97 protein-coding genes and 1 other RNA gene (2 of these 98 cut by a window edge) are annotated in these 113,600 nt (G+C 73.6%); 58 read left to right on the top strand and 40 right to left on the bottom strand.

The window, feature by feature from the left end; translation table 11 throughout:
• On the top strand, positions 1-769 hold the 3' portion of the coding sequence (locus ACSHWO_RS23985; protein ID WP_438314756.1) for a helix-turn-helix domain-containing protein. The gene continues 143 nt to the left of window position 1, outside the view; the window shows 769 of its 912 coding nt (coding positions 144-912); the start codon falls outside the window, past its left edge; it ends in the stop codon at positions 767-769.
• A 32-nt stretch (positions 770-801) separates the two neighbouring features.
• Positions 802-1,281 (top strand): hypothetical protein, encoded by a 480-nt coding sequence (locus ACSHWO_RS23980; protein ID WP_438314753.1) that lies wholly within the window; start codon positions 802-804, stop codon positions 1,279-1,281.
• Positions 1,282-1,291: 10 nt separating this feature from the next.
• Here the strand turns inward: ACSHWO_RS23980 and ACSHWO_RS23975 are convergent, their stop codons facing one another.
• Both ACSHWO_RS23975 and ACSHWO_RS23970 read right to left on the bottom strand, forming a co-directional pair.
• Entirely contained in the window at positions 1,292-1,819 is a 528-nt protein-coding gene (locus ACSHWO_RS23975) for a DUF3995 domain-containing protein (RefSeq protein WP_438314750.1), read from the bottom strand.
• 111 nt (positions 1,820-1,930) lie between these two features.
• Entirely contained in the window at positions 1,931-2,548 is a 618-nt protein-coding gene (locus ACSHWO_RS23970; protein ID WP_438314747.1) for an SMI1/KNR4 family protein, read from the bottom strand.
• A gap of 47 nt (positions 2,549-2,595) precedes the next feature.
• On the opposite strand from ACSHWO_RS23970, the gene ACSHWO_RS23965 reads away from it, so the two are divergent.
• From ACSHWO_RS23965 to ACSHWO_RS23945, 5 genes are all read left to right on the top strand, one after another.
• The gene (locus ACSHWO_RS23965) at positions 2,596-3,609 is read left to right on the top strand and encodes a hypothetical protein (protein WP_438314744.1); all 1,014 of its coding nucleotides are present in this window, start codon (positions 2,596-2,598) and stop codon (positions 3,607-3,609) included.
• 71 nt (positions 3,610-3,680) lie between these two features.
• The gene (locus ACSHWO_RS23960; protein ID WP_438314742.1) at positions 3,681-4,223 is read left to right on the top strand and encodes a hypothetical protein; all 543 of its coding nucleotides are present in this window, start codon (positions 3,681-3,683) and stop codon (positions 4,221-4,223) included.
• Positions 4,220-4,858 carry a hypothetical protein gene (locus ACSHWO_RS23955; protein WP_361096883.1) on the top strand — a complete coding sequence of 213 codons (639 nt, stop codon included), beginning with the start codon at positions 4,220-4,222 and terminating at the stop codon, positions 4,856-4,858. Before ACSHWO_RS23960 ends, ACSHWO_RS23955 begins: the two co-directional genes overlap by 4 nt.
• Complete coding sequence (locus ACSHWO_RS23950; protein WP_438314739.1) at positions 4,858-9,507, top strand: putative T7SS-secreted protein; 4,650 nt, start codon at positions 4,858-4,860, stop codon at positions 9,505-9,507. The genes ACSHWO_RS23955 and ACSHWO_RS23950 overlap by 1 nt, the downstream gene beginning before the upstream one ends.
• Before the next feature lie 32 nt (positions 9,508-9,539).
• Complete coding sequence (locus ACSHWO_RS23945; protein ID WP_438314736.1) at positions 9,540-9,974, top strand: SMI1/KNR4 family protein; 435 nt, start codon at positions 9,540-9,542, stop codon at positions 9,972-9,974.
• A 208-nt stretch (positions 9,975-10,182) separates the two neighbouring features.
• Here ACSHWO_RS23945 and ACSHWO_RS23940 read toward each other — a convergent pair whose 3' ends face one another.
• A complete protein-coding gene (locus tag ACSHWO_RS23940; RefSeq protein ID WP_438314733.1) occupies positions 10,183-13,275 on the bottom strand; it encodes a bifunctional [glutamine synthetase] adenylyltransferase/[glutamine synthetase]-adenylyl-L-tyrosine phosphorylase in 3,093 nt (1,030 codons plus the stop codon).
• A 270-nt stretch (positions 13,276-13,545) separates the two neighbouring features.
• Here ACSHWO_RS23940 and ACSHWO_RS23935 point away from each other — a divergent pair, with 270 nt between their 5' ends.
• On the top strand, positions 13,546-16,776 hold the full coding sequence (locus ACSHWO_RS23935) for a PIG-L family deacetylase (protein WP_438314730.1): 3,231 nt from the start codon (positions 13,546-13,548) through the stop codon (positions 16,774-16,776).
• Positions 16,777-16,929: 153 nt separating this feature from the next.
• Positions 16,930-19,083, top strand: a complete 2,154-nt coding sequence (locus ACSHWO_RS23930) for a PIG-L family deacetylase (RefSeq protein ID WP_438314727.1) — start codon at positions 16,930-16,932, stop codon at positions 19,081-19,083.
• Between the two features lie 136 nt (positions 19,084-19,219).
• Here ACSHWO_RS23930 and ACSHWO_RS23925 read toward each other — a convergent pair whose 3' ends face one another.
• Positions 19,220-19,732, bottom strand: a complete 513-nt coding sequence (locus ACSHWO_RS23925; protein ID WP_438314724.1) for a F0F1 ATP synthase subunit B family protein — start codon at positions 19,730-19,732, stop codon at positions 19,220-19,222.
• Positions 19,733-19,887: 155 nt separating this feature from the next.
• Here ACSHWO_RS23925 and ACSHWO_RS23920 point away from each other — a divergent pair, with 155 nt between their 5' ends.
• A complete protein-coding gene (locus tag ACSHWO_RS23920; protein WP_438310239.1) occupies positions 19,888-21,009 on the top strand; it encodes an IS630 family transposase in 1,122 nt (373 codons plus the stop codon).
• Positions 21,010-21,222: 213 nt separating this feature from the next.
• On the opposite strand, the gene ACSHWO_RS23915 is transcribed toward ACSHWO_RS23920, so the two are convergent.
• Positions 21,223-22,584: a glutamine synthetase family protein gene (locus ACSHWO_RS23915; protein WP_179177751.1), complete on the bottom strand. Its 1,362-nt coding sequence runs from the start codon at positions 22,582-22,584 to the stop codon at positions 21,223-21,225.
• Positions 22,585-22,755: 171 nt separating this feature from the next.
• On the opposite strand from ACSHWO_RS23915, the gene ACSHWO_RS23910 reads away from it, so the two are divergent.
• The 4 genes from ACSHWO_RS23910 to ACSHWO_RS23895 all read left to right on the top strand — a co-directional run bounded on the left by ACSHWO_RS23910 (position 22,756) and on the right by ACSHWO_RS23895 (position 25,186).
• Positions 22,756-23,172, top strand: coding sequence for a hypothetical protein (locus ACSHWO_RS23910; protein ID WP_438314721.1), 417 nt, complete (start codon positions 22,756-22,758; stop codon positions 23,170-23,172).
• A 75-nt stretch (positions 23,173-23,247) separates the two neighbouring features.
• Positions 23,248-23,913, top strand: a complete 666-nt coding sequence (locus ACSHWO_RS23905) for a DUF3105 domain-containing protein (RefSeq protein ID WP_404243520.1) — start codon at positions 23,248-23,250, stop codon at positions 23,911-23,913.
• A complete protein-coding gene (locus ACSHWO_RS23900) occupies positions 23,910-24,635 on the top strand; it encodes a DUF305 domain-containing protein (protein ID WP_385849293.1) in 726 nt (241 codons plus the stop codon). The genes ACSHWO_RS23905 and ACSHWO_RS23900 overlap by 4 nt, the downstream gene beginning before the upstream one ends.
• 131 nt (positions 24,636-24,766) lie before the next feature.
• Positions 24,767-25,186 (top strand): CBS domain-containing protein, encoded by a 420-nt coding sequence (locus tag ACSHWO_RS23895; protein WP_361096856.1) that lies wholly within the window; start codon positions 24,767-24,769, stop codon positions 25,184-25,186.
• On the opposite strand, the gene ACSHWO_RS23890 is transcribed toward ACSHWO_RS23895, so the two are convergent.
• Together ACSHWO_RS23890 and ACSHWO_RS23885 are read right to left on the bottom strand one after the other, a co-directional pair.
• Complete coding sequence (locus tag ACSHWO_RS23890; RefSeq protein ID WP_385849294.1) at positions 25,171-26,097, bottom strand: alpha/beta fold hydrolase; 927 nt, start codon at positions 26,095-26,097, stop codon at positions 25,171-25,173. The genes ACSHWO_RS23895 and ACSHWO_RS23890 overlap by 16 nt on opposite strands.
• The gene (locus ACSHWO_RS23885) at positions 26,094-26,708 is read right to left on the bottom strand and encodes a DUF998 domain-containing protein (protein WP_385849295.1); all 615 of its coding nucleotides are present in this window, start codon (positions 26,706-26,708) and stop codon (positions 26,094-26,096) included. The genes ACSHWO_RS23890 and ACSHWO_RS23885 overlap by 4 nt, the downstream gene beginning before the upstream one ends.
• 560 nt (positions 26,709-27,268) lie before the next feature.
• Between ACSHWO_RS23885 and ACSHWO_RS23880 the strand changes: the two genes are divergently transcribed.
• From ACSHWO_RS23880 to ACSHWO_RS23870, 3 genes are all read left to right on the top strand, one after another.
• Positions 27,269-28,144, top strand: coding sequence for a GyrI-like domain-containing protein (locus tag ACSHWO_RS23880; RefSeq protein ID WP_438314716.1), 876 nt, complete (start codon positions 27,269-27,271; stop codon positions 28,142-28,144).
• Positions 28,145-28,287: 143 nt separating this feature from the next.
• Positions 28,288-29,607 (top strand): hypothetical protein, encoded by a 1,320-nt coding sequence (locus ACSHWO_RS23875; protein WP_438314713.1) that lies wholly within the window; start codon positions 28,288-28,290, stop codon positions 29,605-29,607.
• A gap of 97 nt (positions 29,608-29,704) precedes the next feature.
• On the top strand, positions 29,705-31,459 hold the full coding sequence (locus ACSHWO_RS23870) for an NAD+ synthase (protein ID WP_385849298.1): 1,755 nt from the start codon (positions 29,705-29,707) through the stop codon (positions 31,457-31,459).
• A gap of 65 nt (positions 31,460-31,524) precedes the next feature.
• On the opposite strand, the gene ACSHWO_RS23865 is transcribed toward ACSHWO_RS23870, so the two are convergent.
• Entirely contained in the window at positions 31,525-32,553 is a 1,029-nt protein-coding gene (locus ACSHWO_RS23865; protein WP_361096844.1) for an endonuclease/exonuclease/phosphatase family protein, read from the bottom strand.
• Positions 32,554-32,868: 315 nt separating this feature from the next.
• Here ACSHWO_RS23865 and panB point away from each other — a divergent pair, with 315 nt between their 5' ends.
• From panB to ACSHWO_RS23850, 3 genes are all read left to right on the top strand, one after another.
• A complete protein-coding gene (gene panB / locus ACSHWO_RS23860; RefSeq protein WP_361096841.1) occupies positions 32,869-33,729 on the top strand; it encodes a 3-methyl-2-oxobutanoate hydroxymethyltransferase in 861 nt (286 codons plus the stop codon).
• 141 nt (positions 33,730-33,870) lie between these two features.
• Positions 33,871-34,890 carry an ATP-binding cassette domain-containing protein gene (locus ACSHWO_RS23855; RefSeq protein ID WP_361096838.1) on the top strand — a complete coding sequence of 340 codons (1,020 nt, stop codon included), beginning with the start codon at positions 33,871-33,873 and terminating at the stop codon, positions 34,888-34,890.
• Positions 34,887-35,738, top strand: coding sequence for an ABC transporter permease (locus ACSHWO_RS23850; protein WP_438314708.1), 852 nt, complete (start codon positions 34,887-34,889; stop codon positions 35,736-35,738). The genes ACSHWO_RS23855 and ACSHWO_RS23850 overlap by 4 nt, the downstream gene beginning before the upstream one ends.
• Positions 35,739-35,796: 58 nt before the next feature.
• Here ACSHWO_RS23850 and ACSHWO_RS23845 read toward each other — a convergent pair whose 3' ends face one another.
• Positions 35,797-39,369: an AfsR/SARP family transcriptional regulator gene (locus tag ACSHWO_RS23845; RefSeq protein WP_438314705.1), complete on the bottom strand. Its 3,573-nt coding sequence runs from the start codon at positions 39,367-39,369 to the stop codon at positions 35,797-35,799.
• On the opposite strand from ACSHWO_RS23845, the gene ACSHWO_RS23840 reads away from it, so the two are divergent.
• Positions 39,368-40,171 carry a site-2 protease family protein gene (locus ACSHWO_RS23840; protein WP_385849301.1) on the top strand — a complete coding sequence of 268 codons (804 nt, stop codon included), beginning with the start codon at positions 39,368-39,370 and terminating at the stop codon, positions 40,169-40,171. The genes ACSHWO_RS23845 and ACSHWO_RS23840 overlap by 2 nt on opposite strands.
• A 96-nt stretch (positions 40,172-40,267) precedes the next feature.
• On the opposite strand, the gene ACSHWO_RS23835 is transcribed toward ACSHWO_RS23840, so the two are convergent.
• Positions 40,268-40,453 (bottom strand): hypothetical protein, encoded by a 186-nt coding sequence (locus ACSHWO_RS23835; RefSeq protein WP_438314701.1) that lies wholly within the window; start codon positions 40,451-40,453, stop codon positions 40,268-40,270.
• Between the two features lie 266 nt (positions 40,454-40,719).
• Here ACSHWO_RS23835 and ACSHWO_RS23830 point away from each other — a divergent pair, with 266 nt between their 5' ends.
• On the top strand, positions 40,720-42,789 hold the full coding sequence (locus ACSHWO_RS23830; RefSeq protein ID WP_438314698.1) for a TerD family protein: 2,070 nt from the start codon (positions 40,720-40,722) through the stop codon (positions 42,787-42,789).
• 33 nt (positions 42,790-42,822) lie between these two features.
• Here the strand turns inward: ACSHWO_RS23830 and npdG are convergent, their stop codons facing one another.
• Complete coding sequence (gene npdG, locus ACSHWO_RS23825) at positions 42,823-43,527, bottom strand: NADPH-dependent F420 reductase (protein ID WP_361096820.1); 705 nt, start codon at positions 43,525-43,527, stop codon at positions 42,823-42,825.
• Between the two features lie 178 nt (positions 43,528-43,705).
• Positions 43,706-43,942, bottom strand: coding sequence for a hypothetical protein (locus ACSHWO_RS23820; protein ID WP_438314695.1), 237 nt, complete (start codon positions 43,940-43,942; stop codon positions 43,706-43,708).
• A gap of 103 nt (positions 43,943-44,045) precedes the next feature.
• On the opposite strand from ACSHWO_RS23820, the gene map reads away from it, so the two are divergent.
• A complete protein-coding gene (gene map / locus ACSHWO_RS23815; RefSeq protein WP_361096814.1) occupies positions 44,046-44,903 on the top strand; it encodes a type I methionyl aminopeptidase in 858 nt (285 codons plus the stop codon).
• A gap of 150 nt (positions 44,904-45,053) precedes the next feature.
• Positions 45,054-45,701, top strand: coding sequence for a heme oxygenase (biliverdin-producing) (locus tag ACSHWO_RS23810; protein ID WP_361096811.1), 648 nt, complete (start codon positions 45,054-45,056; stop codon positions 45,699-45,701).
• A gap of 62 nt (positions 45,702-45,763) precedes the next feature.
• On the opposite strand, the gene ACSHWO_RS23805 is transcribed toward ACSHWO_RS23810, so the two are convergent.
• From ACSHWO_RS23805 to ACSHWO_RS23795, 3 genes are all read right to left on the bottom strand, one after another.
• A complete protein-coding gene (locus ACSHWO_RS23805; protein ID WP_385849303.1) occupies positions 45,764-46,462 on the bottom strand; it encodes a PhzF family phenazine biosynthesis protein in 699 nt (232 codons plus the stop codon).
• Between the two features lie 85 nt (positions 46,463-46,547).
• A complete protein-coding gene (locus tag ACSHWO_RS23800) occupies positions 46,548-48,050 on the bottom strand; it encodes an HtaA domain-containing protein (RefSeq protein ID WP_438314690.1) in 1,503 nt (500 codons plus the stop codon).
• Positions 48,051-48,115: 65 nt separating this feature from the next.
• The gene (locus ACSHWO_RS23795; protein ID WP_438314687.1) at positions 48,116-49,594 is read right to left on the bottom strand and encodes an HtaA domain-containing protein; all 1,479 of its coding nucleotides are present in this window, start codon (positions 49,592-49,594) and stop codon (positions 48,116-48,118) included.
• 115 nt (positions 49,595-49,709) lie between these two features.
• On the opposite strand from ACSHWO_RS23795, the gene ACSHWO_RS23790 reads away from it, so the two are divergent.
• The 6 genes from ACSHWO_RS23790 to efeU all read left to right on the top strand — a co-directional run bounded on the left by ACSHWO_RS23790 (position 49,710) and on the right by efeU (position 56,446).
• A complete protein-coding gene (locus ACSHWO_RS23790) occupies positions 49,710-50,822 on the top strand; it encodes a heme/hemin ABC transporter substrate-binding protein (protein WP_438314684.1) in 1,113 nt (370 codons plus the stop codon).
• 1 nt (position 50,823) lies between these two features.
• A complete protein-coding gene (locus tag ACSHWO_RS23785; RefSeq protein ID WP_438314681.1) occupies positions 50,824-52,023 on the top strand; it encodes a FecCD family ABC transporter permease in 1,200 nt (399 codons plus the stop codon).
• Entirely contained in the window at positions 52,020-52,925 is a 906-nt protein-coding gene (locus ACSHWO_RS23780) for a heme ABC transporter ATP-binding protein (protein ID WP_438314678.1), read from the top strand. Before ACSHWO_RS23785 ends, ACSHWO_RS23780 begins: the two co-directional genes overlap by 4 nt.
• A 192-nt stretch (positions 52,926-53,117) precedes the next feature.
• Entirely contained in the window at positions 53,118-54,269 is a 1,152-nt protein-coding gene (gene efeO / locus ACSHWO_RS23775; RefSeq protein WP_438314675.1) for an iron uptake system protein EfeO, read from the top strand.
• A 37-nt stretch (positions 54,270-54,306) separates the two neighbouring features.
• Positions 54,307-55,557, top strand: coding sequence for an iron uptake transporter deferrochelatase/peroxidase subunit (gene efeB / locus ACSHWO_RS23770; protein WP_438314672.1), 1,251 nt, complete (start codon positions 54,307-54,309; stop codon positions 55,555-55,557).
• Between the two features lie 25 nt (positions 55,558-55,582).
• On the top strand, positions 55,583-56,446 hold the full coding sequence (gene efeU, locus ACSHWO_RS23765; protein WP_438314669.1) for an iron uptake transporter permease EfeU: 864 nt from the start codon (positions 55,583-55,585) through the stop codon (positions 56,444-56,446).
• Between the two features lie 115 nt (positions 56,447-56,561).
• On the opposite strand, the gene ACSHWO_RS23760 is transcribed toward efeU, so the two are convergent.
• The 3 genes from ACSHWO_RS23760 to ACSHWO_RS23750 form a co-directional block, all read right to left on the bottom strand.
• The gene (locus ACSHWO_RS23760) at positions 56,562-57,119 is read right to left on the bottom strand and encodes a GNAT family N-acetyltransferase (protein WP_438314666.1); all 558 of its coding nucleotides are present in this window, start codon (positions 57,117-57,119) and stop codon (positions 56,562-56,564) included.
• The gene (locus ACSHWO_RS23755) at positions 57,116-57,982 is read right to left on the bottom strand and encodes a PhzF family phenazine biosynthesis protein (RefSeq protein WP_438314663.1); all 867 of its coding nucleotides are present in this window, start codon (positions 57,980-57,982) and stop codon (positions 57,116-57,118) included. The genes ACSHWO_RS23760 and ACSHWO_RS23755 overlap by 4 nt, the downstream gene beginning before the upstream one ends.
• Before the next feature lie 92 nt (positions 57,983-58,074).
• Positions 58,075-58,845: an SDR family oxidoreductase gene (locus tag ACSHWO_RS23750; protein ID WP_438314659.1), complete on the bottom strand. Its 771-nt coding sequence runs from the start codon at positions 58,843-58,845 to the stop codon at positions 58,075-58,077.
• Between the two features lie 109 nt (positions 58,846-58,954).
• Here ACSHWO_RS23750 and ACSHWO_RS23745 point away from each other — a divergent pair, with 109 nt between their 5' ends.
• On the top strand, positions 58,955-60,265 hold the full coding sequence (locus ACSHWO_RS23745; protein ID WP_438314656.1) for a multidrug effflux MFS transporter: 1,311 nt from the start codon (positions 58,955-58,957) through the stop codon (positions 60,263-60,265).
• 32 nt (positions 60,266-60,297) lie between these two features.
• Positions 60,298-61,308 (top strand): small ribosomal subunit Rsm22 family protein, encoded by a 1,011-nt coding sequence (locus tag ACSHWO_RS23740; RefSeq protein ID WP_438314653.1) that lies wholly within the window; start codon positions 60,298-60,300, stop codon positions 61,306-61,308.
• 34 nt (positions 61,309-61,342) lie between these two features.
• Here the strand turns inward: ACSHWO_RS23740 and ddaH are convergent, their stop codons facing one another.
• Entirely contained in the window at positions 61,343-62,173 is an 831-nt protein-coding gene (ddaH, locus tag ACSHWO_RS23735) for a dimethylargininase (protein ID WP_438314650.1), read from the bottom strand.
• 109 nt (positions 62,174-62,282) lie between these two features.
• Between ddaH and ACSHWO_RS23730 the strand changes: the two genes are divergently transcribed.
• Both ACSHWO_RS23730 and ACSHWO_RS23725 read left to right on the top strand, forming a co-directional pair.
• Entirely contained in the window at positions 62,283-62,900 is a 618-nt protein-coding gene (locus ACSHWO_RS23730) for a TetR/AcrR family transcriptional regulator (protein WP_385849312.1), read from the top strand.
• A 235-nt stretch (positions 62,901-63,135) separates the two neighbouring features.
• Complete coding sequence (locus ACSHWO_RS23725; RefSeq protein WP_385849313.1) at positions 63,136-63,882, top strand: bifunctional DNA primase/polymerase; 747 nt, start codon at positions 63,136-63,138, stop codon at positions 63,880-63,882.
• A 98-nt stretch (positions 63,883-63,980) separates the two neighbouring features.
• On the opposite strand, the gene rnpB is transcribed toward ACSHWO_RS23725, so the two are convergent.
• Positions 63,981-64,380: RNase P RNA component class A (rnpB, locus tag ACSHWO_RS23720), an RNA gene on the bottom strand.
• Positions 64,381-64,456: 76 nt separating this feature from the next.
• On the opposite strand from rnpB, the gene ACSHWO_RS23715 reads away from it, so the two are divergent.
• Together ACSHWO_RS23715 and ACSHWO_RS23710 are read left to right on the top strand one after the other, a co-directional pair.
• Positions 64,457-65,197 carry a MerR family transcriptional regulator gene (locus ACSHWO_RS23715; RefSeq protein WP_438314646.1) on the top strand — a complete coding sequence of 247 codons (741 nt, stop codon included), beginning with the start codon at positions 64,457-64,459 and terminating at the stop codon, positions 65,195-65,197.
• On the top strand, positions 65,194-66,042 hold the full coding sequence (locus tag ACSHWO_RS23710; protein ID WP_438314643.1) for a hypothetical protein: 849 nt from the start codon (positions 65,194-65,196) through the stop codon (positions 66,040-66,042). The genes ACSHWO_RS23715 and ACSHWO_RS23710 overlap by 4 nt, the downstream gene beginning before the upstream one ends.
• Here ACSHWO_RS23710 and ACSHWO_RS23705 read toward each other — a convergent pair.
• Entirely contained in the window at positions 66,029-67,483 is a 1,455-nt protein-coding gene (locus ACSHWO_RS23705; protein WP_438314640.1) for an RNB domain-containing ribonuclease, read from the bottom strand. The genes ACSHWO_RS23710 and ACSHWO_RS23705 overlap by 14 nt on opposite strands.
• A 119-nt stretch (positions 67,484-67,602) precedes the next feature.
• Between ACSHWO_RS23705 and yaaA the strand changes: the two genes are divergently transcribed.
• Entirely contained in the window at positions 67,603-68,403 is an 801-nt protein-coding gene (yaaA, locus tag ACSHWO_RS23700) for a peroxide stress protein YaaA (protein WP_438314637.1), read from the top strand.
• Between the two features lie 218 nt (positions 68,404-68,621).
• Here yaaA and ACSHWO_RS23695 read toward each other — a convergent pair whose 3' ends face one another.
• Genes ACSHWO_RS23695 through ACSHWO_RS23685 form a run of 3 tightly spaced genes read right to left on the bottom strand, consistent with a single transcriptional unit; the run spans position 68,622 to position 71,526 of the window.
• Positions 68,622-69,929, bottom strand: coding sequence for a bifunctional RNase H/acid phosphatase (locus ACSHWO_RS23695; RefSeq protein WP_438314634.1), 1,308 nt, complete (start codon positions 69,927-69,929; stop codon positions 68,622-68,624).
• Positions 69,929-70,672, bottom strand: coding sequence for a zinc ribbon domain-containing protein (locus ACSHWO_RS23690; protein WP_361097003.1), 744 nt, complete (start codon positions 70,670-70,672; stop codon positions 69,929-69,931). Before ACSHWO_RS23690 ends, ACSHWO_RS23695 begins: the two co-directional genes overlap by 1 nt.
• Positions 70,669-71,526, bottom strand: coding sequence for a Nif3-like dinuclear metal center hexameric protein (locus ACSHWO_RS23685; RefSeq protein WP_438314631.1), 858 nt, complete (start codon positions 71,524-71,526; stop codon positions 70,669-70,671). Before ACSHWO_RS23685 ends, ACSHWO_RS23690 begins: the two co-directional genes overlap by 4 nt.
• A gap of 232 nt (positions 71,527-71,758) precedes the next feature.
• Between ACSHWO_RS23685 and ACSHWO_RS23680 the strand changes: the two genes are divergently transcribed.
• A complete protein-coding gene (locus ACSHWO_RS23680) occupies positions 71,759-72,871 on the top strand; it encodes a hypothetical protein (RefSeq protein ID WP_438314628.1) in 1,113 nt (370 codons plus the stop codon).
• Positions 72,872-72,917: 46 nt separating this feature from the next.
• Here ACSHWO_RS23680 and ACSHWO_RS23675 read toward each other — a convergent pair whose 3' ends face one another.
• The 3 genes from ACSHWO_RS23675 to ACSHWO_RS23665 all read right to left on the bottom strand — a co-directional run bounded on the left by ACSHWO_RS23675 (position 72,918) and on the right by ACSHWO_RS23665 (position 75,907).
• Complete coding sequence (locus ACSHWO_RS23675) at positions 72,918-73,859, bottom strand: 3-oxoacyl-ACP reductase (protein WP_438314625.1); 942 nt, start codon at positions 73,857-73,859, stop codon at positions 72,918-72,920.
• A gap of 14 nt (positions 73,860-73,873) precedes the next feature.
• Entirely contained in the window at positions 73,874-74,953 is a 1,080-nt protein-coding gene (locus tag ACSHWO_RS23670) for a Zn-dependent alcohol dehydrogenase (protein ID WP_385849471.1), read from the bottom strand.
• Positions 74,954-75,052: 99 nt separating this feature from the next.
• On the bottom strand, positions 75,053-75,907 hold the full coding sequence (locus ACSHWO_RS23665; RefSeq protein ID WP_438314622.1) for a MaoC/PaaZ C-terminal domain-containing protein: 855 nt from the start codon (positions 75,905-75,907) through the stop codon (positions 75,053-75,055).
• Positions 75,908-76,185: 278 nt separating this feature from the next.
• Between ACSHWO_RS23665 and ACSHWO_RS23660 the strand changes: the two genes are divergently transcribed.
• Positions 76,186-76,548, top strand: a complete 363-nt coding sequence (locus ACSHWO_RS23660; protein ID WP_361084838.1) for a DNA-binding response regulator — start codon at positions 76,186-76,188, stop codon at positions 76,546-76,548.
• Between the two features lie 111 nt (positions 76,549-76,659).
• Here ACSHWO_RS23660 and ACSHWO_RS23655 read toward each other — a convergent pair whose 3' ends face one another.
• The gene (locus ACSHWO_RS23655; RefSeq protein WP_361083505.1) at positions 76,660-77,853 is read right to left on the bottom strand and encodes a lipid-transfer protein; all 1,194 of its coding nucleotides are present in this window, start codon (positions 77,851-77,853) and stop codon (positions 76,660-76,662) included.
• Between the two features lie 53 nt (positions 77,854-77,906).
• Positions 77,907-80,102 carry an acyl-CoA dehydrogenase family protein gene (locus tag ACSHWO_RS23650; RefSeq protein WP_438314619.1) on the bottom strand — a complete coding sequence of 732 codons (2,196 nt, stop codon included), beginning with the start codon at positions 80,100-80,102 and terminating at the stop codon, positions 77,907-77,909.
• Between the two features lie 257 nt (positions 80,103-80,359).
• Between ACSHWO_RS23650 and ACSHWO_RS23645 the strand changes: the two genes are divergently transcribed.
• The 5 genes from ACSHWO_RS23645 to ACSHWO_RS23625 all read left to right on the top strand — a co-directional run bounded on the left by ACSHWO_RS23645 (position 80,360) and on the right by ACSHWO_RS23625 (position 85,548).
• The gene (locus ACSHWO_RS23645) at positions 80,360-81,430 is read left to right on the top strand and encodes a polyprenyl synthetase family protein (protein ID WP_438319255.1); all 1,071 of its coding nucleotides are present in this window, start codon (positions 80,360-80,362) and stop codon (positions 81,428-81,430) included.
• A gap of 292 nt (positions 81,431-81,722) precedes the next feature.
• Positions 81,723-82,370 (top strand): class I SAM-dependent methyltransferase, encoded by a 648-nt coding sequence (locus ACSHWO_RS23640; protein WP_361083510.1) that lies wholly within the window; start codon positions 81,723-81,725, stop codon positions 82,368-82,370.
• A 148-nt stretch (positions 82,371-82,518) separates the two neighbouring features.
• Complete coding sequence (locus ACSHWO_RS23635) at positions 82,519-83,484, top strand: N-acetylmuramoyl-L-alanine amidase (protein WP_385849474.1); 966 nt, start codon at positions 82,519-82,521, stop codon at positions 83,482-83,484.
• A gap of 136 nt (positions 83,485-83,620) precedes the next feature.
• Positions 83,621-84,421 (top strand): DUF5336 domain-containing protein, encoded by an 801-nt coding sequence (locus tag ACSHWO_RS23630; protein ID WP_361083516.1) that lies wholly within the window; start codon positions 83,621-83,623, stop codon positions 84,419-84,421.
• Positions 84,422-84,537: 116 nt separating this feature from the next.
• A complete protein-coding gene (locus ACSHWO_RS23625) occupies positions 84,538-85,548 on the top strand; it encodes an LLM class F420-dependent oxidoreductase (protein WP_385849476.1) in 1,011 nt (336 codons plus the stop codon).
• Positions 85,549-85,595: 47 nt separating this feature from the next.
• Here ACSHWO_RS23625 and ACSHWO_RS23620 read toward each other — a convergent pair whose 3' ends face one another.
• The 4 genes from ACSHWO_RS23620 to ACSHWO_RS23605 form a co-directional block, all read right to left on the bottom strand.
• The gene (locus ACSHWO_RS23620; RefSeq protein ID WP_385849479.1) at positions 85,596-86,087 is read right to left on the bottom strand and encodes a hypothetical protein; all 492 of its coding nucleotides are present in this window, start codon (positions 86,085-86,087) and stop codon (positions 85,596-85,598) included.
• Positions 86,088-86,396: 309 nt separating this feature from the next.
• On the bottom strand, positions 86,397-87,485 hold the full coding sequence (locus tag ACSHWO_RS23615; protein ID WP_361083522.1) for a prenyltransferase: 1,089 nt from the start codon (positions 87,483-87,485) through the stop codon (positions 86,397-86,399).
• On the bottom strand, positions 87,482-88,216 hold the full coding sequence (locus tag ACSHWO_RS23610; protein WP_361083525.1) for a class I SAM-dependent methyltransferase: 735 nt from the start codon (positions 88,214-88,216) through the stop codon (positions 87,482-87,484). Before ACSHWO_RS23610 ends, ACSHWO_RS23615 begins: the two co-directional genes overlap by 4 nt.
• Positions 88,217-88,272: 56 nt before the next feature.
• The gene (locus tag ACSHWO_RS23605) at positions 88,273-89,577 is read right to left on the bottom strand and encodes a glycosyltransferase family 4 protein (protein ID WP_361083528.1); all 1,305 of its coding nucleotides are present in this window, start codon (positions 89,575-89,577) and stop codon (positions 88,273-88,275) included.
• Positions 89,578-89,760: 183 nt separating this feature from the next.
• On the opposite strand from ACSHWO_RS23605, the gene ACSHWO_RS23600 reads away from it, so the two are divergent.
• On the top strand, positions 89,761-90,375 hold the full coding sequence (locus ACSHWO_RS23600) for a TetR family transcriptional regulator (protein WP_361083531.1): 615 nt from the start codon (positions 89,761-89,763) through the stop codon (positions 90,373-90,375).
• Between the two features lie 413 nt (positions 90,376-90,788).
• Here ACSHWO_RS23600 and ACSHWO_RS23595 read toward each other — a convergent pair whose 3' ends face one another.
• Both ACSHWO_RS23595 and ACSHWO_RS23590 read right to left on the bottom strand, forming a co-directional pair.
• Positions 90,789-90,968 carry a ferredoxin gene (locus tag ACSHWO_RS23595; protein WP_385849942.1) on the bottom strand — a complete coding sequence of 60 codons (180 nt, stop codon included), beginning with the start codon at positions 90,966-90,968 and terminating at the stop codon, positions 90,789-90,791.
• A gap of 127 nt (positions 90,969-91,095) precedes the next feature.
• Positions 91,096-92,559 (bottom strand): aldehyde dehydrogenase, encoded by a 1,464-nt coding sequence (locus ACSHWO_RS23590; protein WP_438314612.1) that lies wholly within the window; start codon positions 92,557-92,559, stop codon positions 91,096-91,098.
• Between the two features lie 324 nt (positions 92,560-92,883).
• Between ACSHWO_RS23590 and ACSHWO_RS23585 the strand changes: the two genes are divergently transcribed.
• From ACSHWO_RS23585 to ACSHWO_RS23555, 7 genes are all read left to right on the top strand, one after another.
• Entirely contained in the window at positions 92,884-93,891 is a 1,008-nt protein-coding gene (locus ACSHWO_RS23585; RefSeq protein ID WP_438314609.1) for an MBL fold metallo-hydrolase, read from the top strand.
• Between the two features lie 414 nt (positions 93,892-94,305).
• A complete protein-coding gene (locus tag ACSHWO_RS23580; RefSeq protein ID WP_438314606.1) occupies positions 94,306-95,595 on the top strand; it encodes a prenyltransferase/squalene oxidase repeat-containing protein in 1,290 nt (429 codons plus the stop codon).
• Between the two features lies 1 nt (position 95,596).
• Positions 95,597-96,379 carry an SCO2322 family protein gene (locus ACSHWO_RS23575; RefSeq protein ID WP_438314603.1) on the top strand — a complete coding sequence of 261 codons (783 nt, stop codon included), beginning with the start codon at positions 95,597-95,599 and terminating at the stop codon, positions 96,377-96,379.
• Positions 96,376-97,641, top strand: coding sequence for an energy-coupling factor transporter transmembrane protein EcfT (locus tag ACSHWO_RS23570; RefSeq protein ID WP_438314600.1), 1,266 nt, complete (start codon positions 96,376-96,378; stop codon positions 97,639-97,641). The genes ACSHWO_RS23575 and ACSHWO_RS23570 overlap by 4 nt, the downstream gene beginning before the upstream one ends.
• Positions 97,638-99,476: an ABC transporter ATP-binding protein gene (locus ACSHWO_RS23565; protein WP_438314597.1), complete on the top strand. Its 1,839-nt coding sequence runs from the start codon at positions 97,638-97,640 to the stop codon at positions 99,474-99,476. Before ACSHWO_RS23570 ends, ACSHWO_RS23565 begins: the two co-directional genes overlap by 4 nt.
• A complete protein-coding gene (locus tag ACSHWO_RS23560) occupies positions 99,473-100,351 on the top strand; it encodes an ECF transporter S component (RefSeq protein WP_438314594.1) in 879 nt (292 codons plus the stop codon). Before ACSHWO_RS23565 ends, ACSHWO_RS23560 begins: the two co-directional genes overlap by 4 nt.
• Before the next feature lie 401 nt (positions 100,352-100,752).
• Positions 100,753-101,157 carry a transglycosylase SLT domain-containing protein gene (locus ACSHWO_RS23555; RefSeq protein ID WP_361083557.1) on the top strand — a complete coding sequence of 135 codons (405 nt, stop codon included), beginning with the start codon at positions 100,753-100,755 and terminating at the stop codon, positions 101,155-101,157.
• Positions 101,158-101,374: 217 nt separating this feature from the next.
• On the opposite strand, the gene ACSHWO_RS23550 is transcribed toward ACSHWO_RS23555, so the two are convergent.
• Positions 101,375-102,544 carry a steroid 3-ketoacyl-CoA thiolase gene (locus ACSHWO_RS23550; protein WP_438314591.1) on the bottom strand — a complete coding sequence of 390 codons (1,170 nt, stop codon included), beginning with the start codon at positions 102,542-102,544 and terminating at the stop codon, positions 101,375-101,377.
• Positions 102,545-102,791: 247 nt separating this feature from the next.
• Between ACSHWO_RS23550 and ACSHWO_RS23545 the strand changes: the two genes are divergently transcribed.
• Together ACSHWO_RS23545 and ACSHWO_RS23540 are read left to right on the top strand one after the other, a co-directional pair.
• Complete coding sequence (locus tag ACSHWO_RS23545; RefSeq protein ID WP_438314588.1) at positions 102,792-104,123, top strand: cytochrome P450; 1,332 nt, start codon at positions 102,792-102,794, stop codon at positions 104,121-104,123.
• A 375-nt stretch (positions 104,124-104,498) separates the two neighbouring features.
• Positions 104,499-104,876: a DUF6193 family natural product biosynthesis protein gene (locus tag ACSHWO_RS23540; protein WP_361083565.1), complete on the top strand. Its 378-nt coding sequence runs from the start codon at positions 104,499-104,501 to the stop codon at positions 104,874-104,876.
• A gap of 274 nt (positions 104,877-105,150) precedes the next feature.
• On the opposite strand, the gene ACSHWO_RS23535 is transcribed toward ACSHWO_RS23540, so the two are convergent.
• Complete coding sequence (locus ACSHWO_RS23535; RefSeq protein WP_438314585.1) at positions 105,151-107,250, bottom strand: phosphatase PAP2 family protein; 2,100 nt, start codon at positions 107,248-107,250, stop codon at positions 105,151-105,153.
• A 107-nt stretch (positions 107,251-107,357) separates the two neighbouring features.
• Here ACSHWO_RS23535 and ACSHWO_RS23530 point away from each other — a divergent pair, with 107 nt between their 5' ends.
• Positions 107,358-107,702, top strand: coding sequence for an antibiotic biosynthesis monooxygenase family protein (locus tag ACSHWO_RS23530; protein WP_361083568.1), 345 nt, complete (start codon positions 107,358-107,360; stop codon positions 107,700-107,702).
• 81 nt (positions 107,703-107,783) lie between these two features.
• Here the strand turns inward: ACSHWO_RS23530 and ACSHWO_RS23525 are convergent, their stop codons facing one another.
• Complete coding sequence (locus tag ACSHWO_RS23525; RefSeq protein ID WP_385849649.1) at positions 107,784-108,179, bottom strand: nuclear transport factor 2 family protein; 396 nt, start codon at positions 108,177-108,179, stop codon at positions 107,784-107,786.
• Between the two features lie 105 nt (positions 108,180-108,284).
• Here ACSHWO_RS23525 and ACSHWO_RS23520 point away from each other — a divergent pair, with 105 nt between their 5' ends.
• Positions 108,285-108,833, top strand: coding sequence for a GNAT family N-acetyltransferase (locus ACSHWO_RS23520; RefSeq protein WP_438314580.1), 549 nt, complete (start codon positions 108,285-108,287; stop codon positions 108,831-108,833).
• Positions 108,834-108,864: 31 nt separating this feature from the next.
• Here ACSHWO_RS23520 and ACSHWO_RS23515 read toward each other — a convergent pair whose 3' ends face one another.
• Positions 108,865-110,931 carry an MFS transporter gene (locus tag ACSHWO_RS23515; protein WP_438314577.1) on the bottom strand — a complete coding sequence of 689 codons (2,067 nt, stop codon included), beginning with the start codon at positions 110,929-110,931 and terminating at the stop codon, positions 108,865-108,867.
• A gap of 307 nt (positions 110,932-111,238) precedes the next feature.
• On the opposite strand from ACSHWO_RS23515, the gene ACSHWO_RS23510 reads away from it, so the two are divergent.
• Together ACSHWO_RS23510 and ACSHWO_RS23505 are read left to right on the top strand one after the other, a co-directional pair.
• Positions 111,239-112,084, top strand: coding sequence for a peptidoglycan-binding domain-containing protein (locus ACSHWO_RS23510; RefSeq protein ID WP_438314574.1), 846 nt, complete (start codon positions 111,239-111,241; stop codon positions 112,082-112,084).
• 132 nt (positions 112,085-112,216) lie between these two features.
• Positions 112,217-112,900: an HAD-IA family hydrolase gene (locus ACSHWO_RS23505; RefSeq protein WP_438314571.1), complete on the top strand. Its 684-nt coding sequence runs from the start codon at positions 112,217-112,219 to the stop codon at positions 112,898-112,900.
• Positions 112,901-113,024: 124 nt separating this feature from the next.
• Here the strand turns inward: ACSHWO_RS23505 and ACSHWO_RS23500 are convergent, their stop codons facing one another.
• Positions 113,025-113,600, bottom strand: the 3' portion of a protein-coding gene (locus ACSHWO_RS23500; RefSeq protein WP_438314568.1) for a TMEM165/GDT1 family protein. It continues 18 nt past the right edge of the window; only the last 576 of its 594 coding nucleotides appear in the window; its start codon lies beyond the right edge, outside the window; its stop codon occupies positions 113,025-113,027.

Below are 113,600 nucleotides of genomic sequence, written 5' to 3'. Positions count from 1 at the left end.
GGCACACATCCAGTCGCTGCCGCCGGGCGCGAAGGTGACCATCAAGGCGCTGGCCGGGCGCTTCCCCGAGGGCGAGGTGCGGATCGCCACCGCCCTGCGCGAGCTGGAGGAGCACGGCTACCTGGGCCGCTACCAGGAGCGCATGCCGTCGGGCCGGGTCGTGACGTACACGGTGTCGTACAACAACCCCCCGGCGCTGAGGGCGGAGGCGAGGAGGGGTGGCGACGAGCCGCCCCCGGAGCCGCCCGAGCCGGACGACGACGGTGGCGGCGACGGTGGCGGTGGCCGCCCCGCCCCCTCGGACGAGGAACCCCCCGCCCCGCAGCCGGAGGCACCGTCGCCGCTCCCGGAGCCGGAGACGGAGGCGGCCCAGACCCCCGAGGCGGACGCGGAGGCGCGTTCGCTGCTGGCCCGGATGCGGTTGCGGGACCCCCGGCTGGTGCTGTCGGAGCGGGACGTGGCCCGGCTCGCCCCGGCCGTGGCCGCCTGGCTGGAACGCGGCCTGACCCCGAGCGCCGTCGGCGCCACCCTGACCCGCGCCCTCCCCCTGACCCCGATCCACTCCCCGTACGGGCTCCTCGCCCACCGCCTGCGCGAGCTGATCCCGCCGCCGATCCCGGCCGGCCCGGCGATCCGCCCGCCGGGCCCGGACCGGACGATCCACCCGCTCCAGTGCTGCGAATCCTGCGGCAAGGCCTACCGCGCCCCCACCCGCGGCGGCACCTGCGGCCCCTGCACCCGCGCCATGGACCCGACGAAAGTCGCTTAGCGGGGCCTGCCGGGCCCTGCGACAGTCGGCGCATGAGCCACCCCACGCCCGCCCCCGCCGACGAAACGCCCCTGACCGCCGAGGAGTACGCGGCCGTGCACACGGCCGTCGCCACCGGCGCCGGGCGTCGGAGCGACGGACGCCCGTGGACGCTCAACGCACTCTTCGAGGCATGGCAGGACCTCGTGGAGGAAGTGGAAGAGGGCTACGGATGGTGCGCGCCGGAGCTCGACGACGACCTGTGGTGTCGTACCGCGCTCGCCAGGGTCTGGCGACTGCTGCCGCCACGGGTGCAGGCCCTGCGCCGCCCCCAACTCGACGAACTGGACGCCCGCTTCCGTACGGCCACCATCCCCTGGCCCGACCGGGACGAGGAACCGCCCCAGTGGTGGACGCGGCGCATTCCCCGGATTCTCGAAGTCGAGGCCGGAGAACAGCTCTGGGAGGGGTGGCCGATGGGCTGGGGCACGATGCCGTTCCCCAAACCGGCCGAGGTCACGGTCGTCGAATGACGACCCGGACTCAACGGTCGCGATGCAGCCGCTCGTAGGCGGCCACACCGAGGGCGATGCCCCAGACCAGGAACAGCCCGTACCAGAACAGCCCCCACACGGCGTCCGGGTGCGCGTCCTTGGCGGCGAAGGCGGGTGCGGAAACGACCCGTCCGGCAGCGAGCAGGTACTGCAGGGCGAAGTAGGTGAAGCCCCAGAGGCTCATGCCGAACGAGGCGATCAGCGCGGGGACGGCGAGCAGGCGGCGCGGCAGTCGGCGCCCCCACGGCCGGACCAGGGCCAGCGCCAGGACCGCACCGAAGACGGCGACCCCGCCCATCCCCCAGTAGCCGACGGCCGCCTCCCAGGTGCCGTGCGGGGCGCCGGCGAAATCACCGGGGAAGGTGGCTCCGATGCCCGCACCCCACCAGAAGTGCGGGGCGGCGTACGCGAGGGCCGCCACCGCGGCCACGTACCCGGAGTACCCGACCCGCCGTCCGCGCGGCGCACCGGGCGTCGCCGCGACCGCTCCCCGTACCTGTGCTGTTGCCTGCGCCATGGGGTCCCCCGTGCTGCTCGTACCGGTGCGGCGGAGGCCCTGCGCCTCCCGCCGGGAACCACCCTGTCCGAGCCCGGCCCTCACCGGATCGCCCGCACGCACGGACCCGTCTCACCCGTACGGGGGAGGCCCGACTACGCGGGGTCGGCCCCAGTCGGGCAGCAGGTCCCAAGAGCTGCGCCCCAGCCACTCGGCGAAGGTGACCGGCCGCCCGCCGCCCCCGTGGTCGAGGGAGAGCGGGATGATCAGGTCGTGGGTGGCGCGGCCGTCCCACCACACCGTGCCGGCCAGCGGGCCGGACAGCGCGAGCAGCGTGGCGAAGCCGCAACCGTGCTCCTGGAGGACCACGGCGCCGGCCGTCTTCCGGTCCTGGAACTCCTCGTACTCCGCGTCCCAGGCACCCCAGGCGGCCGCGGCCGACGGCCCGTCGGGGAAGTCCTCCCACCGGGGCTCCCGGCCGTCCAACTCGGCCTCCGCGGCCGCGTACGAGTCGGGGTGCGGGAAGGGCAGCGGCAGCAGCTCGGCCAGGGTCTGATCGTTCCCGGCCCACCACCAGCCCTCCGCACCCCGCTCAAGGCGAGCGACCTCCCCACCGGCGCTGACACCGACCAGGTACGCCCGGTACTCGGCCGGAAAGCAGACCCCGAGCTCCCGCTCGGCCTCGGCCACCTCGCCCTCGGTCAACGGCGGGGGCGGGGTCGGAGGCGGGAGCGGTGAAGGACGGTGCACGCGGCCACCCTAGACGGGGTGTCGGAGGCGTCGGCTAGGGTGCGCGGATGATGTTCGAACATGGGCGGTTTTCGGCCGCCGTCGGGGACTTCGAAACGGCCGTACGGGCCCAGGACGCGGACACGGCGGAGCGTGCGTTCGCGCAGCTGACGCAGGGTTTCGGCCAGGCGACGGACGCCGAGCTGCACGCGGCGGGGCCTCGGTTCTCCGCCCTGCTCGGGGAGGTGCCGCCCGGGCCGCGGGCGGTGGTGGCCGTGATGACGGGGGCGTGCGTCGAACGCGGAGCCGACCCGCTGGCCTGCGCGCCCGGCGTGTTCGCGGGCGCCCTGGACGCCTTCGAGAAGGCCGCCGTCTTCTGCGAGCGGTGGGAGGCTGCCGGCCGCGGCGAGCTGCCCGATCACGAGGGCGAGGGCCTGGAGGAGGCCGACTTCGAACGGATCGGCTACGAGCCCGTCATGGCCTGGCAGGCGCTGCCGCAGTTCGAGATGGCCTGCGTGGCACTGCTCAACTCGCCGCGGGTACGCCGCGAGCTCCCCGTCCGTGAGGAGTTGCGGGCCGCCGTGGCCCGGACCGAGGAACTGTCCGGCGAGCAGTTCAAGTGCCTCGCGTACGCCCTCGCCGTCCTCGACGACGAGCCGCTCGTCGCGCTCGACCGCAGCACCGGCACCGGCTTCGCGCTGCGCGTCTCCGGCATCGGCGACAACTTCCAGCTCCACACGCTCCTCGCCGACGCCCTGATCGGCCGGGGGCTCGTGGCCGGTGAAGCGCCGTCGGCGGAGGCGGTCGCCTGCTGCCGCGACCGGGACGGCATGGTGCCGACGACCGGCTCCTTCAACCTGGTCGGCGCCGACGGCGAGTGGATCTGGAACGAGGGCAACCCGGCGGACATCCCCGCCGTCGACGGCGTACGCATCGTGGTCCTCGACCCGCCCCCGTACAGCAGGAGCTGGCCCGCGGGCCGCTTCTTCCCCGGGATGACGGGCGAGCTCGTGTACGAGCGCACCCTCGCCCCACAGGAGTCCGCCGCCCTCCTCGCCCAGGTAACCAACCCCACCCGCTGACGCGGGAGGCCACCCCCTGAACGCCTCGGTCCGGGCCAGAACCGGATCCGCACACCTGTCTCATTCTGTGCGTGTCGGAACAGCAAAACGGGGCCTCTACCAGCACATCATGCAGGCTGACGTTCGATTGCGAACGGCTGCGGGTGCGCGGTCCGGCTGGCTGGCTGAAGGGCTTCGGGGTGGGGTTCGACGAGGAATGGGGCGCACTGCGCGCCGAGGCTGCAACGCGCGTGCCGTCGCGGGCCGTTGATCCGTACGAGGTGGCGCGGGAGGCAGCGGCGCAGCGCTTGGAGGACTTCCGGGACGGTGTCGTTCTGGTGCCGTTGGACGACGAGGGCGGTCTGTGGACGGCGCAGGTCGGCGGTCTCGACTGGATCTGCGCGTTCTCCGACGAGGAGGCCCTGTACCGGTTCGCCGTGGAGCGCGACGAGACCGGCCGGGAGTGGCCGTACCGGCGCATCGGCGGGGCCCGGCTGTTGGACGAGGTGCTGCCGGCGCTGGACTTCCCGTGCGGCGTGGCGTTGAACGCCGCCGGCCCGGAGGGTGCGGTGTTCCCGCCGGTGCGCGGGATCGTTCCCGATGCGGTGGCGCTGGACGGGGAGCGTGCGGCGTGAGCGGGGACGACAAGGACCTCGACGTCTCGAAGCAGGCGCTGGGCCAGATAGCGAAGGGCATCACCGACACCCTGTCCGAGCTGAAGGAGCTCGGCATGGTCGGCGACGCGAGCATGGGCCGCGGCTTCTCCAAGCTGGCCCTGTCGGGCGTGCAGACGGGCCACGAGGGCCTGACCACCACCCTGAAGACGTTCTGCGAGCGCTGGGAGTGGGGGGTGCGGACCCTCGTCCAGCAGGGCAACGCCTTCGCCGCGAACGTGGGCCTGTCAGCCGGCCTGATCCACGAGCAGGACCAGTACGTCCAGGGCGCCTTCAAGATCGCGGTGAACGCCGGGATGGGCAACCCGTACGCCTCGGAGGACGAGATCACGAAGAAGGGCTGGGGCGAGGTCCTGTCCGACAACCCCTACACGCAGATCCGGGACGCGGACTACAGCCCCGAGTCCGGCGCACGCGCCGCCGAGAACAGCAAGGAGGCCTGGAAGACCGCGATCCGCGACGCGAACACCTCCGACGTCCTGCTGTCCAACCAGGTCATCGACGCGGTCGGACTGGGCGACGAGCAGGACGCCTTCGTCGAGGGCGTGGTCGGCCCGGCTCCCCAGCAGGCACCGCAGGCGGAGGGCGAGCGCTGATGACGGACTGGGGCGACCTGGTCAACAAGGGCCTGGAGAAGGCGGAGCACGGCTGGGACTCCGCCATGAAGTCGGTCGGGGAGGGCGTCGACAAGGCCACCGACGGCATCGGCGCCGCACTCGACTACGTCGGCGCCCACGACGCGGCCGACAAGGTGGAGGACTGGGGCGACGGCTTCGCCTCCGGCATGGGCGCCACGGTGCGCGAGCAGGACCTCGGCGAGACCGAGCAGGCGAACGAACTCGTCCACGGCTCGCCGACCGCGATCCGAGAGTCCGCGCTGCACCTGAAGGACTTCCAGTCGGCGTTCGAAGGCGTCGGCGAAGGCATGCGCGCCCTGGACACCGAGCACTGGAAGGGCGCGGCGGCCGACGCGTTCCGCGAGAAGTTCGCCCTGCACCCCGGCGACTGGCTCCGCGCCGCAGCCGCCTGCGAATCCGCCGCCCAGGCCCTGTCCGTGTACGCGGAGACCGTCGAATGGGCGCAGGTCCAGGCGCAGCTGGCCATCGAGGCCTACCGGCAGGGCAAGAAGGCCACCGCGGACGCCAAGGCCGCCCACGACAAGGCCCTCACGACGTACGAGGCGGCCGCAGCGTCCGGCGGTGACGCCGGACCGCGGCCGACCGATCCCGGCGACGTGGGCAAGGCGAGCCGCGACCGCGCCGAGGAGATCCTGAAGTCGGCCCGCAGTCAGCGCGACGACGTCGCCCGAACGGCTCAGACGGCCCTCGATGCGGCACTCGAACACGCCCCGGCGAAGCCCTCCGCCTCGCAGCGGGCCCTGGCGAACGCCATCGACCACGAGGGCGCCCAGGCCGTCGAGCTGGCCCACGTCCTCGGCGGCGCGGTCAAGGGCGCGGCGGGCACCGTCAACTACGCCCGGGGGCTGAACCCCTTCGACCCGTACAACCTGACCCACCCCGCGGAGCACGCCGAGCACGTCAACATGACGCTGGCGGGCCTCGTCTCCCAGGCCTCCCACCCCGAACGCATACCCGGACCGCTGATCGACTCCTTCCTGGCCGACAGGTACGAGTTCGGCGGCCGCCTCATACCGGAGTTCTTCGGCCCCAAGGGCGCGGGCCTGACCCGTACCGGGGCCCGCATCGCGGACGACCTGGCCAAGCACCCGAAGGCGCCGCGGGGCCCGAAGGAGCCGGGCAGAACCCCGTCCGCAGGCGACGAGCTGCGCAAGGACCCGCACGGGACGTCCCGCGAAGGGGACTGCAAGACCTGCCGCGAGGACCCGGTCGACGTCGCCACGGGCCGGATGATCCTCCCGCAGACCGACCTCGTCCTCCCCGGGGCCCTGCCCCTCGTACTCAGCCGCACCTTCGAGTCGTCGTACCGCCTGGGCCGCTGGTTCGGCCCCACCTGGTCCTCCACCCTCGACCAACGCCTGGAATTCGACGACGAGGGCATCGTCCTCGTCAGCGAGGACGGCAGCCTCCTCGGCTACCCGCACCCGTCACCCGGTGCTCCCGTCCTCCCCCACCTGGGCCGGCCCTGGCCGCTGGAACAGCAGTCGGACGGCGGCTACACCATCACCGACCCCGACACGGGCCGCGTCCGCCACTTCACGCACGACGGTCTGCTGATACAGGTCGACGACCGCAACGGCGCCTGGATCGCCTACGCGTACGACGAGGCCGGCGCCCCCACCGCCGTCTCCCACAGCGGCGGCTACGAGGTCCGCCTGACGACCTCGGACGGCCGGATAACCGGCCTCGCGCTCGGCGACGGCACGCAGGTCCTCAGCTACGGCTACACCGACGGCCACCTCACCGAGGTCACCAACTCCTCCGGCCGCCCCCTCCGCTTCGGCTACGACGACCTGGGCCGGATCACCTCCTGGACCGACACCAACGACCGCCACTTCGACTACGTCTACGACGACGAACACCGCTGCATCGCGCAGTCGGGCACCAACGGCCACCTGAACGTCCGCTTCGCCTACGAGCCGGGCCGCACCACCCTCACCGACTCCCTCGGCCACCGCACGCAGTTCCTGGTCAACGACCGCGCCCAGATCACCGCGGAGATCGACCCCACGGGCGCCACCACCCACTTCGAACACGACCGCCGCAACCGCCTGCTCGCGCGCACGGACCCCCTGGGCCACACGACCCGCCTCACCTACGACGAGGACGGTCGCCTGACCACCGTGACCCGCCCGGACGGCCGCGTATCGCGGGCGGAATACAACGCACTCGGCCTGCCGGTGAAGCTGATCGCCTCGGACGGCAGGGTGACCCGCCAGACGTACGACGAACACGGCAACCGGACCTCGGTGACCGACCCGTCCGGCACCACGACGCGCTGTACCTACGACATCCGGGGCCACCTTTCCTCGGTGACGGACGCGCTGGGCAACACCACCACGGTCCGCTGCGACCCGGCAGGCCAGGTCACCTCGGCAACGGACCCCCTGGGCGGGACGACGACCTACCTCCGCGATGCCTTCGGACGCCCGACCGCCGTCACCGACCCGCTGGGCCGCACCACACGCCTCACGTGGAGCGTCGAGGGCCGCCTCCTGCACCGCCGGCACCCCGACGGCACCGAGGAATCATGGACCTATGACGGCGAAGGCAACTGCCTGACCCACACGGACCCGATCGGCGGCACCACGGTCTCCGAGTACGGCGACTTCGACCTCCTCACCGCCCGCACCGGCCCCGACGGCACCCGCCACACCTTCGACCACGACACACAGCTCCGCCTCACAGGTGTCACCAACCCCCAGGGCCTCACCTGGACCTACACCTACGACCCGGCCGGACGCCTCGCCTCCGAAACGGACTTCGACGCACGCACGCTCACGTACGCGTACGACGCGGCCGGCCGCCTCACGTCGAGCACCAACACCGCGGGCGAGACGACCACCTACGAACACAACACACTCGGCCAAGCGGTCCGCAAGGACAGGGCAGGCCTGGTCACCACGTACGAGTACGACGCCTTCGACGCCCTGGCCAAGGCGTCCTCACCCGATGCCACCGTCACCTGGCTGCGCGACGGCACGGGCAGGCTCCTTTCGGAGACGGTGAACGGCCGCACCCTCACGTACGGCTACGACACCCTGGGCCGCCGCACCAGCCGGACGACGCCCACGGGCGCCGAGTCCCGCTGGACGTACGACGCAGCAGGCCGACCCGCCTCCCTCACCACCGCCGGCCGCACCGTGACCTTCGAGCGGGACGCAGCCGGCCAGGAGCTGACGAGAACCGTCGGCGAGCCCCTCTCCCTCACGCACGAGTACGACGTCATGGGCCGCCGCACCGCCCAGTCGGTCATCGGCCGGGGCGGGCGCACCCTCCAACGGCGCGGCTACAGCTACCGCGCCGACGGCTACCTCACGGGCATCGACGACTCCCTCACCGGTCTGCGCACCTTCACCCTCGACGCGGCCGCCCGCGTCACGGCCGTGGATGCGGCCTCCTGGTCCGAGCGGTACGCCTACGACGAGGCCGGCAACCAGACCAGAGCCTCCTGGCCGACCGACCACCCCGGATCGGAAGCCCAGGGCGAGCGCACCTACGCGGGCACCCGCATCACCCGCGCCGGCTCGATCCGCTACGAGCACGACGCCCTGGGCCGCGTCACCCTCCGCCAGAAGACCCGCCTCTCCCGCAAACCGGACACCTGGCGCTACGAGTGGAGCCCTGAAAGCCAACTGGTCGGGGTGGTCACCCCGGACGGCACCCGCTGGCGCTACCGCTACGACCCGCTGGGCCGCCGCACGGCCAAGCAGCGCCTTTCGGACACCGGCGAGGTGGCCGAGGAAACCCTGTTCACCTGGGACGGCACCACCCTCTGCGAGGAAACAACCGGCCACGTCACCCTGACCTGGACCCACCAGGGCCTCCACCCCGTCACCCAGACGGAACACATCGACCAGTCGGAGATCGACGACCGCTTCTTCGCTATCGTCACGGACCTGGTCGGCACCCCCACCCACCTCCTCGCGGAGGACGGCACCACGGCGTGGCACACCCGCAGCACCCTGTGGGGCACCACAACCTGGAACCGCGACGCGACGGCCTACACCCCGCTCCGCTTCCCCGGCCAGTACTACGACCCCGAATCCGGCCTCCACCACAACTACTTCCGCACCTACGACCCCGAAACCGCCCGCTACCTCACCCCGGACCCCCTGGGCCTCACCCCCGCCCCCAACCCCGCCACCTACACCCACAACCCCCACACCTGGTCGGATCCGTTTGGCCTCACGCCCTGCGAAGAGGCCAAGAAGATCGCAGATGCCAAGCAGGAGACTGTTCTTGGGCCTAACGTGCCAGCACGGACCGAGGCCAGTGTCGGGTGGACGGACAGCTTCAACTACAAGAAGACGTTCTTCAACGAGCACCCGGACCTAGAAGGGAAGGTAGTTGTTCATCACGCCATCGAGCAGCAGACCTTGAAGCGCTACCCCGGCCTCTTCAAGCCGGAGGAAATACACTCACTTGAGAACCTGCGCGGCATCCCAAAAGGTGATATCAACAGCCGAATTCACCTCAGTGAGATTAGGGTATCCTGGAACGAATTCTACAACAATCACCCGAACCCCACTCGGCAGCAGGTACTGGATCACGTGACCAAAGTCGACGATATGCTGGGACATTGGTTCAGTCCAAGGACCCGATAAAATCAGCGAGTTGAGCAAGAGAGGAAAGTAACGTGTGGTTGGAGCTCATTATGGAGCACGCGGGAGCCGAAACAACGCCGCCCGCAACCCCCTCCGAACTTGAACGTCTGGAGACGGCCCTGGGGCAACCTCTGCCGAATTCGTTGCGAAGTCTCCTCCTGGAGACCAACGGCGTTTCGGATGAATACGGCAATTGCGCCGTCTGGGGAGTCGACCAGATCATCGAGGTGAATCTCGCCTTTCGCAGCGACCCTTCCTATCGGGCCCTCTACATGCCTTTCGAGTCGCTAATGTTCTTCGGTGAGAGCGGCGGGGGGGATCAGTTTGCCTTTGTTCGCACCCCGAGCCGAGATGAGGTCTTCGCCTGGGATCACGAAACGGATAGCCGCATTTGGATCTCTCCCGGCTTGGACTCTTTTCTGCGGAGCGCTCTCACGCACACCGGCGAGGACTGGTACCGAACCTGAGGTCGACCGGCTTACCGGCCGCACACCTTTCGTAGCTGACCGACCCCGTCGACACATGCCGCCTTGAGCTTCTGGCGCCCCCGCCGCGGAAGAACAACATAAGGTAGGCAGCCTCTCAAATCTGCGGACTGAGGACGCGTGGGATCGAGGCCGATGGAGCCCGACCCGATCTTGCGGTAATCCGCGAGATGATCGCCAAGTAAGGCCGTCAGCCGGCGTAGAAGAGGGCGTCGACGATGGCGCGGGCGCGGCGGGTGGTGCGGCGGTAGGCGTCCAGCATCTCGCCGACCGTGCCCTCCGCGTAGCCGAGGTAGCGGCCGACCGCTGCCAGTTCGCGGGCCTCCGTCGGGAAGGTGTCCCCGGCGCGGCCGCGGACCAGCATCACCGCGTTGCGGACGCGGGTGGCCAGGATCCAGGCCTCGTCCAGGACCTGCGCCTCCTCGGCGGGGATCAGGCCGGCCTCCTGCGCGGCGGCCAGGGCCTCGCGGGTGCGGGTGGTGCGCAGGGCCGGTACGTCCCGGGCGTGCCGCATCTGGAGCAGCTGGACGGTCCACTCGACGTCGCTGAGGCCGCCTCGGCCCAGCTTCGTGTGGAGGGTCGGGTCGGCGCCGCGCGGCAGGCGTTCCGACTCCATGCGGGCCTTGAGGCGGCGGATCTCGCGGACGGCGTCGTCGCCGAGGCCGTCGGCGGGGTAGCGCAGCGGGTCGATCAGTTCGATGAAGCGGCGGCCGAGGTCGGGGTCGCCGGCGACGGGTGCGGCGCGCAGCAGGGCCTGGCTCTCCCAGGTGAGCGACCAGCGGCGGTAGTACGCGGCGTACGAGGCGAGGGTGCGGACGAGGGGGCCGGAGCGGCCTTCGGGGCGCAGGTCGGCGTCGATGAGCAGTGGCGGGTCGGCGGTGGGGAGTTGGAGGAGGCGGCGCATCTCGGCGATGACGGTCTGGGCGGCCTTCGCGGCTTCCTGTTCGTCGACGCCGTCGCGGGGTTCGTGGACGAACAGGACGTCGGCGTCGGAGCCGTAGCCGAGCTCGTGGCCGCCGAACCGGCCGACGCCGATGACGGCGAACCGGGTGGGCAGGGTGTCGCCCCACTGGTCGCGGACGGCGGCGCGCAGGGCTCCGGCGACGGTGGCGGCGGTGAGGTCGGACACGGCGCGGCCGACCCGGTCGACGAGGGCCCCGTGGTCCGTTTCGGCGGGGCTGTCCTCCGTACCGTACGAGGCGATGATGTCGGCGGCGGCGGTACGGAAGAGTTCGCGCCGGCGGACCCCGCGCGCGGCGGTGACGGCGGCCTCGGCGCTGTCGGCGCGGCCGACGGCGGCGAGCACCTCCTGCTCCAGGGCTTCGCGCGTACGCGGCTGGAGGCCCTCGGGGTCGCCGAGCAGGGCGACGGCCTCGGGGGCGCGCATCAGCAGGTCGGGGGCGAGGCGGCCGGCGGACAGGACGCGGGCCAGGTTCTCGGCGGCGGCGCCCTCGTCGCGCAGCAGGCGCAGGTACCAGGGGGTCTTGCCGAGGGCGTCGGAGACCTTGCGGAAGCCCAGCAGGCCGGCGTCCGGGTCGGCGGAGTCAGCGAACCAGCCCAGCATGACCGGCAGCAGGGTCCGCTGGATGGCGGCCTTGCGGGTGACGCCGGAGGCGAGGGCCTCCAGGTGGCGCAGGGCGGCGACCGGGTCGGCGTACCCGAGGGCTTCGAGGCGCTGGCCGGCGGCGCGCGGTGAGAGCCGGGTCTCGCCGGGGGCGAGCTGGGCGACGGCGTCGAGGAGCGGGCGGTAGAAGAGCTTCTCGTGCAGGCGGCGGACGACGGTGGCGTGGCGGCGCCAGGCCTTGTTGAGTTCGACGACGGGTTCGGTGCGCAGGCCGAGGGAGCGGCCGAGGCGGCGCAGGTCGGCCTCGTCCTCCGGGACGAGGTGGGTGCGGCGCAGGCGGTGGAGCTGGATGCGGTGCTCCATGGCGCGCAGGAAGCGGTACGCGTCGTTCAGCTGGGCGGCGTCGGCCCGCCCGACGTAGCCGCCGGCGGCGAGGGCGTGCAGGGCGTCGAGGGTGGTACCGGAGCGCAGGGTGGCGTCGCTGCGGCCGTGGACGAGCTGGAGCAGCTGCACGGCGAACTCGACGTCGCGCAGGCCGCCGGGGCCGAGCTTCAGCTCGCGGTCGACCTGGGAGACGGGGATGTTGTCGACGACGCGGCGGCGCATCTGCTGGACGTCGGCGACGAAGTTCTCACGTTCGGCGGCCTGCCAGACGAGGGGGCTTATGGCGTCGATGTACGCCGCGCCGAGCTCCTGGTCGCCGGCGACGGCGCGGGCCTTGAGGAGGGCCTGGAACTCCCAGGTCTTCGCCCAGCGTTGGTAGTAGGCGAGGTGGGAGGAGAGGGTGCGGACGAGGGGGCCGTTGCGGCCCTCGGGGCGGAGGTTCGCGTCGACGGGCCAGATGCTGCCCTCGACGGTGGTCTCGGAGCAGATGCGCATGAGGTGGGAGGCGAGGCGGGTGGCGGCCTGGAGCGCCTTGGGCTCGTCGCTGGTGGCGGCGGCACTGCCGTTGGCTCCGCCGGTGCCGTTGGCTCCGCCGGTCCCGTTGGCTCCGTTCGGTCCGCCGTTCCCGGCGTTCCCGCCGTTCGCGTTCGTGCCGGCGGCGGCTTCCGCGACGAAGATGACGTCCACGTCGGAGACGTAGTTCAGCTCGTTGCCGCCGCACTTGCCCATGGCGATGACGGCGAGGCGGCACCGCGCCGCGTCCTCCGGGGCGGCCGCGCTCGCGATGCGCAGGGCGGCGCGGAGGGTGGCCGTGGCGAGGTCGGCCAGCTCGGCGGCGGTCTGGGCGACGTCGATGGTGCCGCAGACGTCGCGGGCGGCGATGGAGAGCAGGCAGCGGCGGTACGCGACGCGCAGCGCGACGGGGTCGTGCGCCTCGGCCAGGCCCTGTTCGAACTCGGCGAGGCCGGGGTGCAGGTCGGCGGCCTCGTACGTGATGAGGGCGTGCCAGTCGCGGGGGTGGCGGGCGAGGTGGTCGGCGAGGGCCTCCGAGGCGCCGAGGACGCCGAGGAGACGGTCGCGCAGCGGCTTGGAGCTGGTGAGGGTGTCGAGGAGGCCGGGCCGTTCCCCGGCGGGCTGCGCCTCGGCGAGGCGGGCGAGGCCACGGAGGGCGAGGTCGGGGTCGGCGGTGCCGCCGAGGGCGTCGAGGAGCACCGGATCGGTGTTCACGGGGGCCAGCGCGTCGGACTCCAGCAGCCGGGCCGCGGCCGAGGGGTCGGTGAAACCGCTGCGCAGCAGCCTCGTGAAGGTGCTGCTCCTGCGTCCCGGGACCGTCATCTGGTCGCCTCCCGCGTCCCGCGTCCGTACGTCGCTCACCGCATCGGCCCTCGCGGGCCTTGGAGGGAGCCTATCCGGAGCAGGCGTTCGACTCACCGGGGAGCGGGCGGGTGCTCGGGTTGTGGCGCAACGTTGCATATCCTGACGCCGATTCTCAGATTGTCAGATTTTTATCCGACTTTCTGTCCTGAAGACTGACCACCTTCGGCTGCCCACCCTCCCCGCCGGGGGCTGCGCCTGCCCGCCGACCGACCGGCCGTGAGGACCCACATGCCCGACGGACACCCCGGCCCGGTTCCCGCACCGCGGCCTGACGCCGAGCAGGCCGGCAACACCGCGGGCCACGGCCCCGCCTGGTACCCCGTCACGGCCCACCCGCAGGGCCACGGGTACGGGCCGGGCCACGAGCAGCCCCACACCGGCTACGGGGACCACGAAGGCCACGGCCCCCAGCACGGCCACATACCCGAGCCCGGCCCCGGCATACCGGTGCAGGGGCAGCCGTACCCCGGCGGGCACCCCGGCCCGGCGGAGGCGGCGCAGGCGTGGGCGTGGGCCTGGGAGGGCGGGGCCTGGTCCCCGGGTCACGGCATACCCTCCCCCGCGCCCGGATGGAGCGGCGGCCCCGCCACCGAACCGTCCCCCGCGGCCACTTGGCCCTCCGAGGCCGCCGCACACGCGTCGCCGCGGCCGCCCGGGCAAGGACCCCACGCACAGGCCGGCTTCGGCATACCCACCGCCGAACCGGCACGCCAGGAGCAGACCGGGGCTCCGTTCGTCCCCCACCCCCGCACGGGCGGAGCCACCGCCCCCGACACCGACCCGGCCGCCGGCTTCGGCCCCGACCCGGCCACCGGCCCCGCCCCCGACCCGGCCGCCGGCCCCCACCGGGCAGAGGACGCCGGAGGCCGCGCCGCCCGCCGCAAACGCGCGGCCAGGACCGAAGCCCGAGTCGAAGCCAGAGCCGACGCCGACGCCGACGTCGAAGCCACGGCGAACGGCGGTGGCCGGGCGCGCCGCCGGGCCCGTACGGACGGCACCACCCCCGACGGAACCGGGGCCGGCGCCGGACGCCGCACCGCGCGCCGGGCCCGTACCGCGCGCCGGGCCCGTACCGCGAACAGCCCCGGATCGGGCCCCGGCCCCGGCTCCCGCGGGCGGCGGGTCGTCAAGCTCGTCGGGGGCTTCGCGGCCCTCGCCGCCACGGGCATGTTGGTCCTGCGCGGCTCCGACGCCCTCGCCGGAGTCCGGGCCGGCCTCCCCACCGCCCCCGGCTCCGCGTCCGCCCCCGCATCCATATCCGCCGCCACGCCCGCATCCGGGAAGAACGGGCCCGCGGCGCAGTCCGAGCGCCCGGCCGGATCCCCCGCACTCCCCTCGACGGGGGCCGGTACCGGCCCCGGAGCCAGGACCGGAACCGGAACCGGACCCGGAACCGCGGCCGCCGCCCCCGATGCCGGCGGCCAGGTCCTCCAGGTCGTCGCCCACCCCGACGACGACCTGTACTTCATGAACCCCGACCTGCGGTACTCCCTCGCCGCCGGCCACCGCCTCACCACCGTCTACCTCACCTCCGGCGAAGCCGACGGCATCAACGCCGGCGCCGCCAAGCGGGCCACCACCCCGCCCGACAAGCCGGCCTACGCCGAGGCCCGACAGAACGGCATCCGCGCCGCCTACGCCCAGATGGCCACCGGCGACCGCACCAGCGCGTGGAAGCGCACCTCCGTCCCCACCAAGGGCGGCGGCCACGCCGAGGTCGACGTGCTCGCCGCCCGGCCCGAGGTCAACCTCGTCTGGCTGCAACTCCGCGAGGCCGGCACCGTCTACGACGCCGTGCCCGAGAGCCTGCGCGGCCTGTGGGACGGCAAGGCGGCCCGCCTGGAGTCGGTGCTGGCCTCGGGCAGCCCGGTCAAGCAGCGGTTCTCGTACTCCAAGGACCAGCTGGTGCAGACCCTCGCCGGCGTGCTGGAGCAGTACGGGCCGACGACCGTCCGCGCCCAGGACCCGACCCCCGGCCGGTACCCGGACACGAAGAAGTACACCGACCACCAGGACCACTTCTACGGCGCCCGCTTCCTGCAGGCCGCCCTCGCCGCGTACGCGAAGGACGTGCCCGCCACCGACCGCCCGCACTTCGCCGTGCAGAACTACGTCGGCTACTTCAACGGCTCCCTGCCCGGCAACCTGGCCGCCGACGAGGCCAAGGAGAAGCTCGACATCATGGGCATATACGCCTGGGTCGACCGGCAGAACCACTGCGGCAGCACCGCCGGCTGCGGCGACCTCAAGGTCGCCGACCGCCCCGAGGGCAACAACTGGACCTCGTCCGTCAACTACGCCCGCGGCTCCGGCACGTCCTGGCTGGCCTCCGACAAGGAGCACGGCCTGTGGGCCTTCAAGGCGCTCGACGGCCAGGTCGCCGTGTGGCACCGGGCCGGGCCGCTCGGCCCCTGGACCGGCCCGCGCCTCCTCCCCGGCACCGGCATGGACCCGGGCGTGTCGGCCGTCGCCCTCCAGGACGGCCGGATCGCGGTCTTCACCACCCGCACCTCCTTCGGTGCCCGCCCCGCGGACTACCGGCGCGAGGTCGTGTACGCGGTCCAGAAGCGTCCGGGGGCGGAGGAGTTCGGCGACTGGCAGTCCCTCGGCACCCCCGAGACCGCCGACGACACCTGGACCTCCGACATCAGTGCCCCGGCCGTCTCGGCCGACGGCACCTGGACCTCCGACATCAGTGCCCCGGCCGTCTCGGCCGACGGCACCGGCCGGCTCGCCGCGTACGTACGCGACGGCGCGAGCACCCTGCGCGGGCGCGTGCAGCGCGCGGACGGCACCTGGGGCCCGTGGGAGCAGCACGGCGGCACCGACCTGCACGGCACCCCGGCCACCGCGACCGATGCCGCCGGCCGGCGCATGGTGTTCACGGCGACGACCAGGTCGGTGACCGGCTGGGTGCAGCCGAAGCCGGGCGCCGCGCTGGGGCCGGCGACGCCGACGGGGCTGCCGGACACCACGCTGCCGCTGACGGTGGACGGGCGCGAGGGCGGCGTACGCATCTGGTTCCGCAAGCCGGGCTCGGGCGACGTCCGCACCGCCCTGGTCACCGCCGAGGACAAGGCCGGCGGCGGCAGCGCGGCCGCCGCCACGGGCCTGAAGGCGGGCGGCGTCACGGACCTCGGCGGACTCCAGGGCTTCGGCGCGGTCGCGGCCAGCGGACACGTCCTGGCGGGCCGCGCGGCCGGCGGGCAGCTGGGCTCCGACCTGGGCCGGGGCCGGCCGTGGGCGCGGTCGCCGCTGATGTTCGTCGGCGCCCCGGCCGCGGTGCAGACCGGCACGCTGACCGGCAGGAACACGGTCAGCCTGGCCGTCGTCGGGCTGGACGCGCGGCTGTACGTGACCTCCTCGGTCGGCGGGGAGGCGAAGGCGGGGACGAGCGGGGGCGGGAACGCGTACCTGACGCCGTGGCAGCCGGTCGCCCCGCGCCCCGCCAAACCATGACGGATCACCATGAACAACACCCATGAGCCTTCCGGAAAGCCGGTTTCGTAGGACGAAATCGCGATTCCGCTGAACCAAGTTGCGGGTTTCGGCCTCTCTCTGACTGTTCAGCGGTTTTTCCCGTCCGGAACGACCCGAAGGCCAGGCCAGCCGATGCCCCTTGCCCGCCGCCCCTTCCTCCTCGCGGCCCTGCTCCCGGTGCTCACCGTCGGCGCGACCGGCGTGCTCGCCATCGCCACCGGGGAGCAGACGTCGGCCGAGGCGATCCGCGAGGGCGGTCCGGCCACGGCCCTGCCGGCGAGCGTCACGAGCGGCTCGATCGTCCAGGTCGTCGCCCACCCGGACGACGACCTGTTCTTCATGAACCCGGACCTCAGCCGCACCCTCACCACCACCGGAACCGGAACCGGAACCGGAACGGGCAGCGGCACCGGCACCGGCACCGGCACCACGCTCACCACCGTCTACCTGACCTCCGGCGAGGCCGACGGCCGCAACGAGGCCCGCGGCGGCTCCGCCTGGGACCCGGATCAGCCCGCCGACCGCGCCCACTACGCGGAGGCCCGGCAGAACGGCATCCGCGCCGCCTACGCCCAGATGGTCACCGGCGACCGCACCAGCGCGTGGAAGCGCACCGCGATACCCACCGAGGGCGGCGGCCACGCCGAGCTCGACGTCCTCATCGCCAAGCCCGAGGTCAACCTCGTCTGGCTGCAGCTGCGCGAGGCCCGCAACCCCACCGCCGAGAACCCGGACAGCCTGCGCGGCCTGTGGAACGGGAAGATACCCGCGCTCGGCGCCCAGCTGTCCTCCGCGAGCCCGGTCAAGCAGCCGTACGCGTACACCAAGGACCAGACGGTGCAGGCGATAGCCGGGATCCTGGCCCGGTACCGGCCGACGACGATACGCATGCAGGACCCGACCCCCGGCCGCTACCCCGACACCGGCAAGTACACCGACCACCAGGACCACATGTACGGCGCCCGCTTCGTGCAGGCCGCCACCGCCGCATACGCCGAACGGGTCACGGAGCGCCCGCGGTTCACCGTGCAGAGCTACCTCGGCTACCACAACGGCACCCTGCCGCACTCCCTGGACCCGCAGACCGCCGAGACGAAGATCGGGTTCCTCAAGACGTACGCCTGGCAGGACCGCGAGAACCACTGCGGAAGCCCCTCCGGCTGCGGCGACCGCAAGGTCGCGGGCAGCCCCACCGGCCGCAACTGGGCCCAGTCCCTGCGCTACGCCCGCGGCGACAACGCCTCCTGGCTGACCACCGGCACCCCCGGCCGGCTCTGGGCCTTCGCCACCCTCGACGGCCGGCTGGCCGTCTGGACCCGGCAGGGCACCGCCCCCGGCCAGTGGTCCGGCCCGGACCTGCTCCCCGGCGCCGGCATCGACCCGGGCGTCAGCACCGCCCGCCTGCCGGACGGCCGCATAGCGGTCCTGGCCACCCGCACCACCCTGCACCCCGACTACCGGCGCGAGGCCGTGTACGCCGTCCAGTCCGCGCCCGACGGCCCGTTCGGCCCCTGGCAGTCCCTCGACACCCCCGAGACCGCCGACGACGAGGGCACCTCCGCGATCAGCACCCCGGCGGCCTCGGTGTCCCCGGACGGGCGCCTCACCGCGTACGTACGCGACTCCCGGCGCACCCTGCGCGCCCGCGAGCAGCAGCCCGACGGCAGCTTCGGCCCGTGGCGGAACCTGGGCGGCGAGGACCTGCAGAGCGACCCGGTGACGGCGACCGACGCCGCCGGGCGGCTCCACGTGTACGCCACCACCGGCAAGACGGTCCTGGCCTGGATCCGGCCCGCCCCGGGCGCGCCGCTGGAAGGCCCCTTCCCGACGGGCCTGCCGGCGACCACGGTCCCGCTCACGGTGGCCCCCGAGGGCGCGGGGATCCGCCTGTACTTCCGCCGCCCGGACTCGGGCGTGGTCCGTACGGCCCTGGTCACGGCGGGCCCGGCAGCCGGGGCGAAGCCCCACGTCTCCAGCGTGTCGGAGGTGGGCGGCCGGGCGGGCTACGGCGCGGTCGGCGTGGCGGGCCGCCTCCTGTCGGGCCGGGCGGACAAGGGCACGGTCGGCACGACGGGCCTGGGCGGCCCCCCGGCCTGGGCGGAATCGAAGATGCTCTACGCCGGCGCCCCCTCGGGCATCCTCGAACAGACGGGCGCGACGACGACAGCCGTCCTGGGCCTGGACGCAGCCCTCCACATCACCACCACCCCACCCCCCAACCCCAAACCCCCCCACCCCACCTGGCACCGCGCGGTCACCTCTTCCATATCGGGGCAGGGCCGTTGAGCCACTGGCGCCTGCTGCGAAGCCGGCGCCCACTGATTCCGCACGGCGCTCGGGCCACCGGTGCACAAGGAACAAACAAACAGGCCCAGATCGCAGCGATCTGGGCCTCCGGCATGACAGCGCAGGTCCTACCCGATCACCGCTTCGTGATAGCGGCCTCTGCGTCGACCTCGGCAAAGAACGCGTCGGCAATGGCGCGGTTGCGCTCGACGTCGGTAAGCGACTCGCCGAGGATACGACCCGCAAGCTCGGTGGCCAGCCCGAGGACATCCTCGCGAAGCTCGGCCTCCGCAATGACTCGGTCCGCCTCCAGCTGCACGGAGGAGGCGGCGACCAGCTCATCGCGTGCCCTCTGACCCTCTGCACGAACGGCGGCAACCAGCGCTACCCCCTCCTCATGCGCAGCCTGGCGGAGCTGAGCGGCTTCGCGACGGGCGGCGGCCAGCTCGGCCTCGTACCGGGCACGGACGTGCTGCGCCTCCAGTTGAGCCGCCTCGGCCAGTGCCAACGTACCGTCGGTGGCGGCCTCCCGTTCCGCAAGAGTCTTCGCGATCCGAGGCAGCACGACCTTTGCTATCAGGGTGAAGACCAACAGGAAGCAGAGCGATCCGAATACTAGTTCGACGAGGTTCGGTTCCAGGGGTCCCATGGTCTGATCATAATGGCGCAGAGCGATCCCCACTCTGGGCACCGGCCTCCTCTCAGGCCAGCAAACGCCTTGCTAGTGCTGTGACCGGGAACGTTTGCCGGGTTGCTCGTTGTGCTGGTCGGATGTGACGACTTCGACTGGCATGGGGAGGCGGGATGGCGTTACCGGTCAGGGTCCGCGGGCTAACCGAGCAGGAGGGGCAGAAGCTTCAGCACATCGTTCGGCGGGGCAGCACCAGCTCGGTGCGGTTCAGGCGGGCGATGATGCTGCTGGCCTCCGCTGGCGGCAGCACGGTCCCGGTGATCGCGCGGCTGGTCCAGGCGGACGAGGACACCGTCCGCGACGTGATCCACCGCTTCAACGAGATCGGGCTCGCATGCCTGGACCCTCGGTGGGCGGGAGGCCGTCCCCGCCTGCTGAATCGTGACGACGAGGACTTCGTCGTCCAGACGGCCACCACCCGCCCGACCGCGCTGGGCAAGCCCTTCACCCGCTGGTCGGTCCGCAAACTCGCCGATCACCTGCGGCGCAACATCTCCCGGCCCGTCCGGATCGGCCGGGAAGCCCTGCGCTGCCTGCTGGCCCGCCGGGGGATCTCCTTCCAGCGCACGAAGACCTGGAAGGAGTCCCCGGACCCGGCCTTCGACGCCAAGCTGGCCCGGATCGAATACGCGGTCAACAAGCGTCCCGACCGCACGTTCGCCTTCGACGAGTTCGGCCCCCTCGGCATCCGTCCGACCGCCGGATCCTGCTGGAAGAAGCAGGGCCGGCCCGACCGGCTGCCGGCCACCTTCCGCCGCACCCACGGCATCACCTACTTCCACGGCTGCTACTCGGTCGGCGACGACAAACTGTGGGGCATCAACCGCAGGCGCAAAGGCATCGACCACACCTGGGCCGCCCTGCGATCGATCCGGGCCGCCCGCCCGGACGGCGCCCCGATCTACGTGATCCTCGACAACCTCTCCGCCCACCTGAACTGGAAAATCCGCAGGTGGGCGGACCGAAACAAGGTCGAGCTGTGCTTCACGCCGACCTACGCGTCCTGGGCGAACCCCATCGAGGCCCACTTCGGGCCGCTGCGGCAGTTCACCCTGGCCAACTCCAACCATCCGAACCACACCGTCCAGACCCGGTCCCTGCACGCCTACCTGCGCTGGCGCAACCAGAACGCCCGCCACCCCGACGTCCTCGCCGCACAACGACGCGAACGCGCCCGCATCCGAAGCGAGAAAGGCCTCCGCTGGGGCGGCAGACCACTACCAACCGCAGCCTGACCACCCGACCCGGCAAACGTTCCCGGTCACAGCACTAGACAAGGGATTTGCATACGCGTCAGCCCTGCCCTTCAACGAGGAAGCGCTCGACACTTGTCTTCCCCGTACCCGTCGGCCCACACGGCCCGTGCGCGGTGAGACGACTCGGGGCCGGCGACGCGCGGTCGCCGGCCCCGAGTGCGAGTTGCGGCCGGAACGACATCCAGCCTGCGATCAGAGGACCGGGAGGTTCTTGCGGAGTTCGAAGGCCGTGACCTCCGAGCGGTACTCCTCCCATTCCTGCTTCTTGTTGCGGAGGAAGAAGTCGAAGACGTGTTCGCCGAGGGTTTCGGCGACCAGTTCGCTCTTCTCCATCAGGGAGATCGCCTCGCCGAGGTTCTGCGGGAGGGGTTCGATGCCCATCGCGCGGCGCTCCGCGTCCGACAGCGCCCACACGTCGTCGTCGGCGCCGGCCGGGAGTTCGTAGCCCTCCTCGATGCCCTTCAGGCCGGCGGCGAGGAGGACGGCGTACGTGAGGTACGGGTTGGCGCCCGAGTCGATCGAGCGGACCTCGATGCGGGAGGAGCCCATCTTGCCCGGCTTGTACATCGGGACGCGGATCAGCGCCGAGCGGTTGTTGTGGCCCCAGCAGATGTAGGAGGGCGCCTCGCCGCCGGAGCCGGCGGTGCGGGAGGAGCCGCCCCAGATCCGCTTGTACGAGTTGACCCACTGGTTGGTGACGGCCGAGGTCTCCGCCGCGTGGCGCAGCAGACCCGCGATGAAGGACCGGCCGACCTTCGAGAGCTGGTACTCGGCGCCGGACTCGTAGAAGGCGTTGCGGTCGCCCTCGAAGAGGGAGAGGTGGGTGTGCATGCCGGAGCCCGGGTATTCGGAGAAGGGCTTCGGCATGAACGTGGCCTGGACGCCCTGCTCCAGGGCGACCTGCTTCATGACCAGGCGGAAGGTCATGATGTTGTCGGCGGTGGACAGGGCGTCGGCGTAGCGCAGGTCGATCTCCTGCTGGCCGGGGGCGCCCTCGTGGTGGCTGAACTCGACCGAGATGCCCATGGATTCGAGCATGGTGATCGCCTGACGGCGGAAGTCCATGCCGACGTTCTGCGGGGTGTGGTCGAAGTAGCCGGAGTTGTCCGCCGGGACGGGGCGGGAGCCGTCCAGCGGCTTGTCCTTCAGCAGGAAGAACTCGATCTCCGGGTGGGTGTAGAAGGTGAAGCCCAGGTCGGAGGTCTTGGCCAGGATCCGCTTCAGGACGAAGCGGGGGTCGGCGAAGGACGGGGAGCCGTCCGGCATGAGGATGTCGCAGAACATGCGGGCGGTGCCGGGGGCCTCGGCGCGCCACGGCAGTATCTGGAAGGTCCCCGGGTCCGGCTTGGCGATCATGTCGGACTCGTAGACCCGCGCGAAGCCCTCGATGGCCGAGCCGTCGAAGCCGATGCCTTCGTCGAAGGCCTGTTCCAGCTCGGCCGGGGCGACGGCCACGGACTTCAGGAAGCCCAGCACATCGGTGAACCACAGGCGCACGAAGCGGATGTCGCGCTCCTCCAGCGTCCGGAGGACGAATTCCTGCTGCTTGTCCATGCCTTCATCCTCGCAGTTCAGACGGCTTGTGCACCACCGCCCCCAAGGGTGGGCGCACAGGGGGCGGGCCCAGTATCGCCAGTCGCGGTTTCCGCCACATTACGCACCCCGCAAAGGTCGTGGCACCCCGCACTGACCTTGGACCCGTCATGAGCACTACCATCTGCGGCCATGGGGGGACGGGAGCACACGCGGCACGGGCGCATCGGGCGTCACCTGCCCCGCCGTGCCCTCATCACGGTCGCCCTCTCCGTGCTGCTCGGCGCGCTGCTGCTGTGCACACGCCCGGGTGAGCCGCACGCCGTGACCGCCGCCGGGGCAGCGGCGCCTTCCAGGGCCGTCCTCGCCGGTCATGTGCATCCGCCCGCGCCCGCGCACGCCGTCTGCGCGTCGCACGACGGCCTGCCGGGCTGCTCCCCCTTCTCCCACGTCACGCCCGGCGTCCTGCCCGCCCCGCCGCCCGCCGTTCCGGTGGCGGCGGCCGTCGCGGCCCCCGTCGCGCGCGTCGCCGACGCCGGGCGGGCCCGCCCGCACGGCACCCTCGCCCGGGCGCCCGACCTCCACGCCCTCCAGGTGTTGCGGACCTGACGGGTCCGGGCGCTGCCACTGCGCGCCCCCGACCGGATCCACACCTCCACCCCCCTCAGCAAAGGACAAGGGCACATGGCCGGCACCACCCGGAACGACCAGCACTCCCCCCAGGCGCGCATAGCCGAGATGCGCCGGGCCGAAAAGGCCCGCGAGCGCCGCAACAAGACCATCGCGATCACTGCCGCGGTGGCCGTCGTCGCCGGCCTCGTCGGCTTCGGCGCATGGGTACTGATCGACCAGAAGAACAAGGAGAAGGCCGACGCCGCGGCACTCGAAGCCGCCCGTACGGCCCCCATCGCCCAGGAGCAGACCTGGGAGGCCAAGTCGCTGGGCCGCAACCACGTCGAGACCCCGGTGACGTACCCGATGAACCCGCCGGTCGGCGGCGACCACAGCCCCCGCTGGATGAACTGCAACGGCGACGTCTACCACGAGCCGGTCCCGCAGGTGAACGCCGTGCACTCGCTGGAGCACGGCGCGGTCTGGGTGACGTACAACGACAAGGCCCCGCAGGCCGAGGTCGACAAGCTCGCCGAGACGGTGGCGAAGACCCCGTACTCGCTGATGAGCCCGGTCAAGGAGCAGTCGGGTGCCATCGTGCTGAGCGCCTGGGGCAAGCAGGTCGCCGTGGACAGCGCGTCCGACCCGCGGGTGAAGCAGTTCTTCACCAAGTACGTGCAGGGCCCGCAGACGCCCGAGCCGGGCGCGGCCTGCACCAACGGGCTGGCCGGCAAGTGAGGCGTACGTACTGGGCCACGGGCACGGCGGTCCTGCTCGCGCTCGTGTTCGCGGTGGCGGCCACGGTCGCCGCCGCGAGCGGCGGCTCCGGGTCCGGCTCCGGGTCCGGGTCGGCGCGTGAGCAGCGGACGCCGGCCCCGTACTCGCCGGACGCGGGCTTCGCCCGGGACATGGCGGTGCACCACCAGCAGGCGGTGGAGATGTCCTTCGTCGTGCGCGACCGCACGCAGGACGAGGCGGTCCGCAGCCTCGCCTACGACATCGCCAACACCCAGGCCAACCAGCGCGGCATGCTGCTGGGCTGGCTCGACCTGTGGGGCCTGCCGAAGGTGCTGGCCGGCGAGCCGCCGATGTCGTGGATGTCGACCGGGGACGGCGCGGGCGCGGACGGTCACGGCAGCGGCCACGCCGACGGCAGCGGCCGCGCCGGGCACGCCATGGGCGGCGTCACCGCCCGGCCGGGCGCGCTCATGCCCGGCATGGCGACCAAGGACGAGCTCGCCGCGCTCGGCGCCGCCCAGGGCCGGGACGCGGAGGTGCTCTACCTCCAGCTGATGACCGACCACCACAAGGGCGGCGTCGCCATGGCCCAGGGCTGCGCGACGCAGTGCCGGACCCCGGCGGAGCGGGCGCTCGCCCAGGGCATGGTCGACGCCCAGCAGTCGGAGCTCACCCTGATGGCGGACATGCTGCGACAGCGCGGGGCTGCGCCGCGCGGGTGACGGTACACGCCCGTACGGTGGTGGGAGGGCGCCCTTACCGGCCCTCCCACCACCGGCCTCCCGAGGGCGTCGACGAGGCGGGCGCGACCGCGCCCGGCCCCCGCAACGGCATGCTCAGGAGGTTTTCCCCTATGACCACCGCGGCAGAAATCATGCACCCCGGAGCGCAGTGGATCCCCGCCACGGAGACCCTGGACCGGGCCGCCGAACTCATGGGCCGGCTCGGCGTGGGCGCGCTGCCCGTCAGCGACGCCGACGAACGGCTCTGCGGCATCATCACCGACCGCGACATCGTCGTGAAGTGCGTGGCCAAGGGCCACGACCCGGCGAAGATCACCTGCGGCGACCTGTGCGAGGGCACCCCGCGCTGGATAGCCGCCGACGCCGACGTCTCCGCCGTCCTGGACGAGATGGAGTCCCACCAGATCAAGCGGCTCCCCGTCATCGAGAACAAGCGCCTGGTCGGCATGATCAGCGAAGCCGACCTCGCCCAGCACCTCCCGGAGACCCAGCTCGCGGAATTCGTCGAGAAGGTCTACGCCCGCCGCTGAGGAAGCGCCGCAGCGCCCGGGGAGGCGCTCAGGACCGCTCGCGCCGTCACGGCCGGGCGGTCCAGCATGACCAGGTGGCCGGCGGGGGCGGCGGTCTCGAAGCGGGCGCCGAGGACGGCCGCCAGACCCCGCTGGCGGTCGAGCCAGCGCAGGGCCGCGGCCGAGCCCGAACCGTCGTACCCGGCGACGACCGTGGCGGGGGCGGTCAGCGGCCGGCCCCGCCGCAGCGCGAGGACCTCGGCGGCCATGTCCGGGTAGCGGGCGTTCTCCAGCAGGATCCCGCGCCACACCCGGCCGCTGCGGTAGCAGCGGTGTACGAGGTCCCGCGCGGCCGGGTCGCCCCCACCGGTCCGGGACAGGCGCACGGCGGCCCGCCGGGCCGCGGGCCCCGCGGCGGCCGGGATGCCGGCGGCCGTCAGGGCCCGGCCGAGCGCACGGGCCGCACCGGTGCGCAGCCCGGCGGGCAGGACCGTACGGGGCTGCTCCTCCACGCTGCCGTCGACGAGGACCAGGGCGGCGGTGCGCTCCGGGTACAGGCGGGCGAAGGCCTCGGCGTGGAAGGCGGCGAGGGAGTGCCCGACCACGGTGACCGGAACCCGGCCCGGGCCGCCCAGCGCGTCCAGCAGCCCGGCGATCCGGCGGGCCTCCCCGGCGGCGGTCGGCGGGGCGGCGGCGGGACCGCTCAGGCCGTGCCCGGGCCGGTCGAACCGGATCACGGTCCGGCCGGCGGCGACGAGCAGCGCCGCGACCGGGTCCCAGTCGAACCAGGCCATGGCCAGCCCGGCGCTCAGCACCACGGGCGGCCCGCTGCCCTCGGCGACGGCGTGCAGGGGGACCCCCTCCACCACCACGTGGAGCGGGACCCCGTCCGCCGACCGGACGAAGCGCGGCGGGACGCCCGTGGCCGTCACGTACGGCGCTCCCGGTGCACGGAGTAGGCCAGCAGCCCGAGCCAGAGCGCCACGAGCAGCACCTGCATGCGCTGCCCGGCCCCGAGCGCCCAGGTGCCGCGCCCGGCGGTGAACAGGGCGATGGCGGTCAGGGTCCAGGCGGTGGCGATGAGCTCCAGGACGACCAGGGTGGGCCCGTACTCGGCGAGCGGCGCGAAACGGCCGTAGCGGCGGGCGGCGACGGTGAGGGCGACGATCCCGACGAGGGCGCCGGTCATGGCGAGGCTGCTGCTGACGGCATGGGCCTGATGGGTCGCCGGAACCAGCCCTGCGGTCTCCAGCGCGGCGCACTCCGGGTCCACGGTGGGGGTGCAGCTCAGCGGCAGCCAGGCGTCGGCGGCGGTGGCCGCACCGAAGAGGGTGACCCCGGCCCAGCCGAGGACGGCCCAGGCGCGGCGGCAGTCCGCGTGCCACCGGAGCCGGACCAGGGCCAGCAGGCCGCCGGTGAAGGCGAGCAGGCCGGCGGTGAAGTCGGTGGCCCGGAAGAGCCCGCCGAGCGGCTGGTCCTGGGCGGCGAGCTCGCTGACGTACGTCTCGATGGGGTTCAGGCCGGTGGAGAGGACGACCTCCATGACCCAGGCCGTGTAGGCGGTGGCGGCCAGTCCGATCAGAACGGCGATGGCCTGCGGCCCCCTGGACCTCCCGAACCTCCCGCGTCCCCCGCGTCCCCCGGAGGTCCCGGCGTCCTCGGTGCCCCCGGTGCCGCGGGGGCCCCCGACCCCGACCTCCCCTGGGCCGTGGGAGCCCGTGCGGCCCTCGCGTTTCGCCGTTCCGCTTCGCCCCGATTTCCCTATCCTTGCGGCTTTCGTGGTCATGTTCCCCATCATCCTTAACACGGCCGTACCGGCCTCTCGTTCGGATACCCACCCGGGGTAGGGTTCCGGGGATGGGCGCGCCCCGTTTCCGCGCACAGCCCCGCGAGCCGCCCGGCGGCGTCCCGGCCGTCCGAGTCGGTCCCACGCCTTGGAGGACGTACCCCCGGCCGCTCGCGTTGCCTCGCCCCCCGAGTGCGTCGGGCCACACCCCTCCCCCCACGCGCGCCGCCGGACCCGACCGAAGCGGGCACGGGATGTCGGGTCCGGCACCGCGAACCGTTCCTACGGTGGGGACCGCACAGAGGAAGGAGGCCGGGATGCTGGAGCAGTTGAACCGGGCCATGGACCACATCGAGGACCACCTCCACGGCGACGTGGACGCGGCCGAACTGGCGCGGATCGCCATGACGTCGGAGTACCACTTCCGGCGGCTGTTCTCCGCACTGGCGGGGATCCCGCTGTCGGAGTACGTCCGGCGCAGGCGGCTCACCGTCGCGGGCGCCGAGGTGCTGGCCGGCGAGCGCACCCTGCTCGACATCGCCGTACGCCACGGGTACACGTCCGCCGAGGCCTTCGGCCGGGCGTTCCGCGCGGTGCACGGCATCGGCCCGGGCGAGGCGCGGCGCACCGGTGCGGTCCTGCGCGCGCAGCCCCGGATGTCCTTCCGCCTCGTCGTCGAAGGGAGTACGACCATGCAGTACCGGATCGTGGAGAAGGCGGAGTTCCGGATCGTCGGCCGAAAGGCGCGGGTGCCGCTCGTCCACGAGGGGGTGAACCCGGCCATCGTCTCGTTCGTCGAGGCGGTCGGGCCGGAGCTGGCCGAGCGGATCACCGGGCTGTCCGACCAGGAGCCGGCCGGCATCGTCTCGGTGACCGAACACCTGGGCGACAGCCGGGAGGAGGGCGTCGAGCTCGACTACCACCTCGCGGTGGTCACCGGCGCGGGGGCCGCCGAGATCCCGGCGGACCTCGACGTCCGGGTCGTCCCGGCCGGCGCCTGGGCCGTCTTCGCGAACACCGGCCCCTTCCCGCAGGCCCTGCAGTCCCTGTGGCGGGACGTCTACGCGCAGTGGTTCCCGTCCAACCCGTACGCGCTCCGGCCCGGGCCGGAGATCCTGCGCACCCCGCGCTCGGTGGACGGAGCGGACGTGACGACCGAGCTGTGGATCCCCGTGGAGCGCACCTCGGCCTGACGGGGGGCCACGGGGCGACCGGTCCTGCCCTCCGCGACCCTCGGAGGGCAGGACCGAAAGCTTTTGGCCACGCACGAAGCACCGTGGCAGTCTTTCCGATCATCAGACCGCCTGCTTCGATCGAACGAGGACGTTCCCGCCGCATGAGCACGCCTCCGAACCCGCCCGGCCCGTCCGACCCTGCCGGCCCGCCCGGCCCGTCCACGGAGCCCGAAGGCACGCCCGCACCCCGGCCGGAGGCGACCCCGACGCCGGACGAACCCGCGGACGCCCCTGCCGGAACCGCGCCGACGCCGACGTCGACGCCCGACCTGTCGGAGCCGGCCGAAGCAGCGCCCCCGCTCTCCCTCACGAAGACCCCGGCCCCGGCGCCGAACCCGGCCCCGGCCCCGGCCGCGACGCCTGCCCCTGCCGCCGCCCCCGCCCCCGCCGAGCCCGCCGCGCCCGCACCGGCCGCCGCCGCGGCGAAGGCCGACCCGTGGGCCACCCCGGCTCCGGGATCCGCCACCGCCCCCGCCCCTGCCCCCGCCCCGGCTCCGGCTCCGGCCCCCGCCGCCCACCACGGCTTCGCCGCGCCCTCCCCCGCCCCCGGCTACGGCGGGCCCGTACCGCCGCAGGCGCCCGGGCCGTGGGGTGCGCCCGGGGCCGGCGGCTCCTGGGGGCTCCAGCCCGCGCCCGTCACCAACGGCCTGGCCGTCGCCGCCCTCGTCGTCGGCCTGATATCGCTACCCCTCGGCCCGATCCCGTTCGCCTTCTGGCTCGGCGCCGTCCTCGGCGTGACCGCGGTCGGCCTCGGCATCGGCGCCATCACCCGCGCCTCCACCGGAGCGGGCCGCAAGGCCATGTCCGTCGTCGGCACGGTCCTCGGCGCGCTCGGCATCGCCGCCTCCATCAGCGGCTACTTCTTCACCCAGACCGTGATCGACCGCCTCGCCGACGAGGCCGCCGAGATCCACTTCGAAGACCCCGAACTCGGCCCGGGCGCCGAGGAGCCCTGGCCGCCGAACCCGTCCGCGCGCCCCACGCCCCCCCTGCCGAAGCCGTCGCGCTCCGCACCGCCCGCGGGCCCCGGCATGACCACGCCGCTGCCGTTCGGCGAGACGTACACGTACCCGAACGGCATCAAGGTCAGCCTGTCCGCGCCGAAGGAGTACGTGTCGAAGAACAGGTACTCCACCGTCGGCAACGCGGTGCAGATCACGCTGACCATCACCAACGGCACGGCCGAGAACCACAACGTCATCCACGCCGTGCCCGAGGTCCGCGACGACAAGGGCATGACCGCGAAGCTCGCCTTCGACGGCGGCGACATGCCCAAGTTCATCCGCGGCGACATCCTGCCCGGCCAGTCCGCCAGCGGGATCATCACCTACGAGGTGCCCGAGGGCACCACCAGCCTGAACGCCTCGATCTCCCCCGGCATCCTGATGCCCAGCGCGAAGTTCGCCGGCCCGATCGGCTGATCCGACAGCAACCGAGGGGCGGCCGGGAGGCCGCCGGATCCCTTGGGGCACGGGGCTTCCAGGACATCGCGTCAGAAAGACGATTAGACTGGGCCCCGTGCCTCAACTACGCCTCGCGCTGAATCAGATCGACTCGCACGTCGGCAACGTCTCCGCCAACGCCGACTCCGTCGTCCACTGGACCCGGCACGCCTCCGAGCAGGGCGCCCACCTCGCGGCGTTCCCCGAGATGATGCTGACCGGGTACCCCGTCGAGGACCTCGCCCTGCGTTCCTCCTTCGTCGAGGCCTCCCGCGCCGCCCTGAGCGGACTCGCCGAACGGCTGGCGGCCGAGGGCCTGGGAGAGCTGCCGGTCATCGTCGGCTACCTCGACCGCTCCGAGCGGGCCGCCCCGCGCCTGGGCCGGCCGGCCGGGTCCCCGGAGAACGCCGCCGCCGTCCTGCACCGCGGCGAGGTGGTGCTCCGCTTCGCCAAGCACCACCTTCCCAACTACGGCGTGTTCGACGAGTTCCGCTACTTCGTGCCCGGCGACACCCAGCCCGTGATCCGCGTCCGCGGCGTCGACGTGGCCCTGGCCATCTGCGAGGACCTGTGGCAGGACGGCGGCCGGGTGCCCGCCACCCGCTCCGCCGGGGCCGGCCTGCTGATCTCCGTGAACGCCTCCCCGTACGAGCGCGAGAAGGACGACGTCCGCCTGGAGCTGGTGCAGAAGCGGGCCCAGGAGGCGGGCTGCACGCTGGCCTACCTCGCGATGATCGGCGGCCAGGACGAACTCGTCTTCGACGGCGACTCCATCGTCGTCGGCGCCGACGGCCGGGTCATCGCCCGTGCCCCGCAGTTCTCCGAGGGCTGCGTCCTCGTCGACCTCGACCTGCCCGCGGCACTGGCCGAAGCCCCGGAGGGCACCGTCGACGACGGGCTGCGGATCGACCGCGTGGTCCTGTCCGAGGAGCCGGTCGAGCCGTACGAGCCGGCCGTCCCCGGTGGTTACGCCGACCGCCTCGACGACGACGAGGAGGTGTACGACGCGCTGGTCGTGGGCCTGCGCGCGTACGTCAGGAAGAACGGGTTCCGCTCCGTCCTGATCGGGCTCTCCGGCGGCATCGACTCGGCGCTCGTCGCCGCCATCGCCTGCGACGCGGTCGGCGCGCAGAACGTGTACGGCATCTCGATGCCCTCGAAGTACTCCTCGGAGCACTCCAAGGGCGATGCCGCCGAACTGGCCCGCCGCACCGGCCTGAACTTCCGCACCGTCCCGATCGAGCCCATGTTCGACGCGTACATGGGGGCGCTGGGGCTGAGCGGCCTGGCCGAGGAGAACCTGCAGTCCCGGCTGCGCGGCACGATGCTGATGGCGGTGTCCAACCAGGAGGGCCACATCGTCCTGGCCCCGGGCAACAAGTCGGAGCTCGCCGTCGGCTACTCCACCCTGTACGGCGACTCGGTCGGCGCGTACGGCCCGATCAAGGACGTGTACAAGACGGACGTCTTCCGGCTCGCCCGCTACCGCAACCGGGCCGCGGCCGAGCGCGGGGAGACCCCGCCCATCCCGGAGAACTCCATCGCGAAGCCGCCCAGCGCCGAACTGCGGCCGGGCCAGGTGGACACGGACTCGCTGCCGGACTACCCGGTGCTGGACGCGATCCTGGCGCTGTACGTGGACCGCGACCAGGGCATCGAGGCCATCGTCGCCGCCGGCTTCGACCGGGAGCTCGTCGCCAGGACCCTGCGGATGGTGGACACCGCCGAGTACAAGCGCCGCCAGTACCCGCCCGGCACGAAGATCTCCGCGAAGGGCTTCGGCAAGGACCGCCGGCTGCCCATCACGAACGGCTGGCGCGAGCGCGGCTGAGCGCGGCCGGGGCGCGGGCACCCGGCACCCGTGCCCCGGCGGGGCGGCAGCGGGGGCGGCAGCGGCTACTTGGTCACGGTCACCCGGGCCGCGACCGGCAGGTGGTCGCTGCCGGTCTGCGGCAGGGTCCAGGAGGCCTCCGGCTTCATCCCGCGGACCATGATCTGGTCGATCCGGGCCATCGGGAACGCCGCCGGCCAGCTGAAGCCGAAGCCGTCGCCCGCCGCGCCCTGGGTGGAGCGCATCTGCGAGGTGACCTCGGACAGGGAGCGGTCGTTCATCGTGCCGTTGAGGTCGCCGAGCAGGATGACCTTCCGCAGCGGCTCGGCGGCGAGCGCGCCGCCCAGCGCGTCCGCGCTCTTGTCGCGCTGGTTGGCGGTGAAGCCGGCGTTCAGCTTCACCCGGACGGACGGCAGGTGGGCCACGAACACGGCGACCTGCCCCTGCGGGGTGTCGACGGTGGTGCGCATGGCCCGGGTCCAGCCCAGCCTGATGTCGACGGGCCGGCTGGAGCCCAGCGGGTACTTGCTCCACACGCCGACGGTCCCCTCCACGGCGTGGTACTTGTACGTGGCCGCCAGCGCCTGCTCGTAGACGGGGACGGCGCTGCCCTTGAGCTCGGTCAGGGCCAGGACGTCGGCCCCGGCGCCGGCCACCGACCGGGCGGTGCCGCGCGGGTCGGGGTTGTCGGCGTCGACGTTGTGGGCGGCGACCACCAGGTTGCCGCCGGAGCCCGACTTGTCGGTGACCAGGCCGCCGAAGAGGTTCGCCCACACGACGGCCGTCAGCAGTATCGCGACCAGCGCGGTCGCGGACCTGCGGACCACCGCGGCGACGAGCAGGGCCGGGACGAACAGCCCCAGCCAGGGCAGGAACGTCTCGGTGAGGCTGCCCAGGTTGCCCACGCTGTTGGGCAGCTCGGCGTGGAAGATCATGACGAGTGCGAGCAGCAGGGCGACCGCCGCGATCACGACCCCCCGCCGCCAGATCCCCGGGTCGTGCCGCAGCCCGGCCAGGCGGTGCCGGAGCCGGGATCCGCGGGGCTCGGGCTCCGAGCCGCCGTGCCCCGTCTCCGTCATGTACGCCTGTGCCATGCCACTGCCCTCGCTGCCGTGCTCGCGCTCCGTCCCCCCACCATGACCCTAGGCGATGGACGCAGCCTTCCGTGCCGTTGTTCCGGCCGTACGTCCGGGAGGACGAACGGCCATACGGCCCAGGTTCCGGTTGTCACGAAACGCGCACATTCGGTCAGGAACCAGAGGATTCCCGGAACCGGCGCGGAGCCGCCGCGAAGTGTGACCGGACGGTCGCCCCCTCCACTTTCGCGGCCGGCCGGGCAGGTGCCACCATGGGGGTGAGTCCGGGGACGCCGTGAGGGCGCCTCGAGATGACATCAAGGAGCAGTTGCAATGACGCATGCCGTTTCGCCTGCCCGCGAAGCCGCCTCCCCCACCCTGTACGGAGGCACGGGCACCCGACGGATCACCGTCCGCGACCTGACGCTCGCCAAGGAGCGCGGCGAGAAGTGGCCCATGCTCACCGCCTACGACGCGATGACCGCGTCCGTCTTCGACGAGGCCGGCATCCCGGTCGTGCTCGTCGGCGACTCGATGGGCAACTGTCACCTCGGCTACGAGAACACCGTGCCGGTGACCATGGACGAGATGACGCTGCTGTCCGCGGCCGTGGTGCGCGGCACCCGGCGCGCGATGGTCGTCGGTGACCTGCCGTTCGGCTCCTACCAGGAAGGCGCCGTCCAGGCGCTGCGCAGTGCCACCCGGCTCGTCAAGGAGGCCGGCGTCGGCGCCGTGAAGCTGGAGGGCGGCGAGCGTTCGCTGCGCCAGACCGAGCTGATCGTGCAGTCCGGCATCCCCGTCATGTCCCACCTGGGCCTGACCCCGCAGTCCGTCAACGCCATGGGCTACCGGGTCCAGGGCCGCGGCGACGAGGCGGCGCACCAGTTGCTCCGCGACGCGAAGGCGGCGCAGGACGCGGGGGCCTTCGCGGTGGTGCTGGAGCTCGTACCGGCCGAGCTGGCCGCCGAGGTCACCCGGTCGCTGCACATCCCGACGGTCGGCATCGGCGCGGGCGCGGACTGCGACGCGCAGGTGCTGGTGTGGACCGACATGATGGGCCTGACCGGCGGCAGGATGCCGAAGTTCGTGAAGCAGTACGCGAACCTGCGCGCGACCATGACGGACGCGGCGAAGGCGTTCGCCGAGGACGTGGTCGGCGGAACGTTCCCGCAGGAGCAGCACTCCTTCCACTGACCCCCGCCCGGTGCCCGTCGGCCCGGCCCCGTCCGGGCCGGCGGGCCGCCGTCGGCCGGTTGTCGGTGCGGCCACCCGCTCGTCGGCGGGCTGTCGGTCGGCTGTCGGTGCTCTGTCGGTGACGGCTGGTCCCATGGGGACATGACGCGAAACGACAAGAATCCCCGGAACGGCGCGAACGCCGTGGAGGTACGGGGACTGGTCAAGCACTTCGGCTCGACCAAGGCCCTCGACGGGGTCGACCTGGACGTCCGCGAGGGCACGGTGCTCGGCGTCCTCGGCCCCAACGGCGCCGGCAAGACCACCCTGGTGCGCTGCCTGTCCACCCTCCTCGTGCCGGACGCCGGCACGGCGGTGGTCGCCGGCTACGACGTGGTCCGCCAGCCGCGGCAGCTGCGCCGCACCATAGGCCTCACCGGCCAGTACGCCTCGGTCGACGAGAAGCTGTCCGGCTGGGAGAACCTGTACATGATCGGCCGGCTGCTGGACCTGTCCCGCAAGGACGCCCGGTCCCGCGCCGACGAGCTGCTGGAGCGGTTCTCCCTCACCGAGGCCGCGAAGAAGGCCGCGACCCACTACTCGGGCGGCATGCGGCGCCGCCTCGACCTGGCCGCCTCCATGATCGGCCGCCCGGCCGTGCTCTACCTGGACGAGCCGACCACCGGCCTGGACCCCCGTACCCGCAACGAGGTGTGGGACGAGGTCCAGCGGATGGTCGCCGAGGGCGCCACCGTCCTCCTCACCACCCAGTACATGGAGGAGGCCGAGCAGCTCGCCCACGAGCTGACGGTCATCGACAAGGGCCGGGTCATCGCCAAGGGCGAGGTCGACGAGCTGAAGGCCCGCGTCGGCGGGCGGACGCTGCGGGTCCGCCCCGTGTCCGCCTCCGACCTGCCGGGCATGGCCCGCGCGCTGGCCGAGGCCGGGCTCGACGGGGTCGCCGGCTCGCAGGCCGTACCGGACGAGGGCGTGCTGCTGGTGCCGATCCTGAGCGACGACCAGCTGACGGCCGTGGTCGGCCTGCTGGCCGCCCGCGGGTACGCCATCGCGGACCTCGGCACGTACCTGCCCAGCCTGGACGAGGTGTTCCTCGCCATCACGGGCCACAAGCCCACCCTCGACCACGACCTGCCCCAGCGGACCGAGGAGGTCGCGGCATGAGCACCGTCACCACGAAGAAGGCCGCCGCCACGGCGCCCGCGCCGGCCGCCGCCGCGGTGCCGGCCGGCGAGGGCCGGATCGGCCTGCGGGCCAACCTGCGGCACATCGGCGCGCTGTCGCGCCGCAACGTCCTGCAGATCAAGGCCGACCCCGAGTCGATGTTCGACGTGCTCCTCATGCCGATCATCTTCACGCTGCTGTTCGTGTTCGTCTTCGGCGGCGCGATCTCCGGCAAGGGCAACCAGGACCTGTACGTCAACTACGTGGTGCCCGGCCTGATGGCGATGATGGGCATGAACATCGCCATGGGGGTCGGCAGCGGCGTCAACGACGACTTCAAGAAGGGCGTGATGGACCGCTTCCGGTCCATGCCGATCGCCCGGTCGTCCGTACTCCTCGCGAAGATCATCGTCGAGCTCGGTCGCATGATGGTCGCCATCGCGATCCTGCTCGCCGTTGGCTTCCTGCTGGGCCTGTCCATCAAGACCTCGGTGCTGCACCTCCTTATGGCCATCGGCCTGTCCGCCGTCTTCGGCGCCTCGCTGATGTGGATCTTCATGCTGCTCGGGCTCGCCCTGCCGACCGCGCAGGCCGTCCAGGGCATCGCGATGCTGGTGCTCATGCCGCTCGAGTTCGGCAGCTCCGTCTTCGCCCCGACGTCGACGATGCCGGACTGGCTCCAGGCCTTCACCGACTGGAACCCGTTGTCCAACCTGGCCGACGCGGCACGCGGCCTGATCAACGGCGGTCCCGTCGCCCACTCGGTGTGGATGGTCCTCGGCTGGTCGCTGGCCATCACGGTGGTCACGATGCCGCTCGCGGTCCGCAAGTTCCGCGACAAGACCTGATCCGGGCGGACGGTCCGCTCCGGATCACGTCCCGGACGGGCCCCGCGCGGGGGCCGGGTCAGACGAGGGCGGTGGCCTCCTCCAGGGTGAGGCCGCCGCCCTCGGCGTACGCCGCCTCGTACGCGGCGTCGCCGAGCACCGCCCGGGACAGCTCCTCCGCCAGGGCGGAGTCCTCGCGTTCGGTGCTGACGGGGAAGTGCCCGGTGGGCAGCAGGGCCCGGTACGCGCCGAGCAGCCGCGCCGCGTCGTACGCCTGCGAGGGCCCGCCGAGGGTCGCCCGGGAGCGGGCCGCCATCAAGAGGTACACGGCGGGCAGTTGGGGGGCGACCATCAGGGCGAGGGGCTCCCCGGCGGTGGGCACGGCCTGCCGGAGCAGCACCAGCGCCTCCTCGGGCCGGCCGTCCTGGTTCTCCAGCCAGGCCAGGGTGCCGAGCAGGAACCCGTCGAAGATGGCGAACGCGCCGAAGGCGAACTCCTCGCGCAGCCGCTGGAGCTGGGCCCGGCCCTCGGGGATGCGGCCGCTGCGCCCGTAGCAGGAGGCCAGGAACATGCGGGCGGCCGGCAGTGCCTCGTTGCCGTACGCCTGGTGGGTGCGCAGGACCTCGGTGAGCAGTTCCTCGGCCTCGGCGGCCCGGCCGCTCTCGATCAGGACCCCGGCCATCCGCACCCGCAGGACCGTGACCTGGGAGGATGCGCCGAGCCGCTCGGCGTACTCGATGGCGGAGCGGAAGTCCGCGGCGGCGAGCTCGTACCGGCCGCGCTTCTCGTGGGACTCGGCGCGTGCGGACAGGGCCTCCGCGCAGCCCCAGTCGTCGCCGAGTTCGGTGAACAGGGCCAGGCTCTCGTCGGCGTCGCGGGCGGCGTCGCCGGCCCAGGAGGCCCGGTTGGCCAGGATGTTGGCGCGCAGCTGGAGGGCGCCCGCCAGCTCCCAGCGGTAGTCGAGGGCGCGGGCGGTGTCGACGGTGGCGTCGACGACCCGCTGGAGCAGGTCCGGGTCCCCGGAGAGCATCGCGGCGTAGACCCACAGCGAGCCCGGGGCGTGACAGGTCTGCGGCAGGCCGGGCCGGTAGGCGGCGACGATCCCCTCGATCTGGTGCCGGACCTCCGGGGACGTCCAGCTCTCGTTCTCGTGGTCGCGGGCGGCGAGCTGGGTCAGGCGGATGCCGCGCCAGGCCTCGGTGAGCAGCTCCCCGCCGTACGGCGGGGGCGTGTCGACGAGGCGCTCGTACACGGGCTCGGCGGGGGTGACGGGCGCTCGGAAGGGGTCCGGGCCGAGGGCGCTGGCGGCGTTCGCCCAGTGCCGGGACTCGGAGCGCAGGTCGTGCATCTGCCAGTACCAGACGAGGGAGTGGACCAGGCACAGCACCTCGTCGGTGTCGCGGGCGGCGAGGGCGCGGCGCAGGGCGGTACGGACGTTCTCGTACTCGGTGGCGAGGCGTTCGGCGGCGGCGCGCTGGCCGTGGCCGCGGAGCAGCGGCTCGGTGGTGCGGGCGAGCTCCCGGTAGTGGACGAGGTGGCGCCGCTCGGTGGCGGCCCGGTCGCCGGGGGCCTCGTCCAGCCGTTCGCCGGCGTACTCGGCCACGGTCTCCAGGAGCCGGTAGCGCATGCCGTCGGGGGTGGGGGCGGCGGTGACGAGGGACTTGTCGACGAGGGAGCCGAGGAGGAACGCGACGTCGGCGCCGTCCCGCGGGGTGTCGGCGCAGACGGCCTCGGCGGCGGCCAGGTCGCAGCCGCCGGCGAAGACGGACAGCCGGGCGAGGACGGTCCGCTCGGGGGAGTCGAGCAGGTCCCAGGACCAGTCGACGACTGCGCGCAGGGTCTGCTGGCGGGGCAGGACGGTACGGGCGCCGCTGGTCAGCAGCCGGAAGCGGTCGTCGAGCCGGTCGGCGATCTGGCGGGGCGTGAGCAGCCGCAGCCGCGCCGCGGCGAGCTCGATGGCGAGCGGCAGCCCGTCGAGGCGGCGGCAGATCTCGGCGGCCGCCTCGGGGTCGTCGCCCGTGGTGAAGCCGGGCCGGGCGGCGGCGCCGCGGTCGCCGAGCAGCCGCAGCGCGACCGGGTCGGGCAGCGGCTCCACCGGGCGCAGGAACTCTCCGGGTACGCCGAGCGGTTCACGGCTGGTGGCCAGGATCCGTACGCCGGGGCAGTGGGTGAGGAGGCGCTCGGCGAGCTCGGCGGCGGCGCCGACGACGTGCTCGCAGTTGTCCAGGATCAGCAGGAGCCGCAGCCGGGCGCAGTGCTCGGTGAGCCGGTCCAGCGGGTGGTCGCCGGCGCGCTCGGTCAGCACCCGCAGCTCCTCGGTGGAGGCGCCGCGCAGCTTGGTCTCGCGGGCCCCGAGGGCGGTGAGCACGGCCTCGGGGACGTCCTCCGGGTCGTCGACGGGGGCCAGCTCGGCGAGCCACACGCCGTCGGGCCAGTCCGCCGGGGCGTGGGTCTCGGCGGCCTCCTGCGACAGCCGGGTCTTGCCGGCCCCGCCGGGCCCGAGCAGGGTGACCAGCCGCGCCTGCGCCAGGTCCCCTCCGATGGCCCGTATGTCGTCCTCCCGCCCGACGAAGGTGGTCAGCCGCGCCCGCAGGTTCCCCCGGCCCCGGGCCGGCCCGGCGTGGTGCTGCTGCGGCGGGTGGGCCGCGTGAGCCGGGTGGGGGGAGGGGGCCGGTGCGTCGGGGAGCACCGGGGCGGGGCCGGCACCGGGGCCCCGGGAGGACCCCGCGGTGGGACCACCGGCGGGCGGGACGACGGACGGGGCTGCGTGGGCCCCGGCGGGCGCGGCGGCAGCGGCGGTCTCGCCTGAGCGGTGCGGGACGTCGGGCCGGGCGTCGGACCAGTCGTCGGGCCGGGCGTCGGGCCGGGCGTCGGGCGGGGACAGCAGGGCGGCGTGGAGGGTGCGCAGGGCGGGGCCCGGGTCGGCGCCCAGCCGGTCGGCGAGGTCCTGCCGGACCTCCTCGTAGGCGGCCAGGGCCTCGGCCGCGCGCCCGCAGTCCCGCAGCGCCCGGATCCGGAGCGCCTGCAGCGGCTCGTCCAGCGGATGCTGCGCGCACAGCGCCGCGAGCTCCGGCAGCACGCGGGCCGCCTCGCCGAGGTCGAGGGCCGCGGCGAGCCGCCCGCGGTGCGCGTCCCTGCGTACGGCCTCCCAGCGCGCGGCCTCCGGCCCCGGGTCGGGGAGGTCGGCGAGCGCGGGGCCGCGCCACAGGGCGAGGGCCTCGTCGTACTGGGCGGCCGCCTGCGCGGGGTCGGCGTCCGCGGCGGCCGCGGCGGACCGGGCCAGCCCCTCGAAGCGGTACAGGTCGACGTCCTCGCGCCCGGCGGCCAGCAGGTACCCGCCCTCCGCCGACCGCACGGCCTCGTGGCCGAGGGCCCTGCGCAGCCGGGCGACGAGCGCCTGGAGGGCGGCGTTCGCGTCGGCCGGCCGGTCGCCGTCCCACACCTCGGCCACGAGCAGGTCGGCCGGCACCGCCCGCCCCGGCCGCAGCGCGAGCGCGGTGAGCAGGGCGCGCAGGCGCGCGCCGCCGACGGCGACGGTGGTGCCGTCGTCGCGGATGGCCTGGGCGGTGCCGAGAATCGCGTAGCGCACCGGCCCATTGTCCCCGGACCGGTATCCCGGGCGGGCCCCTGCCCGGGGTAGGTTTCGCCGCATGGGTCATCAGAGCACGCGCAGCGACCGGCAGGTCAGTTCCGTCTTCCTCGGCATCGTGGCGGTCATGGCCGTCACCGGCTGGGCGGTGTGGACGGGTTACTCGGCGAGCGCGGGCCTGGCCGTCTTCCTCTTCGTCACGTCGGCGTGGATCGTCTCGCTCTGCCTGCACGAGTACGCGCACGCCCGCACCGCCCTGCACGGCGGCGACCTCACCGTCGGCGCCAAGGGCTACCTGACGCTGAACCCCCTCAAGTACACCCACGCACTGCTGAGCATCGTCCTGCCCGTGATCTTCGTCATCCTCGGCGGCCTGGGCCTGCCCGGCGGGGCGGTGTACATCGAGCGGGACCGGGTGCAGGGCCGCTGGAAGCACAGCCTGATCTCGGCTGCGGGCCCGCTGACGAACGTGGCGTTCGCTGCGGTGTGCACCGCCCCGTTCTGGCTGGGCGCCGTCGACGGCGTCCCGCTCGCCTTCCGCTTCGCGCTGGCCTTCCTCGCGCTGCTCCAGGTCTCCGCGGCGATCCTGAACTTCCTGCCGGTGCCGGGCCTGGACGGCTACGGCATCATCGAGCCCTGGCTGTCGTACCGGGTGCGCCGCGAAATAGCGCCGCTGGCGCCGTTCGGCCTGATCGCCGTGTTCGCGCTGCTGTGGGTCCCGGCGGTCAACGCGGCCTTCTTCGGCGCGGTCGAGGGCGTACTGGCCGGGTTGGGCGTCTCGGACGTGGAGACGTACTGCGGCCACGGCCTGTACCGCTTCTGGCAGGAGACGGACGGCCTCTGCACCGTCCCCCAGGCCGAATAGCGGGCCGAGCGGCCCGGCTCCGCGTCCCCCTCGGACCGGGGCTCCAGCCGCAGGACCGGGGCGCGGTCGCTCACGCGCGCCTGGTTCCGCGACGCACTAGCCGGCGGAGCCGGAGGCCTTGCGGGCCTTGTCCTTGCGCACGTAGTACCAGGCCATGTTGGACGTGAGGCCGGCGAGCAGCACCCACACGATCCCCAGGAAGCTGCCCTCGACGAAGGCGACCACGGCCGCCGCCACGGACAGGGCGCAGACGACGATGGCGAAGACGGCAAGGCGGGGCATGGGGTACGGCTCCTCGGCGGGCGAAAGGGGTGTCAAGCCCCTCCAGTGTCCCCCATGCCCCGCAGTCCCCCCGCAAAGGCACCCGGCCGAGGTGCCCGCCTCGGTCCGGCGGCCCGTTTTCCCGTTCGGCTGATCTTGCGCACGGTGCGCCGCTATCGTGCGCCGCAAGCGTGCCGCACGGCTCGCGCTTGAGCACCGCAGCAGAACGACCAGTCCGGCCTGCACGGTCCGCCGCCGCCCCGGCCGGGCGAGTGGGGGGGTACCGCATGCAAGAGATCACCAAGGGCGCCAACGTCAGCCTGACCGCGCTCGGCGAGGACTCCGGATCCGTGGTGGTGAGCCTGGGCTGGAGCAGTACGTCGGGCTCGGGCGACGCCGACGTCTCCGTCCTCCTCGTGGGCGCGGACGGCAAGGTCCGCGGCGAGAACGACTTCTACTTCTACAACAACCCGGCCGCGGCCGACGGCAGTGTGCAGCTGCTGGGGAAGACCCCCACGGGCAACGGCGACGAGGACCGCATCAGCGTCGACCTCACCGCCATCCCTGAGGACGTCGCCCGGATCGTGGTGGCCGCCAGCCAGTACGGCAGCGCCCGTTTCGGCGACCTCGACGACCTGCGGATGACCGTCTCGGACCGGTCCGGCGAGCCGCTGGTCGGCTTCTCCATCGAGGACGCGGGCGCGGAGACGGCCTTCATCTTCGGCGAGCTGTACCGGCGGGGCGAGGAGTGGAAGTTCCGGGCCGTCGGCCAGGGGTATGAGAGCGGCCTGGCAGGTCTGGCGACCGACTTCGGCATCGAGGTGCTCGACGAGACCGAACCGGGTGGGGCGGCGGACGGGGACCGGGGACCGACCGGACCGGCCGCGGCCGGTCCGGCCACCGGGTCGGCACAGCCCTCCGCCGGAACGGGAGGCGGCGCCGCGGCCGCAGCCACAAGCGGAGTCACAGGATCCGGTGCGGCCGCCGGGGAGGCCCCGGCGGCCGCACCGGCCCCCGCCGTCCCGGCCCAGCGAGCAGGCCGGGGCGCGCGGACCACGAAGAAGAAGGTCACCCTGCCGAAGGTGGCCGGGAAGTCGCTCGCCGAGAACGACTCCTGGCGCCGGGCGCGCCTGTTCCCGGCCCCGACGCTCAAGAGCGACAAGGAGCGGGAGGTGCGCGCCACGTCGGTCCTGCTGTCCGTGATGGCCGAGGTGCCGGAGTTCGGGCGCCGGCTCACCGCCGGGTTCGGCGCGCCCGCGGGCCGGATGCAGACCTTCACCGAGGTGTCCCTCCCCCACGGCGACACGCCCCGGCGGCCGGACGGCGTCATCCGCGTCGAGCGGGCCGGCAAGCTGTGGACGGCGCTGCTGGAGACGAAGACGAACGGCAATGCGCTGAAGCAGGAGCAGGTCCAGGAGTACGTGGACATCGCCGCGCGCCGCGGCTACGAGGCCGTGATCACCCTCTCCAACGACGTGGCCCTCGAAGGCGCGGCCGTGGTGAACGTCAAGATCGACGGTCGGCGCAAGCACAAGGTCAGTCTCTGGCACCTGTCGTGGGCGGAGGTGGCGCACCAGGCACAGATGCTGATCCACCACGAGGGCGTCGGCAACGCCGCGCACGCCTGGCTCCTCCAGGAGCTCCTGGCCTACTTGCGGCACGATCAGTCCGGCTGTCAGGGCTTCCAGAACATGGGCCCGGCGTGGGTGCCCGTGCGCAGGGGGATCGAGGACGAGACGCTCGGCATCGGGGACGAGCGCGCCGTAGCCGTCGTGGAGAGCTGGGAGCGGCTCATCCGCCAGGTGTGCCTGCGCGTCGGCGGCGAGCTGGGGCAGAAGGCACTGCCCGTGCAGCGCGCCCGGCGCGGCAGCGCCCCCGGGGCCCGGCGGGCGGAGGCGGCCGAGGCGTTGTGCCGGGACGGCCGGCTCTGTGCGGAGATGCGGATCGACGGCACGAGCAGTGTCATCGCCGTGACCGCCGACCTGCGGACGGGGAAGATCCGCACGTCGGCCGAGGTGCCGGCGCCGGAAGGCTCCTACCCGCTGTCGTCCGCGAAGCGGCTCGTGCGGATGCTCGCCGAGGCTCCCGCGGACCTGCACGTCGAGACCCTCGTCGAGAGCGGGCACGGGCCGCGGGGCACCTTGGAGCGGCTGCGTCCGGAACCGGGCGACCTGCTGCCCGGCAACGGGGCGCAGCTCACCGGGTTCCGGCTGTCGCTGATCAAGGGCATGGGCAGCACCCGGGGGAACGCCGAGTCGGGCTTCATCCGCAGCGTGGACGATGCCGTGGACCGCTTCTACCACGGGGTGCTGGCGCACGTGGGCGCTTTCGAGGGCCGTCCGGGCCGCCGCGGCTGAGGCGCGGCGGCCCGGCCCGGGGACGCCGGAGGCTCAGACGTCGGTGATGCGGAGGCCCGAGTGGGCCTTGTAGCGGCGGTTGGCGGAGATGAGGTTCGCGACCAGGGACTCGACCTGGTGGGCGTTGCGCAGGCGGCCGGCGAAGACGCCGCGCATGCCGGGGATGCGGCCGGCCAGGGCCTGGACGATGTCCGTGTCGGCGCGGGACTCGCCGAGGACCATCACGTCGGTGTCGATCTCCTCGACCGTCTCGTCCTGGAGCAGGACCGCCGAGAGGTGGTGGAAGGCGGCCGTGACGCGGGAGTCCGGGAGGAGGGCGGCGGCCTGCTGGGCGGCGCTGCCCTCCTCGACCTGGAGGGCGTAGGCGCCCTGCTTGTCGAAGCCGAGGGGGTTGACGCAGTCCACGACGAGCTTGCCCGCGAGGTCCTCGCGCAGGGCCTCCAGGGTCTTCGCGTGGCCCTCCCACGGCACCGCGATGATCACGATGTCGCTGCGGCGCGCGCATTCGGCGTTGTCCGCGCCCTCCACGCCCAGGCCCAGTTCGGCGGCGGCGTGCGCCGCACGGTCGGCGGCGCGGGAGCCGATGATCACCTTCTGGCCGGCCTTGGCGAGCCGGTAGGCCAGGCCGCGGCCCTGGTCGCCGGTGCCGCCGAGGACGCCGACGACGAGGCCGGAGACGTCCGGCAGGTCCCACGGGTCCTTCGCGGCGGGCTTCTGTGTGCTGTCAGTGGAGGTCATGGGGTGAGCGTAATGCCGGGCCCCGGGCGATCGAACAGGCATCGGTGGTGCCCGGGGGCGGGGCCGGTTCGTGTCGTTGCGGGCGGCGGCAGGGCGGGCGGACGGGCGGGGCGCAGTCCGCCCGCCCGCCCCGCCCGTCCCGCCCGTCCGCTCGTCCCGCTCGCCCGCGTCCGGGCCGTCAGGTGGTCGTGCCCTCGTCGTCCTCGCGGGACTTGTCGTTCCACTTGGGGTCGTTCTGCCATTCGAGGTTGCGCTCCCGCGCGGTCTCCATGGCGTGGGCGGCCTCCTCGGGGGTGGCGTACGGGCCGAAACGGTCCTTCGCCGGGCACTCGGGCCCCTCCTCGACCTTCTGGTGCACCAGGCAGTAGTACCACTCGCCCGGTTTGCCCACCTGACGCTTCTTGAACAGGGCCATCGTCCTCGGGCTCCTCTCGCCGCCGGCTCTGCGGCACTCTGCGCCGGTCTCCGCTGTTCTCTGCCGCCATGCTGCCCCATCCCCGCTGGATACACTCGCTTGCATGTCTGGCCAGTCGCTGCTCGTCCCCGGCGAGCTCTCTCCGACCCGTTCCGTTCCCGGCAACATCCGCCGGCCCGAGTACGTGGGCAAGCCCGCGCCCACCCCGTACACCGGACCGGAGGTGCAGTCGGCCGAGACCATCGAGGCCATGCGCACCGCCGGCCGGATCGCCGCGCAGGCGATGGAGGAGGCGGCGAAGCTGATCGCCCCCGGGGTGACCACCGACGCACTGGACCGGGTGGCGCACGAGTACATGTGCGACCACGGCGCCTACCCGTCGACGCTCGGCTACCGGGGCTTCCCGAAGTCCCTGTGCTCCTCGGTCAACGAGGTCATCTGCCACGGCATCCCCGACTCCACGGTGCTGCGCGACGGCGACATCGTGAACCTGGACGTCACCGCGTACATCGGCGGCGTGCACGGCGACAACAACGCCACCTACCTGTGCGGGGACGTGGACGACGAGTCCCGACTGCTGGTGGAGCGCACCCGGGAGGCCCTGAACCGGGCCATCAAGGCGGTCAAGCCGGGCCGGCAGGTCAACGTCATCGGGCGGGTCATCGAGTCGTACGCGAAGCGGTTCGGCTACGGCGTGGTCCGTGACTTCACCGGTCACGGCATCAACTCGTCCTTCCACTCCGGCCTGATCATCCCGCACTACGACAGCCCGCACGCCACAACGGTGATGCAGCCGGGGATGACCTTCACGATCGAGCCGATGCTGACGCTGGGCACCCACGAGTACGACATGTGGGAGGACGGCTGGACCGTCGTCACGAAGGACCGGAAGCGGACCGCGCAGTTCGAGCACACACTGGTGGTGACGGACACGGGAGCCGACATCCTCACCCTGCCGTAGGGGCCCCGCCGACGAGGTTTCGACCCCGGGGGCGTTTTACCGACAACACGTCGGGAACACATTGACTTAGGTAAGCCTAAGTAAGAGGATCGGGGCGCGGCGGTCACCCGTGCCGCCGTGCCCGCATCCACGCCCGACGGAGGTCTTGTCTTGGACGCCTTCTCCACGGTCATCCGTGTCGCTTCGCACGAGCAGCACACCGAGGCGGAGTCCTCGACGTTCATGAGCGACCTGCTCGGCGGCCGCCTCGGGGTGGACGCGTACGCGCGCTACACCGAGCAGCTGTGGTTCGTGTACCGGGCCCTGGAGGACGCCGCCCAAGCCCTCCGCGACGACCCGGTCGCGGGCCCCTTCATACGGCCCGAGCTGATGCGCGTCGCCGAGATCGAGCGCGACCTGGCCCATCTGCGCGGCCCGTCCTGGCGGGAGACGCTGGTGGCGCTGCCCGCCACCGGGGCGTACGCGGACCGGATCTCCGAGTGCGCGGCCACCTGGCCCGGCGGGTACGTCGCCCACCACTACACGCGCTACCTGGGCGACCTCTCCGGCGGCCAGATCATCCGCGACAAGGCGGAGCGGACCTGGGGCTTCGAGCGCAAGGGCGACGGCGTCCGGTTCTACGTGTTCGCCGCCATCGCCAACCCGGCCTCCTTCAAGCGGCAGTACCGCGAGCTGCTGGACGCGATCGCCGCGGACGACCTGGAGAAGCAGCGCATCGTCGACGAGTGCAAGCGCGCCTTCGACTACAACGGCGCGGTCTTCCGGCAGCTGGGGGAGGAGTTCCCGCTCAGCGCCTGAGCCCACCCGCCTCCCCGCCTCGCCACGTCCTCGCGGGCTCGCGCCCGCGGGGAGGCGTGCGCTCAGCGCATCGGGCCGCCCATGCGGCCGTACACCGGTCCCGCCTGGGGCGGGGTGTCGAAGCGGACGCGGCCGCCGATCTCGACGCTGCCGTCCGGGCCGGGGGCGGTGAGGATCTGCGAACCCGCGCCCTGGGTGATGTTCAGGGCGCGGTTCAGCTGTGCCGTCAGCAGCACCGCCGCCGAGCCGGTGGCCTCGTCCTCGGCGATGATCCCGTCCGGGCGCCGCGGGAAGCCGCGGGCCCGGATCCGGCCCGCGGCCTCGTCCTCCCAGGCCCACGCGTACAGCCAGCCCTCGCCCGGCGGCGGGGCGGGCAGCGCGTCGACGTCGGCGGGGGTCGCGTACTGCTCGGTGCGCTTGCCCTCCACCCACTCGGGCCGGGCGGTGATCCAGGTGAACTCCCCGTCGTACCGGGCCCACACCTCGCCGGCGGGCGGCTGGAGCTCCTCGATGTCCAGCAGCCAGGCGACCCCGACCAGCGGGTGGCCCGCGAAGGACATCCGCGTGCCGGGCGTACGGATGTCGACGACCCCGCGCTCGGGGTCGTCGACGAACACCGTCTCGCTGTAGCCGAGTTCGGCGGCCAGGGCCTGCCGCGCCTCGTCGTCGGGGCAGGTCCGGCCGTCGCGTACGACACCGAGCACGTTGCCGAACCGGCCGTCGCCCGCGCAGAAGACCCTGAGTACGTCGAGATCGTTCACGCGGGCATTCAAACACGGCGCGGTTAAGTACGAACTCAGGGCCGGGCCCTGCTCAGGGCATGGTCACGTCCGGATCAGATCCCGCTCAGGAGCGGGCGGTGCGCCGCCTGCGGGCCAGGGACAGGGCTCCCGCGCCGGCCACGACGGCCGCGCCGGAGGCCGCGAGCAGCGCCCCGGCCGGGACCTCGGCGCCGGTGGCGGCGAGCTTTCCGCCACCCGGGCCGCCGGTGCCGCCGCCGACCGTGCTGGCGGACCCGGCGGTGGTGGTGCTGCCGCTTGTGCCGGAGCCGGCAGTGCCGCCGGTCCCGGTCGGGGTGGGCGCGGTGCCGGGCAGGGCGGCGTCCTTGTCGACGGTCACCGACAGGGTGACCGGGTCGGCCGGCTTGCCCTCGGCGTAGTCGGGGCTGGGGGCGCCGATCGCCGCGGAGCCCTCGGCGGTGAAGGCTGCCGGGACGGATGCCAGGGTGAGGACCCCGCCGCTGGTGCGGTAGTCGGCCTTCGACAGGTCGAGGGTGGCGAAGGGGACGTCCGCCTTGGTCGCCCCGGGTGTCTTCACGTCCAGGACCAGCGTGCCCTTCTTGCCCTCCGCGTTGACCCGCAGGTTGGTGAAGGTCATGTCGATGCGGTGGTCGGGCCGCTGGAAGCGGAGGCTGCCGGCGAAGGAGGCGTCCAGCTTCTGCCGGACGGCGTCGAGTTCGCCCTTGCCGAAGGCGAAGGAGAAGCTGGTGCCCGCGGCCACCGCGCCGCCGGCCGGGGTGACGGAGCCGCCGCCCTTCACCACGTACGTACGGAACGACTCCTTCACGCCCCAGGTCAGCCGGCCGCCGACCAGCTGCTGCGGCCCGCCCGAAGACGGGGAGCCCGCGCCCGGCGAGGGCGCGAGGGTGGGCGCGGGCCCGCCGTTCGACGCCGACGGGGAAGGCGCCGTCGAAGGGGACGGCGAGGGCGCGGACGGCGACGGCGGGGTGGGCTTGCCGAACTCCAGGGCCGCGGTGAGCGGGTCGCCGGCCAAGCCGGCGTACTGCTCGGAGCCGAGCTGGTCGGCGGCCTCCTTGGTGAGGGTGGTGGCGAGCCGGTCCATCGCGCGGCCGGTGAAGGCGACGTCGGCCAGCGGGACGTCACGGGCGAGCGTGCCGTTCTTGGTGACGTCCGCGGTGAGCTTCTTGGTGCCCGTGTCGATGCGGAGGTTGGCGAGGGTGACCTTGAAGCCGTGGGCCGTGGACTCGAAGGTGACGCTGCCCTTGAAGGCGGCGGTCACGACGTGGCCGCCGTCCTTGTCGTACGCACCGGTGGCGGAGGGGAAGCGGAAGGATCCGTCCGCGTTGGCCTCGGCGCCGTCGGCCGGGGTGATCGTGCCCTTGGCCATGCCCGTGACGTACGCCCGGTAGCGCGCCAGGACGCCCCAGTCGAGGGTGCCGTTCACGATCGGCAGGGGCGCGGCGGCGGGGACGGCGGCAGCCGGGGCGGCGGGCGCGGGCGCTGCGCCCACGGCCGTGGCGGGCATGGCGAGGACGGTGACGCCGAGCGCGGCGGCGGTGACGACGGCCGCCGCGAGGGCTGTGGAGCGGCGGCGGGTGGATGAGGACATGGGCTGGATCTCCTGAGGGGTACGGGGGTGGCGTGCAGCCGTGTGAGGCGTGCGGGACGGGTGGCTCAGGGGTGGCCCGGCTGTGCACCGGAGGCGGACTCGGCCACGGAAGCGGAAGCGGACTCGGCCGCGGAGGCGGCCCGCGCGCGGCGGCGCCGCAGCGCCAGCAGCCATCCGGCGCCGCCGGCCGGCACCAGGAGGGCCGCGGCGAGGGCGGCGTACAGCCCGGCGTCCGACCCTCCGCCGGACCGCGGCGCGGTGGCGGACGGCCCTGCGGCCGGGGAGGCGGTCGTCTGCGGGCCGGCGGGCGTCGCCCGGGCGGAGCCCAGGTCGGGCAGGGCGGGCAGGTGGGCGGTGGCGTCGAGGGCGACGGCGAGGGATACGGGGTCCATCTCGGTGCCGGCCCTGTACATGGAGCCGAGGGCCCGGGAGCCGTCCTCGGTCAGGGTGGCCCGGGCCTCGGCGAGGGTGGCGAGCGCGCCCTCGGTCTTCAGGCCGGCCGCGTCGAACTCGACGAGCGGGACGGCGGGCTTCGTGTCCCCGCCGGTGGTGACGTCGGTGCTGAGGACGCCCTTGCCGCCCTCCACCCTGACGACGACCTTGCCGAGCTTGAGGTCGAGGTGGGCGCCGGTGAAGTGGACGGTGCCGGCGAAGGCGGCGTCGAGGGTGCCCTTCCGGCCGTCGTACGCGCCCTTGCCCTGCGGGAAGCGGAACAACGCCCCACCGTCCTGGGCGCCCTCGGCGAGGGTCCACCTGCCCTGGCCCACGGCGCCGGTGACGTACTCGCGGAAGGTGCGCCGCACGCCCCAGTCGACGGCCGCGTCGGTGAACGCGCCCCGCCCGGCGGGGGTCTGCGCACCGGGGGAGGCCCCGGCCGCGGCGCTCGGGGACGGCGAGGGAGCCGCGGCCGGGGCGGACCGGACGTCGACGGAGAGCGTGATCGGGTCGAGCGGGGTGCCGGCCGGGTAGTAGCCGGCGAAGGCCTGGGCGCCCTGCTCGGTGAGGGTGGCGGGTACGTTGGTGAGGGCGAGCGGGCTGCCGCTGCCCCTCATGTCGATGCCTCCGAGGCCGAGGGTGGCGAAGGGGACCCGGGAGAGGCTGGTGGTCCGGCCGGTGCCCTCGGCCCTGCCGACGACGTCCGCGTAGAGGGTGCCGCTGCCGCCTTCGATCCGGATCGCGGGCCTGCTGATCGTCAGGTCCAGCTCGTGGGTGCCGTCGGGCTTCGGATGGCCGTGGAAGGCGACGCCACCGCTGAAGGCCGCTTCGAAGGCACCGGTGTCGGGGTCGTAGGTGCCGGTGGCCGAGTGGAAGCGGAACAGGCTTCCGCCGACCGTGGCGGCTCCGCCCCTCAGCTGGAATACGCCTTTTGCGACCGGGCCGGTGACGTAACTCTGGAAGGACGACTTGAGGCCCCAGTCGAGCCTGCCGCCCTGCACGGCACGGCTCACCGCGTGGGCTCCGGCGGCGGGTAGCAGGGCCGCGAGCAGAGCCGCCAGGGTCGCCGCGAGGGCGACGGCGAACGGGCGGACGGGGCGTGCGGACATCGATGTCCCCTCCAGGACCTGGTTAGTAAGGTTAGGCTAACCTAAGCTATCCCGATCGGGAGTGGAACCCCTCCACCCGACGGACCATCAGCCGGACGACCAGGACGGTGCCTTCGTGCCTACGCCCGCCGCGGCAGCCCCCCGCCCCACCCGCCGATTCCCCGGGGGCCACCCCCGCGGCCGCCGTCCCGCCCGCGGCCACCTCGTGCTCGGCCGGCTCGCCCTCGGCCGCTTCGCCCTCGCCTTCTGCGCCCTGGCGACGGCCGCCGCCGTCACCGGCTGCGCGCACACGGACCCGCCCGGCGCGGGCCCCTCCGCCCGCAGCGCCGCCGCGCCCCCGGACCGGGTGGAGCCCCTCTCCCCCGCCCCGGTGCCCGCCCTCCCGGTGACCGTGCCCTCGGCCGACGGCAGCCCGGTGACGGTCGCGTCCGCCGACCGCGTGGTGCCGCTGACCGGCAGCCTCAACGAGATCGTCCACACCCTCGGCCTCGGCCCCCGGGTCGTCGCCCGCGACATCACCGCCACCTTCGAACAGGCCGCGCAGCTGCCCGTGGTGACCCGGGGTCACGAGGTCTCCGCCGAGAGCGTGCTGTCCCTGCGCCCCACGCTGGTCCTGGCCGAGACCACCACCGGCCCCGCCGAGGCCGTCCGGCAGATCCGCGACGCGGGCATTCCGCTGCTGGTGGTTGCCCCGGCCAAGTCCCTGGAGGACGTACCCCGGAGGATCGACGCCGTGGCCGCCGCGCTGGGCGTCGAGGACGCCGGGACGCGGCTGAACCAGCGCACCGCCGAGCGGATCGCCGCGGCCCGGGCGGGGGTGCCGGCGCAGGCCGCCGCCCCGGGGAAACGGCCCCGGGTGGCGTTCCTGTACCTTCGCGGCTCCGCGTCCGTGTACCTGATGGGCGGCTCCGACTCCGGGGCGTCCTCGCTGCTGGAGGCCGCGGGCGCCGTCGACACCGGCAAGGAGTCCGGCCTCGGCAAGGACTTCACCCCGATCACCAGCGAGGCCCTCGCGGCCGCCGCGCCCGACGCCCTCCTCGTCATGTCCAGGGGCCTGGAGTCCGTCGGCGGCCCGGACGGCCTGGTGAAGATCCCCGGGGTCGCCCAGACACCGGCCGGCATGGACCGCCGCGTGATCAGCATCGACGACGGGGTCCTCCTCAACTACGGGCCCCGCACCGACCAGGTGCTCGCCTCGCTCGTCACCCAGCTCTACGGCGGGGCCTGACATGGGCGACCGCACCACGGAACCCGCCGCCGGGACGGCAGCACCCCCGGCCGCACCCGCACCGGCCCCCACGCCCGCACCGGCGCCCGTGCCCGGGTACGCGCCCGGGTCCGCGACCGCCGGCGCCGACCCTGCCGCCGCCGCCGACCCCGGCCGCCGGGGACCGGGCGCCCGGGGCCGCCGGGGCGCCCGGCTGGTCGCCGGGCTCGGCGCCGTGCTCGTCCTGCTCGCGCTCGCCTCCGCCGGCGCCGGGGCGTACGAGATCCCGCTCGGGGACGTCCTCGGCTCCCTCCGGCACCACCTGGGCCTCGGCGGGGCCCCGCTCGACCGGGTCGGCGAGAGCGTGCTGTGGAACGTACGCCTCCCCCGCGTCGCCCTCGCCCTGCTCGTCGGGGCCAGCCTGGGCTGCGCGGGAGCCCTGATGCAGGGGGTGTTCGGCAATCCGCTCGCCGAGCCCGGCGTCATCGGCATCTCGGCGGGCGCCGCCGTCGGCGCGGTCGCCGCCATCGGCCTCGGCCTCGGCTTCCTCGGCAACTGGACCGTCACCGCCTGCGCGTTCACCGCCGGCCTGCTCACGGTCGGCGCCGTGTACCTGCTGTCGCGGACCGGCGGCCGGACCGAGGTCGTCACCCTCGTCCTCACCGGCATCGCCGTCAACGCCTTCGCGGGCGCCCTCATCGGCCTGTGCGTCTTCTTCGCGGACAGCGGCCAGGTCAACCAGATCACCTTCTGGCAGCTCGGCTCCCTCGCCCAGGCCACCTGGCCCAAGGTGCTGGCCGTCCTGCCCTGCACCGCCGCCGGACTGGTCCTCGCCCCCTGCTACGCCCGCCGGCTGGACCTCCTCTCCCTCGGCGAACGGCCCGCCCGCCACCTCGGCGTGGACGTCGAGCGGCTGCGGCTCACGCTCATCGTCGTCGTCGCCCTGCTGACCGCGGCCGCCGTCGCCGTGGCCGGCGTCATCACCTTCGTCGGCCTGCTCGTCCCGCACCTGCTGCGCATGGCGAACGGCCCCGGCCACCGCTTCCTGGTCCCCGGCAGCGCCCTGGCCGGTGCGGCGGTGCTGCTCTCGGGCGACCTCGCCGCCCGGACCGTGGCCGCCCCGGCGGAGCTGCCGCTCGGGGTGCTCACCGCACTGGTCGGCAGCCCGTTCTTCTTCTGGCTGCTGCGCCGCACCCGCCGTGGGCAGGGAGGCTGGGCATGACCGCCGCCACCGCACCCGCCGGCTTCCGCTTCCTTCGGCGGCGCCGGCACACCGTCCCCGAACGCCGCCCCGCGGGCACCGCCGTCGCCGAGGCCGCCGGCCTGCACGCCCGCCTCGGCGGACGCCCGGTCCTCGCCGGGATCGACCTGGCGGCCCGCGCCGGTGAAGTGCTGGCCCTGGTCGGCCCGAACGGCGCCGGCAAGTCCACGCTGCTCGCCGCGCTCGCCGCCGACCTGCCCCCCGCCGCGGGCACCGTACGGATCGACGGGCGCCCGGCGGGCGAGTGGACGGCCCCGGAGCTGGCCCTGCGCCGGGCCGTGCTCCCCCAGGCCGCGGAGCTCTCCTTCCCGTTCACCGTGGTGGAGGTCGTACGGATGGGCCGCGCGCCCTGGGCCGGCACCGGCACCGCCGGCACCGGGGCCGACGAGGAGGCCGTGACCCGGGCGATGGCCGCCACGGAGGTGTCCGGTTTCGCCGACCGCCACTTCACCGCCCTGTCCGGCGGAGAAAGGGCCCGGGTGGCACTGGCCCGGGCGCTGGCCCAACAGGCCCCGCTGCTGCTGCTCGACGAGCCGACGGCGGCCCTCGACCTGCGCCACCAGGAGCTGGTGCTGCGGATCTGCCGGGAGCGGGCGGCGGCCGGGGACGCGGTGGTCGCGGTCCTGCACGACCTGGGCCTCGCCGCGGCCCACGCCGACCGCATCGCCGTCCTCGACGCCGGGCGGATCGCCGCGGACGGGCCACCGGCCGACGTGCTGCGCGCGGATCTGCTCGGCCGGGTCTACCGGCAGCCCGTGGAGGTCCTGCCACATCCGCGATCCGGGATTCCGCTTGTGGTCCCCGTCCGCGACGCAGACACGACCGCAGTACCGGAGAGTCACTTCGACTTGACTTCCGCTTGACTCTTCCATGGGGTGGCCGTGGGGTCTCCGTGACGACTCCGTGCCCGGAGTCGAAAGGTGTGCGTCAGATCACTGGACGGACGGGTATGGGTCAAGTAAGGCTCAGCTAAGTTAGGTGCGCCTCTCCGGCCGCCCCACCCGGGGGGCCGTCTGCCGCACGCCGTCCGCCGACCCTCGACACCAGGAGCCCCCATGCGTCCCGCCCGCCTCACCGTCCTCACCGCGGCTGCCGCCGTGGCCGCGCTGACGGCCGTCACCGGCTGCGCCGAGAAGGGCGGGTCGGCAGACGGCAAGGCCGTCAAGGTCGCCGCCTCCGACACCGCGTGCGAGGTCTCCGCGACCGAGTTCCCGGCCGGCAAGGTCACGATCGAGGTCGAGAACAAGGGCTCGAAGGTCACCGAGCTGTACGTCCTCTTCCCGGACGACCGGATCGTCACCGAGCGCGAGAACATCGGCCCGGGCACCAAGGCCACCATCACCGCCGAGATGAAGGCCGGCGACTACGAGATCGCCTGCAAGCCCGGCATGAAGGGCGACGGCATCCGCCAGAAGGTCAAGGCCACCGGCAACGGCGCCGCCGAGAAGCGCAGCCCCGAGCTGGACGCAGCGGTCGCCGGCTACCGCAAGTACGTGCAGGAGCAGGCAGACGAGACCCTCCCCGCGGCCAAGGCGTTCGCGGACGCGGTCAAGGCCGGCGACCTGGAGGCCGCCAAGAAGGCGTACGCGACGTCCCGCATCGGCTGGGAGCGCACCGAGCCCGTCGCCGAGTCCTTCGGCGACATCGACCCGAAGGTCGACGTCCGTGAGGACGGCCTGGAGGCCGGCCAGGACCCGGCGAAGGACTGGACCGGCTGGCACCGCCTGGAGAAGTCGCTGTGGGCCGACGGCAAGATCGGCGACGAGGAGAAGAAGCTCGCCGACCAGCTGATCACGGACCTGACCGACTGGCAGAAGAAGGTCGGCCAGGCGGAGATCACCCCCACCTCCATCGCCAACGGCGCCAAGGAGCTCCTCGACGAGGTCGCGACCGGCAAGGTGACGGGCGAGGAGGAGCGCTACAGCCACACCGACCTGGTCGACTTCAAGGCCAACGTCGAGGGCGCGCAGAAGGCGTACGAGCTGCTGAAGCCGGTCGCGGCGAAGAACGACGCCGAGCTCGCCAAGCAGCTCGACACCCAGTTCGCCGCGCTGAACGCGCTGCTGGACAAGTACCGCGCGGACAAGAACACGTACGAGTTCACCTCCTACGACAAGGTCGGCGAGACCGAGCGCAAGGAGCTGTCGGACGGCGTCAACGCGCTGGCCGAGCCGCTCTCGAAGCTGGCCGCCGCGGTCGCCAAGTAATCCCGGCAACGGTCAACAGCAGGCGGGAGAACCCGGAATGACTGAATCTGTGCCGGCCCAGGCCGGCCGCCCCTCGCGGCGCTCCGTGCTCGGCTGGGGCGGGGCCGGGCTGACGCTCGGCGCCGCCGCGGCCGGCGGTGCGGCGGCGGCCCTCGTCCCCTCGTCCGACCTGGCGCCGGCGGCCTCCGCCGGCGGCGCGGTGCCCTTCCACGGCCCGCACCAGGCGGGTATCGCCAGCGCGGTCCAGGACCGCCTGCACTTCGCGGCGTTCGACGTGAAGACGAAGGACCGCGCCGAGCTCGTGAAGCTGCTCAAGGACTGGACCGAGGCGGCCCGCCTGATGACGGCCGGCCGGCCCGTCGGCGACGCCTACGAGGGCCTGCCCGAGGCCCCGCCGACCGACACCGGCGAGGCCCTCGGCCTCAAGCCGTCCCGGCTGACGCTGACGGTCGGCTTCGGCCCGGGCCTGTTCGCCAAGGACCGCTTCGGCCTGGAGGGCAAGCGCCCGGAGGCGCTGGTGGACCTGGAGCTGTTCCCCGGCGACAACCTGGACCCGGCCCGCTCCGGCGGCGACCTGTGCGTCCAGGCCTGCGCCGACGACCCGCAGGTCGCCGTGCACGCCATCCGCCAGCTCGCCCGCATCGGCTTCGGCAAGGTCGCGATGCGCTGGTCGCAGCTCGGCTTCGGCAAGACCTCCTCGACCACCCCGGACGAGCAGACCCCGCGCAACATGATGGGCTTCAAGGACGGCACCCGGAACATCTCCGGGACCGACAAGGCGGCCCTCGACAAGCACGTGTGGGTCGGGGCGGAGGACGGCAGCGCCTGGATGACGGGCGGCTCGTACCTGGTCGCCCGCCGCATCCGGATGAACATCGAGACCTGGGACCGCACCCCCCTGCAGGAGCAGGAGGACATCTTCGGCCGCGACAAGGGCGAGGGTGCGGCGGTCGGCAAGTCCAAGGAGCGCGACGAGCCGTTCCTGAAGGCGATGAAGCCGGAGGCGCACGTCCGCCTCGCGCACCCCGACAGCAACAACGGGGCGACGATCCTGCGCCGCGGCTACAGCTTCACCGACGGCACGGACGGGCTGGGCCGGCTCGACGCGGGCCTGTTCTTCATCGCCTACCAGCGCGACGTCCGCAAGGGCTTCATCCCGATCCAGCGCCAGCTGGCGAAGTCCGACGGCCTCAACGAGTACATCCAGCACGTGGGTTCGGCGATCTTCGCCGTCCCGCCGGGCGTCCACGACAAGGACGACTGGTGGGGCCGGACCCTGTTCGCCTGACGGGTCCGCACACGAGGAGAACGACGTGTTCAGCAACTATCTGATCGGCCTGCGCGAGGGGCTGGAGGCCAGCCTGGTCGTCTGCATCCTCATCGCGTACCTGGTCAAGACCGACAACCGGGACAAGCTGCCGCCGCTGTGGCTGGGCGTGGGCCTCGCGGCCGCGATCAGCCTGGCCTTCGGGGCCGCGCTCGAATTCGGCACCTCGGAGCTGACGTTCCAGGCGCAGGAGGCGATCGGCGGCAGCCTGTCGATCGTCGCGGTCGGCCTGGTGACGTGGATGGTCTTCTGGATGAAGCGCACCGCGCGGCACCTGAAGGCCGAGCTCCACGGCAAGCTCGACGCGGCCCTGGCCATGGGCACCGGCGCCCTGGTGGCGACGGCGTTCCTGGCCGTCGGCCGCGAGGGGCTGGAGACCTCGCTGTTCGTGTGGCGGTCCGTGCACGCCGCCGGTGACGGCTCCGCGCCGCTGGTCGGCGTCCTGCTGGGCCTCGGCACGTCGGTCCTGCTGGGCTGGCTGTTCTACCGGGGCGCGCTGCGGATCAACCTGTCGAAGTTCTTCACCTGGACGGGCGCGATGCTCGTCGTGGTCGCCGCGGGCGTGCTCGCGTACGGCGTGCACGACCTCCAGGAGGCCGAGTTCCTGCCCGGCCTGGCGAACAAGGCCTTCGACATCAGCGGGACCATCCCGCCGGACAGCTGGTACGGGACCCTGCTGAAGGGCACGTTCAACTTCCAGCCGGACCCGACCTGGCTCCAGCTCGGGGTGTGGGCCCTCTACCTCGTCCCCACGCTGGCCCTCTTCCTCGCGCAGGGCGCGGGGCGCCGGCCGCAGCCCGCGGCGCAGCAGGCCCCGGCCGCTGCCGCGGAGGCGCAGCCCGGCGCGTAGACCGCGCCGCCCGTACCTACGAAGGGCCCCGGACCGTGTGTCCGGGGCCCTTCCGCGTGGACGTACGGGTACGGACGGACGGGCGGGCGCGACGGGCGCTACCGCCGCCGGGGCATCACCAGAGGCGGTCGACGAGCCCCGGGTACAGGCCGATCCGGGTCCCCGCGAAGGCGGCGGCCTCGGCGCGCCCGGCCGGGAAGTCCCCGAGGACCTCCTTGTCGAACCCGGGGTCGTCGGTGGCGAGCGGCTCCTCGGGCGTGCCGCCCACCAGGACCGCGCCCGGCAGCCGGGTGAAGCCGGCCGCCTCGTAGAACCGGGCCAGCGGCCGGTCGCAGCTGAACAGGACCACGTCCACCGCCGGGTCGGCGGCCAGCGCCGCCCGGGCCTCGGCCACCAGCCGGCCTCCGTGGCCGCGGCCCCGGTCCGCCTCCCGGGTCACCACCGCGCTCAGTCCGGCCGCGCGGTACGTGCGCCCCGCGTGCCGGACCGGCTTGTACAGCAGCGCCAGCGAGGCGGCCACCGTCCCGCCGGCGTCCAGCAGCAGCATCGCCAGCGGGGCGAGCCCGGGGTCGTGGCCGTGGCGGTTGCCGGGCCAGGCCTGCTCCTCCAGTTCGACGACCTGGGCCGCGAGCTGCGCGGGCAGGTCCGCCTCGGGGTGGGTGACGATCCTCATCCGGGGATCCGGACGCCGGCGCCGCCGACCCGCACCCGCGGGTCGTCCGCCCGCAGTTCCACCGTGAGGACCCCCGGGCGGCCCATGTCCTGGCCCTGGAGGAGGGTGAGGACGGCCGCCTCGGGGACGAGTCCGAGCTCGCGGGCGTACGCCCCGAAGGCCGCGGCCGCCGCTCCCGTGGCGGGGTCCTCGACGACACCGCCGACCGGGAACGGGTCGCGGACGTGGAAGGTGTCCGGGCCCGCCCGGTGCACGAGCTGGACGGTGGTCAGGTCCAGGCGCCGCATCAGCGCCTCCAGCCGGGCGAAGTCGTAGTCGAGGTCCGCGAGGCGGGCCCGGGTGGCCGCGCCGAGCACCAGGTGGCGGGCCCCGGCGAAGGCGATGCGGGGCGGGAACTGCGGGTCGAGGTCGGCCGCCGGCCAGTCCAGGGCGGCGAGGGCCTCGGCGAGGTCGGCGTCCGCGATCTCCTCGGTGTGCGGCTCGACGCTGGTCAGGACGGCCCGCAGACCCCCGCCGTCGGTGGCGGCCACCGAGACGGGGACGGTGCCTGCGGGCGTGGCGAAGACCAGCTCGCCCGGGCCGATCCGCTCGGCGAGGGCCACGGAGGCGGCCACCGTGGCGTGCCCGCAGAAGGACACCTCCGCCTTGGGGCTGAAGAAGCGCAGGGTGAACGCCCGGCCGGGCGCACCGTCCAGCCCGGGCGGTGGGGCGGACAGGAACGCCGTCTCGCTGTAGCCCAGTCCGGCCGCGATCCGGAGCATCGCGGCGTCGTCCAGGGCGCTCGCGTCGAGCACGACGCCGGCCGGGTTGCCGCCGGCCGGGTCGTCGGAGAAGGCGGTGTAGCGCAGTACCTCGGTCGTCATGATCGCCCCAACCCGTGCCGGGGCCCGACCATTCCCGGCCGCGCCGGGCAACCCGTTCCCGGCCGCGCCCGGTGCCCGTTCCCGGCCGTCGCTCAGCCGCGCCCGATGTACGGCATCGCCGTCGCCATCACCGTCGCGAACTGCACGTTCGCCTCCAACGGCAGCTCCGCCATGTGCAGTACGGTGCGGGCGACATCGGCCGCGTCCATCACCGGCTCCACCGCCAGCTTCCCGTCGGCCTGGAGGATGCCCTGCTGCATCCGCTCGGTCATCTCGGTCGCCGCGTTGCCGATGTCGATCTGGCCGCAGGCGATCCGGTAGGGGCGCCCGTCCAGCGACAGCGACTTGGTCAGCCCCGTCACGGCGTGCTTGGTCGCCGTGTACGCGATCGAGTGCGGGCGCGGCACGTGCGCGGAGATGGAGCCGTTGTTGATGATCCGGCCGCCCTGCGGGTCCTGCTCCTTCATCTGCCGGAACGCCGCCTGCGCGCACAGGAACGCCCCGGTGAGGTTGACGTCCACCACCGAGCGCCAGGCCTCGTAGGGGAGGTCCTCCAGCGGGACGCCGCCTGGGCCGAAGGTGCCCGCGTTGTTGAACAGCAGGTCGAGCCGGCCGTACCGTTCGCGCACCGCCGCGAAGAGCGCGGCCACGTCGTCCGGATCGCTGACGTCCGCCGGTACGCACAGCACGTCCGCGCCGGGCCGGTCCACCGCGGCCGCCGCGGCCGTCTCCCGGAGCGGTTCGCCGCGGCGCCCCGCGACGGCCACCGACCAGCCGGCGCCCGCGAGGGCCAGGGCGACGAAACGGCCGATGCCGGAGCCGGCCCCGGTGACGACGGCGGTCTTCTTCCCACTTGCGTCCATGGGCCCGCAGGGTACGTCACCTGCCGCGGCCGTCCACGGACGTTCCGCCAGCTGAGAGCATGGGGCGGTCAGGGGTGTGGAAGAACGACGAAAGAGACAGGAGTCCCGCATGCCGGAGACAGGCCCCGCGACGGCCTCTGCGCCCGAGCCGTCGACCCCGACGTCCTCCGCTCCCCCGCCCGCTCCCGCCCCGCCGACCGCGGCCGCGCGCCGCACCGGACTGCTCGTCGTCCTCGTGCTCGGCGGCCTCAGCGCCCTCCCCCCGCTGTCCATGGACATGTACCTTCCGGCCCTGCCGCAGGTCGCCTCCGCCCTGTCCAGTCCGGCCGCCACCATCCAGCTCACCCTCACCGCCTGCCTCGCCGGCATGGCGCTGGGCCAGCTCGTCATCGGCCCGATGAGCGACAAGTGGGGGCGCCGCCGCCCCCTGCTGAGCGGCATGGTCCTCTACGTCCTCGCCACCGCGGTCTGCGCCCTCGCGCCCACCGCCGAACTGCTCATCGGCTTCCGCCTGCTCCAGGGCCTGGCCGGATCGGCCGGGATCGTCATCGCCCGCGCCGTCGTCCGCGACCTCTACGACGGCGTCGAGATGGCCCGCTTCTTCTCCACGCTGATGCTCATATCCGGTGTCGCACCGATCGTCGCCCCGCTGATCGGCGCCCAGGTACTGCGTTTCGCGGACTGGCGCGGGATCTTCGTCGTCCTCGCCGCCGTCGGACTCCTCCTGACCCTGGTGGCCTGGCGCAGCCTCGACGAGACCCTGCCGCCCGCCCGGCGGCACACCGGCGGCGTGGGCCACGCGCTGCGGACCATGCGCGGGCTGCTCGCCGACCGCGTCTTCGCCGGCTACACCCTGGCCGGCGGCTTCGCCTTCGCCACCCTGTTCTCGTACATATCCGCCTCGCCCTTCGTGGTGCAGGAGATATACGGGGCTTCCGCGCAGACGTTCAGCCTGCTGTTCGGCCTGAACTCGGTCGGCCTGATCCTCGCCGGGCAGGTCAACGGCAAACTGCTGGTCGGCCGGGTCAGCCTGGACCGGGTGCTGGCCGGCGGGCTCACCGTCGTCAGCGCCGCCGCCGTGGCGCTGCTGCTGATGTCCACCGGGGTGTTCGGGCCCGTCGGCCTGGTCCCGGTCGCCGCCGCGCTGTTCGTCCTGGTCACGGCGATGGGCATGGTCCTGCCGAACACCAACGCCCTCGCCCTGATGCGCACCCCGCACGCCGCCGGCTCCGCCTCGGCGCTGCTCGGCACCGCCTCGTTCCTGGTGGGCGCGGTCGCCTCCCCGCTGGTCGGGGTCGCCGGCGAGGACACGGCCGTGCCGATGGCCGTGGTCCAGGTCGCGTGCGCGCTGCTCGCGCTGGCCTGCCTCCTCGGCATGAGCCGCCCCTGGCAGCAGCGGGAGCCGGCGGGCGGGGCGTGAGGCCGGTGCCCGGAGCGCCGTAAACTTCGCAGGTGAACGCCTCCGCCCCCACCACCGCCGAATCCCTGCGGTCCGCACTGGCCGGACTGCTCGACGGGCTCCCGCCGAAGCAGGCCGCGGCCGCCGTCGAGCGGCTGATCGCCAACTACCGGGGGCGCACCCCCACCGACGCGCCCGTCCTGCGGGACCGGTCCGACGTGGCGGCGTACGCGGCGTACCGGATGCCGGCCACCTTCGAGGCCGTCCGCGGCGCGCTCGCCGGACTCGCCGGGGCCGCCCCGCAGTGGGCCCCGGCCTCGCACGTCGACGTGGGCGGCGGCACCGGCGCGGCGACCTGGGCGGTGGACGCCACCTGGGACGGCCCCCGCACGACCACCGTCCTGGACTGGGCGGAGCCCGCCCTCGCCCTCGGCCGGGAACTGGCCGGGGCCTCAGGCTCGGCGGTGCTGCGCTCCGCCGAGTGGCGGCGGGCCGTCATCGGCTCCGGGATCACCCTGCCCGAGGCCGACCTGGTGACCGTGTCGTACGTCCTCGGCGAGCTGACGCCCGAAGCCCGCCGGGCCGTCGTCGCCGAAGCCGCCCGGGCCGGGCAGGCCGTGGTCCTGATCGAGCCCGGCACACCTGACGGGTACCTGCGCATCCGCGAGGCCCGGGACCAGCTGATCGCGGCCGGGCTGCGGGTCGCCGCGCCCTGCCCGCACGACGGGTCCTGCCCGATCGAGGTCGGGCAGGACTGGTGCCACTTCTCGGCGCGGGTCAGCCGGTCCTCCCTGCACCGGCAGGTCAAGGGCGGTTCGCTGGCGTACGAGGACGAGAAGTTCAGCTACGTGGCCGCCACCCGGTTCCCGGCGGCGCCGGTCCCCTTCCGGATCACGCGCAAGCCGCAGATCCGGAAGGGGCTCGTCCTGCTGGACCTGTGCGGCCCGCAGGAGGAGGGGCTGTCCCGGTCCACCGTGACCAAGCGCCACGGCGACCTGTACAAGGCGGCCCGGGACGCGGAGTGGGGCCAGGAGTGGCCCCCGGCCGACCCCGCGGCCCCGTAACCACCGCCGCCGACCGCGTCCGCCTGAACGTCCGCTACATCCGCAGCTCCTGGGTGCAGCACTTCACGCTGCCGCCGCCCTTGAGCAGCTCCCCGAGGTCCATCGGGACCGGCTCGAACCCGCGGTCGCGCAGCGGTGCCAGCAGCCCGGTCGCCGCCTGCGGGAGCAGGACGTGGCGGCCGTCGGACACCGCGTTCAGGCCGAGCGCGGCCGCGTCCCGGTGGTCGGCGAGCAGCGCGTCCGGGAACAGCCGCCGCAGCACCGCGCGGCTGCCCGGCGAGAAGGCCTCCGGGTGGTACATCACCTCGTCGCCGTCCAGCACGCACAGCGCGGTGTCCAGGTGGTAGTAGCGCGGGTCCACGAGGTCCAGACCGATCACCGGGCGGCCGAAGAACTCCTGGGCCTCGTCGTGCGAGAGCGGACTGGAGCGGAAGCCGCGCCCGGCGAGGATCCAGCTGGCGGTGACGGCGAAGTCGCCCTCGCCCTCGTTGACGTGCGCGGGCTCGTGGACGTCCTGGAAACCGTGGGAGCGGAACCAGTCGAGGTGGATCCGCGCCTCGGGCGCCCGCTCCGGGTGGGCGAACCGGGCACCGAGGACCCGGCCGTCGATGACGAGGGCCCCGTTCGCGGCGAACACCATGTCGGGCAGTGCGGGGTCCGGTTCGAGCGTCTCGACGGTGTGGCCGAGGGAGAGGTAGCGGTCCCTGAGGTCTTCCCACTGGGCCTGTGCGAGGGGCAGGTCCACCGGTTTCGTGGGATCCATCCACGGGTTGATGGAGTACGTGACCTGGAAGTGTGCCGGTGGGCACATCAGGTAGCGCCGGGGTGTGGCGTCTCTGCGCAAAGAAGGCTCCTCACGACTCACGGGCTTGTGGAGAGAATCGTCCCTCCCCCGGGGAGACCGTGCAGTGAACTGTCCGGGTGGTTCGAGGAATGACTCAAAGTCGAGATGTATCGATTGGTAATTTGGCCGAATGAGCAGTAGGAAACCGGACACGAAGGCCCCCGACGCCAGCCGCCGCAGCGACCGCTCGCGGCGGGCCATCCTCGACGCGGCCCTCGCCCTGGTCGGAGAGGTCGGCTACAACAAGCTGACCGTCGAGGCGATCGCCGCCCGCGCCGGCGTCGGCAAGCAGACGATCTACCGGTGGTGGCCGTCGAAGGCCGCGGTCCTGCTCGACGCCTCGCTCGCCCTCGCCGGGGACGCCGGGACCGAGGGGGGCTGGACCGGCTTCCCCGACACCGGGGACCTCGCCGCCGACCTGAAGTACGTACTGCGCGCCACCGTGGACGAGTTCAACGACGAGAAGTACGCGGCCCCCGCCCGCGCCCTCACCGCCGCCGGGGCCACCGACCCCGAGCTCGGCGCCCGCTTCACCGAACAGCTCCTGGAACCGCAGCTCGCGCTGTACGAGGCGCGGCTGCGCACCGCCCAGGAGGCCGGCCAGCTCGCCGCCGACGCGGACCTCCGCCTGACGGTGGAGATGCTCCTCGGACCGCTCACCTACCGCTGGCTCATGCGCACCGCGCCGCTGACCCACGCGTACGCGGACGCCCTGGTGGACGCGGTCCTGTCGGGGGCCCGCGCCTGACCCCGCCCTCCCCGGGCGGGCCGGGGTGGCGAAGGTCACCGCAGCCCCACCGGGTCGCGATCGGCCGACATAAACGCCCTTTTTCTCCAGTCATATGGGGATTTTCCGTCCGTTCGGCTGCCGTTCGCACATGCTTCACCCCCACCCCCCGGTTGGGGAGAGCGGTCACCCGGCCCTCAGGATGGTGGGACGATGTGAGGGTCTGCCGGTGGCCAACGGTGAGGTGAGGGGATAGATGGGGTCCAAGTCCGACCGCGTCAAACGCGGCGAGCAGAGCAGGATTTCGCAGTGGTTGCGCCGCCGCCCGAAACCCTCGCCCGAAGACCCCGCCCAGGCACGCGAAGCGCTGCTGCTGTCGGTCGCCGCCGCCGGCCTGCCGCTCGCCCCCGCCGCCCACCCCGTCGGCTACCGCTGCTCCTGTGACCGCATCGGCTGCCCCACCCCCGCGCGGCACCCCCTCTCCTTCGCCTGGCAGACCCAGTCGACCACCGACCGCGCGCAGATCGAGCGCTGGGCCCGCAACCAGCCCCAGGCCAACTTCATCACCGCGACCGGAATGCTCCACGACGTCCTGGACGTCCCGCTGGAGGCCGGAACCCGCGCCCTGGGCCGCCTCCTCGAGGCCGGCGTCGACGTCGGCCCCGTCGCCGAGTCCGGCGGCACCGGCGACCAGGCCCGGATGCTCTTCTTCACCGCGACCCGCGGCACCCCCGAGGACGAGGACGAGTGGTGGCCGTGCGAGCTGGACTGCCACCCCGAGACGATGGACGAGCACCCCGGCCTGCGGTGGCACTGCCGCGGCAGCTACGTACTGGTACCGCCGGCGGCCCTGCCGGGAGACCATGCGGTGACCTGGGTCCGCGGGATGGAACACCCCCTGCCGGACCCGCTCACCCTGCTGGGCACCCTCACGGACGCCTGCGCCGAATACGCCGGCTCCGCCGACCGGTCCCCCGCAGCCGTGGCCTGGCCCCACCACTGACCGTCCGCCGGCCCCGCCGTGAGACGGCACGGCCGGCCACCCCCGTACGGGTCGGGCCCCGCACACGGCGTGTGCGGGGCCCGACTCGTACGGGGTGCAGAACGACGCCGGCTGTACGCCGGGTTCTGTCACCCGGCGACCTCGCGATCGCCGGGGAGACGGCCATCCATCTAGGACCGGTGTTGCCACCGGCCTCGTGCGGTCTACCCGCGGACTCGGGCGGGCAGCCCTCGATCGTCCGCGCAGAGCCGTCCGGAGACGACTCCTCTTGACCTTGCTCCGAGTGGGGTTTACCTAGCCGCCTGGGTCACCCCAGGCGCTGGTGGTCTCTTACACCACCGTTTCACCCTTACCGGGAGCCGAAGCCCCCGGCGGTCTGTTTTCTGTGGCACTGTCCCGCGGGTCACCCCGGGTGGGCGTTACCCACCACCCTGCCCTGTGGAGCCCGGACGTTCCTCGGCGGGGCCGGAGCCCCGACGCGGCCGTCCGCCGGCGTTGTTCTGCGAACGACCATGCTACCCGCCGCCGCGGCGCAGCTTGACCTTGCCGCAGCGGCAGGGTTTCTACTGGCCGCATGAGGATCGGAGAGATCGCCGCACTCGTCGGGGTCACCACCCGCGCGATCCGGCACTACCACCACGTCGGACTGCTCCCCGAACCGGAGCGCCGCCCCAACCGATACCGGGAGTACAGCGTCCGCGACGCCGTGCTGCTCGCCCGCGTCCGCCGGCTCACCGAGCTCGGGCTCGGCCTGGACGAGGTCCGCGACGTCCTCGCGGACGACGCCGGGCGCGACCTGGAGGAGGTCCTGGAGGAGCTCGACGCCGACCTGGCCCGGCAGGAGACCGCCATCCGGGAGCGCCGGCTCCGGCTCGCCGCACTGCGCGCCGCACCGCCCGGCGCGACCGAACCCGTCTCCCCGGCCCTCGCCGAGCTGCTCGCCCGCGCCCCCGAGACCGGGTCGGCGTCCGCCGCCCTCGACCGCGAGCACCTGACCCTGCTGGACACGGCCGGCGCCGGCGGCGCCGAACTGTACGCCGCGCTCGGCCCGCTGGCCGCCGACCCGGCCGTCCTCGACCTGTACCGACGCCTCGACGACCTCGCCGACGCGCCCGTCGACGACCCGCGGATCGCCCCGCTCGCCGCCGACCTGGTCGCAGCCGTCCCCGACGAGGTGTTCGACGCGATCCCCAGGAGCGGCGGACCGGGCCTCGCGCCGGGCTTCACCGACGCCCTGCTCGCGGAGTACGCCCCCGCACAGGCAGCCGTCGTACGGCTCGTGATGGAAGCGTTCACGCAGCGGGTACGGGCATGAGGCGGATACGCGCGGCACGGATCGCGGCCGGCGCGGTGGTACCCGGCGAACTGCTGCTGGTGCTGGTCCTCGCCGCCGGGGTGCGGCCGCCCGGCTGGGTGACCGGCACGGCCGAGGCGCTCTTCGCCGCCGTGCTGCTGTCCGAGGCGTGGGTGCTGCGCTCGCTGTACGCCGCCGAGCGCGCCCGCGGCGCCCGCCCCGGCGCCGCCGCGCGGGCCGCCGTACGGGCCGTGGTGCCCGCCGCCGTACGCCGGCTGCTGCTCCACGAGCTGCGGGCCATGGCCTCGCTCGCACGGTGGGCGCTGCGCCGCCCGCCGCACGGCGTGGCGGCCGGGGACCTCGCCGCCCGCTACACCGGGCCCCAGACCGCCATGATGTACGGCTTCCTGTTCGTGTCGGTCGTCGAGACCGTCGCGCTGGCCCTCGTCATCCCGTGGCCGGCCGTGCACCGCGCGGTCCTCGTCCTCGACGTCTACGGGGTGCTGCTGCTGCTCGCCCTGCACGCCGCCTGCGTGACCCGGCCGCACGTCGTCCGCGGCGACGGCACCCTGCGGATCCGCTACGGGGCCCTGTTCGACCTGGTCGTCCCGCCCGACGCGGTGGCCGCGGTCCGGGTCGACCGCCGCTACCCGGAAGGACGGCTCGTCACCCTCTCCGAGGACGGGGTGCTGGACCTGATCGTCGGCAGCCAGACCACCGTGACCCTGGAACTGACCCGCCCGCTCGCCTTCACCCGGCCGCTCGGCGCCCGCGCGCACGCCCGTACCGTCCGCTTCCACGCCGACGACCCGGCAGCGGTCGTCGCCGCGGTGCGCGCCGGCCGGGAACCCGCTACGGCAGGCTGAACAGGATCTTGTGCCGGCCGGAGAACGAAGGGTCGGCCCGCTTCAGGGTGACCCGGACCCTCGATCCCAGCACCAGGGCGGAGCCCGCCGTGACCCTGCCGATCACGGCCGGCTCCGCCATGTGCACGGTGCCCTCGTTCGGCTTCGACGGCTTCTCCTCCACGTCGGTGTTGACGACCGTGGCGTCGAAGACGTCGCCCACCCGGTCCATCAGCACCGCGGCCTCCGCCAGGTCCACGGAGCGCCGGCCCACCACGTTCCCCTGCCCCCGAGCCATGTCGCACGGCAGGCCGTACAGGGCCGCGAGCACCCAGGACGGCGGGTCCTGGCCGGCGCACGCCGCCACGCACAACTCGCCGGCGTACCGGTCGACGAGGCGCCGCAGCGGGGCCGTGCAGTGCGTGTACGGCGCCGCGATCGCCGCATGGAGCGTGAGCTCCGGGATCCGGTGGTCGCGGAACGGCGTGTAGACCGACTTCTCCAGCAGGCCGGTGGCCTCGTTGAGGAAGGCCGCGTGCTTCCGGTCCTGCGGATCGAGACGGCGGATCAGCTCCGCGTACGAGACGTGGTGCGGCCAGTCGATGCCCAGGTCCTGGGCGATCAGGCGCAACCGCGTGACCTCGTGGTTCGGGGCCGGCGGCTGGGTCCGCAGGATGCCGGTCCCGCTGTCCAGCATGATCCGGGCCGCGGCCATGCCGGTCATGAGGGAGATCTGCTCGTTCCAGCCGTCCACCGGCAGCTGCGCCCGGTAGTCCAGCCGGAACGACCCGTCCTCAAGGGTGACCTCCTGGTCCGGCAGGGACAGCGAGATCCCGCCCCGCGCGACCTCGACGGCCTCCCGCAGGGCGCCGATGTCGCGCAGCAGGGCCACCGGCTCCTCGGCCGTGCCCGCGTCGACGGCCTGCTGCACGCCCGCGTAGTCGAGCCTGGCCCGGCTGCGGACCAGGGCCCGGCGCACGTGCGCGTGCGTGACCTCGCCGTGCGCGTCGAGGTCGTGCTGCCACAGCAGGGCCGGAACGGTCCGGTCCGGCAGCAGGCTGGCCGCGCCCTCGGAGATCACCGGAGGGTGCAGGGGCACCTTGCCGTCGGGGAGGTACAGCGTCTCCACCCGCTCGTGCGCCTCGGCGTCCAGCGCATCGCCGGGCGAGACGAAGGCCGCCACGTCCGCGATGGCGTAGTGCACGCGGAAGCCGCCGCCCGGCCGCCGCTCCAGGTACATGGCCTGGTCGAGGTCCTTCGAACCCGGCGGATCGATCGTGAAGAACGGCAGGTGGGTGGCGTCCTCGTCGGGCAGCCGGGGCGCGGCCGCGGCGGCCTCCGCCGCCGCGAGCACGGGCGCGGGAAACTCCGTACGGACCTCCAGCTCCGCCCGGAGCTGCTGCAGGGCCGTACGCAGGGCGGCCTCGGCCGCGTCGGACAGGTGCATCAGGCGGCGTGGCATGACCCGAGCGTAGGGCGGCCGGTGCGCCCGGGCGCGGTGAAACGGTCCGTTCGGGAGGGCCTAGGCTGGCTCGTCGGGGCCGCACCCCCGCGCTCGTACGCGAAGAAGGAGAAACCGCCGTGCTCGTGCTGCTGCCGCCGTCCGAGGGAAAGGCCGCCGGAGGCTCCGGCGCGCCCCTGGACACGGGAACGCTGTCGCTGCCCGGACTGGCCGTTGCACGGGCGGCCGTACTGGAGGAACTGGTCGAGCTGTGCTCCGCGGACGAGGACAAGGCCCGCGAGGTGCTCGGGCTGAGCGAGGGGCTGCGGGGCGAGGTCGCGAAGAACGCCGGCCTGCGCAGCGCCCCCGCCCGACCTGCGGGCGAGGTGTACACCGGAGTGCTGTACGACGCGCTGGGACTCGGGGACCTGCCGGCCGGGGCACGGGCCCTCGCCGAGCGGTCGCTGCTGGTGTTCTCCGGGCTGTGGGGCGCCGTCCGCGTCACGGACGCCATCCCCTCCTACCGCTGCTCGATGGGCGTGAAACTGCCCGGGCTGGGCGCGCTCGGCGCGCACTGGCGGACGCCGATGGCGGAGGTCCTGCCCGAAGCCGCCGGGGACGGCCTGGTCCTCGACCTGCGGTCGGCGGCGTACGCGGCGGCCTGGAAGCCGAAGGGTGAGACGGCGGGGCGCACGGCGACCGTGCGGGTGCTGCACGCGCAGGTGGTGGACGGGGTCGAGAAGCGGTCCGTGGTGAGCCACTTCAACAAGGCGACGAAGGGGCGGCTGGTGCGGGACCTGCTGGTCGCGGGGGCCGTCCCCGAGGACCCGGCGGAGCTGGTCGCGGCCCTGCGGGACCTGGGCTACGCGGTGGAGGCTCAGGCCCCGGCGAAGCCCGGCAAGCCGTGGTCCCTCGACGTGATCGTCACCCGGATCCACTGACCCACCCGCCGGGTGCCGCCCGCCGTGCGGAGCATTTCCCCACCCCGCCCCTTCCCGAACCCGGGGCTTCGCCCCGGCCCCCGTTCGCGGGCCGGGTCTTCCAGCCCCGCCGGCGGTTGAGGCGCGGGGGTCCGGGGGCGGAGCCCACGGTTTCGGGAAGGGACGGGGTGGGGAAACGGCTCCGCGCAGCGGCCCCCGCCCCCAGCGGCCAGCACCGCCTAGCGGAGGTGGGACGTGTCGTTGAGGAGGCGGAGCGAGGCGTTCCCGTCGGCGTAGTACGCGACAGCCGTCAGCGAGGCCGCGGAGAGCTCCATCCGGAACAGGGACTCCGGCGGGGCCCCGAGGGCCAGCCGAACAAGGATCTTCACCGGGGTCACATGCGTGACCAGCAGCACCGTACGCCCCGCGTGCGCCGCCAGCAGCCGGTCCCGGGTGGCCGAGATCCGGCGGGTGGCGGCCGCGAAGCTCTCGCCGCCGCCGGTGGGGGCCGCCTTCGGGGAGTCCAGCCAGGCCTGGAGGTCCTCCGGGAACCGCTCCTGCACCTCGGCGAAGGTCAGCCCCTCCCACGCGCCGAAGTCCACCTCGCGCAGGCCCTGTTCGACGGTCACGCCGAGGCCGAGGCGGTCGGCCACGGCCTGGGCGGTCTCGCGGCAGCGCCGCAGCGGGGAGCTGATGACGGTCTGGATGGTGCCGCGGGCGGCGAGCGCCTCGGCCACGGCGTGGGCCTGGCGGCGCCCCGCCGGGGAGAGTTCGGGGTCACTGCCGCCGCTACCGGAGAACCGCTTCTGCGGGGTGAGGGCGGTCTCGCCGTGTCGGAGGAGCACGAACGTGGCCGGCGGGCCCATGTCCGGGCCCCAGCCCTGGGTCCCGCCCTTCGAGGGCTCGGCGGCAGCGGGTGGCGCCACAGGCGCCGTAAGCGCCGCAGGTGCCGCAGGCGCCGCAGGTGCCGACGGCGCCACGACCGCCGACGGGGGCGTCGTCATCGCGAGGGCCGCGCGGACCGCTGCGGCACCGGCCGCCGCGTCCCCGGGCGGCCCCGACGGCGGCGGGGTGGCCAGGGCGCGGGCGGCGGAGGTGTCCAGGGCGGCCGTGGAGGCCGACGGCTCCCACTGCCGACCCAGCCGACCGGCGTCCATCGCCTCGTTGGCGAGCCGGTCCGCGTGCTTGTTCTGCTCGCGCGGGATCCACTCGTACGAGATCTGCGCGCGGGGCAGGATCCGGGCGGCCTCCGCCGCGAGCGGCTTCATGTCGGGGTGCTTGATCTTCCAGCGGCCCGACATCTGCTCGACGACGAGCTTGGAGTCCATCCGGACCTCGACCTGCGCGTCGGGGTCGAGCTCGCGGGCGGCCGTGAGGCCGGCGATGAGTCCCTTGTACTCGGCCACGTTGTTCGTGGCGATGCCGATGTACTCGGCGCGTTCCGCCAGCGTCTCGCCCGTCGCCGGGTCGAGGACGACCGCGCCGTAGCCGGCGGGCCCCGGGTTGCCCCGGGAGCCGCCGTCCGCCTCCACGACCAACCGCGGCATCAGATGCCCGAGTCCGCCGTACGGACCAGGATGCGGCCGCAGGAGTCGTGCCGGACCACCTGGTCGGGGGCGGCGGCCTTGATCTCGTTGATCTCGGACATGTCGAGCTCCAGGCGGCAGCCCTCGCAGCGGCGCTGGTAGAGGCGGGCCGCGCCGACGCCGCCCTGCTTCAGGCGGATCTTCTCGTACAGGGCCATCAGGTCGGCCGGCATGGACGCGACGACGAGCTCGCGGTCCTTGGTGGCCTTCGCGGCCTCGGCGTCGAGCTCGCCGGTGGCGGCGTCGCGGCGGGCGGTGGCGTCGGCGAGCTTGGCTTCGAGGGCGGAGACGCGCTCGGTGTTCTCGGTGACCCGCTCCTGGGCGGCCTCCAGACGCTCCATCACCTCGAGGACGACGTCCTCCAGGTCGGCCTGGCGCTTGGCGAGGGAGACGACCTCGCTCTGCAGGTTCGACAGGTCGCGGGCCGACATGCCGACGCCGGAGTCCAGCCGCTGCTGGTCGCGGGCCGCGCGCTGGCGGACCTGGTCGACGTCCTGCTCCGCCTTGGTCTGCTCGCGGGCGGCGTCGCTCGCCTGCGTCTGCGCCGCCACGAGCAGGTCGCGCTGCTGACTCAGGTCCTTGGTCAGGGAGTCGACCTCGGCGTGCTCGGGCAGCGAGGCGCGCTTGTGGGCGAGCTGGGACAGCCGCAGGTCCAGCGCCTGGACGTCGAGGAGTCGGATCTGGTCGGCGGGCTCGGCGTTCAGTTGGGGGCTCCAGGGGTAGTCGGGGAGTCGGCGGACGGCGCGTGCGCCGTCCAGGGGTCGGTGACGGTGCGCGAGACGTGGGTGCGCAGGCCCCAGCCGTGGCGCTCCGAGACGGCGTCGAGCTGGGCCGCGGCCTGCTCGCACCAGGGCCACTCGGTGGCCCAGTGGGCGGCGTCGACGAGGGCGAGCGGGCTCTGCTCGCGGGCCTCGGAGGCCGGGTGGTGGCGCAGGTCGGCGGTGACGAAGGCGTCCACGCCGGCCTCCCGGACCTGTGCGAACAGGCTGTCGCCGGAGCCGCCGGAGACGGCGACCCGACGGATCGTCATGTCCGGGTCGCCGGCGACGCGGATGCCCTGTGCGGTCCGCGGCAGCCGGGCGGCGGCGCGGGCGGCGAACTCGCGCAGCGTCTCGGGGTGGTCCAGTTCGCAGATCCGGCCGAGGCCGCGGCGGCCCTCGGGGTCGGTCGGGTCCGGCACGAGCGGGCCGGTGATGCGCAGGTCGAGGGCGCCGGCGAGGGCGTCGGAGACGCCCGGGTCGGCGGTGTCGGCGTTGGTGTGGGCGACGTGCAGCGCGATGTCGTTCTTGATGAGGGTGTGCACGGCGCGGCCCTTGAAGGTGCCGGCCGACACGGTGGTGGTGCCGCGCAGGTAGAGGGGGTGGTGGGTGACGAGCAGGTCGGCGCCCAGCTTCACCGCCTCGGCGACGACCTCCTGCACCGGGTCGACGGCGAACAGGACCCGGGTGACCTCGGCATCGGGGTCGCCGCAGACGGTTCCGACCGCGTCCCACTGCTCGGCCCGCGAGGGGGGCCAGAGAGCGTCCAGCGCGGCGATGACTTCAGAGAGACGTGGCACAGGCCAAGGCTACCGTCCGTGCGGGACGGCGGGAGTCCGCCCGGCCCGCCCCCGCCCGCACCCCGGCACCGCCCGCACCGCGCGGGAACGCGCACGGCCGGCCGCGCAGGCACACGCTCCGCCTCCACCACCGCAGAACCGCCGGGTGGCCACCCGTACGTGTGAAGCACCGGGGGTCGCATTGTCCGCCCGAAACGCGAAAACTAGCTTCCTCACCGGAGGTGACGCACGGATGACTGTCTGTGCCATCGAGATCACTACGGCTGCCCCGTTCACCATCGCCGCCGACGGGTCGTACGCTGCCCGGCTGGCCGGCACCGGAGAGGCCCGCTACCCGGAGCGCTGGACCCTCGCGGGCCCCGAGCCGTACGCGGTGCCGCTGCCGCTGGCCCAGCCCGAGGAGGCGGACAGCGAGGTCCTGCCGCTGGCCGACGGGCGGGTGCTGATCCACCGCCGGGTCGCGCAGCGGCACGCCTTCGCCCTGCTGTACCCGACCGGCAGCGCCGGGGCCGGCCCGCGGACCGGGGAACTCCCGCTGGGCTCGGTGGAGCCCGCCGGTGAGGGCGTACGGGTGTCCCTGCTGCCCCCGCCGCCGGACGGGCGGAGCGCCTTCGCCCTGACCGCCTCGGACACGCAGAGCACGGTCTGGCGGGTGGCCGGCGGCCCCTTCGGGCAGGTCGCCAGGATCCCGGGCCGGTGCACGGGCGGCGTCTGGCTGGACCGCGACGGCCTGATGCTGGCACTGGACCGGGAGCTGGACGGCCTCGTCAAGGCCGTCGTGGTGGACCTCGGCGGGAGCGGGGCGGCCTCCCCGCTGCTGCAGATCGCGGAGGGCAGCAACGACCGGCTGCTGCTGGCCGACCCCGACAGCGGGTTGCTGCTGATCCGCTCGGACGCCCCCGGCACGTCCCGCCTGGGCTGGGGCGTCCTGGGCAGCTCCCTACCCGTCCGGTTCCCGGAGTGCCTGCGCGGCGGGGCCGCGGTCCCGTTCGCGGTCCAGCCGGGCCAGGCCCTGATGCCGGAGACCTGCGCGGTCGCGCTGCGGACGGAGGACGGCGCGCTGGGCCTGTGGCGGCCCGCCGACCGGCGCGTCTTCCGGCTGCCCGCGCCCGTCGGCTGGCTCGGCACCGGGCTGTGGAGCCCCGAGGGCCGGCTGCACCTGCCGTACGCCACCCGCGAGGTCCCGTGCGGGATCGCCCGGCTGACGATGCCGCCGGTGCCGGCGCCGGTCCGGCTCGAACCGCCGCCGGCACCGGCCGCACCACGCCCGGTCCCGCTCCAACAGGCACCGCTCCAGCAGGCACCCGTCCCGCAGGCGCCGCTGCCGCAGCCCGCCCGGGTCTGACCCGGGCGGGGACGGGGGCGGGTGGCCGGCGGCGGCTGCGCCCGCGCTAGCCGCGTGCCAGGCCCAGTACCTCGGGCGCGGCGAAGGTCTCGTTCGCCGGGCGCGCCGCGTAGTGCGGGGTGAGGAGGGCGTCCAGCTCCTCGTAGGAGAAGGCCTCCTTGGCGGTGTCGAACTTCGCCGCCACCTTGGGGCGCTCCATGACGGCCACCATCCCGCCGTGGACGACGAACAGCTGCCCGTTGACCCCGGCGGCGGCCGGCGAGGCCAGGTAGCCGACGAGCGGGGAGACGTGCTCGGGGGCGAGCGGGTCGAGCCCGCCGTCCTGCGGTTCCCGGAAGCCGGCGAAGACGTCCTGCGTCATGCGGGTCCGGGCCCGGGGGCAGATGGCGTTGGCCGTCACCCCGTACTTCGCCAGGGCCAGGGCGGTCGAGGTGGTCAGGCCGACGATGCCGCCCTTGGCCGCCGCGTAGTTCGGCTGCCCGGCCGAGCCGCCGAGGAAGGCCTCGGAGGAGGTGTTGACGATCCGGCCGTGGACCGGGCCGCCCGCCGCCTTCGACCGTTCGCGCCAGTGCACGGCCGCGAAGTGGGTGGTGTTGAAGTGGCCCTTGAGGTGGACCCGGATCACCGAGTCCCATTCCTCCTCGGACATCGAGAACACCATCCGGTCGCGCAGGATGCCCGCGTTGTTGACGAGGACGTCGAGCTTGCCGAAGCTGCTCACCGCGAGCTCGACGAGTACGCGCGCCTGCCCGAAGTCGGCGACGTCGCCGGTGTGCGCGACCGCCTGCCCGCCCGCGGCCCGGATCTCCTCGGCCACCTCCTGCGCCGGCCCGGCGGAGGCTTCGCCGGAGCCGTCGCGGCCGGGCTGCCCGAAGTCGTTGACGACCACGCTCGCGCCGAGCCGGGCCAGCTCGACCGCCTCGGCCCGGCCGAGCCCGCGGCCGGCGCCGGTGACGATGGCGGACAGTCCCTCCAGTGGGAGCGTCATGTGCGGGGTTCCTCTCAGATGTCGATGCAGGTGCGCAGGGCGACCCCGGTGCGCATCTGGTCCAGGGCGTCGTTGATCTCGCCGAGCTGCACCCGGTGCGTGATCAGGCCCGCCAGGTCCACCCGCCCGGCCCGCCACAGGGCGATGGTCCGCTCGTACGACCGCAGCACGTCCCCGCCCCCGTACATGGACGGCAGGATCTTCTTCTCGTCGAAGAACAGCGAGAACATGTTGATCGAGTAGTCGTCGTCGAGGGCGCCTGCGCCCACCACGACGACCGAGCCGCCGCGCCGGGTCATCTCGTACGCGGTCCGCACGGTGGCCGACTTGCCGACGACCTCGAAGACGTGGTCGAAGCCCTCGCCGGCCGTGATCCGGTTCCGGGCGTCGGCGAAGGCCTCGGGCGCGACCGCCTCCGTCGCCCCGAAGCGCAGCGCCGCCTCGCGCCGCGACTCCACCGGGTCGACGGCTACGATCTGCGCCGCCCCCTGCACCTTGGCGCCCTGGACGACGGAGATGCCGACGCCGCCGCAGCCGATGACCGCGACCGAGGAGCCGGCCTCCACCTCGGCGGTGTTGATGGCCGCGCCGAGCCCGGTGGTGACCCCGCAGCCGATCAGGGCGGCGATGTCGTACGGCAGGTCGTCGGGGATCTTCACGGCGCAGGCGGCCGGGACGACCATCTCCTCGGCGAAGGTGCCGGTACCGGCGAAGCCGAAGACGTCCCCGCCGCCCGCACGGCGGAAGTTCGGGGTCGCGACGTTCCCGAAGGCCTCCAGGCACAGGTGGCCCTGGCCGCGGCGGCAGGCCGGGCAGTGCCCGCACGGCGGCAGCCAGCAGACCAGGACCCGGTCGCCGACGGCGTGGGTGGTGACGCCGTCGCCGACGTCGACGATCTCACCGGAGCCCTCGTGGCCGGGTATGAAGGGGGCGGGCTGCGGCAGGACGCCGCTCATCGCGGAGAGATCGGAGTGGCACAGGCCGGTGGCCCTGATGCGGATCCGTACCTTCCCGGGGCCGAAGCCCGCGACCTCCATGTCGTCGACGACTTCCAGCTTGTCCTGGCCTATCTCGCTCTGCAGCGCTGCGCGCACGGTGCGGCTCCTCGGCTTCGGGCTTCGCGGGCTTGGGGCTACGGGGCTACGGGGCTACGGCTTCGCGGGTCGCGGGTCGGGGTCGGGCGTTCCCGGCGGTCAGGCGTGTTCGACGACCGTGTCGGCGAGGACCGGCGCGTCGTCCCGGTCCGCGGCGCCCACCTCGACCCGGACCCGGCCCGGCTCCTGCCACATCCGGATCCGCAGGGTCTCCCCGGGGAAGACGATCCCGGCGAAGCGGGTGCGGTAGGCGCGGACCCGGGACACGTCCCCGCCGAGCACGGTGTCGACGACCGCCTTGAGGGTCATCCCGTACGAGCACAGGCCGTGCAGGATGGGCCGGTCGAAGCCGGCCAGCTTGGCGAACTCGGGATCGGCGTGGAGGGGGTTCCAGTCGCCCGAGAGCCGGTACAGCAGCGCCTGCTCCTCGCGGACGGTCCGCTCCTCGACGCGGTCCGGCTCCCGTTCGGGGGTCTGGGAGCGGGCGGAGGGCCCGCGGTCGCCGCCGAAGCCGCCCTCGCCGCGGACGAAGATCTGTGCGTCGCTGGTCCACAGCGGGCCGTCGGCGTCGGCGACCTCGGAGCGCAGCACGATGACCGCGGCCTTGCCCTTGTCCCAGACGGCGGCGACCTTGCTGCTGGACCGGGCGCGCCCCTCGACCGGGATGGGCCGGTGCAGCTCGATGGAGTGGCCGCCGTGCAGGACGGAGGCGAGGTTCACGTCGATCCCGGGTGCGGCGAGGCCGCCCAGCATGGCCATGCCGGCGCCGGCGACGGTCGCGAAGCTGGGGAGGACGTGCAGCCGGGACTCCAGGGTGTAGCGCAGCTCGTCGGGGTCGGTGGCCGGGATCCCGGCCCCGAGGCCGAGGTGGTAGAGCTGGACGTCCTTGTGGTCCCAGGCGATGTCCCCGAGGCGGGGTTCGGCGGCCAGGGCCCTGGCGGCATCGATCGGCATGAGGGTGCTGCTCCCTTGTCCGTGGAAGACCTCGGTGCGGTCGTCCGCACCGTCGGCCGCACCGAGGTCGTGTGCGGGCCGGTCCGGAACGCTCCGGGAGGCGTCGGGGCCGCTGCCCCGGCCGCGCGTTCTAGAACGCGTTCCAGAAACCGGTGAGGGAATGTATAACGCACGCCCCAGCACTTGTGAAGGCTCCTGACATCACGTCAGATCCCTTTGGGTGAAGCGTCCTGCCCGATGTCCGGCCCTCCGTCGCCTAGCCTGACCGGGTGGACGAAATGCCCCGGTCGCACCGCCCGTCCCGCTCCCTGCGGGTCCTGCTCTGGCCGCCCGACCCGGCCCTGGCGACCCTCCTGGGGCTCCAACCGGACATCGAGGTGGTGTCCTCCCCGCTGGAACGCCCGGCGGTGGCCGTGGTGGACGACGTCCCGGCGGTGGCCGAGGTGATGGCGGACGACCCGGAATGCCGCGTCCTGGTCACCACCGGTTCCGCCCACCCCGGACTGCTGGACGCGGTCCTCGCCTCCGGCGCCTCGGGCCTGGTCCTGCGCGACGGCCCGCCGGACGACCTTGCGGAGGCGATCCGCCGGGCGGCGCAGGGCGAGACCGTGGTGGACCCGGCCCTGCGCACCGGATCCTGAGCGGGCACGGGGAAGTCCGGCGGGGGCGCCGCGCCCCGCCAGGGGCGCGGGGAACTGCGCGACCGGCCACGGACGGCCCGCAGGCCGTGCACCGCACACCCCGCGCAGCGCTCAGGCGTCGCGGCGCAGGAGCGTCACCACCGCCGCCCCGCCCAGGCCGATGTTGTGGGCCAGGCCCACCCGCGCCCCGCCGACCTGCCGCGCGCCGGCCTCGCCGCGCAGCTGCCACACCAGTTCCGCCGTCTGCGCGAGACCCGTGGCGCCCAGCGGGTGCCCCTTGGAGATCAGACCGCCGGACGGGTTGACCACCCACCGGCCGCCGTACGTCGTCGCCCCTGACTCGACGAGCCGCCCGGAGTCGCCGTCCGCGCACATGCCGAGCGCCTCGTACGTCAGGAGCTCGTTGACGGAGAAGCAGTCGTGCAGCTCGATCACGTCGACGTCCTCGATGCCGAGGCCGGAGGCCGCGTACGCCTGCCGGGCCGCGGCCGCGCTCATCGGCTTGCCGACGACGTCGATGCAGGAGCCGGAGCCGAAGGACTCGGGGGTGTCCGTCGCCATCGCCTGGCCGGCGATCTCCACCGCCCGGGCGTGCAGCCCGTGCCGGACGAGGAACCGCTCCGAGACGACCACCGCCGCCGCGGCCCCGTCCGAGGTCGGCGAGCACTGCAGCCGGGTCAGCGGCGGGTGGATCGGCTTCGCGGCGAGGACCTCCTCGACCGTGTACGCGTCCTGGAACTGGGCGTTCGGGTTGTTCACGGAGTGCCGGTGGTTCTTCGCCCCGACCGCCGCGAGCTGCGCGGGCGTCGTCCCGTACCGCTCCATGTGCTCGCGGGCGGCGTTGCCGAAGATCTGCGCGGTGGGCGGCGACATGGCGAAGCCGTGCCGGGCGGCCATGATCCCGTAGTGGCGGGCGACCGGCGAGGTGGCGAAGTCGCCGCCGTCGGCGCCGCCTCCGAGGGCGCCCTTCTTCATCTTCTCGAAGCCGAGCGCGAGCACGCAGTCCGCGAGGCCGCCGGCCACGAACTGCCGGGCCATCATCAGCGCGGTGGCGCCCGTCGCGCAGTTGTTGTTCACGTTGTAGACCGGGACGCCGGTCAGCCCGAGCCCGTACACGGCCCGCTGGCCGGCCGTCGAGCCCTGGAAGCAGTAGCCCACCGGCACCTGCTCGACCTGTTCGTAGCCGATGCCCGCGTCCGCGAGCGCCGCCTCGCCCGCCTCCTTCGCCATGTCCCAGTACTGCCAGTCCCGGGACTCCGGCTTCTCGAACCGCGTCATGCCGACGCCCACGACGTACGACTTCATGCCCCTCAGCTCCTTCGATTCCGTTCGGATCCGTCCGCGTCCGTCCGTGTCGTTCAGTCCCTGGGCAGGCCGAGGATCCGCTCGGCGACGACGTTGAGCTGGACCTGGGTGGTGCCGCCGGCGATGGTCAGGCAGCGGGACATCAGCAGCTCGTGCACCGCCCGCTCCCCCGCGCCCTCCCGTACCGCGCCCGCCGGGCCCAGCAGTTCGAGGGCGAGCTCCGCGGTCCGCTGCTGGTGCGGGGTCTGCACGAGCTTGCGCACGGACGCGCCCGCGCCCGGTTCCAGCCCGGACACCTGCTGGAGCGTGGTGCGCAGTCCCATGCAGGCGAGGGCGTGGGCCTCGGCCGCGAGGGCCCCGATGCGGGCGCGGTGGGCCTCGCCGAGTCCGGCGGCCCGGTCGAGGAGGGCCTCGACGCCGGAGCCGAAGGCCAGTTGGTCGGCCATGTGGACGCGTTCGTTGCCGAGGGTGTTGCGGGCGACCTTCCAGCCGTCGCCGGCGGCCCCGACCAGGGCGTCCGCGGGCAGGACGGCACCGTCGAACCAGACCTCGTTGAAGAGGGACTGGCCGGTGATCTCCCGCAGCGGGCGCACGTCGATGCCGGGGGTGCGGCGCATGTCGACGACGAAGTAGCCGAGCCCCCGGTGCTTGGGCGCGTCCGGGTCCGTGCGGGCCAGCAGGATCCCGAAGTCGGCGGTGTGCGCGGAACTCGTCCACACCTTCTGTCCGTTGACCCGCCAGGAGCCGTCCTCCTCCGACCGCTCGGCCCTGGTCCGCAGCCCGGCCAGGTCCGAGCCCGCGCCCGGTTCGGAGAAGAGCTGGCACCAGGCGGTGTCCCCGCGCAGCGTCGGCAGGAGGTAGCGCTCCTGCTGCTCGGGGGTCCCGTAGGCGAGCAGCGAGGGCACCACCCAGGTGGCGATCCCGAGGTCGGCGAGCCGCACCCCGGCCCGGGCCAGCTCCTGCTGGACGACGAGCTGCTCGACCGGTCCGGCGCCGAGGCCGTACGGGGGCGGCAGGTGCGGGGCCGCGTAGCCGGTGGGCGCCAGGGTCCGGCGGGCCGTGGCCGGGTCCTGGCCGCGCGCGGCCTCGGCGGCGCGTCGGGCGGCGGGCCGGTAGTCCTCGGCCTGCTCCGGCAGCTCCAGCCTGAGCTGGCGCCGGACCCCCGCGGACGCCAGGCGCACGGCCCGCAGCCGGTGCTCGTCGCCGGAGCCGAGGAGCTGCCGGGCGACGAGGGCCCGCCGCAGGTGGACGTGCGCGTCGTGCTCCCAGGTGAAGCCGATGCCGCCGAGCACCTGGATGCAGTCCTTGGCGCACGAGTACGCGGCGTCCAGCGCGGTCCCGGCGGCGAGCGCGGCCGTGAGGGAGCGCGGCCCGGCGGGCCCGTCCGCGGCCCGGGCCGCGTCCCAGGCCAGGGCCCGGGCCTGCTCCAGGCGGACCAGCATGTCGGCGCACAGGTGCTTGACCGCCTGGAACCGTCCGATGGGCCGGCCGAACTGCACCCGGACCTTGGCGTACGCGGTGGCGGTGTGCAGGGCCCAGGCGGCGGTGCCGCAGGCGTCGGCGGCGAACAGGGTGCAGGCCAGGTCCCGGACCAGGTCCCCGTCCAGGTCGAGGCGGCGGTCGGGCGGTACGGCGACGGCGCGCGCCCGGACCTCGGCGGTGGGCCGGGTCGGGTCGGCGGCGGCGTGCGCGCGGATCTCCAGCGCGGCGGCGTCCACGGCGTACCAGGAGATGCCGCCGGGACCTCCGTCACCGACGGCGGCAGCGGGCGCGCCGGCGTCGGCGGCCGCCGCGGCGAGCAGCACCAGGTCGGCCTCCCCGGCGCCGAGCACGGGCGGCGCGAGCCCGTCGATCAGGTACCCGCCGCCGGGCGCGGGGGCGGCGGTCAGGGTGCCGGGCCCGAGGGCGACGGCCCCGATCCGGGTGCCGTCGGCGAGCGCGCCCGCGAGTCCGGCCGCTCCGGCCCGCTGGAGCAGGGCGGAGGCCAGGGCGCCGGGCAGGTACGGCCCGGGCAGTGCGGCCCGGCCGGCCTCCTCGACCGCGACGGCCAGGTCGAGGAGGGTGCCGCCGTCGAGGTGGGGTGCGAGCAGCCCGGAGGCTGCGAGCGCGTCCCACCAGGCGGGCCGGGCCCCGGTCCGGGGCGGGCTGTCGAGGAGTTTGCGGACCTCCTCGGGCGGCACGGTCCGGGCCGCCCAGCCGCGTACGGCTTCTGCGAGGTCCCGCTGTTCCTGCGTGATGGCGATGCCCATGCGGATCCCTGCCGCCTCTCCACGTCCCGCGGTCGGCGCCGGCCCGGGCGCGGGCGCCCGGCGGTCCCTGATCGCGGGCAGAGTAGAACACGTTTCATTCTGACGGAAGGTCAGATGGCGGGATCGCGCGGCGACCGTCAGGAACCGGCCATGTCCGAAAAACGCTCTAGCTGACCTCCGCCCCGAATGATCGAATCTGGGGCGTTCCCGGCACCCCCTATAATTCAACTCCAGGACGGAAATCACCCGTGAATTCCATGACGTACGCGGATCTGCACCGCCAGGTATCACTGGACATCGAGGCGGAAATAGAGGCCGCCATCGCGGGACTCGTCCCCACGCCCGACACGGGTACGGCGAAGAGCGCCGCCAAGAGCGCGGTCACCAAACTCCTGCGCCATCAAAAACTGCGGCATCCGCTCTCCGTGCTCCCGATGCTGGTGCACGGAATCGAAACGGGGAATCCCGCTCCCGCCGTCCCGCTGGCCGCCCTGCACGTGCTGTGGTGGACCTCCGCCTGCTATCTCGACGACCTGGCCGACGCCGACGCCCGCCCCCAGGGCTCCCCGCACCCCGCCCCACCCCCGGCCCTCGACCGGAACGAGGCCGTGTTGGCCTCCTTCCTCAGCGGCTCCGTCCTGCCGCTTCGGATCGTCCGGTCGCTGCCGGTGCCGGCGGCCGTGCACGGCCTGCTCACGGCCGAGATCGCAACCGGGTGGGCCGTGGGCGCCGAGGGCCAGCTGGCCGACATGGGCACCGACCCCGCCAGCGCCACCCCCCGCTCGGTCATCACCGGCTACCGCGGGAAATCCGGGGGACCTTTCTCGATGATCACGGCCATGGCCGCGATATTGGCCGGCTCCGACAGCAGGAGAGTGGCGCTCTGGCGCGAGTTCGGCTACGTCTTCGGCATACTCTGGCAAATATTCAACGACCAGGAGGACATCCTCTCCGGCCGCAATGAGGACCTCCTCAACGGGACGGCCACCTACTTGCTGACCTGCGCCCTGGAGGATTCCCCCGGAGCCGCCGCCCGGGAGCGCATCCTCGCCCTGTGCGCCGCCGCCCGGAATTCCGCTCCGGCCCGCACGGAACTCACCCGGACGCTGCTCTCCCCGGCCCTGCTCCACCGCTACCGGGTGGACCTCGAGGCCTTCCGGGCCGACGCCCATCGCATCCTCGGCGTACTGGGCGGGGACGGCCGGTACCTGCCGGTCCTACGGCATCTCGTGGACCACGCGGCCGCCATGCTGCTCCAGCCGGCCCCGGACCGCGAACCGGATCCGGAGGCCGTCCCGGCCCGCGCGGCCTCGGTACAGCCGGTCTAGTGCTGTGGCCGGAAGGGTCTGCCGCCCCGCGGCGTCCGGTGCGGTGCATCGCAAGGCGGAGGGCCGCGGCTCGTACGGGAGCTCGTGGCGCGGTCCGGCAACGCGGCGAGGCGCCGTGCCCGGGGGCACCTCCCAGCGGTAGCCGGGGGAGCGCCGCGAGGCGGTGAACCTTTCCGGTCCCAGCACCAGCCGCACGCACCGGCCGCCCCGGTCGCACCAGCCGACCCGGCCGTGGCGTCCTACCGGGCGGTAGGGCAGCATGGGCCGCTCACGCGCAGTTCAGGAGGAACCCATGGCCCCCGCCACCCCCAAGCCGGAGACCCTCGCCGCCTTCGAGGCCGCCAAGGGGTTCATGCCCGCGACCGAGGGACTCGCCCTGTACGGGGCCGCAGCCGCGGCGGCGACCCTGGGTCTGCCGCTGCTGGAGGTGGGGACGTACTGCGGGCGCTCCACGATCCTGCTGGCCGACGCCGCCCGCGAGGCCGGCGTGAGCGCGATCACGGTCGACCACCACCGCGGCAGCGAGGAGCAGCAGCCCGGCTGGGAGTACCACGACCCGTCCGTCGTGGACCCGGAGGTCGGCCTGATGGACACCCTGCCCACCTTCCGCCGCACCCTGCACCGGGCCGGCCTGGAAGAGCACGTCATCGCGATCGTGGGCCGTTCCCCGCAGGTCGCCGCGGCCTGGGGCGGCAAGCTCGGCTTCGTCTTCATCGACGGCGGCCACACCGACGAGCACGCCACCGGCGACTACGAGGGCTGGGTCCCGCACCTCGCCGAAGGCGGCACGCTCGTCATCCACGACGTGTTCCCGGACCCGGCCGACGGCGGCCAGGCCCCGTACCGGATCTACCTGCGCGCGATGGCCTCCGGTGCCTTCGAGGAGGTCTCGGTGACCGACTCCCTGCGCGTCCTGCGCCGCACCGGCCCGGGCCTGTAGCCCCCGTGCGGGACCCGGGGCCCCGCCGCGGGCCCGGGGGCGGGGCCTGGACGGACCGCCGGTCCGGTCCTATGTGAGGACTATCGCACCGCGCCCTCGGATGGCCCAGTGCCCGTCCCGCGGCGGGCCCCCGGTCTAGGCTCGCGACGTGCGCTACGACGACGACAGCCCCCCGCCCCCCGAGTCCGCCTCCGCGGTCAGCCCGGACCGGCGACGGTTCGCGCGCCGCTCCTCCCTGGCCGTCGCGGCGGCCGTCCTCGCCCCGACCGCCCTGGCCGGGTGGGTCCTGGTCCAGGTGGCCACCGGGGCCGGGGCCGACGACGCCCGGCCGCCGCGGATCGTGATGCCGGCGGCCGGCGCCACGAACGCCTCGCTCACCCCGCCCGCGTCGCCCGCCCCCTCCGCCTCACCCGCAACGACGCCCGGGACCTCCGCCGACAACGCCCTCAGCGGCAAGACCGTCGTGATCGACCCCGGACACAACACCGGCAACTTCAAGCACTCCGCCGAGATCAACAAGAAGGTGGACATCGGCACCACCACCAAGGAGTGCGACGCCACCGGCACCACCACCCACTCCGGCTACATGGAAGCGGAGTTCACCCTCGACGTGTCGCGCCGGCTGCGCACGGTCCTCGAAGCCAGGGGCCTGAAGGTGGTGTTCACGCACGACGGCGAACGCCCCTGGGGCCCCTGCATCGACGAACGCGCCCGCATCGGCAACGAGGCGAAGGCCGACGCCGTGGTCTCCGTCCACGCGGACGGCGTCTCCGAGGGCAGCCGCGGCTACCACGTCATCCTCCCGGCCAAGGTCAAGCGCGGCGCGGCGGACACCGCGGCGATCGTCGGCCCGTCCCGGACCCTCGGCGAGCGGATCGCCGGGAACTTCGCCCGCACCACCGGCTCCGCCCCCGCCAACTACCTCGGCGGCGGCACGGGGTTGGTCGTCCGCGACGACCTCGGCGGCCTCAACCTCTCGACGCGGCCCAAGGTGTTCGTCGAGTGCGGCAACATGCGCGACAGCAAGGACGCGGCGCTGCTGACCAGTCCGGAGTGGCGGCAGAAGGCCGCCCAGGGCATCGCGGACGGCATCGTCGGCTTCCTGGGCGGGTAGTCCACCGAAGGACGCCCGCCCGCCCCGATCCTCTCGGTTGCGGGAAACCTCCGTACCATGGTCCAGCCCGCCCCCCGCTCCTGGATGCGCGACGCGGCACCACGAGACGACCGAGACCGAGAAGGACACCTAAGACGTGAACATCCGCTCCCTCACTCGAGGCGACGGCGTGGTGATCGGAGCAGCGGTGCTGCTGTTCATCGCCTCGTTCCTCGATTTCTACTCCGCGACCGGCCTGGACCTGCCGAGCGTGTGGGACACCGACGTCTACCGCCTGGCGCTGCCGTCCGTCTTCCTGCTGGGCTTCATCGCAGCCGGCCTGATCGTCGGCGGCCGGTTCCTGCCGGAGTCCCGCAAGCTGGCGGGCCTGCCGCTGTCCGCGTGGGGGACGGTGCTCGCGGTCTCGGCCGCCTGGTCCTCCCTGTGGTCGCTGATCACCAGCCCGAGCGGTGCCGACCTGGGCGCTGGCTGCATCATCGCCTTCCTCGCCACCCTGGTGCTGGCCGGCGTCGCCGTCGCCGGCGCGAAGGTCCCGGCGCTCGCCGGACCGCTGGTGCCGGAGTCCCGGCCGGCCGCGCCGACCCCGTTCGGCGGCGGCCAGCCGCAGCCCGGCGGGTACGGCTACCCGGGCGCCCAGCAGCAGCCCGGCTACGGCACCACCCCGCAGCCGGTGCCGCCGTACGGCGGCACCCCGGCACCGGCACCGCAGGAGGCGGCGGCGCCCGCCCCGGCGGCCGACTTCGCCCCGTTCTGGTTCGCGGTGCCGGTGGCCCGCCCCCTCTTCGCCGAGGACGGCTCCCCCACCCCGATCGCCGAACTCGCCCCCGGCACCTGGTACCTGGCGGTGGACCAGCGCGGCCCGGCCACGCTGATCGCGCAGACCCAGGACGGCCGTCGCGGCGTCCTGAACGACACCTCCGGCATCCAGCGCGGCTGACCCCGCCCCCGCCGGACGACGACGGCCCCCCGCCCCTTCCGGGCGGGGGGCCGTTGCCCTACAGTCACCCCGTCATCTGACATATCGTCAGTAGATTTCGGCGGAAGGAAGGCGCCGTGCGCCTGGGACTCGCACTCGGCTACTGGGGCCGCGGCCCCGACCCGGCCCACCTCGCCCTCGCCACCGAGGCCGAGCGGCTCGGCTACACCTCGGTGTGGACCGCCGAGGCCTGGGGGTCGGACGCCTTCACCCCGCTCACCTGGATCGCCGCCCACACCTCCCGGATCCGCCTCGGCACCGCCATCGCCCAGATGGCCGCCCGCAGCCCGACCGCGACCGCCATGCACGCGCTCACCCTCGACCACCTCTCCGGCGGCCGCATGATGCTGGGCCTCGGCCTGTCCGGCCCCCAGGTCGTCGAGGGCTGGTACGGGCGCCCCTTCCCCGCGAGCCCGCTCACCGCCACCCGCGAGTACGTCGACGTCGTCCGCCAGGTGCTGCGCCGCGAAGCCCCCGTCACCCTGGACGGCCGCTTCCACCCCCACCCGTACCAGGGCCCCGACGGCACCGGCCTCGGCCGGGCGCTGCGGCCCATCACCCACCCCCTCCGCTCCGACCTGCCCGTCCTGCTCGGCGCGGAGGGCCCGAGGAACATCGCCCAGACCACCCGGATCGCCGACGGCTGGCTCCCCCTCTACTGGTCGCCCACCCGCACCGACGCGTACCGGGCCTCCCTCACCGACCTCCCCGAGGGCTTCGTGATCGCCCCCATGGCCCGGGCGAAGGTCTGCGAGGACGTCGCCGAGGGGCTCCTGCCGGTCAAGGCGATGCTCGGCTTCTACATCGGCGGCATGGGGCACGCGGCCCGCAACTTCCACGCCGACCTCATGGCGCGCATGGGCTACGCCGACGAGGCCCGCCGCATCCAGGAGCTGTTCCTCGCCGGGCGCCGCGAGGAGGCCGTCCTCGCCGTCCCGGACGCGTTCGCCGACGAGATCAGCCTGGTCGGTCCCCGCGAGCGGATCGCCGAACGCCTGGAGCTGTGGCGCAAGGGCCCGGTCACCGACCTCCTCGTCACGGCCCCGGACCCGCACACCCTGCGCGTCCTGGCCGACCTCAACTCCTGACGGGCGGGCACGGGGCCGGCGGCTCGGGCCGGCCGGCCCCGCCCGGTCTACCCACCCAGCTGGGACAGGCTCGGCACCTTGTCGGTCACCGTGGCGCCCGCGCTCTGGCCGGCGTCCTTCACCCCGCCGATGACGCTCTCGAACGAGCTGATGTCGGCGGAACCGGCCTGCCCCGAACGCAGCTTGGCGGCCAGGCCCTTCAGCGACTCGATGCCCGCCGTCATCGGGGCCACCGCCTTGGACAGCAGCGGGTCGCCCTTGGCGTTGTTCACCGCCGCCTTCAGCCGGTTGTAGGCGAAGCCGCCCGCGAGACCCGCCTTGATCAGCGCGAACGTCCTGCCCTTCGCGCCCTTCTTGAACTTGCCCGCCCGGTACGGCTTGATGATCCACTGGTACGTCGCCCCGGCCGCGAGCCCGGCGTTGACGACGAACCGCGTCTTGGCGAACTTCTGCCGCTCCGCCGACGTCGTCGGCGTCGGCTCGGCCGCGACCGCGGGGACGGCGTCGACGACCCCCAGAGAGGCGGCCTCCGCCCGCATCTGCGCCAGAGCGGCCTGCAGTTCCACGGCATCGATCTGCTCCGCGGGCGCCGCTGCCGACAGGGACACGTTCGCATCCCGGGCCGCCCCCGCCCCGCTACCGCTGCCGCAGCCGGTGACCCCGGTCAGCAGTGCGGTGGACAGCGTCAGCGCCGTGACGGCGCGGCGGACTCGCACGGTTCTGCGTATGGACACGGTTTCCTCCAGGGGGATGAGGAGTCCCCTGGAGCGTCACCCGGGGGCACCGGCCCCGCCACTCGGGCCACCCGTCCGGGCCACCCGACTGGCGCGGCCGCCGCCCCGCCCGCATCATCCGCCGTTACAGCAGTCCGGTTCCAGCCCGGCCGGCAGCTCCTGTCCGCCGAACACCGCCGTCGTGGCCTCGTCACCGCCGAGCGCGGCCACGGCCAGCAGCAGCGACCCGGCCGTCCAGGTGGTCTGCTCGACGGGCCACACCGCACGGTCGTCGAAGACGTATCCGGTCCAGTACATGCCGTTGTCCGCACGCAGGTGCGTGATGGACCGCAGGATCTCCAGCGCCCGGTCCGACTCCCCCATCGCCCACAGCGTGAGCGCGAGTTCGCAGGACTCCCCGCCGGTCACCCACGGGTTCGGCAGGACGCACCGCACGCCCAGCCCCGGGACGACGAACTCGTCCCAGCGCCCGTCGATCCGCTCCTGCGCCTGCGCACCCGTGACCGCCCCGCCCAGGACCGGGTAGTACCAGTCCATCGAGTACCGGTCCTTGTCCAGGAACCGCTCCGGGTGCCGGCGTATCGCATGCCCGAGCGCGCCCGCCGCCAGCTCCCAGTCCGGCTGCGGGTCCTCCCGGTGCTCGGCGATCGCCAGGGCGCAGCGCAGCGCCTGGTGGATGGAGGACGAACCGGTCAGCAGCGCGTCGGTGACGGGCGTGCCGTCCGCCTCGCGCTTCCACCCGATCTCGCCGCCCGGCTGCTGCAGGCCCAGGACGAACTCCACGGCCGCGTGGACGACCGGCCACATCCGCTCCAGGAACCGGTCGTCGCCGGTGGCCAGGTAGTGGTGCCACACCCCGACGGCCACGTAGGCGACGAAGTTGCTCTCCCGCCCGCCGTCCTGCGGCTCGGCGGTGTCCACCCCGTCCGGCCGGTCGGCGTAGGCCGCGTGCCAGGACCCGTCGGCGTTCTGGTGCCGGGCCAGCCACAGGTACGCCCGCTCGGCGGCCTCGTGCTCGCCCGCCGCGTCCAGCGCCATCGCGGCCTCGGTGTGGTCCCACGGGTCCAGGTGGTGGCCGCGGAACCAGGGGATGGCGCCGTCGGACCGCTGGGCGGCGAGGATGCCGGCGACCGTCGCCCTGGCCTCCTCGACCGTCAGCACACCGTCGAGGGCCAGGCGTTCGGTGCGCCCGGTGGAGCTCACTGGGTCGCGCCGACGGGGAGGTGGGGCTTGGTCGCGTACACCACGAGGCTCTTGCCCATGATCGGGTTGAGTGCCTGCTCCGCCAGCCGCGTCGCCAGGGGCTTCTTCATGATGTCCCAGACCAGGAGCTTGTGGTAGGCGCGCACGGGCAGCGCCTTGTCGTTGTCCACGCCGAACGCGCACTTGAGCCACCAGTACGGGGAGTGCAGCGCGTGGGCGTGGTGCGAGCCGTACGGCTTCAGCCCCGCGGCCCGTATCTTCCCGATCAGCTCGTCGGCCTTGTAGATGCGGATGTGCCCGCCCTCGACCTCGTGGTAGGCGTCGCTCAGCGCCCAGCACACCTTCTCCGGCCCGTACCGCGGCACGGTGACGGCGATCCGCCCGCCCGGCTTGAGCACGCGCACCATCTCCGCGAGCACGCCCTTGTCATCGGGGATGTGCTCCATGACCTCGGAGATGATCACCACGTCGAAGGAGTCGTCCGGGAACGGGAGGGCGAGCGCGTCGCCCTCCATGGCCGTGGCGGTCGCGCCGGCCGGGGCCTCGCCGGCCTCCTTCATGGCGGCGAACCACTTGGCGACCTCGCGGATCTCCTCGCCGTTGCGGTCGACCGCGACGACCTGGGCGCCGCGCCGGTAGCACTCGAAGGCGTGGCGGCCTGCGCCGCAGCCCAGATCGAGTACGCGGTCGCCTGCGGCGAGCGGGAACCGGGAGAAATCGACGGTCAGCACGGGGTCCTGCCTTCGCAGTCGCGGGGATGAACGGTGGGAACGATGGAAAACAAGAGTCAGCGGACCCGGCGCGCCTGCTCGATGGCGGCCCGGTAGTGCGCGACGGTGCCCTCGGCGGCCTTGGCCCAGGTGAACCGGGACAGCACCCGCTCCCGTCCGGCAGCACCCAGGCGGGCCCGCAGCTGCGCATCGCCCAGCAGCCGGCCGAGCGCCGCGGCCAGCGCACCCGCGTCGCCGGGCGGCACTGCGAGACAGGTCTCGCCGTCGGGCCCGGCCACCTCCGGAATGGCACCACCCGTGGTGGCGACCAGCGGCGTACCCGTGGCCATGGCCTCGGCCGCCGGCAGCGAGAACCCCTCGTACAGCGAGGGCACGCACGCGACCTGCGCACTGCGCACGAGGTCGACCAGCTCCTGGTCCGTGACGCCCTTGACGAACGTCACGGCGTCCTGCAGCCCGTACGCCTGGATGGCCCGCGCGACGGGCCCTTCCTCGGCCCGCCTGCCCACGACCACGAGGTGGGCGCCGGGCTGCTCGGTACGCAGCTTCGCCAGCGCCTCGACGAGGTACACGAGCCCCTTCAGCGGAACATCGGCACTCGACGTCGTCACGATCCGCCCGGGCACCTCGGCCACGGACGCGTCGGGCGACCACAGCTCGGTGTCCGCCCCGATGTGCACGACGTGGATCCGCTCGCCGCGCACCCCCAGGTGCTCCTCGATCTCCTGCTTCGACGACCCGGAAACCGTCAGCACGGACGGCAGCCGCCGCGCGACGCGCCCCTGCATCCGCGTGAAGGCGTACCACCGCCGCACGGACAGCCGCCTCAGCCGGTCCTTGGCCGCGTCCAGTTCGAGCTTGCGGTCCACGGTGATCGGGTGGTGGATCGTGGTGACCAGCGGCGCGCCCAACTCACCCAACAGCCCGTACCCGAGGGTCTGGTTGTCGTGCACGACGTCGAACTCACCCGCCCGGGCCGCCAGGTGCTTCCGGGCACGCAGCGAGAAGGTCAGCGGCTCGGGAAACCCGCCGGTCCACATGGTGCCGACCTCCACCAGGTCGACCCAGTCCCGGATCTCCTCGCGCTTGGGCGTGCGGAACGGATCGGGCTGGCGGTACAGGTCGAGGCTGGGCAGCTCGGTCAGCGTGGCCCCGCCTTCGAGCACGGGATAGGGCTGCGCCCCGATCACCTCGACGGAGTGTCCGAGCGCGACGAGCTCACGGGAGAGGTGCCGGACGTAGACGCCCTGTCCCCCGCAGAACGGGTTCCCCTTATAGGTCAGGAGCGCGATGCGCAACGGCCGCTCGCCGTCCGTCACGGACCCTGCGAAAGGGCTCGTCACCATGGCCTCTGCGGTCACTCTCGGCCCCCTTCTCCCTGCAACTTTCGCCGGAGCGTAACCGCTCGGATAATGTAGAACAAGTTTCAGACTTGATCCGTCCAAGACACTGAATCTACCGGCCGGAAACCACCACGTAAGAGGCGGAGCAGGTGATTCACGCCACGGCCGCGTCGCCTGCCAGGAGCGCATGGAACGGGGCACATGACAGCGCAACCGAACACGTCGGCATCCCCTCCCCTGACGGAGCGCCAGGAGGCCCGCCGCCGCCGCATCCTGCACGCCAGCGCCCAGCTGGCCAGCCGCGGCGGCTTCGACGCCGTCCAGATGCGCGAGGTCGCCGAGGCGGCCGGCGTCGCCCTGGGCACCCTGTACCGCTACTTCCCCTCGAAGGTGCACCTGCTGGTCGCCACCATGCAGGATCAGCTCCAGCACATGCACACGACACTCCGCAAACGCCCCCCGGCCGCCGACGACCCCGCCGCCCGCGTCGCGGAAACCCTGATGCGCGCCTTCCGCGCCCTCCAGCGCGAACCCCACCTCGCCGACGCCATGGTCCGCGCCCTGACCTTCGCTGACCGCAGCGTCAGCCCCGAGGTGGACACGGTGTCCCGCCTGACGACCGCCATCATCCTGGACGCGATGGGCCTGGACGCCCCGCCCACCGCGGAGCAACTGTCGGCGGTCCGCGTCATCGAGCACACCTGGCACTCGGCCCTGATCACCTGGCTGTCGGGCCGCGCCTCGATCGCCCAGGTCAAAATCGACATCGAAACGGTCTGCCGCCTCATCGACCTGACGGCACCGGAAAAGTCCTGATCCCACCCCCGACCACCCGCACCCGCACCCGCACCCGCACCCGCACCCGCACCCGCACCCGCACCCGCACAGCAAGGCCCACACAGCAAGACCCGCACGGCAAGACCCACAGCAACCCGGCAAGAGGACCAAGGGAAACCCGGCGCCACAGGACGCTCCGGCCCCCACACCCCAAAGCGGGCGGAGCCGAGGCCGCACATCGCCACGCGTCCCCGCCGCCCGGACCCCACCCCCTGGCCGTTCCTCCGGGGCTTCCCGGTAGCTCTTTGGCATTCCGGGGTGGGCCGGTCGGTCAAGGGGGGCCGAAGGCCATCGCGCAGCGACGCGACCAAGGAGCGCCCTTGAGGGACCGGCCCGCGCCGGAAGGACGATGGGCCACCGGGAAGCCCCGGAAACCCCTCCCCGTCCTCTCCTCACTCCTCGGGCGGGAACACGGCCTCCCCGCTCCCGGCCAGCGTGATCATGATGGCCTCGACGGGACACCCTTCGGCCGCCGCCAGGATCGGTTCGTTCGCGTCGACCTCCGCCTCTCGGGGGCGTGACTGGCGCGCCGAGTCCAGGGCGAAGCCCTCCGGGGCGTGGTTCACGCACATCCCGGACCCGATGCAGATCCCCCGGTCCACTTCCACCCGCCACCTGTCACCGCTCACCGCGCCGGCCCCCACTCCCCGTCCTCCCGCCCTTGCCCTCTTCCCCGTCTTCCCCGTCCTCCCCCGCCCTTCAAGCCCCGGCCTCGTACCCACCCGGCAGGTGGATCATCTTGTGCTCCAGGTACTCGCTCAGCCCCTCGGGCCCGAACTCCCGCCCGATCCCGCTGTCCTTGTAGCCGCCGAACGGCCCCAGCATGTCCAGGCTGAACGTGTTGACGTTGAAGGTGCCCGTCCGCACCTGCCGGGCGAAGTCGATGCCGTGCTCGACGTCCGCCGTCCAGACGCTCCCGCTCAGCCCGAACGCCGAGTCGTTCGCGATGCCGAGCGCCTCCCGCTCGTCCGCGTACGGGATCAGGCACACCACGGGCCCGAAGATCTCCTCCCGGGCGATCCGCATCCCGTTGTCAACGTCCCCGAACAGGGTGGGCTCGACGTACCACCCCCGCTCCAGCCCGGCCGGCCGCCCGCCGCCCACGAGCACCTTGGCGCCCTCCTCCTGCCCGATCCGGATGTAGTCCAGCGACCGCTGCTGCTGCCGCCGCGCCACGAGCGGGCCGAGCTGGGTCGCCGGGTCGAGGGGGTCGCCGACCACCAGCGCCCCGGCCGCGGCGGCGAGCGCCTCGGCCACCTCCCCGTAGCGGCTGCGCGGGGCGAGGACCCGGGTCTGGGCGACGCACGCCTGGCCGTTGTTCATCCAGGCCGCGGGGACGATCCCGGCGACGGCGGTCCCCAGGTCGGCGTCCGGCAGCACGACAGCGGCGGACTTCCCGCCCAGTTCCAGGGTGACCCGGGTCAGGTTGCGGGCCGCGACCTCCATGACCCGCTTCCCGGCCGCCACCGACCCGGTGAACGCGACCTTGTCGACACCGGCGTGACCGACCAGGTACTCGCTCACCTCCCGGTCGGCCGGCAGCACCGACAGCACCCCCTCGGGCAGCCCGGCCTCCCGGGCGATGTCGGCGAGGATGTACGAGTCCAGCGGCGCCTCGGGAGACGGCTTGAGGATCACCGTGCACCCGGTCAGCAGCGCGGGCGCGAGCTTCGCCGCGGCCACGAACTGCGGCACGTTCCACGGGATGACGGCCGCGACCACGCCCACCGGCTCCCGGCGCACCAGGATCGGCCCGAGCACGCCCTGGCGGTGCTCCTCGTACGGGTACGCGCGCGCGACCTGGATCGCGGCGTCGTAGACCATCATCGGGCCGAGCGCCTGGGCGAGGATGCTCCATGAGTACGGGGAACCGTTCTGGGAGCTGATCGACCGGGCGATCTCCTCGTGCCGGACGGCGATCGCGTCCTTGATCCGGGTGACCACGGCGATCCGCTCTTCCAGGGGCATCCGGGGCCACGGCCCCTCGTCGAAGGCCCGGCGGGCGGCGGCCACGGCCCGGTCCACATCGCCCCGGGACGCGTGCGGAACGCTGCCGATGACCTGCTCGGTGTGGGGGGAGACGACCTCGATCGTCCCGGTGCCCAACGGGTCCGTCCACTCCCCGCCGATGAACAGCTGCCCGTGTTCCACGCGCTCGGTCATGGCTGGTGCCTCCTCCGGCTTGGCGTTCCCGAACTGATACCAGTTCTAGTTCCAGGAGTCCACGAGCAGGACGGAACCGCGGAAGAGATCCAACGGCTAGCCAGAAAGCCCCCCGAATGGTCGACTTGGGCTACCAATGCAACACGTTCTCATCGGGGAGGCGGCATGCGGCAGGAAGCAGCGAAAAGGCCAGGGGCGAAAACCGAGACGAAAGCCGGGCCGACCCCCACGACCGAACCCGCGCCCCCCAGGACCGAACCCGCACCCCACACGGAACCCCACCCCGCACCCCCCAAGGCCGACGTGATCCACCACGGCGGTGGCGTGGCAGCCATCAAGGTGCCCATCCCGGACAACCCCCTCGGCCACACCCTCGTCCACGTCCTCGACACCGACCGCGGCCCCGTCCTCATCGACACCGGCTGGGACGACCCTCACTCGTGGGACACCCTCACCGCCGGCCTGGAAGCCCTGGGCACCGCGGTCTCCGACGTCCACGGCGTGGTCATCACCCACCACCACCCCGACCACCACGGCCTCTCCGGCAAGGTCCGGGACGTCTCCGGCGCCTGGATCGCCCTGCACGCCGCCGACACCGAGGTCGTCCTGCGGACCCGCTCCGCCGAGCCCTCGGTCTGGCTGGACTACATGACCACCAAGCTCGCCGCCGCCGGGGCCCCCGACGAGCACCTCGCCCCGCTGCGGGCGGCCCGCGCGAGCGGCCGCATGCGCACCCTCCCGGGCCTACGGGCCGCCGTCCCCGACCGGGAGATCGTCCACGGCGAGCTGCTACCGCTGGCCGGGCGCAGACTCCGCGCCGTCTGGACCCCCGGGCACACCCCCGGCCACGTCTGCCTGCACCTGGAGGAAGCCCACCCGGCGAACCTCCCCGGCAGCGGCCGCCTCTTCTCCGGGGACCACCTGCTGCCCGGGATCTCCCCGCACATCGGCCTCTACGAGCACCCGGGGGACACCCGCACCACCGACCCCCTCAGCGACTACCTGGACTCCCTCGAACGCATCGCCCGCCTGAACCCCGCCGAGGTGCTCCCCGCCCACCAGCACGCCTTCACCGACGCCCCCGCCCGGGTCCGCGAGCTGTTGCACCACCACGAGGAGCGGCTGGCCGGACTGTGGGAACTGCTCGCCGAGCCGCTGACCCCGTGGGGGCTGGCGGAACGGATGGAGTGGAACCGTCCCTGGGAGCAGATCCCGTACGACTCCCGCAACATCGCCGTCTCGGAGGCGGAGGCGCACCTGCGCCGCCTGGTGAAACAGGGCCGCGCCGAGCCGGTGCCGGGCAGCACCCCGACCACGTACCGCGCCCTCTGAAGGAGACGGGACGCACCCGACCGCACACCCCCACCCGACCGCACACCCCACACCACGGGTCCCACCCCATCCCGGCGAGGGCCCCACCCTCTCCCCGCTCCCAGTGAGGGCCCCGCCCCCTCCCGTCAAGGCCACCCGCCCCCTACGCCACCAGCACCCTCAATACCGGCCGGTACAGTAAGCCCGTCGTCCACCCTTCCGTACGGGGGAAAGCCGGTGCGATTCCGGCGCTGACCCGCAACCGTGACCCGCCCCGGCCCGCCGGGCGGCAGCCGGACCGCCCCGTACACGAAGGTGCGCGGCTCGTGTCGCCGGAGTCCCCGGCGGCCGGCACCGTCGAGGTCAACGGAGCCGGAGCCCGGTGCCCAGCGCGCGCCTGCCTCCCGCTCCCCAGCACGAGAGGCACCCGCCCGCATGAACATCCGCCGCAGCGCCGCAGCGCTCGCCGCCTCCGCCGTGCTCTGCGCGGGTGCCGCCCCCGCAGCCCTCGCCGCACCCGCCGCACCCGGCTCGCCTGCCGCGCCCGCCCCGTCGGCCTCGACGCCCCCGGTGATCCCCTCGGGCCTGTACGGCAAGAACGACCCCACGTACGACGGCGTCTGGCGGCAGTCCGTCGCGCTGCTCGCCCAGCACACGGTCGGCGTCAAGCCCGCCAAGGAGGCCGTCGCCTGGCTGGCCGGGCAGCAGTGCGCGAACGGCGGCTTCGCCTCCTTCCGCGCGGACGCCGCCGCGGCCTGCGACGCCACGGCGATGTACGACACGAACGCCACCGCGATGGCCGTCCAGGCCCTGAAGGCGCTGGGCGGCCAGGACGCGGCCGTGAAGAAGAGCGTGGACTGGCTGAAGTCCGTCCAGAACGAGGACGGCGGCTGGGCCTTCGTCCCCGGCTCCCCCAGCGACGCCAACTCCACCGCCGTGGTCGTCAGCGCCCTGGGCGTGGCGGGCGAGGAGCCGGCCGCGGTGAAGTCGAAGGCCGGCAAGTCCGCGTACGAGGGCCTGCTCGTGTTCCAGCTGGGCTGCTCCGCCCAGCCGCCCTCCGACGGGGGCGCCTTCGCGTACCAGCCCGCCGACGGGAAGCTGCTGCCCAACGCCGACGCGACGGCCGCCGCGACCCTGGCCGCCCTGGGCAAGGGAGCGGTCGTCGCCCCGGCGGCGAAGGACACCCCCGCGGGCCCGTCGAACTGTCCCGCGGCGGCCGAGCCGGAGGCCGCAGGCCAGGCGGGGGCCGGCTACCTGGCCGAAGCCCTGAAGAAGGGCGGCGACCACCTCATGGCCGTCACCCCCGGCTCGGACCAGCCGACTCCGGACACCGGCAACACCGTCGACGCGGTGATCGCCCTGGCCGCGGCCGGGCACAAGCAGTCGGCGGCGGGCGCGTTGGAGTGGCTGAAGGGCAACTCCGCGGAGTGGGCCAAGGGCAGCCCGGCGGCCCTCGGCACGCTGGTCCTGGCCGCGCACGCGACGGGTACCGACCCGAAGGCGTTCGGCGGCACGGACCTGGTCGCGGCCCTGAACGCCACGGGCCCGGCCCCGCAGGCCGCGGGCACTGCGGAGCCGAACGGCACTGAGAGCAACAGCGACAACGACGACAAGAAGGCCGACTCCGACGACCAGAACATCTGGTGGATGATCGGCGCGGGCGCCGCGGCCGGCGCGGGCATCGGCATCCTGCTGAGCGGCCGCCGCAAGAAGAACCAGCTCTGACATGCCGAGCCTCCGCACCGGCAGGCGCGCGCGTCGCCACCTGCGCATACGCCTGCCCCGGCGCCCGGCGCCGGCCGTACTGGCGCTCCTCCCCCTCCTCCTTTCGCTCCCCCTCCCGCTGATCGCGGCCTCGCCCGCGCTGGCGGCCGGGTACCGCTACTGGTCGTTCTGGGACGGTGCGGGCGGCCATTGGTCGTACGCCACCCAGGGTCCCTCGACGGCCCGCCCGGCCGACGGCTCGGTCCAGGGGTTCCGCTTCGCGGTGAGCAAGGACGCGGCCGCCGAGGCCGCCCGGCCTCGGGCGGCGGCGGACTTCGACGCGGTCTGCTCCGCGACCCCGGCAGCGCCGGGCCGGAAGCGGGTCGCCGTGGTCGTCGACTTCGGCGTGCCCGCCGACGCCCCGGCCGGCGACGCCCCGCCGCAGGACGCCCCGCGCACGGCCTGCGCCCAGCTGGCCCCGGAGGCCACGGCCGCGGAGGCCCTCGCGGAGGTGGCCAAGCCGCTGCGCTACAACAGCGCGGCGCTGCTCTGCGCGATCTCGGGCTATCCGAAGCAGGGCTGCGGCGAGCAGATCGCGGACGCCCCGGGAGCCACGGCGCCGCAGACCGACGACAACGGCGCACCGAAGGGCGACCCGACGGCGGGAGCGGAAGGCCAAGAAACAACGGAGAAGGAGAAGGAGGAGGAGAAGGAAAGCCCGTGGCTGGGCCCCGTGGCCGGCCTCGCAGTGCTGTCCGCCGTGGCGCTGGCCGCTGTCCGGCGATCCGCCCGACGCCGCCGATGACTCCCCGCCCCACTCACCCCACCGGCACCACCGGTACCACCCGCATCGCTGCCCCCGCCCCTGCCTCCACGCGCAGCTACGCCGCCCCGGAAGCCCGGCGCGGCAACGCCCTGCACGCGGGGGCGTGGTGGCTGTGGGCGCTCGGGCTGGCCACCGCCGCTTCGCGGACCACCAACCCGCTCCTCCTCGGGCTGATCATCGCGGTGGCCGGCTACGTCGTCGCCGCGCGCCGCACCGCCGCGCCGTGGGCCCGTTCGTACACCGCCTTCCTCAAGCTCGGCCTGTTCGTGATCGGCCTGCGGCTGCTGTTCTCCGTACTCCTCGGTTCACCGATCCCCGGTACGCACCTCCTCTTCACCCTCCCGGAGGTCCCCCTCCCTGCGTGGGCGCAGGGCATCCGCTTCGGCGGCCGCGTCACGGCCGAGCAGCTCGTCTTCGCGTTCTACGACGGCGCCAAGCTGGCCGCCCTCCTCGTCTGCGTCGGCGCCGCGAACGCCCTCGCCAACCCCGCCCGCCTGTTGAAGTCGCTCCCGGCGGCCCTCTACGAGGCGGGCGTGGCCGTCGTCGTCGCCATGACGTTCGCGCCGAACATGGTCGCCGACGTGGCCCGCCTGCGTACCGCCCGCCGCCTGCGCGGCCGTCCCACCGGCGGCGTCAGGGCGATCCTGCAGATCGGCCTGCCGGTCCTGGAGGGCGCCCTGGAACGGTCCGTCGCGGTCGCCGCCTCGATGGACGCGCGCGGCTACGGCCGTACCGCCCAGGTCCCACCCGTCGTCCGGCACACCACCACCACGCTCACCCTGGGCGGCCTGCTCGGCATGTGTGCGGGCACGTACGGACTGCTCGCCGCCGAAGGGGCCGCGTACGGCCTGCCGGTCCTGCTCGCCGGCCTCGCGCTCGCCCTCGCCGGGCTGCGGCTCGGCGGGCGGCGCAGCGTCCGGACCCGCTACCGGCCGGACCGCTGGGGGGTGCGCGCGTGGCTGGTCGCCGGGTCCGGGGCGGTCGTCGCCGCCGCCCTCGTGTACGCGTCCGGGGCCGACCCGCAGACCCTGCGGCCGGGGGTGGTCCCGCTGACGGCCCCCGTGCTGCCGCTGTGGCCGGCGGTCGCGGTGATGATCGGCCTGCTCCCGGCCGTAGTGGCACCGGTCCCGGGACCACTGGCCGCCCCCACCCGCACCCCCACTCACACCCCCGAACCCGAACCCGAACCGATGCGGGCCCCCGCCCCCCGCCCCGCTCCGCAGAAGGAGGCGTCGCAGTGATCCGCTTCGAGCAGGTGTCGGTCACCTACGACGGCGCGGCGCAGCCCGCCCTCCGCGACGCCGACCTGGTCGTCCCCGAAGGAGAGCTCACGCTGCTGGTCGGCCCGTCGGGCTCCGGCAAGTCCACCCTCCTCGGGGCGGTGTCCGGCCTCGTCCCCCACTTCACGGGCGGCACCCTGCGCGGCCGCGTCACCGTGGACGGCCGGGACACCCGCATCCACCGGCCGCGCGAGCTGGCGGACGTCGTCGGCACGGTCGGCCAGGACCCCCTCTCCCACTTCGTCACGGACGTGGTCGAGGACGAGCTCGCGTACGGCATGGAATCCCTGGGCCTGGCGCCCGCCGTCATGCGCCGCCGCGTCGAGGAGACCCTGGACCTGCTCGGCCTGAACGAGTTGCGCGACCGCCCCCTCGCCTCCCTGTCGGGCGGGCAGCAGCAACGGGTCGCCATCGGCTCGGTCCTGACCACGCACCCCAAGGTGCTGGTCCTGGACGAGCCCACCTCCGCCCTGGACCCGGCGGCCGCGGAGGAGGTCCTCGCGGTGCTCCAGCGGCTGGTCCACGACCTGGGCACCACCGTGCTGATGGCGGAGCACCGCCTGGAGCGGGTCGTCCAGTACGCCGACCGGGTGCTGCTCCTGCCCGGGCCGGGCGCGGCCCCGGTCATCGGAGCCCCCGCGGACATCATGGCCGTCTCGCCCGTACACCCACCGGTGGTCTCGCTGGGCCGGCTGGCCGGCTGGTCCCCGCTCCCCCTGTCGGTACGCGACGCCCGCCGCATGGCACCCCCGCTGCGGGACCGCCTGTCGGAGCTGAGCCCCCCGCACCGGACCACGGCTGCGCCCCCGCGCCCCTCGGCCGACCACCCCGGGACCAGCACCGCGACGACGCCGAAGCCCGAGACGCCAGCGGCAACGGCAACGGCAGTAACGGCAACGCCGCCCCCCGCCCGCCCCGGCCTCCTGACCCGCCTGCTCCGCCGCACCGCCGACACGACCCCCACCCCACACACCACCCAGCACGCCACACACACCCCCCGTACCCAGCACGCCACCCCCGTCGCCCGGGCCCGCGCCCTGTCGGTGCGCCGCGGCCGCGCGGAGGTCCTGCACGGCGTCGACCTCGCGGTGGCGGCCGGTGAGACCGTGGCCCTGATGGGCCGCAACGGCGCGGGCAAGTCCACCCTCCTCGGCGCCCTGGTCGGGACCCTCGCCCCCGCCGGCGGCGAGGTGACGGTCGGCGGCCGGGTGCCGCACCGCACACCGCCGCCGGAGATGGTGCGCCGCGTCGGCCTGGTCCCGCAGGAGCCCCGCGACCTGCTGTACGCCGACACGGTCGCCGCCGAGTGCGCTGCCGCCGACGCCGACGCCGGGGCGGCCCCCGGCACCTGCCGGGACCTGGTGTCGGCGCTGTTGCCCGAGGTGGCCGACGACACCCACCCGCGCGACCTCTCCGAGGGGCAGCGGCTGGCCCTCGCCCTCTCCCTGGTGCTCACCGGCCGGCCGGCGCTGCTGCTGCTCGACGAGCCGACCCGCGGCCTGGACTACGCGGCCAAGGCCCGGCTGGTCGGGATCCTGCGGGAGCTTGCGGCCGACGGGCACGCCATCGTCCTGGCGACGCACGACGTGGAGCTGGCGGCGGAGCTGGCCCACCGGGTGGTCGTCCTGGCCGGCGGTGAGGTCGTCGCGGACGGGCCGACCGCGGAGGTCGTGGTGTCCTCGCCGGCCTTCGCCCCCCAGGTGGCCAAGATCCTGGCGCCGGGGCACTGGCTCACCGTGCCCGAGGTCGCCGCCGCCCTCGCGTCCGCCCCGGCGGCGCAGGGGGCGACGCCGTGAACCCTGTGAACCGCCCCGTCCGGATCGGCCCGCGGGCCGCGGTCGCCCTGGTCCTCGTCACCCTGATCGGCATCGCCGCGTTCGGCTGGCCGCTGCTCGCCGACCGCCAGTCCGGGCTCGCCCACTCCCAGGACGCCCCCTGGCTCTTCGCGGCGCTGCTCCCCCTCCTCGTCGGGGTGGTCGTCGCGACCATCGCCGACCAGGGCATGGACTCCAAAGCGGTGGCGATGCTCGGCGTCCTGGCCGCGGTCGGCGCCGCCCTGCGGCCGCTGGGTGCGGGGACGGCCGGCCTGGAGCCCATGTTCTTCCTGATGGTGCTCAGCGGCCGCGTCCTCGGCCCCGGCTTCGGCTTCGTCCTGGGCTCGGTGACGATGTTCGCGTCGGCCCTGCTCACCGGTGGGGTCGGGCCGTGGATGCCGTTCCAGATGCTGGCCCTCGGCTGGTTCGCGCTGGGTGCCGGGCTGCTGCCCGGGGCGATGGGGGTCCCCCCTGCTCGAGCGAAGCCGAGAGCTTGGGGGAGGGTCCGGGGCCGGGCGGAGCTGCTGATGCTGGCGGCGTACGGGTTCGCGGGCTCGTTCGCGTACGGGACGATCATGAACTTGCAGGGCTGGGTCCTGCTCCAGGGCATGGGGCAGGGCGTGTCGTTCCATCCGGGGGATCCGGTCGCGGCGAACCTGGCCCGGTTCCTCGCGTACTGCCTGGCGACCTCGCTGGGCTGGGACCTGGGCCGGGCCGCACTGACGGTCGTACTGACCCTCACGCTCGGCGGCACGCTGCTGAAGGCGCTGCGCCGGGCGACTCGGAAAGCGGCCTTCGACGCCCCGGTCTCCTTCGATTCAGGGGCCGCAAGTGGCCCGGGACACACCCAGAAATAGGTACAAGCAGCCACAGAAGGTGAAATTCGAGGCCTCAGACGGTGAGGCACCCCACAGGACCCAGGTCACATACGGCCCACCCTAGTAGGCCCGTCACTCCCCCTCGCGGCCCTTCGCCAGCCCTCCCCCAGCCCTCCCCAGCCCTGCCGCAGCCCCTTCGCAGCGCTCTCCCAGACCTCTCGCACCTCGTACGGCACCCACCCCGCCACGAGCGAGCTTCGAGGACCCGTAGTAGAAGGGGGGCTTTGCCAGGGCGGCGACGGCCTGGCTAACTGGTGTTGTCGCCGAGGCGGCCGGGGCGCACAGCCCCCCGCCGGGACGAACCCCTCTCCCTCGCGTGAGTGGCTCACGCATGTCCCCGGCATGCCGCGACCGTCCTTGTCCCCTACGGAAGGCTTTCCGTGTCCCGCTCCGTCATCCGCCGCATCGCCGCTTCCAAGAAGACCCTCGCGGGTTCCGTCGTCGCCCTGGGTGTCGCCGGTTCCATGCTCGCCACGGTTCCCGCCCAGGCGGCCCCGACGAGCGCCAAGGCGATCGCCCAGCAGATGATCAAGGACCCGGCGCAGTTCGCGGCCTTCGACAAGATCGTCTCCCATGAGAGCGGCTGGAACCACACCGCCACGAACGCCTCCTCGGGTGCGTACGGCCTGGTCCAGGCCCTGCCGGCGTCGAAGATGGCCTCCGCCGGTGCCGACTGGAAGACCAACCCGGCCACGCAGATCAAGTGGGGTCTGGACTACATGAACTCCCGCTACGGCTCCCCGGTCCAGGCCTGGAACTTCTGGCAGGCCAACCACTGGTACTAAGCCGGTGGCACCGCGCCGAAGGGCGCCCCACGCAGACTTGGTTCACGCGAACACGCGCCACGCGACCCGCGACCCGCGACCCGCGACCCGCGACCCGCGACCACGTGAACACACGAAGGCCCCGGTGGCCGGCCTCCCCAGGTCCGGCCCCGGGGCCTTCGCCTTCCCATCCCACAGGGGTTCGTGCGGCGCCGGAGGCGCCGTCCGCGGCGCGGCCTCAGAGCCGCTGGATGATCGTTCCGGTGGCCTGCGCCCCGCCCGCGCACATCGTGATCAGGGCGAATTCCCTGTCGCGGCGTTCCAGCTCGTGCAGCGCGGTGGTGATCAGGCGGGCGCCGGTCGCGCCGACGGGGTGGCCGAGGGCGATGCCGCCGCCGTTGACGTTGACCTTCTCCAGGTCCTGTTCGAAGACCTGGGCCCAGCTGAGCACGACGGAGGCGAAGGCCTCGTTGATCTCGACGAGGTCGATGTCCTTGAGGGACATCCCGGCCTTGCCGAGCACGGCCCGCGTCGCGTCGATCGGGCCGTCCAGGTGGTAGTGCGGGTCGGCGCCGACCAGGGCCTGGGCGACGATCCGGGCACGCGGCCTGAGCCGCAGGGCGCGGGCCATCCGCCGGGAGGCCCACATCACGGCCGCGGCGCCGTCCGATATCTGCGAGGAGTTCCCGGCGGTGTGCACGGCGGTCGGCATGACCGGTTTCAGCCCGGCCAGGGCCTCCATGCTGGTGTCGCGCAGGCCCTCGTCGCGGTGGACCAGGCGCCACATGCCCTGACCCCCCGCCTGCTCCTCCTCGGTGGTGGGGACCTGGACGGCGAAGGTCTCGCGCTTGAACCGCTCCTCGGCCCAGGCGGTGGCCGCCCGCTGCTGGGAGAGCAGCCCGAGCCGGTCGACGTCCTCGCGGCCGAGGCCGCGGCGGCGGGCGATCCGTTCGGCCGCCTCGAACTGGTTGGGCAGGTCGACGTTCCACTCGTCCGGGAAGGGCTTGCCCGGGCCGTGCTTGGATCCGGACCCCAGCGGCACCCGGCTCATGGCCTCGACGCCGCAGGCGATGCCGATGTCCATGACACCGCCGGAGATCATGTTGGCGACCATGTGGTTGGCCTGCTGGGAGCTGCCGCACTGGCAGTCCACGGTGGTCGCACCCGTCTCGTACGGCAGGCCCATGGCGAGCCAGGCGGTCCGGGCGGGGTTCATCGACTGCTCGCCGGCGTGGGTGACGGTGCCGCCGACGATCTGCTCGACGCAGTCCGGCTGGATGCCCGTACGGGCGAGGAGCTCGCGGTACGTCTCGCCGAGCAGGTAGGCGGGGTGGAGGTTGGCGAGTGTGCCCCCGCGCTTGCCGATGGGCGTGCGTACGGCTTCGACGATGACGGGTTCCGCGGCCATGAGCTCGTCCTCTCCTGCGCAGTGCCGGCGCGGCGGGCCGTCCCGGCGCCCCGCCTGAACTAGTACGCGTTCTAGTTCTCCTCGCAGTCTTATGACCCCCGGGCCCTGCACGCAAGGGTCTTGCACCCGGCCTCCACGGATTCCCCACGCAACAGTTGGCGCGCTAGCCCTTGTGACTTCTAGAACTCGTTACTACGTTTCAGCCACTTCCACTTCCTGATGGGCCGTCAGACTTGGAGTTGCCCCGATGACCTGTCCCGCGCTGCCCGAGGGCTTCGACGCCACCGACCCCGACCTCCTCCAGGACCGCGTCCCGCTCCCCGAGTTCGCACGGCTCCGGCAGACCGCCCCCGTGTGGTGGTGCGCGCAGCCGCGCGGCATCACCGGATTCGACGACGAGGGCTACTGGGCCGTGACCCGGCACGCGGACGTCAAGTACGTCTCGACGCACCCGGAGTTGTTCTCCTCCACCCTCAACACGGCCATCATCCGCTTCAACCCGCACATCCCGCGGGCGCAGATCGAGGCCCAGCGCCTGATCATGCTGAACATGGACCCGCCGGAGCACACCCGCGTACGCCAGATCGTGCAGCGCGGCTTCACCCCGCGGGCGATCCGGAACCTGGAGGGCGCCCTGCGCGAACGGGCGCGGAACATAGTGGCTCAGGCCCGCACCGGGGCGACGGACACCGCCGCCAGCGGGAGCGGCGGCAGCCAGGACGGCAACAGCGGCGACGGCGGCAACAGCAACAGCAACAGCAACAGCAACAGCGGCGACGGCACCTTCGACTTCGTCACGCGCGTCGCGTGCGAGCTCCCGCTCCAGGCCATCGCCGAGCTGATCGGCGTACCGCAGGAGGACCGGCTGCGCATCTTCGACTGGTCCAACAAGATGATCGCGTACGACGACCCCGAGTACGCCATCACCGAGGCGGTCGGGGCAGAGGCCGCCATGGAGCTCATCGGCTACGCGATGAACATGTCCGCGGCCCGCAAGGAGTGCCCGGCCAAGGACATCGTCACCCAGCTCGTGGCGGCCGAGGGGCAGGGCAACCTGAGCTCCGACGAGTTCGGGTTCTTCGTCCTCCTGCTGGCGGTCGCGGGCAACGAGACCACGCGCAACGCCATCAGCCACGGCATGCACGCGTTCCTGACCCATCCCGAGCAGTGGGAGCTGTACAAGGCGGCCCGGCCGGCGACCGCCGCCGAGGAGATCGTGCGCTGGGCCACCCCCGTGGTGTCCTTCCAGCGGACCGCCACCCAGGACACCGAGTTGGGCGGCCAGAAGATCAAGGCGGGCGACCGGGTCGGGCTGTTCTACTCCTCCGCCAACCACGACCCCGAGGTCTTCGAGAACCCGGACGACTTCGACATCACCCGCGACCCGAACCCGCACCTGGGCTTCGGAGGCGGCGGGCCGCACTTCTGCCTGGGCAAGTCCCTGGCCGTCCTGGAGATAGAGCTGATCTTCAACGCGCTCGCCGACGCCCTGCCCGACCTGCGGCTCGCCGGCGAGCCGCGGCGCCTGCGTGCGGCCTGGCTGAACGGCATCAAGGAGCTCCGGGTCAGCCACGCCTGAGCGGATGTGACAGGACCGGTCCGGGACGGCAGGGGCGGCCTCCTCCCACGCCCGGTCCCTGCCGTTCCCCGGGGGTGCGGCTTCCGCGGCCCGTTCAGGGAGTTCGCCCGATTCCGCGATATTGGGCGCGCTCGACCGGCTTCAACCCGATTCAGCATGATTCGGCGCGAGTCGGGCCGAGTCGGACTGAGTAGACCCGTATCCACCCCCGTCCTCCGGTGTTCTCCGGTGTTCTCCGAGTGTTTTCGTGTTCTCCGTGTTCCCGGAGGGGTTGCACAGAGTGAGGCGACGATCGCGACAAGCTGCGGTAACGGCCCGTCATCGATGCCGTCCGAAGGATTGTCGCGGCGGCGCCGACGCCGTCAGACTGCGCGGATGAACCTCCAGGACAGCGGTATCAACGAGAGCGTGGAGGCGCGCTGGCAGCGTCTGCCGACGACGTGGCGGCTGATGCTCGACCGGGGTGATTCCCAGGCCGCGGCCACGGGGCGGGGCGTCCTCGCACTGATCGAGGCCGCCTCCGCACAACCGGAGCTGCGGCGCCTGTACCCGTTCACCAGCCGCTGCGTACTGCGGTTCGGCACCGGCACCGGCCTGCCGACCGAGACGGACACACCGGCCGTCGAACCGCTGCACGACGGCCGGTTCCGCGTTCTGAACCCCAGCCTCACGCGCGTCATCGGCGAGGCCGATACGGCGGAGGCGGCAGTCGCCCTGCTCCTCGCGCAGTTGCGGGCGGCGCCGGACCAGTGAGCCCGGGCGTCTGACCCCCGCCCGAGTGGCGGGTGTGCCGGCGCGGGCGGATCCTGGCAGAACGCGGCGATCCACCGAAGGGGCGCCGGAGCGGTCGTGCCCGGCGCCCCTACGGCCAGCTCCCGCGACCGGACAGACGCACAGACGGACAGACGGACAGACGGCCGGCCCGTCAGCAGGGGAGCCCGCACCCCGGATGCGCGCGCGGAACACCCGGTCCACCACCGCGGCACAGCCGTTCGGGAACCGAACCCGCGCCCACGCGCCCACGCGCTTACGAGCCGGCGGTTGAACCCGACGACACCCGCGCAACGACCTCCCCCGGGACACCGCGAGTAGCGGGAGCACCGGGCCCATCGCCTCCGGCACCCCGCTGCCCCGGCAGCGTGACCTCCAGCCGGCGCGGCCCGGACAGCGCGTGCACCAGCCCGAACCCGGCGGCGACGACGACGGCTCCGCCGACCGCGTCGAGCACCCAGTGGTTGGCGGTGGCGACGATCGCGCACACCGTGATGAGCGGGTGCAGCGCCCCGAGGAGCTTCTGCCAGGCCTTCGGCGCCAGCACGATGATGACGACCCCGCACCACAGCGACCAGCCGAAGTGCAGCGAGGGCATCGCCGCGTACTGGTTGGAGATCGCGGTCATCGCCCCGTACTGGGGGTTGGCCAGGTCCTGCGGGCCGTGCACGGTGTCGATGAAGCCGAGGCCGGGCATGAGGCGCGGCGGCGCGAGCGGGTAGAGCCAGAAGCCGGCGAGCGCGAGGACGGTGGCCAGGCCCAGGGAGGCGCGCGCCCAGCGGTAGTCGCCGGGCCGGCGCCAGTACAGGACGCCGAGGATGGTCAGCGGGACCACGAAGTGGAACGACGTGTAGTAGAAGTTGAAGGACTTCTCCAGCCAGGCCGTGTGCACCACGGCCTGGTTGACGGCGTGTTCGACGTCGATGCCGAGGGCGCGCTCGATGCGGAGGACCTCGCGGCCGTGCTCCTCGGCGCGGCTACGGCCGGCGGGGGCGGCGGCGCGGATGTGCGAGTAGATCGAGTATCCGACGCGTATGAGGAGCAGTTCCAGCAGCAGGTTGGGCCGCGACAGCACGCGCCGCCAGAACGGCAGCAGCGGCACGGCCCGCCACCGGGCGGCGGCCGGCTGCGCGTACGCGGTCGGAACGGGTTCGCGCCAGTACGGGGAGGAGCGCGGCAGGAACGGCACCGCGCAGGCCGCGGCCAGCGCCGTCAGCAGCAGCACGTTGTCCCGTACGGGGGCCAGCACCGCGATGTTGGGCAGCAGGACGGAGCTGGGCAGGGTCGCGGCGAGGACCACGGCGACGGGCCACACGCGCCGGTCGGCGGCGCGGCTGCCGACCTTGCCCGCCACCGTGAGCAGCACCCACAGCAGCTGGTGGCGCCAGCCGGTCGGGGTCACGGCGACGGCCACGCACCCGGTGACGGCGACGGCGAGGAGCAACTGCCCGTCGCGGGCGTGGTGGACGGCGCGCCGCAGCCCGGTCCAGGCGATGGCGGCGGCGAGGGCCGCGTAGAGCAGGATCTCGGCGGGGCCGGTCAGGCCGAGGCGCAGCAGGGCGCCGTGCACGGACTGGTTGGCGAGGGCGTCGGGGGTGCCGCCGAGGCCGGTGCCGGCGAGGTGGTGCACCCAGTACGTCCACGAGTCGCCGGGCAGGGCCGCCCAGGCGAGGGCGCTCGCGCCGGCGAAGGTGACGGCGGCGGCCCGGGCGGCGGTGCGGCGGCCGGTGCGCCACTGCAGCGGCGCGAAGAGCAGCAGGGCGGGCTGTAGGGCGGCGGCGAGGCCGAGGAGGAAGCCCGCGGGGCGTTCGCCGGGGACGCGGAACACGGCCAGCAGCACCAGCAGCACGGGCAGGACCGGCAGGACGGCGGTCTGGCCGGGCCCGGCGGCCTCCCGGACGGGCAGTGAGACCAGCATCAGGCCGACCAGGGCGGGCGCGGCGAGCAGCGCGGTGCGCCGCGGCACGGGGTCGGGCAGGCCGCGCGCGGCGACGAGCCCGACCGCGGCGACGCACAGCAGGGTCGCGCAGGTCCAGGCCAGCTCCAGCGAGGACGCGGGCGCGGTCGCGGTGAGATCGAGGAGCGGCTTCAGGACGAGCCCGGCGAAGGGGGTCCCGGAGAACTGCCCGGCGTCGTACAGCGAGCCGGGCAGGGCGCCGGGAAGGTGCAGGTCGGCGAGCCATTCGCCGGGCGGCACCCGCAGCACGACCGCGGCCTGCCTGACAGCGAGGACCCCGACGAGCGCCCACAGGAGCAGACGCGCGGCCGCGAGCCGGGTGCTGCCACCGCTTCCGTCGGGCCCGCCTATGACTCCGGCATGTCCGTTCGCACCGCTGTGCTCCGCCGCGTTCGCCACGCCTCGCCGGCCTCCCGCCTGATGAACGCAACCCTGACTTCGCCCGGCTGCCGCGTTGAATTACCCGGACCGACGATATCCCCCGCCGGATCCCTAGGATGGCGGTCATGAGCATCGTGAAGATCAACGTTCTGACCGTGCCCGCCGAGCAGCGGGAAGTGCTGGAGCAGCGGTTCGCCTCGCGGGCGGGCACCGTGGAGGGTTCTGACGGGTTCGAGTGGTTCGAACTGCTGCGTCCGGTGGAGGGCACCGACCAGTACCTGGTCTACACGCGGTGGAGGTCCGAGGAGGACTTCCAGGCGTGGATGGAGGGCCCCATGAAGGCGGCGCACCAGGGCGGGTCCGGTGGCGGCCAGGCAGGGGCCGGGGAGCGGCCGAAGCCGGCGGCGTCGGCGTCGACGGTGTGGTCGTTCGAGGTCGTGCAGCAGGCGGGGCCGAAGGCCGGGGCCTGACCCGCGGGGCCCGGGTAAGCGCAGGGCCGGCGCAGGCAGTGCGGGCAGCGCGGGCAGCGCGGGCAGGAGGCGGGGAGGCCGTCAGCTCCAGAAGGCGTCCTCCTCGTCGATGTCCTGCGTGCACTCGTCGATGTCGCTGATCTTTCCGCCGACGATCGTGAAGAAGAGGCCCTGCTGGACCTCCAGTCCGCGGTCGCCCCGGTCACCGCGGAAGGTGTGCAGGGCGATGCCGTGTCCGCGCCCGTCCACCAACACGGAGTGCAGTTCGACCTCCATGGTGCCGCCGGTCTCCTCGGCGAGCCGGCGGTAGAGGCCGAGGACGGCTTCCCGGCCCTTGTGGTGGCCTGACAGCGGGTTGCTGCCGGGCATGTGGTGGATGACGTCGGCCGTCATCAGCGAGCCCAGGGTGTCCATGTCGCCCTTACCGAAGGCCTCGTAGCCGCGGCGGATCAGGGCAGCGTCAGGGTGTTGGGACATGGCGGTCACGCCCTCCGTCGGTACGATTTAACCCTTTTCCCATCATCGGCCCGCCCCTGTGGATATTCCACGCGACGGAACTCGGCGCGATTCCACAATGGCTCCATGAACATCAACTTCGACACCGAAGCCGCCACCGCCACCGCCACTACCACGGGCACCGCCACTGCCACCGGCACCTGGACCGTCACCGCCGAACACGTCGACACGCCCGACGCCACCGCGCTGCGGCGCGCGTACTACGCGGAAGTCGTCGGCCGCTACTGGAAGCGGCCCGCGACCGAGGCCGAGGTGGACGAGGGGCTGCGGGACGACCCGGCCGACGGGTTGGTCCCGCCGACGGGCCGGTTCGTCGTCGGTCGGCTGGACGGCGCGCCCCTGTCCTGCGGCGGCATACGGATGCTGGACCCCGTCACCGCCGAACTGACCCGGGTGTACGTGGACCCGCGCGCCCGCGGCACCGGCGGCGGCGCTGCGCTGCTCGCCGCGCTGGAGGACGGGGCCCGGGCCCTGGGCGCCGAGCGCGTCCGCCTGGACACGCGATCGGACCTGGTGGAGGCCCGCGCCCTGTACGCGCGGAACGGGTACGCGGAGATACCGGCGTACAACTCGGCCCCGTACGCGGAGCACTGGTTCGAGAAGGGCCTGGCCTGAGTGCGTGCCGTGCCGTGCGGTGCCGTGCCGGTCAGTGGGCGGAATGGTCGCGGCGCGGGGGCGCGTCGTACGGTTCCTCGGCGTCGGAGCCGCAGAGCTCGGCGTTGATGTCCTTGACCAGTTCCGCCAGGTCGGTCGGGCGGTCGGGACTCCACCAGTCGCCGAGCAGCGTGGCGAGGGACTCCTCGCGGGCCTGCGCCAGCTTCGCCGCGTACGCGCGTCCGCGGTCGGTCAGGACCAGCGGCAGCCCGTCCCGTACGACGAGCCCGCGCTCCTCGATCTGGCGGGTGGCCTCGGTGAGCACCTTCAGCGGGACGGCGGTGCGCTCCGCGAGCAGCGCGGGCTCGACCGACCCGTACCGGTTGATCCGTAGCAGCAGCCAGCTGGAGGCGGGCAGCAGGTCCAGCCCGGCCCGTTCGGTGATCTTCTCGTAGACGTGGCGGCGGCCTTCGCGGGTCCCCAGGACCGACAGTGCGCGGGCGACCTCCTCGTGGGAGGAGCGCTGGACGGGATTGGAGGCGAGCGTCTCGGTCACGTCGGGGGCGGTCACAGAGCCGCGCAGCTTGTCCTCCTTGAGGAACCAGGAGACGGCGAAGGCGACGAGCACGACGGGGACGGCGTAGAGGAAGACGTTCGTGATCGATTCGGAGTAGGCGTCGAGCACGGTGGGCTGCACGTCGGCGGGCAGCGTCGCGACGGCCCGGGGGTCCGCCTCCACCTGTGCGATCGTGCCGGGCGGGATGGTGGACCCGGCGAGGGCCGCGGCGAGGTTCTCGTCGAGCCCGCGGGCGAAGACCGTGCCGAAGATCGCGACGCCGAAGGAGGCGCCGATGGAGCGGAAGAACGTCGCTCCGGAGGTGGCGACGCCGAGGTCCTCGTAGCTGACGGCGTTCTGCACGGCCAGTACGAGGACCTGCATCACCAGGCCGAGCCCGAGGCCGAACACGAAGAAGTACGTGCTCATCTCCCAGCTGCCGCTGGTGCGGTGCAGCTGGTGCAGCAGCAGGAGTCCGATCGCGGTCACCCCGGTGCCGAGGATGGGGAAGACCTTCCAGCGGCCGGTGCGGGTGACGATCTGGCCGGATCCGGTGGAGGCGATGAGCATGCCGAGGACCATCGGCAGCATGTGGACGCCGGACAGGGTCGGCGAGACGCCCTGCACGACCTGCAGGAACGTCGGGAGGTAGACCATCGCGCCGAACATCGCGAACCCGACGATGAAGCTGATCACCGAGCAGAGGGTGAAGGTGCGGATGCGGAAGAGAGCGAGCGGGAGGACGGGTTCTGCGGCCCTGCGCTCCGCGAGGACGAACGCGACGAGCAGAACGGCGCTGAGGACGGCGAGGCCGATGATCCGCGCCGATCCCCAGCCCCAGTTGCTGCCGAGGGAGGCGATGAGGACGAGGCAGGTGGCGACGCATGCGATGAGGAACGTGCCGAGGTAGTCGATGGTGTGCTTCGAGCGGCGCCCCGGGATGTGCAAGGTCGTCGAGATGACGCCGAGTGCGACGAGACCGATGGGGAGGTTGATGTAGAAGACCCAGCGCCAGGACAGCTGGTCGACGAACAGGCCGCCGAGGAGCGGTCCGAGGATGCTGGTCGCGCCGAACACGGCTCCGAAGAGGCCTTGGTACCGGCCGCGTTCGCGGGGCGGGACGATGTCGCCGACGAGTGCCATGGACAGCACGATCAGTCCGCCGCCGCCGAGGCCCTGGAGGGCGCGGAACCCGATCAGCTGGGACATGTCCTGGGCGATGCCGCAGAGGGCGGATCCCACGAGGAAGAGGACGATGGCGCCCTGGAACAGTTTCTTGCGCCCGTACTGGTCGCCGAGCTTGCCCCACAGAGGCGTCGCGGCGGTGGAGGCGAGCAGGTACGCGGTGACGACCCAGGACAGGTGCTCCATTCCGCCCAGATCGCTGACGATCGTCGGCAGGGCGGTGGAGACGATGGTCTGGTCGAGGGCGGCGAGCAGCAGGCCCAGCAGCAGCGCGCCGATGGAGGCGAGGACCTCACGGGAGGCGTGTTCGGCGGCGGGGCTGGACCTTCCCGGACCGGAAACGGGATCCGCGGCGCCCTTGGTGACTTCGCCAGCCATCCTCTCCTCCTCAGGCCGGGGCAACATTTCCATCCTGAGCGGTGTGTCCGGTTATGGCCTCTCGGGCGGGTTGGGCGGCCGTTGGCGGGTCTGCATAATCGCAGGCAATGGCCAGGGAGGGAGTCCAGTGAGCGCTGAGCGCTGTCCAGATTGCGACGCCATGGGCGTCGGCTGCGAGTGCGCGCCGGGAGGACCGGGGGGCGGTTTCGAGCCACTGCGCATCCGTCCCTACGTATCGCTGTCCCATCCCGGCGAGTCGGACCCGCTGACGACACAGCCGACGCAGCAGATACCGCTCGCGCCACCGATGCCGCCGATACCGCCGGCGCAGGCGGTGTACGGCGCGGTGACCGCCACGGCGCACGCCCACGCCCACGCCCACGCCCACGCCCACCCGGACGCTGCGGCGGCGCACGGGGACGCCACCCCTGCGTACGGAACACCCTCGGTCTGGCCGGACACACCGCCGCAGGCGTCCTGGCCTGCCCAGACGGCTCCGCTCCCGGCCCCGCACGACCTGGGCGAACTCGGCACGCTCGGGGGAAGGGGAGGGGGTGGGGGTGGGGCCCCCGGGAAGCGGTCCTCGTCGGGCTCCCGCCGGCGCCGCCTCCCGACGGTCCTCGCCGGTGCCGGGACGGTGGTGGCGGTGGGCACGGCGACCCTGGCGTTCGGCATGCTGCCGCACTCCGCCGACAGCGACACGGTCCTCCTGGACGCGAAGCCGACGGGGCCGGCGGCCAGCGTGGCGCCGACCGATCCGGCGGAGACGGCGACCACCTCGGCGGCTCCGTCCCGCAAGGCGTCTGCCACCGGGTCCGCCAGCCACTCCAGATCGGCGTCGGCGTCGCCCAGCCCTTCCCGTTCCTCGGCGCCCGCATCGCCGCCGAGCCCGTCGTCCGCGCCGCGCCCGGCGAGCAGTTCCCCGCCGGCCCCGAAGGGGCCGACGCTGAGGCACGGCGACAGCGGCCCCGAGGTGGAGAAGCTGCAGCGGCAACTCGCGGCCGAGGGCCTGTACCGGGGCAAGTACACCGGCAAGTACGACGACCGCACCGAGAACGCCGTCGCCTGGTTCCAGTGGGAGAACGACATCAAGGGCGACCCGGAGGGCGTCTACGGCCCGCAGACGCGCAGGGTTCTGGAGGGCCGCGGCTGACGTCCCGACCCCGTGGTGGCGCACACCGCCCCTTGTTTTGTATCGTGTAGGAACAAAGTGGTTCCGTCCGCATTCCCTGACCGGTGGACGGAACCACTTGTTCTCTTCTCCCGCCCCGTCTGGAGTCCCGCCGTGCCGGCCAGCGCCACCCCCTCCCCCGTCGTCCTCACCGCCAGGGCCCTGCTCCTGGACATGGACGGCACGCTGGTCAATTCGGACGCGGTGGTCGAGCGCTGCTGGCGCGAGTGGGCGGTCTCCCACGGGCTGGACCCGGAGGCGGCCCTCAAGGTGGTGCACGGCCGCCAGGGGTACGCCACGATGGCCATCCTCCTGCCGGAGCGCCCGATGGAGGTCAACCACGCCGAGAACGCCGTCATGCTCGCGCGGGAGACCGCCGACACGGAGGGCGTGGTCCCGGTCGGCGGGGCCGCGGCGTTCATGGCGGCGATCGGCGGGCTGCCGCACGCCCTCGTCACCTCCGCCGACGCGACCCTGGCCACGGCCCGGATGACCGCGGCCGGCCTGCCGATGCCCGAGGTGCGGGTCACGGCCGAGTGCGTGGGGGCCAGCAAGCCGGACCCCGAAGGCTTCCTCAAGGGCGCCGCCGAACTGGGCGTCGACCCGGCCGACTGCATCGTCTTCGAGGACTCGGGCGCGGGCATAGCAGCCGGCCACGCCGCCGGAATGCGCGTGATCGGCATCGGCCCCCGCGCCGCCGAGCACGCTCCGACGGCCCACGTCCCCGACCTGACCGCCGTCCGCGTCACCACGACCCCGACCGGCGCGATCCACCTCACCCTCACCCCCGCCGCCTGACGCCCCCGGACGCACCCCGGCGCGCCCGCGCTCCGGGAGCTCCCGGAGCGCTTCAGCCTCCGTCGGACCCGCGGGGCACCCCCGGCCCGCCGGCGCCCCGCACCGCCCGCCCCCTCCCGTCAGCTCAGCCCGCGATCGCCTCGTACAGGGAGAACGCGGCGAGGGCGGCCATGACGGCGGCCGCGACCTTGGTGATCAGGCTCAGCGGCACGTACTTCATCAGGGTGCGTCCGCCCAGGATGCCGATGCCCGCGACCGCCCACAGGGCGAGTACGGCGCCGATGCCGACCGAGACGGGGTTGTCGTACCGGGCGGCCAGGTTGGCGGTCATGATCTGTGTGAGGTCGCCGAACTCCGCGACGAGGATCAGCATGAAACCGGCCCCGGAGACCTTCCAGAAGGACTGGTCGGCGGGCGCCTTGACCTCCTCGTCGTCGTCGCCCTTCTTCAGCAGCAGCATGGCCGCGCCCGCGAGGAAGAGGACGCCGACCACGGCCTGGACGAGCCGGTGCGGGAGCAGGGTGAGGACGCTGCCCGCGGCGATGGCGAGTGCGACGTGCACGGCGAAGGCGGCGGCGACGCCGGCGAAGACGTAGGAGGCGCGGTAGCGGGTGCCGAGCATCAGGCCGGCGAGGGCCGTCTTGTCGGGGAGCTCGGCGAGGAAGACGACGCCGAACGCGATGGCCGTGACGGCAATGCT

Source organism: Streptomyces pallidus (ex Mingjun et al. 2026) (assembly GCF_051550185.1).
GTDB lineage: Bacteria > Actinomycetota > Actinomycetes > Streptomycetales > Streptomycetaceae > Streptomyces.
This window is presented reverse-complemented; position numbering and strand designations above follow the sequence as displayed.

Excerpts from the sequence above, each read along its gene's own strand:
- ACSHWO_RS23515 (WP_438314577.1), bottom strand. The coding sequence starts at position 110,931 with ATGGCTGGCGAAGTCACCAAGGGCGCCGCGGATCCCGTTTCCGGTCCG.
- ACSHWO_RS23725 (WP_385849313.1), top strand. The coding sequence starts at position 63,136 with ATGGGGTCCAAGTCCGACCGCGTCAAACGCGGCGAGCAGAGCAGGATT.
- ACSHWO_RS23780 (WP_438314678.1), top strand. The coding sequence starts at position 52,020 with ATGACCGCCGCCACCGCACCCGCCGGCTTCCGCTTCCTTCGGCGGCGC.
- ACSHWO_RS23655 (WP_361083505.1), bottom strand. The coding sequence starts at position 77,853 with ATGAAGTCGTACGTCGTGGGCGTCGGCATGACGCGGTTCGAGAAGCCG.
- ACSHWO_RS23660 (WP_361084838.1), top strand. The coding sequence starts at position 76,186 with ATGCCCCGGTCGCACCGCCCGTCCCGCTCCCTGCGGGTCCTGCTCTGG.
- ACSHWO_RS23910 (WP_438314721.1), top strand. The coding sequence starts at position 22,756 with ATGGGGGGACGGGAGCACACGCGGCACGGGCGCATCGGGCGTCACCTG.
- ACSHWO_RS23885 (WP_385849295.1), bottom strand. The coding sequence starts at position 26,708 with ATGGAGGTCGTCCTCTCCACCGGCCTGAACCCCATCGAGACGTACGTC.
- ACSHWO_RS23830 (WP_438314698.1), top strand. The coding sequence starts at position 40,720 with ATGCAAGAGATCACCAAGGGCGCCAACGTCAGCCTGACCGCGCTCGGC.
- ACSHWO_RS23530 (WP_361083568.1), top strand. The coding sequence starts at position 107,358 with ATGAGCATCGTGAAGATCAACGTTCTGACCGTGCCCGCCGAGCAGCGG.
- ACSHWO_RS23880 (WP_438314716.1), top strand. The coding sequence starts at position 27,269 with ATGCTGGAGCAGTTGAACCGGGCCATGGACCACATCGAGGACCACCTC.
- ACSHWO_RS23710 (WP_438314643.1), top strand. The coding sequence starts at position 65,194 with ATGAGGCGGATACGCGCGGCACGGATCGCGGCCGGCGCGGTGGTACCC.
- ACSHWO_RS23975 (WP_438314750.1), bottom strand. The coding sequence starts at position 1,819 with ATGGCGCAGGCAACAGCACAGGTACGGGGAGCGGTCGCGGCGACGCCC.
- ACSHWO_RS23550 (WP_438314591.1), bottom strand. The coding sequence starts at position 102,544 with ATGGCCGCGGAACCCGTCATCGTCGAAGCCGTACGCACGCCCATCGGC.
- efeO (WP_438314675.1), top strand. The coding sequence starts at position 53,118 with ATGCGTCCCGCCCGCCTCACCGTCCTCACCGCGGCTGCCGCCGTGGCC.
- ACSHWO_RS23575 (WP_438314603.1), top strand. The coding sequence starts at position 95,597 with ATGCCGAGCCTCCGCACCGGCAGGCGCGCGCGTCGCCACCTGCGCATA.
- ACSHWO_RS23850 (WP_438314708.1), top strand. The coding sequence starts at position 34,887 with ATGAGCACCGTCACCACGAAGAAGGCCGCCGCCACGGCGCCCGCGCCG.
- ACSHWO_RS23520 (WP_438314580.1), top strand. The coding sequence starts at position 108,285 with ATGAACATCAACTTCGACACCGAAGCCGCCACCGCCACCGCCACTACC.
- panB (WP_361096841.1), top strand. The coding sequence starts at position 32,869 with ATGACGCATGCCGTTTCGCCTGCCCGCGAAGCCGCCTCCCCCACCCTG.
- efeB (WP_438314672.1), top strand. The coding sequence starts at position 54,307 with ATGACTGAATCTGTGCCGGCCCAGGCCGGCCGCCCCTCGCGGCGCTCC.
- ACSHWO_RS23800 (WP_438314690.1), bottom strand. The coding sequence starts at position 48,050 with ATGTCCTCATCCACCCGCCGCCGCTCCACAGCCCTCGCGGCGGCCGTC.
- ACSHWO_RS23980 (WP_438314753.1), top strand. The coding sequence starts at position 802 with ATGAGCCACCCCACGCCCGCCCCCGCCGACGAAACGCCCCTGACCGCC.
- ACSHWO_RS23650 (WP_438314619.1), bottom strand. The coding sequence starts at position 80,102 with ATGGGCATCGCCATCACGCAGGAACAGCGGGACCTCGCAGAAGCCGTA.
- ACSHWO_RS23525 (WP_385849649.1), bottom strand. The coding sequence starts at position 108,179 with ATGTCCCAACACCCTGACGCTGCCCTGATCCGCCGCGGCTACGAGGCC.
- ACSHWO_RS23950 (WP_438314739.1), top strand. The coding sequence starts at position 4,858 with ATGACGGACTGGGGCGACCTGGTCAACAAGGGCCTGGAGAAGGCGGAG.
- ACSHWO_RS23540 (WP_361083565.1), top strand. The coding sequence starts at position 104,499 with ATGAACCTCCAGGACAGCGGTATCAACGAGAGCGTGGAGGCGCGCTGG.
- ACSHWO_RS23875 (WP_438314713.1), top strand. The coding sequence starts at position 28,288 with ATGAGCACGCCTCCGAACCCGCCCGGCCCGTCCGACCCTGCCGGCCCG.
- ACSHWO_RS23820 (WP_438314695.1), bottom strand. The coding sequence starts at position 43,942 with ATGGCCCTGTTCAAGAAGCGTCAGGTGGGCAAACCGGGCGAGTGGTAC.
- ACSHWO_RS23695 (WP_438314634.1), bottom strand. The coding sequence starts at position 69,929 with ATGCCGCGGTTGGTCGTGGAGGCGGACGGCGGCTCCCGGGGCAACCCG.
- ACSHWO_RS23965 (WP_438314744.1), top strand. The coding sequence starts at position 2,596 with ATGATGTTCGAACATGGGCGGTTTTCGGCCGCCGTCGGGGACTTCGAA.
- ACSHWO_RS23895 (WP_361096856.1), top strand. The coding sequence starts at position 24,767 with ATGACCACCGCGGCAGAAATCATGCACCCCGGAGCGCAGTGGATCCCC.
- ACSHWO_RS23545 (WP_438314588.1), top strand. The coding sequence starts at position 102,792 with ATGACCTGTCCCGCGCTGCCCGAGGGCTTCGACGCCACCGACCCCGAC.
- ACSHWO_RS23640 (WP_361083510.1), top strand. The coding sequence starts at position 81,723 with ATGGCCCCCGCCACCCCCAAGCCGGAGACCCTCGCCGCCTTCGAGGCC.
- ACSHWO_RS23760 (WP_438314666.1), bottom strand. The coding sequence starts at position 57,119 with ATGAGGATCGTCACCCACCCCGAGGCGGACCTGCCCGCGCAGCTCGCG.
- ACSHWO_RS23845 (WP_438314705.1), bottom strand. The coding sequence starts at position 39,369 with ATGCGGCGAAACCTACCCCGGGCAGGGGCCCGCCCGGGATACCGGTCC.
- ACSHWO_RS23620 (WP_385849479.1), bottom strand. The coding sequence starts at position 86,087 with ATGCGGGCGGAGGCCGCCTCTCTGGGGGTCGTCGACGCCGTCCCCGCG.
- ACSHWO_RS23715 (WP_438314646.1), top strand. The coding sequence starts at position 64,457 with ATGAGGATCGGAGAGATCGCCGCACTCGTCGGGGTCACCACCCGCGCG.
- ACSHWO_RS23940 (WP_438314733.1), bottom strand. The coding sequence starts at position 13,275 with ATGACGGTCCCGGGACGCAGGAGCAGCACCTTCACGAGGCTGCTGCGC.
- ACSHWO_RS23855 (WP_361096838.1), top strand. The coding sequence starts at position 33,871 with ATGACGCGAAACGACAAGAATCCCCGGAACGGCGCGAACGCCGTGGAG.
- ACSHWO_RS23570 (WP_438314600.1), top strand. The coding sequence starts at position 96,376 with ATGACTCCCCGCCCCACTCACCCCACCGGCACCACCGGTACCACCCGC.
- ACSHWO_RS23915 (WP_179177751.1), bottom strand. The coding sequence starts at position 22,584 with ATGGACAAGCAGCAGGAATTCGTCCTCCGGACGCTGGAGGAGCGCGAC.
- ACSHWO_RS23680 (WP_438314628.1), top strand. The coding sequence starts at position 71,759 with ATGACTGTCTGTGCCATCGAGATCACTACGGCTGCCCCGTTCACCATC.
- ACSHWO_RS23730 (WP_385849312.1), top strand. The coding sequence starts at position 62,283 with ATGAGCAGTAGGAAACCGGACACGAAGGCCCCCGACGCCAGCCGCCGC.
- ACSHWO_RS23645 (WP_438319255.1), top strand. The coding sequence starts at position 80,360 with ATGACGTACGCGGATCTGCACCGCCAGGTATCACTGGACATCGAGGCG.
- ACSHWO_RS23840 (WP_385849301.1), top strand. The coding sequence starts at position 39,368 with ATGGGTCATCAGAGCACGCGCAGCGACCGGCAGGTCAGTTCCGTCTTC.
- ACSHWO_RS23745 (WP_438314656.1), top strand. The coding sequence starts at position 58,955 with ATGCCGGAGACAGGCCCCGCGACGGCCTCTGCGCCCGAGCCGTCGACC.
- ACSHWO_RS23865 (WP_361096844.1), bottom strand. The coding sequence starts at position 32,553 with ATGGCACAGGCGTACATGACGGAGACGGGGCACGGCGGCTCGGAGCCC.
- ACSHWO_RS23595 (WP_385849942.1), bottom strand. The coding sequence starts at position 90,968 with ATGTGCGTGAACCACGCCCCGGAGGGCTTCGCCCTGGACTCGGCGCGC.
- ACSHWO_RS23675 (WP_438314625.1), bottom strand. The coding sequence starts at position 73,859 with ATGACGCTCCCACTGGAGGGACTGTCCGCCATCGTCACCGGCGCCGGC.
- ACSHWO_RS23590 (WP_438314612.1), bottom strand. The coding sequence starts at position 92,559 with ATGACCGAGCGCGTGGAACACGGGCAGCTGTTCATCGGCGGGGAGTGG.
- ACSHWO_RS23750 (WP_438314659.1), bottom strand. The coding sequence starts at position 58,845 with ATGGACGCAAGTGGGAAGAAGACCGCCGTCGTCACCGGGGCCGGCTCC.
- ACSHWO_RS23930 (WP_438314727.1), top strand. The coding sequence starts at position 16,930 with ATGCCCCTTGCCCGCCGCCCCTTCCTCCTCGCGGCCCTGCTCCCGGTG.
- ACSHWO_RS23795 (WP_438314687.1), bottom strand. The coding sequence starts at position 49,594 with ATGTCCGCACGCCCCGTCCGCCCGTTCGCCGTCGCCCTCGCGGCGACC.
- npdG (WP_361096820.1), bottom strand. The coding sequence starts at position 43,527 with ATGACCTCCACTGACAGCACACAGAAGCCCGCCGCGAAGGACCCGTGG.
- ACSHWO_RS23835 (WP_438314701.1), bottom strand. The coding sequence starts at position 40,453 with ATGCCCCGCCTTGCCGTCTTCGCCATCGTCGTCTGCGCCCTGTCCGTG.
- map (WP_361096814.1), top strand. The coding sequence starts at position 44,046 with ATGTCTGGCCAGTCGCTGCTCGTCCCCGGCGAGCTCTCTCCGACCCGT.
- ACSHWO_RS23935 (WP_438314730.1), top strand. The coding sequence starts at position 13,546 with ATGCCCGACGGACACCCCGGCCCGGTTCCCGCACCGCGGCCTGACGCC.
- ACSHWO_RS23510 (WP_438314574.1), top strand. The coding sequence starts at position 111,239 with ATGCCGCCGATACCGCCGGCGCAGGCGGTGTACGGCGCGGTGACCGCC.
- ACSHWO_RS23580 (WP_438314606.1), top strand. The coding sequence starts at position 94,306 with ATGAACATCCGCCGCAGCGCCGCAGCGCTCGCCGCCTCCGCCGTGCTC.
- ACSHWO_RS23785 (WP_438314681.1), top strand. The coding sequence starts at position 50,824 with ATGGGCGACCGCACCACGGAACCCGCCGCCGGGACGGCAGCACCCCCG.
- ACSHWO_RS23755 (WP_438314663.1), bottom strand. The coding sequence starts at position 57,982 with ATGACGACCGAGGTACTGCGCTACACCGCCTTCTCCGACGACCCGGCC.
- ACSHWO_RS23600 (WP_361083531.1), top strand. The coding sequence starts at position 89,761 with ATGACAGCGCAACCGAACACGTCGGCATCCCCTCCCCTGACGGAGCGC.
- ACSHWO_RS23905 (WP_404243520.1), top strand. The coding sequence starts at position 23,248 with ATGGCCGGCACCACCCGGAACGACCAGCACTCCCCCCAGGCGCGCATA.
- ACSHWO_RS23665 (WP_438314622.1), bottom strand. The coding sequence starts at position 75,907 with ATGCCGATCGATGCCGCCAGGGCCCTGGCCGCCGAACCCCGCCTCGGG.
- ACSHWO_RS23925 (WP_438314724.1), bottom strand. The coding sequence starts at position 19,732 with ATGGGACCCCTGGAACCGAACCTCGTCGAACTAGTATTCGGATCGCTC.
- ACSHWO_RS23920 (WP_438310239.1), top strand. The coding sequence starts at position 19,888 with ATGGCGTTACCGGTCAGGGTCCGCGGGCTAACCGAGCAGGAGGGGCAG.
- ACSHWO_RS23705 (WP_438314640.1), bottom strand. The coding sequence starts at position 67,483 with ATGCCACGCCGCCTGATGCACCTGTCCGACGCGGCCGAGGCCGCCCTG.